This is a genomic window from Sulfitobacter sp. M22, assembly GCF_021736025.1.
Taxonomy (GTDB): Bacteria; Pseudomonadota; Alphaproteobacteria; order Rhodobacterales; family Rhodobacteraceae; genus Sulfitobacter; species Sulfitobacter litoralis.
The window spans coordinates 2591720-2705062 of record NZ_WMEC01000001.1; the positions used below are offsets into that span (position 1 = coordinate 2591720).

Sequence of the window (113343 nt, forward strand, 5' to 3'; positions counted from 1 at the left end):
GCGTACCCATGCGCCGTCGTCCCACGCTTTGTTGCGCGCCGCGAGCCGTTCGGTATTGCAGGGACCGTTGCCCTTGAGCACGTCAAAGAATTCGTCCCAATCGGGCTGGGTAAAGTCATAATGCCCGCGCTCCTCGTTCCACTTCAGGTCGGGGTCGGGGACGGTCAGGCCCAGATATTCGGCCTGCGGGACACATTCATCGACGAACTTCTGACGCAGTTCGTCGTTGGAGTTCATCTTGATCTTCCAGGCCATCGATTGCGCCGAATGGACGGAATTTTCGTCCGACGGGCCGAACATCATCAACGCAGGTCCCCAGAACCTGTTTAACGCGTCCTGCGCCATCTTGCGCTGCGCGTCTGTGCCCTTCGCCATCTTCATCATGATGTCGTAGCCTTGGCGCTGGTGAAAGGATTCCTCCTTGCAGATACGCACCATCGCGCGGGCATAGGGGCCGTAGGATGTGCGTTGCAGGGGCACCTGGTTCATGATCGCGGCCCCATCCACGAGCCAGCCGACAGCCCCCATATCGGCCCATGTTAGGGTCGGATAATTGAAGATAGAGCTGTATTTCATCTTGCCCGACAGCAGGTCGCGGGTCAGCTGGTCACGGCTGACCCCCAGTGTTTCGGCGGCACAATAGAGATACAGACCGTGGCCTGCCTCGTCTTGCACCTTGGCGAGCAGGATCGCCTTACGTTCCAGCGTCGGGGCGCGGGTGATCCAGTTGCCTTCTGGCAACTGGCCCACGATTTCCGAATGCGCGTGCTGGCCGATTTGCCGGATCAGGTTCTTGCGATACCCGTCCGGCATCCAGTCTTTCGGCTCGATCTTACCGCCCGCATTTATCCGTTCCTGAAAGGCGCGTTCCTGCGGATCCATCTCTTCCAGAGATTTGACACCTTGGCCGGTGGATTTGATCATCTGTGCATACATTGTTCAGATCCTTTCAGGGGGATAATTGCGTTAAGCGCGTTCTAGGATGATGGCGACGCCTTGGCCGACGCCGACACACATGGTGCACAGCGCATAGCGGCCGCCTGTGCGTTTCAATTGCAGGGCTGCGGTCATGACCAGACGCGCGCCGGACATCCCCAGCGGGTGCCCGATGGCAATCGCGCCGCCGTTGGCGTTCACATGGGGGGCGTCATCGGCCACACCCAAAGCCCGCAATGTGGCGATCCCTTGCGAAGCGAATGCTTCGTTCAGTTCAATCACGTCCATTTGGTCGATGGTCAGGCCGGCGCGGGCCAGAACTTTCTGACTGGCAGGAACAGGGCCGATCCCCATGACGCGCGGTTCAACACCGGCGGCAGAGATCCCAACGACGCGCGCAATCGGGGTCAGCCCGTGCTGCGACGCTGCCGCTTCGGAGGCCATCAGCATCGCCGCCGCGCCGTCGTTCACGCCAGAGGCATTGCCCGCAGTGACGGTCAGGTCGGGGCCGTTGATCGGGCGCAGTTTGGTCAGCGCTTCGATCGTGGTGCCGGGCCGCGGGTGTTCGTCGCGGTCAAAGACAATCGGGTCGCCCTTGCGCTGCGGGATCGATACGGGGGTGATTTCATCGGCAAACACGCCCGCCTTGTCCGCTGCTTCCCAACGGTCCTGGCTGCGCTTGGCAAAAGCGTCCTGGTCGGCGCGGCTGATGTCATAATCCGTTGCCACGTTGTCGCCGGTTTCGGGCATGGATTCGACGCCGTATTGCGCCTTCATCTTAGGGTTCACAAAGCGCCAGCCGATGGTGGTGTCATAGACGGCGTTGTTGCGCGAAAATGCAGTTTCCGCCTTGGGCATCACGAAAGGCGCGCGGGTCATGCTTTCGACACCGCCAGCGATCGCCAGATCCATGTCGCCTGCCTTGATCGCGCGGGCAGCAGCACCGACGGCATCCATACCGGAGGCACAAAGGCGGTTGATCGTTGCACCAGGCACATCGACCGGCAAACCCGCCAGCAGTGCTGCCATACGTGCCACGTTGCGGTTGTCTTCGCCGGCCTGATTGGCGCAGCCAAAGATCACGTCATCAATTTTGGACCAATCCAGATCAGGATTGCGGGCCATCAGTGCGGCAATCGGTGCCGCTGCCAGATCATCGGCGCGGACCGATGACAATGCGCCGCCGAAGCGGCCGATGGGTGTGCGCTGTGCGTCACAAATAAAAGCGTCCATAAAAGTCTCCCTTGGTTGATGAGCCTAGGGATAGTCGCGATTCGACGCAACTTAAATGTTACCTGACATTTTTCAGTCTCGGTATTTTGTAACATGAAGCTGGGGTGTGAGCCGCGCTGCGGCGCGGACGGCCTCTTGGCCAACCTTCCCCCGCAGGAGCCCTGAAACAGGGGTGGAAACCTCGGTAAAACAATGCGCAGATGCGCCCCAGATTGAATTGACGCGAACGGACCTACCCCATGCATAGTGTGACCCTATTAACCTCTCCTCAACGCCCGCAGCTTGAGGCGTCTTTGGTCGATGCTGTTCGAAATGCATGGGGGGGCGGGGATGCCGTTTGGCTGGCGCCGGACGAAGCCGCGCGCTTTGACATGAAGCGGATGCCCGGCAATCGTTGGGATGTCTGGGCCGAATGTCAGGGGATGGGCGTTGATTTGGTGATCACCCCGTCTGAAGGGGCGCGCAAGAAGATGCTGCTGGCAGACATGGACAGCACTATGATCCAGCAAGAATGCATCGACGAATTGGCCGATGAGGCTGGTGTGGGCGACCGCGTAAAAGAGATCACCGCTCGCGCCATGAACGGCGAGCTGGATTTCGAAGAGGCGCTGCGCGAACGCGTCATCCTGCTGAAGGGTCTAGATGAAGCCGTTATCACGCGCGTTTTGGCAGAGCGGATCACTCATATGCCCGGCGGCAAGACCCTGATTGCCACGATGAAAGCGAATGGTGCCTATGCGGCGCTTGTGTCGGGCGGGTTCACGGCGTTTACCGCGGCCGTAGCAAAAGCGCTTGGGTTTGACGAGAACCGCGCGAATACATTGCTGGCCTCAGACGGGGTACTGACCGGCGACGTGGGGGTGCCGATCCTTGGCAAGCAGGCCAAAGTCGATGCGCTGGAACAGATCACCGCGCGGCTGGGGCTGACCGAGGCCGATGTGATCGCTGTCGGCGACGGGGCCAATGATCTGGGTATGCTGGCCCGCGCCGGCATGGGGGTGGCGTTGCACGCCAAGCCTGCGGTCGCTGCCGAATGCGATGTCCGTATCAACTTTGGCGACCTGACGGCGCTGCTCTACGTGCAGGGGTACGCCAAACACGAATTCGTCAGCTAATTCCGAGAGGTGCATGGGGCGCTGCCCCATACCCCGGGATTTTGCACCATTTGGAAGCGGCTTTAGGCAAATCCCGCTGCGGGCTTGAGCATGCCGGTGATGATGCCGCGACGGTTTTCAATCGGGGCGTTGCGGTATTTCAGAGCCTCGGGGTGGTTCGGGTCAAGCGCACCCAGTTTGATCAGGATCGATGTAATCGCACATTCTGCGGCGCGTTTGGTGCCGCAGGCGGCCTTGAGTGCCACGCCGATTTTCTGATCCGGCAGGATCGCGATAAAGAAGCCTTCGGCACCGGTCTTAAGCGCGACTTTGCCGTTCGTCGCACGCATCAGGTTGGTGCAGGCGCGGGTTTCGCCAGCGACAAGGTCGGGATGCAAACGCATGGCTTGATGCAACCGCGCCTCGGCCGAACCATCAGGCGCGGCGGCAAAATGCGCCATCGCACGGGCCATGCCATGTAGGGATGTCGCAAAATTCGGGACAGAGCAGCCGTCGATGCCAAAGCCCGGAGACGTGGTGCCGGTCACCCGTTCAAATGCCTCAAGGCAGGCGCGCTGCACGGGGTGGTCCGGCTTTTCGTAATCGGCACCGCCGCCCGTATGTGTGTTGACCGACAGGAAGCCCGCGTGCTTGCCAGAGCATTCGTGGTGAATTTGGCACGGCTGCTTGTCTGCGCAGGCCAGTGCATTGCGCGCTGCCACGTCGCCCGGTTCGGCTGCTCCGCAGCGAAAGGCGTTGTCGTCCAGTCCCAAAGTATCAAGCCAGTCAGAGATTATGCCCACATGCAGATCCGCTGCCTGATGCGATGCGCACGCAAGGGCAAGATGTTGCGGGCCAAGGCCATAGGCATCCGCAGCGCCAGACTGGACCAGAGGCAGCGCCTGAATCATTTTGGCAGAGGACCGAGGCAGGATCACCGTGTCGGGATCCCCCCAGGCGTGCAGGATCTGACCGCTACTTTCACAGACCACCGCATGACCCGAATGCACGCTTTCGAGAAACGGACCACGCCAGATTTCGGCAAAGGGGGCTGCTTGGGCCATGATTTGTCCTTTTCGTTGGCGAATTCCTGCCAATCAGGGTTTCGTGTGTCGCCTGTTTGACGTTATTATGCTTGTTGACGAAAGAAATACAGTTCCTTTGACAAGAGCGCCTCCCGAAGGGCTGCCATTGGGGGATTGTAGTGATGTTGAGGTTAATGGCGGCTGGAGGCCCAGGTAGATGATGAACTTTAGGACGATTGGTTTAGCGGCGGCGTTGGCGGGCCTGAGCGCAGGCAGCGTATTCGCGCAAGCGCAAAGCACGAACCGCGTAGCGGCAGAGACGGACTGGAGCGTATTTGTCGAAGACAACCCGACCGAATGTTGGGGCGTGTCCACACCGAAGGAATCCGTGAACTCACGGGATGGCCGCGTTGTATCTGTGAGCAGAGGCCAGACTTTGTTGATGGTCTTCTACCGTCCAAGCGCGGGTGCCAAGGGTCAGGTGGCCTTTACCGGCGGCTACCCCTTTGCTTCTGGGTCGACCGTCAACATGAACATTGGCGGCACCACGTTTGAACTGTTCACCGAGGGCGAGTGGGCCTGGCCTGCAACCACCGAGGATGACAGCAAGATCATCGCCGCCATGAAGCGCGGTTCTGACGCCAAGCTGACGGGCCGTTCGGGCCGTGGCACCCAGACCGAAGACACGTTCTCGTTGCTGGGGTTCACAGCCGCGGTTGACGATGCTGCCAAACGCTGCGGCGGCTAAGGTTTTCCGCCTGATCTGAATGCAAAGCCCTGCCCTTGGCGGGGCTTTTTCTTGGGTCCTACACTGCCTGTAAGTGGCACCTGACGGTCCCAGCTATGCACTGAGGCTGCGTCAGCAATGCGGCGTTTCCTTTTGATTTAGGGAAAAATCCCTATATAGAGCGCTCAAACCCCTGCACACCGGAGAATCCCCATGTCTGCGACCGCGCCGATCACTCAAGATGTCATGACCATTCCGCGCAAGCAGGCGGAGGGGCCGATGAACCTTGTCGGGCTGACCCGTGACGCCATGCGCGCTGCGCTGATTGCCGAAGGTACGCCTGAAAAGCAGGCGAAGATGCGCGTCGGACAGATCTGGCAGTGGATCTATCAATGGGGCACCCGTGACTTTGCCGACATGACCAATCTGTCGAAAGCATTCCGCGCCGAGCTGGCCGAGAAGTTTGTGATCGAAGTGCCCGAGGTCGTGACCAAACAGGTGTCAGAGGATGGCACCCGCAAGTATCTGGTGCGCATCGCGGGCGGTCATGAGGTCGAGGTGGTGTATATCCCCGAAGAAGGCCGCGGCACGCTATGTGTCAGCTCGCAGGTTGGGTGTACCCTGACGTGTTCCTTCTGCCACACCGGTACGCAGAAACTTGTGCGCAACCTGACTGCGGCCGAGATCATCGGGCAAGTGATGGTGGCGCGGGATGATCTGGGTGAATGGCCCGTGCCCGGGACCATCTCAGAGGCACCGCGGTTGTTGTCCAACATCGTCCTGATGGGCATGGGCGAGCCGCTGTATAACTTTGAAAACGTGCGCGACGCGATGAAGATCGCAATGGACCCCGAGGGCATCCAGCTGTCACGCCGCCGGATCACCCTATCGACTTCGGGTGTAGTGCCAGAGATCGCACGCACAGCCGAGGAAATCGGCTGTCAGTTAGCTGTGTCGTTCCACGCGACCACGGATGAGGTGCGTAACAAGCTGGTGCCGATCAACAAACGCTGGAACATCGCAGAGCTGATAGAGGCGCTGCGGGCCTATCCCAAGGTTAGCAATTCTGAACGGATCACGTTTGAATATGTCATGCTGGATGGTGTGAACGATTCAGACGCAGATGCGCACCGTCTGATTGAATTGATCCGCGGTATCCCTGCCAAGATTAACCTGATCCCGTTCAACGAATGGCCCGGCGCACCGTATAAGCGGTCGTCGAACAACCGTATCCGCGCGTTCTCCGAGATTGTGTATCAGGCCGGCTATGCCTCGCCTGTGCGTAAACCACGCGGCGAAGACATCATGGCCGCGTGTGGTCAGTTGAAATCGGCGACCGAGCGTGAACGCAAATCGCGCAAGCAGATCGAGGCAGACGCAGGGATGTAACCCCTTAGCGTCAAACGAATAGCATGATGCAGCCGTCCCGATCTGGGGCGGCTGTTTGTATTTTTAGCGGTCGATTGTGGCGCGCTCACCGTGAAATGACCTTGGGTGCGCCACATTTAAGCAGAAATTAAGTCATCATCGCCCAGAATATTGTTTCCATCGACAACACAATCAGGAGCGATACTGCAATGACTATCATTATTAAAAACGACGCCTTTATCACTGCCGATGTACTGGCGCTTGTCACGCGCGAACGCGAAAGCGCCTTGTCCTACCGCGAATGGAAACATCGTCTGGCCGGCTATGGCTATGGGGTACGTGATACGGACCACGGTTCCGTTTTGGAAACGCTGCCGCATCACGTAGAGGTCTGTGTGCTTCCGGCTGATCTGTGCGTGTGATCTGACCAGAACTTTTATTTGGAACGCCCGGGGACTTCCTCTCGGGCGGGGGCTGTATCCCAGTTTTCGATCAGCTTCATCGCCTCGTCGGCGGATTCGACGAATTGGAACAGGTCCAGATCTTGATCAGAGATCGTGCCCGCGTCGGCCAGCGCATCCCAGTTGATGATCTTTTCCCAGAAGGCACGACCGAACAGCAGGAACGGTATCCGCGACATGCGGCCCGTCTGGATCAGGGTCAGCGTCTCAAACATCTCGTCCAGGGTGCCGAAACCGCCCGGGAATACGCAGATCGCACGTGCACGCATCAGGAAGTGCATCTTGCGGATCGCGAAGTAGTGAAAGTTAAAGCACAGCTCGGGTGTGACGTATTCATTCGGCGCCTGTTCAAACGGGAGCACGATGTTCAGCCCGATAGATTGCCCGCCGGCGTCGACGGCACCACGGTTGCCAGCCTCCATCACGCCGGGGCCACCGCCGGTGACAATGACGTTATCCTGACCGTCGCTCTCCATCGATTTCAGCGTCATCAACCGCGCGAATTCGCGGGCTTCATCATAGAAATGCGACAGGTCGGCCAGCGTTTTTGTACGCGCCTTGTCTTTGTGTGCGGGGGCCGGAATACGCGCGCCGCCGAACAGCACGATGGTGGATTTGACGCCATGCGCATCCAACGCCATCTCTGGCTTCAGCAGTTCAAGTTGCAGCCGGACGGGGCGCAATTCCTGACGGCACATAAAATCATCATCGGTAAAGGCCAGCCGGTAGGCCGGGGCCCGCGTCTGCGGCGTGTCGGGAACATCCTGTGCTGTGGCGCGGTCGTCGCCGGCCTGCCGCAGGGGGTGGCGTTTTGAATCGGTCATCATACTCTCCGGTCTATCCGAGCGGTTTGCGCCCTTTATCGCAACATGCCCGCCTTTGGCGCAAATGACCACGCCATCCGACGTCATTGCACGACGGGCCTGACGACTGTATAGCCAGTCGCAACATTTGACCCTCATTCGCCGGAGCTACACCCATGTCGAACGCCCAACTTGAAACTGCCATCGAAGCCGCTTGGGATGCCCGTGATACGATCACATCGGCCACCACAGGCGAGACACGCGACGCGATCGAAGACACGCTGGCCGCGCTTGACAGTGGCAAGCTGCGCGTCGCCGAAAAAATGGAAAATGGCGATTGGCATGTGAACCAATGGGCCAAAAAGGCGGTTTTGCTGGGCTTCCGCATCAAAGATATGGAACAGCACGACGGCGGCCCGCAGGGCAGCGGCTGGTGGGACAAGGTTGATAGCAAGTTCAAAGGCTGGAATGACGCCGACTGGAAAGAGGCAGGCTTTCGCGCCGTGCCAAACTGCGTCGTGCGCAAGTCGGCCTTTATCGCGCCGGGCGTGGTCCTGATGCCGTCGTTCGTGAACATCGGTGCCTATGTCGACAGCGGCACAATGGTCGACACATGGGCGACCGTCGGGTCCTGCGCGCAGATCGGCAAGAACGTTCACCTGTCGGGTGGCGTTGGCATTGGTGGCGTGCTTGAACCCATGCAGGCCGGGCCAACGATCATCGAAGACAACTGCTTTATCGGGGCGCGCTCCGAAGTTGTCGAAGGCTGCATCGTGCGCGAAGGCTCTGTTCTGGGGATGGGCGTTTATATCGGGCAGTCGACCAAAATTCTGGACCGCGAAACCGGCGAAGTCTTTTATGGCGAAGTCCCTGCAGGGTCGGTCGTTGTGGCAGGGTCCATGCCGTCAAAGAACGGTGTGCATCTCTATTGCGCCGTCATCGTCAAGCGTGTGGACGAGAAAACGCGCTCGAAAACCTCGATCAACGAGCTTTTGCGCGACTGAGGGAACCTTTTCACAGACCTGTGAGTTCACTCTCTGAAACAAGATTTATGGAGAATTTGAAATGACAGGTTTGGGTTGGTTCGCAGCAATTATCGTCGGTGGTCTGGCCGGTTGGATCGCAGAAAAAATCATGAAGTCCGATATGGGGCTGATCATGAACATTATTCTGGGGATCATTGGCGCGCTTGTCGCTAACTTCCTGCTGGTTGCCATCGTCGGCGCGACCTTGGGCGGCTGGATCGGTCAGTTGGTTGTCGGGATCGTCGGGGCCTGCCTGCTGATCTGGGTAACACGTTTGGTACGCGGACGTAGCTGACCCTTTTCAGGCGACGCAGAACAAGGTAGGGCTGCCGCATCTTAATGCGGTGGCCCTTTTTATGTCTGACCAGAAGAAACCCAAGAAACCGTCGCGCCAGCAGGTTTATACCTTGTTGGTCGAAATCGGGCGCAAGGACGGTGACGGCTTGCCGGATAAGGCGACCGGTGCCGCGTTGATGTGCTTTGCGTCTGGTATCGACGAGGCAGAAGCGGTACGCGAAACGGTTGCCATTCTCAAACAGGCAGACACGAACCCACTGGACGTGACCGGATACGGCACCCTTGCCGAGCGCGAAGAAGAAGGCCACGAAATCGACGAGGATGAACGCGCGCTGATGGCGCGGGCGCTGGATGAAAACTCGGTCATCATTGCGCAAATGACGCCGTTTTTCGACTAGGGCATACCCTCGCCCCCTTGGCTTCCGCGTGTTTTCCTCACAAATGTAGGGCAACACTGCGAAACATGCCGAAGGAGCCCTGACATGACCAGCATCGACCCAGTAGACCTAACCGCCAAACTGGTGCGTTGCCCGTCGGTCACCCCCGCAGATGGGGGGGCACAACAGGTGTTGTACGATCTATTGACCGATGCGGGGTTTGACTGTGCGTGGGCCGACCGTGGCGGGATCAAGAACCTTTTTGCGCGTTGGGGCAAGCAGGGAAACACCCGTAGCTTTGGCTTTAACGGTCACACCGATGTCGTGCCCATCGGGAACGAGGCCGACTGGACGATGCCGCCCTTTGGCGCAGAGATCAAAGACGGCATTATGTACGGGCGCGGCACCACCGATATGAAATCCGGTGTGGCCGCCTTTACTGCGGCGGCCATCGACTTTGTCCGCGACACGCCCCCCGACGGATCGATTGTGCTGGCGATCACCGGAGACGAGGAAGCCGAAGGCATCGACGGCACCCGCGCCTTGCTGGATTACATGAAAGACGCGGGCGAGCGGATGGACGTTTGTCTGGTGGGTGAGCCGACCTGTCCCAATTCGATGGGCGAGATGATTAAAATCGGGCGGCGCGGGTCCCTGAACGCGCATTTCCGCGTGATCGGCAAACAAGGTCACGCGGCCTATCCCCACCGCGCCAACAATCCGATGCCCGCGATGATGCGGCTGATGGACCAGCTTGCCTCGCATACCCTTGACGAAGGGACTGATCATTTCGACCCGTCTACGTTGGCGATCGTCACGGTCGATACCGGTAATCCCGCGACCAATGTGATCCCCGCTGAAACCCGCGCGACGGTGAACATCCGCTTTAACGACATGCATTCGGGCGACAGCCTGACCACATGGCTGGAAGAGCAGGCCGCCGCGATCCGCGACAGCTTTGGCGTGCAGATCGAACTGAAGGTCAAGATATCGGGCGAAAGCTTTATCACGCCCCCCGGTGATCTGTCCGATCTGGTCTCCAAGGCGGTGCAGGCAGAGACGGGGGTGACGCCTGAACTGTCTACCTCTGGCGGGACGTCGGATGCGCGGTTCATGAAGCACCACTGCCCTGTGGTCGAATTTGGGCTGGTCGGTCAATCCATGCATGAGGTCGACGAGAACGTCGAGGTGGCGCAGATTCACCAGCTGAAATCAATTTATACCCGCATCCTGAAGGACTATTTTGCATGACCGCCCATATCGCCGTGACCGAAGACCTTGCCAGTTGCCACCTGCTGCGGCGCATTGTCTTTATCGAAGAACAGAACGTATCTGAGGCGGAAGAGCTGGACGACCGCGACGGCGATGCGACCCATTTCCTTGCGACTGAAGAAGAGCTCCCCATCGGGTCGGCGCGGATGCATATCAAAGGAGACACAGCCAAGATCGGGCGGGTGTGTGTAATCAAATCCCATCGCGGTACCGGCCTTGGCGCGGCGCTGATCCGTGCGGCCGTCGAAGAGGCGCGCAAGGAGTCTGCCGTGCGCTTCGTGAAGCTCGGCGCGCAGCTGCATGCTTTGGGGTTCTACGAAAAGCTGGGGTTCGTGGCGCAGGGGCCGGTCTTTGATGACGCCGGCATTGATCATCGCGAGATGGTGCTGTCGCTTTGAACCGCACGCTTGTCATCATGGTGAAAGAGCCGCTGCCGGGGCGGGTCAAGACGCGGCTTGGCCGTGATCTGGGCATGACCGCCGCCGCGTGGTGGTTCCGGCATCAGACCCGCGCGTTGATCCGCCGTGTGCAAGATCCGCGCTGGCAAGTGGTGCTGGCGGTCGCACCGGATCGGGCAGGGCTGTCCAGCCGCGTTTGGCCCGCGCATCTGCCGCGCTGGCCGCAGGGGCGCGGTGATCTGGGGGACCGTATGGGCCGTATGCTGCGCAGCGCGCCCGCGGGGCCGGTCTGTGTCATCGGTGCCGATATTCCGGGTGTGACCGCGGCGCGGGTGGCTGATGCGTTTCGCGCGCTCGGGTCGTATGACGCGGTGTTCGGGCCTGCACCGGATGGGGGCTATTGGCTGATCGGCCTGAAACGCGCCCGCCCCGTGCCGCCGCGCCTGTTTGAAAACGTCCGCTGGTCGACGGAACATGCCCTGGCCGATACCGTCGCCACGCTGCCTGATCACCGCATTGCACGGGTCGCGACATTGACGGACGTGGATACAATCGACGATTTGCCCATGACGAAGCGGGGTGCGCGTGCTACCTCGTGAAGCATGAGCAAAATACCTTCAAAGCCCGAGATCCTTGAATGGATCGCCGAAAACCCCACTCTGACCGCCAAGCGTGACATCGCCAAGGCGTTCGGCATCAAGGGAGCGGTCCGGATTGACCTGAAACGCGTGCTGAAAGAGCTTGAGGCCGAAGGCCATCTGGAAAAGCGCAAGCGCAGCTATCAAGATCCCGACCGGTTGCCGCCCGTGTCCGTGTTGCAGATTACCGGCCCCGATAAGGACGGCGACCTGTTTGCCAAACCGATGGAATGGCAGGGCGAAGGCGTAGAGCCGATCGTGCTCGTGATACCGCGGGCCTCCGACCCTGCCTTGGGTGCAGGGGACCGCATCCTCGCGCGTCTGACCTTGGTTCAGGGCGAGGATTTTCACTATGAGGCGCGGCTGATCCGTCGCATCGGCGCGAACCCGCAGCGGGTGCTGGGTATTTTCCGCAAGACAACCGAAGGCGGGCGCATTGTGCCCATCGATAAAGGGTCGGACAAGGAATGGTGGGTGCCCGGTGACGCAACCCACGGTGCCAAAGACGGCGAACTGGTCGAGGCCGAACAATCCGGGCCAAAGGCCCGCATGGGGTCCCCGCGGGCGCGTATCGTTGAACGCCTTGGCGATCCGTCCGCCCCCAAGGCCGTGTCCCTGATCGCGATCCACCAGCACGGTATCCCCGACGCTTTCCCTGACGATGTGATGGCGCAAGCCGATGCGGCGAAACCCGAGGGCCTGAAAGGGCGCGAGGATCTGCGTGATTTGCCGTTGATCACCATCGACCCCTCTGACGCGCGCGACCATGATGACGCGTGCTATGCCCATGCTGACGAAGACCCCAAGAATGAGGGTGGCCATGTCGTCTGGGTCGCAATCGCGGATGTCGCCGCCTATGTCACCCCCGGCTCTGCGCTGGACCGCGAGGCGCGCAAACGGGGCAATTCGACTTACTTCCCCGACCGCGTTGTGCCGATGCTGCCTGATCGTCTGTCGGGCGACCTGTGTTCGCTGCACGAAGGCGTGCCGCGTGCCTGTATCGCGGTGCGTATGGTGTTGGATGCCGAGGGTAACAAGATCGGCCATACGTTCCATCGCGGGCTGATGCGGTCGCCTGCTTCGTTGCACTACGAAGAGGTGCAAGACGCGATAGACGGCAATCCGAATGACCGCACGGGCCCGTTGCAAGAGCCTGTTCTGAAGCCGATCTATGCCGCCTACGCTGCGCTGAAAGCTGCACGTGCCGAACGCCAGCCGCTGGACCTTAACCTGCCTGAGCGGCGGATCGAACTGGACGCGGACGGCACCGTAAAGTCGGTGAACTTTAAAGACCGTCTGGATGCGCACCGCCTGATCGAAGAGTTCATGGTGCTGGCCAATGTCGCGGCGGCCGAGACGCTGCTGGCGAAGAAAACGCCGCTGCTTTATCGCATTCACGAAGAACCCTCGCCGGCCAAGCTGGACGCCCTGCGCGAAACGGCGCAGGCGGCGGGCTATACGTTGGCCAAAGGGCAGGTGCTGCACACGCGCCATCTGAACAAACTGCTGAATGACGCGGCGGGCACCGATGATGCCGAGCTGATCAACCTGTCGACCCTGCGGTCGATGACGCAGGCCTATTACGGGCCTGCGCATATCGGACACTTTGGTCTGGCGCTGCGGTCCTATGCGCATTTCACGTCTCCGATCCGCCGCTATGCGGATTTGATCGTGCACCGTGCGCTGATCACTGCACATGGTTGGGGCAACGACGGGCTGAGCCAGCTTGATATCGAGGATATCGAACAGACCGGCGCGCATATCTCGGACACCGAACGCCGGTCTATGGTGGCAGAGCGGGACACCACCGACCGGTATCTGGCGTCTTATCTGTCTGAACGTGTCGGCAATGAGTTCTCGGGCCGGATCAGCGGCATCGCGCGGTTCGGAGCCTTCGTGAAGCTGGACGAAACCGGTGCCGACGGGCTGCTGCCCATGCGGTCGCTGGGGCGCGAGTATTTCCATTTCGATCAGGATGCAGGCACGCTGATGGGGTCGGACACAGGGATGATGATCTCTGTCGGGCAACGGGTCACGGTGCGCCTGTCCGAGGCCGTGCCGGTTACAGGTGGCATCGCGCTGGAGCTGCTGACGCTTGAAGGTGACGCGATTTCACAGGGCGGCAAAGGCGGCAAGCGCGGGCGCGGTGGCTCTGCTGGGCGCACCAATCCAAAGCGCAAAGCGGTCAAAGCGAAGCGCAAGTCCGACAAGGTCAAACGCAAGGTCAAACGCACCCGGCAATAACACGCACAGCGGGCATATCATTCTTTCTGGCCCCTGCATTTGCCGCTACGCTTTGGGCATGATGCTGGGAAGGGTCTGTTTATGAAACTGCTAACGATTGCTGTATTGGCCACCGGGGTGACATTGACTGTTGGCCCCGTGACAGGGCTGTTGGCCCAGACGGACAGCGCGGCGCGCCCTGCTGTCGCCGCGCAAGAGACCGGAAGCGACGCGGGGCTGCAAGACTGGCTGACCGCGTTCCGCGCCCGTGCGTTGGCGGCAGGGATCGATGGCGCAGTGTTTGACCGCGCGATGCAAACAGTGCGTTATGACACAGAGGTCATTCGCCGTGATCGAAACCAGTCAGAATTCACCAAAACCATCTGGGACTATCTGGAAACCGCGACCTCTGACCTGCGGATTGCCAACGGTAAAAAGGCGCTCGCTGAACAGGCAGATGCGCTGGCGCAGATTGAAAAACGCTATGGCGTTGAAAAAGAGATCATCACCGCGATTTGGGGACTGGAAAGCGCCTATGGCACGTTCAGGGGCAGCGATCCGGTGCTGACCTCGCTCGCGACGCTGGCCTATGACGGGCGGCGGCGGGCGTTCTTCGAAGGCGAGCTGCTGGACGCGCTGCGGATTTTGCAGGCAGGCGATACCACACCGTCGCAGATGCAGGGCAGTTGGGCAGGGGCGATGGGGCATACTCAGTTTATGCCGTCGTCCTTCCAACTTTATGCCGAAGATTTCACCGCAGACGGCAAGCGTGACATTTGGGGCGACGATCCGCGTGATGCGCTGGCCTCGACCGCGGCGTATCTCAAGCATTTCGGCTGGGTCTCGGGCCAGCCTTGGGGCGTTGAAGTGCAACTGCCCGACGGGTTCGACTATCTGTTGGCGGGCCGCGATATTCTGAAGACCGCGGAGGAGTGGACAGCCCTCGGAGTGGCCCCCGTGACAGGGGTGCTGGAGGATCACGGGCCTGCGTCTTTGCTGTTGCCCGGCGGCGCAGAGGGCGCGGCGTTTCTGATATATACCAATTTCGCGGTGATCGAACGCTATAACTCGGCAGATGCGTATGTGATCGGGGTCGGACATTTGGCTGACCGCATCGCCGGGGGCGGGCCGATCGAGGCCAGCTGGCCGGTGCAGGATCGGGCGCTCAGCTACGACGAGCGGATCGAGCTGCAAACACGCCTTACGGCACAGGGATTCGATACGGTAAAGATCGATGCCAAGATCGGCCCGCTGACAATCAGCGCGGTGCGCGCGTTCCAATTGTCGCAGGAACTGTTGCCTGACGGCTATGCCTCGCTGCGTTTGTTGGAAGCCTTACGTTCTGCCGCGGGCGAATAGTCTGCCGCAAAAGAAATGAGCCGGACCTTGGGGTCCGGCTCATGCCTTCGGCGAGGATTTTTTACCATTTGGAAGCGGCTTAGCCGGGTGACATGCCGCGTAGGCGTTCCGAACGGCGGCGCAGCAGTTCGACCACGGTCAGCAGGCAGATCGAGATCACCACGAGGATTGTTGCCACGGCAAGGATCGTGGGGCTGATCTGTTCGCGCAGGCCGGTGAACATTTGCCACGGCAGGGTTTTCTGACCGGCAGAGCCGACAAAAAGGACCACGACGACTTCGTCAAACGAGGTGATGAAGGCAAACAGCCCGCCCGAAATGACGCCCGGCAAGATTAGCGGCATTTGTACCCGAAAGAAGGTCGTGACCGGATTGGCACCCATGTTCGCCGCCGCGCGGGTCAGGGATCGATCAAAGCCCACCAGCGTCGCCGTGACGGTGATGATGACGAACGGGATGCCCAAGGCCGCGTGTGCCAGCACGACACCGACATAGGTTCCTTGCAGGCCAACGCGGCTGTAGAAGAAGTACATCCCAGCGGCCGAGATGATCAGCGGGACGATCATCGGCGAAATCAGGATCGCCATGATCGCGCGGCGAAACGGCACGTGCTGCTGGCTGAGGCCGATGGCGGCGAGCGTCCCGAAGCTGACCGAGAGCAATGTCGCGGCGGGGGCGATCTTGACCGAGTTCCAGACGGCACCTTGCCATGCAGAGCTGTTGAAGAAGTCCTTGTAGTGGCGCAGCGAATAGCCTTCGGGATCAAAGCGCAGCATTTCAGGCGTGAAGGTAAAGAAGTTTTCGGCGTTGAAACTGAGTGGCATGACCACGAGGATCGGTGTGATCAGGAAGACAAGGATCGCGCCACAGATGATGCGGAAGGCAAAGTGCCAAAGCACCTGACCGGGGGTCAGATAGGGGGCGACCTTGGCGCGGTAGCGTCCCTCGTAAAGCCAGAAGCTGAACCAGCCGAAGAACCAGCCGAAGATGACCCCGAGCACCAGCATGGGGACACCGCCAAGGATAAACCCGATGACGGCGAGTAGGATCACAGAGCCCCAACGGGCAATGGTTTCCTTCTTGATCAGTTGTGTCAGGATGAACGCCAGCGCGCCCATCGTGAGCGCGCCGATCACGATACCCAGTAGACCGCTGCCTTGCGCAGTGCCGACGAACAGGCCGGCAAATGCACCTGCGGCGGCGACCACCGGTACATAGAAACCGACGGGTTTGCGGGAGATAGGTGTGAGTGCGACCATTATATCAGCCTCCCAATTTCACGTTATCGATGCCCACGATCTTGTCGTAGGCCCAGTAAAGCCCGAGCACCACGGCCAGCAAGATCGCCCCGAGTGCGGCCGCGAGGCCCCAGTTCAGCGAGCTTGAGATGTGGTAGGCAATCCGGTTAGAGATGAATGTTCCCGTGGTGCCGCCGACGATTTCGGGCGTGATATAGTAGCCAATCGACAGGATGAACACGAGGATCGACCCCGCGCCGATGCCGGGCACCGATTGCGGGAAGTACACGCGCCAGAAGGCGGTCCAGTTGGTTGCCCCCAGCGACTTCGCCGCACGCAGATAGCTAGGTGGTACCGTTTGCATCACGGAATAGAGCGGCAGGATCATGAACGGCAGCAGGATATGCGTCATCGCGATGATCGTGCCGGTCTGGTTATTGATCAACGCCAGACGGCTGTCATCGGCCACGATGCCAAGCCAGACTAGCGTATCGTTAATGACACCTTGCTGTTGCAGCATCACTTTCCATGCAGAGGTGCGCACCAGAAGCGATGTCCAGAAAGGCAGCAGCACGAGGATCATCAGCAGGTTGGCAGTGCGGGCGGGCAGGTTGGCGAGGATCCAGGCCACCGGATAGCCTAGCAAGATGCAGCTGACCGTAATGCAGATCGACATAAAGAGCGTGCGCAGGAACAGCGTGCCATAGATGCGTTCATTGTCAGGGCGGAATTCAGGGCCGTCCGGAGACTTCTGCATGTCGACTGCATTCAGGAAATACCCGTTGGTGAGCGCCGGGCTGTAGGCGCGGATCGTGCCCCAGATGGGTGTTTTGCCCCAGTCTTTGTCAATTTCGCTGAAAGCTGCTTTGTAATCGACAGTATCAAAGGCAGGGGCAGCGGCAGCAGCTTCGATCAGTTCAGCAGAGGCAGGGCCGGTGTAACTTGCGATCAGTGCCGCAGTCGGGCCGGTGAGATCGTCATAGAACGCGGAATAAATCAGCGCCCATGGGTCTTCTTTATACAGGTTGTCTTCGTCATCGTTTTGAACGAAGTCGGCGTAAATCGCGTAGTATTCGGCGGTCTCGGGGAGGAGCTCTGCCATGCCTTCGCGCATTTCGAATGGGGGCTGCACATCGCCTGTGGATTTCTTCCAGCCGGAAATCTCGGCCAACCATGCGTCGGAGCCAAGAAGGGCGTTCCAGTTTTCGCCCCTTTTCCAGAAATCATTCAGATCTTCGAATTGGTCCTGATACACTTCGCCGATGTCATCGACGCCACGGCCCGACTTGCGAAACAGGGACGACGCTCCCGTCAGTTCGTAGTTGAGCCGCGAGCCCAAGCGGGTGTGCAGCTTGCGTTCTTGCGCGATAAACAGGTCTTCGTAGAGTGCTTTGTAAACGGGGGCACCGGGCGTTTCGCCGCTTTCACTGTCCCATTCCGCGAGGGTTTGCGTGGTGCGGGGCAGTGTGTCTTGCACGATCTGGTTCTCGACAGAGCGGAACAGCATATCGGCAATCGGTGCGATAAAGGTGACTAGGATAAAGATCAGCAGGGGGGCGATCAGCAGAAGCGCGCTGAGCTTTTGACGACGCAGTGCCCGGTTCAGGCTGCGCTTTAGCGGCGTGCCGTCGGCCGCAAGCACGGGGCCGGTCTGTTCAGATGTGTCGTTCGTCGCGTCGGCTGTGTCGCTCATATCGGCCCCATGGGGTTAGGTCGCTGGAAAATCGGAAAATGGCATAACGAATACCGGGGGGTGGAGGAGGCCAGCGTGGCCTCCTCCGATCGGGCTAAGCGCTTATTGCGCCAACCATGCTTGGAATTTCGCGTCGATGTCGTCGCGGTAGTCAGCCCAGAACTCGTAGTTGTACAGGAACGTGTTCTTTGCGTTGGCCGGATCGGTTGGCATGTGTGGTGCCATATCGATGCCCAGTTCTGCGTGCTTGCCAACCATAGGGGCGGAGGACAAACGGGCAGGGCCGTAGCTGATGTACTGCGATTGATCCGCCAGACGCTGTGTGTCTGTCGCGAATTTCACAAAGTCTTTGACGCGGGCCAGGCGGTCGTCAGGCAGGCCTGCAGGGATGATCCAACCGTCAAGGTCGAACACCTGAGCGTCCCAAAGCATTGCAACGGGCTGGTCCTGTTCTTCGATGACGCTGAACAGACGGCCGTTGTAGGTGGAACCCATGACGACTTCGCCGTCGGCCAGCAGCTGTGGCGTGTCGGCACCGGCGGACCACCAGATTACGTCGTCCTTGATGGTGTCGAGCTTGGCCAGAGCCTTCTCTTGACCTTCGGGGGTTGCCAGAACGTCATAGACTTCGTCTTTGGCAACGCCGTCACAGAGCAGCGCCCATTCCATGTTGTTGATCGGACGCTTTTCCAGCGCACGCTTGCCTGGGTAGGCTTCGGTGTCGAAAACGTCGCAGATTTTGGTCGGAGGCGTGTCGCCAACCATGTCTGTGCGGTAGCCGAATGTGGTTGAATAAACGATCTGCGGGATAAAGCAGTCGCTGACCAGCAGGTCGCCAAAGTCGTCTTCGGCAGATGTCCCGTCGGGGGCTTCTGCCAGCATTTCCTCGGCGTCGATTTCCATCGCCAGACCTTCGTCGCACAGGCGGATGGCGTCAGCGGCAACCACGTCGACCAGATCCCAGGTCACGTTGCCGGCTTCGTTCATCGCGCGCAGCTTGGCCACAGCTTCGTTGGAACTTTCGTCCCAAACGGCAGAAATTTCAGGGTGCATTTCCAGATAGGGTTGCAGATATGCTTTGTCCTGGCTGGCTTGGTATGCGCCACCCCAGGAAACAAGCGTCATCTCTTTGGCCATGTCCGCATGCGCATCGGCGAATGCCAATGTGCCAGCGCCAATGATCGCGGAGGATGCGAGTAGCGTTGTCGTAAACTTCATTCGTAAGTCTCCCATTATATGCCCGTTAGGGTCTTGAGGATGTGATATCGGGCTTAACCACACCCTCGTACGACGCCGTCGATCGTTGGACGGCCGACCGCGACCTGACGCTTACGCGTCGAGGGCGCGGCAATCCTCTGCCAGCCAACCGATTTCGATCTGCTGGCCTGGCTTCAAACGAACCTGATCGGGTGCGTTTCGTGTCTTGATGATGAAGTTGTCGGTCCCGGCAACCCGCAGGCGGGTGCGGAAAATGTCGCCCATATAGACGAATTCAAGCACTTCGGCTTTCAGGGTATGCGCCCCTTCCTGCATCCGGTCCTTGTTGAATTCGACGCGCTCGGGGCGGATAGAGACACGGGTGCGTTCGCCGGCGCGTGTGACGTTGATCGGCTTTGCCTCGATCAGGCCGCCGCCGTCCAGTTGCACAAGGCATGTGCCGCCTTTGATCTCTGTCACGACCCCTTCGAGGGTGTTATTCTCGCCGATGAACTGCGCGACAAAGCTGTTTTCGGGCTCTTCGTACAGCAGATCCGGTGGGGCCAACTGTTGGATGCGCCCGTTTTCAAACACAGCCACGCGGTCGGACATTGTCAGCGCTTCGGTCTGGTCGTGCGTCACGTAGACCACGGTGATGCCCAGTTCATGCGCCAGATGCGTGATTTCAAACTGCAATGTTTCGCGCAGCTGTTTGTCCAGGGCCCCCAGCGGTTCGTCCATCAACACGAGTTCGGGTTCGAATACCAAGGCGCGCGCCAGGGCGACACGTTGCTGCTGACCGCCCGAAAGCTGTGCCGGACGGCGACCACCGAAATCACCCATCTGAACGCGGTCCAGCGCGATCTTTACTTTCTCTTCACGCTCGGACTTGCCTATTTTGCGAACCTCAAGCGGGAAGGCGAGGTTTTCGGCAACGGTCATATGCGGGAAAAGCGCGTAGTTCTGGAACACCATGCCAATGCCGCGTTTGTGCGGGGGGATGTTGTTGATCGATTTGCCGTCAAGGCGGATGTCGCCATGGGTGGCGGTTTCAAATCCGGCCAGCATCATCAGGCAAGTGGTCTTGCCGGACCCCGATGGCCCAAGCATCGTCAGAAACTCGCCTTTCGGCATCGACAGGTTAAGATCTTTTACGACGAGATTTTCGCCGTCATAGCTTTTCTGCACGCGTTCAAATTCTACAAACGCATTTGTTGCTGAAGTATCTGCCAAAGTTGGCTCCCCGTTTATTGTGACGTTCAAGCGCCCTTGTTGACAGAAAGTTAAAGCGGGGTGGTTTCTAGTTTGCAACCAATTAACGACAGTTTTGGGCAGAAAGCGTCAATTGCGGGAAGATTAGCGGTTATTTGGCGAGAAACAGTTCTTTTACCTGCCGAATTACTATGCAGATGGCTTGAATTAAGGGGAATTCGTTAATAACTGGCGCAGGTTAAGCGGCCCTTCGCACCCTCGGAGCGGGTGGTTCTGCAGCCAATTCAGGCGGTGCAGATGTCGCAAACGGACAAGTTTATGCAGCCCTAGGTGCAAAGGGAGGGGCGACAATTGCCGCCCCGACCCGATGTAAGTTGCGGCTTAGCCAAGCGGCGATTCAGCGTCATGTGCATGGTCTTCTGCAGCCTTCAACAGGTTGCCTTCCTTGACCGCGGCATAGGTTTCATCCAGCGCTTTCGTGGCGCGTGACATAAAGATTTTGATCTCTTCGGGAGTGATGACCAGCGGCGGAGAGATGATCATCCGGTCGCCGACATGGCGCATTACAAGGTTATTCGCAAAGCAGCGTTCCCGGCACATAAAACCGACGGTGCCGGCATCGCCTGCGAACTTTGATCGGGTTTCCTTGCGCGGGGACAGCGGCAGCGACGCCATCAGGCCGGCAACGTTTACCGTACCCACCAAAGGGTGCTCTGCCAGTTTGGCCAGACCTTCTTGAAGCGCGGGCGCTGCGACGTTGTTCACGTGATCCAGAATCTTTTCGTCCTGCATGATCCGCAGGTTTTCCAGCGCCACGGCAGAGCAGACAGGGTGGCCTGAATAGGTATACCCGTGGTTAAACTCACCCGATCCGATGGTTTGCGCGATCTCGTCACAGACAATGGACCCGCCAATCGGCTGGTAGCCAGAGCTAAGGCCTTTGGCGATCGTCATGATATGCGGCTTGATCCCCATGGTTTCAGACCCGAACCAGTTGCCGGTGCGGCCAAAGCCACAAATAACCTCATCCGCGATGATCAATACGTTGTATTTGTCACAAATCCGCTGGATTTCAGGCCAGTATGTGCTTGGCGGAACAATGACGCCGCCGGCACCTTGAATAGGCTCGCCGATAAAGGCGGCAACCTTATCGGCTCCTAGTTCGAGGATTTTGGCTTCAAGCTCTTGCGCACGCGCTAGCCCGAATGCCTCGGGTGTAAGGTCCCCGCCTTCAACCCACCAGTCCGGCTGGTTGATGTGGTGAATGCCGGGGATAGGCATGCCGCCCTGTGCGTGCATATAGCTCATGCCGCCAAGCGAACCGGATCCAATCGACGACCCGTGATAGGCATTCTTACGGCTGATAATGTGGGATTTCTCGGGCTTTCCCTTCATGTCCCAATAGGTGCGGACCATGCGAATGTTTGTATCGTTCGCTTCGGACCCTGATCCGGCAAAAAACACATGGTTCAGATCGCCAGGGGCCAGTGCTGCGATCTCTTTAGCCAGCGCGATGGCAGGCACGTGGGAGGTCATGAAGAATGTGTTATAGTAGTTCAACTCGAGCATTTGACGCGCTGCGACATCGGCCATTTCCTGACGGCCATACCCGATGTTGACGCACCAAAGACCGGCCATCCCATCAAGGATCTCGTTCCCGTCGCTGTCGGTGAGGTAAACGCCTTTGGCCCGCGTGATGATCCGCGCACCTTTTTCGGCAAGCTCGTCATTCGTGGTAAACGGGTGCATGTGGTGCGCGGCGTCAAGCGCTTGCAGCTCGGCGGTGGGCATGTGGTTGGTGATGTGGGTCATAAGGGGCGCCTCTGGGAATGGGAGTAGATTAGCCTCAGGATATGATCAAATTGTGCGGAGTCAATCGAATCACTCTGCAGCAGTGCTGATAAGTGGGGATAAGCTGGCCAGCTTTTAATCAAAGTGATGCCTGAATCTGTAACATGCCCTGCAAAACATCCTCGGTCATTGCCAGCCCCGCCCTTTCTGCATCGCCATCACGAAAGGCCGCGAGCAGGTCAGCGTGTTTATCGGGCAGGTTCGAGGTGCCGAACCGACCGCAAACCACGCGCAAAGATGGCCCGAACATTAGCCACAAGCGATCGACCGTTGCGGCTAGAATGGGCGCGTCGGCGCAAGTGTTGATAATGGTGTGAAAGCGGTAGTTCTGGGTTAAATAGTCGCCGATATCCCCGCGGTTGATGGCGCTGTTTAACAGGTCGTCGACACGGGTAAGGTCGGCTAAAACAGTCTCTGACATGCGAGCGGTGGCGCGCTCCGCAAGTTCTGGCTCAAGCTTTCTCCTCATAAATTCAAGCTCTTGTATCCCTTCGAGGTCCAGTATTGGAACCGACACGCGCCGGTTGCCCTGATGCACCAAAGCGCCCTCGGCGATCAATCGACGCAGGGCTTCGCGTATTGGGGTCATGCCGGCACCCAACGTCTCCGCAAGCCCCTGGATTGTCACGGCTTGACCGGGGGCGAAATCGCCGAACAAGATCAGCTTGCGTACACGTTCATAGACGTGCTGATGGGCCGGCACTTTGGCTGGGCTGTCCGTGGACTGTTGTGGCGCGAGGTCTGCGGGGTCTACGTTCATTAAATTCGCCTAAATTGTACTCGATCGTATTTTAAACCCCGGCCCGCATCTGCGTAAAATTATAAATGATCTTGCCGCATGGTGCAAAACTTGATCAAATTGACGAAAGGTCCGGATCAACCGAGCCTACACAACGGGAGATGACAATGAAATACAGCTTGCTTAGCGGAATTGCAGCAACGGCATTGATCGCCACCAGCGCAATGGGTGAAGAGGTGCGGGTCTATAACTGGTCCGACTATATCGATGAAACCTTGTTGCAGAAATTTGAAAAAGAAACCGGCATCGAACTGATCTATGATGTCTTTGACAGCAACGAAGTGCTTGAAACCAAAATGCTTGCCGGTGGCTCTGGCTATGATGTTGTCGTTCCGACAGGCACGTTCCTAGAGCGTCAGATATCGGCTGGTGTTTTTCAGAAACTCGATAAAGACAAGCTGCCTAACATTGTTAACATGTGGGACGTCATCGAAGAGCGTGTTTCAAAGTACGACCCTGACAACCAGTATGCTGTGAACTACATGTGGGGCACGACGGGTCTGGGTGTAAACGTCGGCAAGGTGAAAGAGGTTTTGGGTGAGGATGCGCCCGTTGATTCACTCGAGCTTGTTTTTAACCCCGAAAACATGGAAAAGCTCGCTGAATGTGGGGTGCATTTCTTGGATGCACCAACAGAAATGATCCCGGCCGCGCTTAAGTATGTTGGCGAAGCACCTCAATCACAAGACCCCGACGTGATCGCCAAGGCAGAGCCGATTTTGACAGCGGTCGCCCCCTATGTACAAAAATTCCATAGTTCAGAATACATCAACGCACTGGCCAACGGGGACATTTGTGTCGCCTTTGGTTGGTCAGGCGACATCCTTCAATCACGTGATCGTGCAGCCGAAGCGGACAATGGTGTGGAAATTGCCTATTACGCACCGAAGGAAGGCGCGTTGATGTGGTTCGACAATATGGCTATTCCGGCTGATGCGCCTAACCCGGATGGGGCGCATAAGTTCTTGAACTTCATCATGGACCCCGAGAACATGGCCGCCGCATCAAACTATGTTTATTATGCAAATGGCAACAAGGCGAGCCAAGAGTTCTTGGCCGAAGATGTCTTTGGGGACACTGCAATCTATCCTGACGAAGCCACCTTGGAAAACCTGTATACCATCTCTTCATATCCACCCAAACTGCAGCGTGTCATCACGCGTATGTGGACCAAAATAAAATCTGGTATCTAAAATCTGTTTCAGGTCAGAACCCTAGAGTTTTGACCTGATCCATCCCCCCTTTCGCCAAAGGGGTAAATCGCTGTGCAAAGGATAGACCAAAGTGAGCCAACCCGTTTTCGCCCCATGGGATGACCCGAACGAAAAGCCGCTTATCCGATTTGATGATGTGACCAAACGTTTCGGTGATTTTGTCGCGATCGATAACCTTTCGCTTAGTATCTACGAAAGCGAATTCTTTGCGCTTCTTGGTCCATCCGGCTGTGGCAAAACGACAATGATGCGTATGCTCGCAGGGTTCGAAAACCCAAGTGCGGGAAAAATTGAATTAGCCGGCAAAAATATTGCGGGCGTTCCGCCGAACAAGCGGGCCGTGAACATGATGTTTCAGTCTTACGCCCTGTTCCCCCACCTATCGATCTGGGAAAATATCGCCTTTGGTTTGAAGCGCGGCGATATGACCAAAGCGGACATCGCCGTGCGCGTGGAAGAGATGCTTAAACTAACGCGCCTCACCAAATTTGCCAAACGCAAGCCCCATCAGATATCTGGTGGGCAGCGGCAACGTGTTGCCCTTGCGCGTGCCCTTGCCAAAGCGCCGAAGCTTTTATTGTTAGATGAACCTCTTGGCGCGTTGGACAAGAAGTTGCGACAGGATACCCAGTTTGAACTAATGGATATTCAAGAAAGCACGGGCACAACTTTCGTTATCGTCACCCACGACCAAGAAGAAGCAATGACTGTTGCCAGCCGCGTGGCGGTGATGGATGAGGGGCAGATCATCCAGGTGGCAACGCCCGACAGGATATATGAAGCACCTAATTCCGTTTATGTTGCCGACTTTATTGGTGATGTGAACATCATTTCCGGCACTGTGAAGGCCGCCGGTGACGAGATGTACCATCTTGATTGGGTGGCCAACGAAGCCCCGTTGCTTGCAGCATCAGATCGCACTTTCAGTGAAAGCCAGCCAGCCCATCTCGCAATCAGGCCGGAGAAGATCGCCATTTCAGTCGATAAGCCAACGGAGATGAAAAACGCTGTTCAGGGCACCGTTCTTGACATCGCATATCTCGGCAACCTCAGCACCTACCACGTTCAACTTGGCGGAGGGCAAGTGATCAAGGCCCAGACAGCGAATACGCGACGGTTGTCACGCCGCACGATTACGTGGGAAGACAGCGTCTGGATTTCCTGGAGCGCCACCGCCGGCGTCCTGTTAGAGCGATGAATATACGCCGCTTCATCCTTATTGCAGTGCCCTATGCGTGGCTGCTTGCCCTGTTTTTGATCCCCTTCATTATTGTCTTCAAAATTTCGCTTTCTGATTTGGCGTTGTCTATTCCTCCTTATTCTCCGACTGCAAAAGACGGAATCTCGGCGATGTTTAAGGCATTTGACCTGGAAAACTTTATTTTTCTCGCTTCAGACGATCTGTACTGGAGGGCTTACCTGAGCAGTTTGAAGATTGCGTTAATATCTACGATTTTAGCTGTCTTAGTTGGCTACCCAATGGCCTACGGCATGGCGCGCGCGCCTGAAGAGTGGCGTCCAACCTTGATGATGCTGGTAATTTTGCCGTTTTGGACAAGCTTTCTAATCCGCGTCTACGCGTGGGTTGGCATTCTGAGCAATGAGGGGCTGCTGAACCAATTCCTTCTTTGGCTGGGTATCATTGATGCGCCTTTGACGATCATGAACACGACCACCGCTGTTTATATAGGAATTGTTTACACGTATCTGCCATTTATGATTCTACCGATCTATGCCGCACTGGATCGGCTAGACGAATCCCTGATCGAGGCCGCCGAAGATTTGGGGTGTTCACGGCTAAAGGCGTTTTGGTTGGTTACTATACCCTTGTCACGCAACGGGATTATTGCGGGGTGCTTCCTTGTGTTTATCCCCGCGCTGGGCGAATTTGTGATCCCGTCCCTGCTAGGGGGATCGGGGACGCTTATGATTGGTAAGGTCCTGTTTGAGGAGTTTTTTAACAATCGCGATTGGCCCGTGGCGAGTGCGGTTGCGGTAATCCTGCTTTTGATCCTGATTGTTCCGATTGTCCTGTTTCAGCGCAATCAGCAACGTCAGGCCGAGGTGGAGTCATGAGACGCGCGAGCTGGTTCAATATTACGTCGCTCACCTTGGGGTATGCGTTTCTTTATCTCCCGATGGTCTTGCTGGTCATCTACAGTTTCAACAGCTCAAAGCTTGTCACCGTGTGGGCGGGTTTTTCAACAAAATGGTATGGAGAGTTGCTGCAGAACGATGCGTTCCTGAATGCTGCATTGGTAACGCTTAAGGTTGCGGTTGTGTCTTCGACGCTAGCGACCGTGTTGGGGACGATGGCGGCCTATATCCTGGTGCGGGGGGGGCGGTTTGCAGGGCGCACGCTGTTCTCGGGTATGATTTACGCGCCGCTTGTCATGCCAGAGGTAATTACTGGGCTATCCCTGCTTCTGCTCTTTATCGGGATCGGATTGGACAGGGGAACGCTGACGATTGTACTGGCACATACGACCTTTTCGATGTGCTATGTGTCTGTTGTCGTTTCCTCGCGGTTGGTGACGTTCGACCGGTCGCTGGAGGAAGCTGCGCTGGATCTCGGATGCTCGCCCTTTGATGCTTTCCGTTTGGTGACCCTGCCAATCATTGCGCCGGCGGTTATTTCAGGGTGGCTTCTGGCCTTCACCCTGTCGCTGGATGACCTAGTGATCGCTTCGTTTACCACCGGCCCGTCCTCGACAACTCTACCGATCAAGATCTGGAGCGCTGTGCGTCTTGGAGTTTCGCCCGAGATCAACGCGCTCTCGACCATTATGATTGGTATCGTGACCTTCGGGGTTATCGCCGCTTCCCTGATTTCTAAACGCAAAGCGGTCAAAGCCCAACGAGATGTTCGGGCGGCTGAGCGGGCGGTGACGTGAAATGATGACCCCATGAAACGAATATTTAACGGTTTCGCCTATACAGATGAGCCGAGGAAGAACTGTTGGTGGGATCAAACCAGCGATATTGTGGATCGCCTAGCCTTGAACGGTGACGTTTCGTGCGATGTTGCAGTCGTGGGTGGTGGGTTTACGGGCCTTTCTGCGGCGCTGCGCTTGGCAGAGGCGGGGTATTCGGTTGTCGTACTGGAACATAGATACGTCGGCTGGGGGGCATCGGGTCGCAACGGTGGCTTTTGTTGTCTCGGTGGGGGGCGGCTTGATGATGTGGCGCTCGACAAGCTTGCGGGGCGGGAAGATCGGCTGAACTTTCGCGCAGCGGAGCTTGCGGCAATTAATTTCGTCGACGACCTGATCAGTCGCCATAATATCGACGTGGACCGCCACTCTGATGGCGAGATCGAATTGGCCCACCGGCCCAAAGATATGGATGGTTTCGCCGCGCGTGTCGACGCGGTGCGCGAAAACTACGGGCTGTCCGCGCGGCTGATCGAGAGGAAGGATTTTGCCTCGAACGGGCTGTCCGGCCCGTTTCATGGGGCATTGCATATCCCGGCCGGCTTTGCGCTAAACCCGCGGAAATACGCGACCGGGCTTGCTGCCGCGGCGGAAAAGGCTGGCGCGGTGATCTATCATGATACCGCGGCGATCAAGATACGGCAATCGACCAAGGGGCATGAAATCCAGACGCCGCAAGGTCGACTGACGGCGGAAAAAGTCATTATCGCGACGAATGGCTATTCATCTGAAAATGTGGTGCCAAGTCTAACGGCGCGATATATGCCCGCGCAATCGACTGTTCTTGTGACACGCCCCCTGAGCGAGACTGAGCTGGAAGAGGCGGGGTGGACGACAGATTTCATGGCTTCGGATACGCGCAATTTGCTACATTATTTCCGGCTCATGCCGGATCGTAGGATGTTGTTCGGGATGCGCGGTGGCCTTTTGACTGGCAAAAGCGCCGAGGCGCGCGCCGTCGCACGGGTGCGGCGTGATTTCGAAAAGTTTTTTCCGGCTTGGAAACATGTGGAAACGCCCCATCATTGGTCCGGCATGGTATGCCTTTCGCGCGCCCAAACGCCCTTTGTCGGGAAGCTGCCCGACCCCGGAGGCTTGTATGCAAGTCTTTGTTATCATGGGAATGGTGTGGCCATGGGGAGCTATTCTGGCGGATTGATTGCGGATCTGGTTATGGACAAACCCATCGACCGGCCCTACCCACAGATCATGCAAAACCCGTTGCGAAAGTTCGAACTGGGGCGGATGCGCAGAATGCTGATGCCATTGGCCTATCTTGGTTTTGCGCTTTCAGACTACTAGATGTGGGTGCACCGGCTGGCGTGGCTTGCTGACTGTCTAATAGATTTAGGATATATTTTTATGAAGATTGCGATGATTGGCACCGGCTATGTCGGCTTGGTTTCGGGTGTTTGTTTTTCTGATTTCGGTCACGACGTGATTTGCGTCGATAAAGATCCGGCCAAGATTGAAAAGCTGGAACAGGGCATCGTCCCAATCTATGAGCCCGGCCTTGATGATCTGATGGCCAAGAATGTCGCCGCAGGGCGATTGTCTTTCACCGGCGACCTGAAAAAAGCTGTGGATGGCGCGGATGCTGTGTTTATCGCCGTCGGCACACCGACGCGCCGCGGGGACGGTCATGCCGATCTGACCTATGTCATGGCGGCCGCTGAAGAAATCGCAGCCGAGCTTACCGGTTACGCCGTGATCGTCACCAAATCGACCGTCCCTGTGGGCACCAACCGCCAGGTCAAACAGGTTGTGTCCAAAGCCAACCCGAAGGCAGAGTTCGATGTCGCGTCCAACCCCGAATTCTTGCGCGAAGGGGCCGCGATCGATGATTTCATGCGGCCCGACCGCGTGGTTGTAGGCACGCAGAATGAACGCGCCGAACAGGTGATGAAGGACATCTACCGCCCGCTCTCGCTGCGCGAGTTTTCGATCATGTCTACCGATCTCGAAAGCGCCGAGATGATCAAATATGCCGCCAATGCATTTCTGGCGACCAAGATTACCTTTATTAACGAAATCGCCGCGCTCTGTGAGCGTACAGGCGCTGACGTGAAAATGGTGTCAAAGGGCATGGGGCTCGACAACCGGATCGGGTCCAAGTTTCTGCATGCGGGGCCTGGCTATGGTGGCAGCTGTTTCCCGAAAGACACGCAGGCTTTGGCGCGGATGGGTCAGGATCATTCCGTCCCCATGCAGCTGACAGAGACCGTGATCAAGGTAAACGACGAGGTCAAACGCCGGATGATCGACAAGGTCGTCGATATTTGTGGCGGCTCGGTGAACGGCAAGACAATCGCTGTTTTGGGGGTGACGTTCAAACCGAACACGGACGATATGCGGGATTCCCCGAGCTTGACCATCGTGCCATCGCTGGTCGGCAATGGTGCCAAGGTGCGTGTGGTTGATCCGCAGGGTAAACGCGAGGGCGAGGCTTTGTTGCCGGGCGTGTCTTGGATGGATGACGCCTATAAGGCCGCGCAAAACGCCGATGCATTGGTTATTCTGACCGAATGGAACGAGTTTCGCGCACTGGACCTTACGCGTATGGCCAAACGGATGGCGACGCCGGTATTGGCGGACTTGCGCAATATCTACAGTCCCAAAGACGCGAAACGCGCCGGGTTTACGGCCTATGTTTCCATCGGGCGCGATGGGTTCGGCGTTTAACCCAACATCACAGGCCCGTGCTTGGAAAAGAGCGGGCCGCGCGCGATCAGCTACGGTGGGTTTCGCCGCGTGACTTAGCGAGGCTCATCTGGCGTTGGCGTTCACGGAACCGCGCCTTATCGGCGTCAGAGGTTTGATCGACGCAGTGCAGACAACTGACGCCTGCCTCGTACCCCGCTTTGGTTGTGTCCTCGGGCAGGATCGGGCGGCGGCAGCCGTGGCACAGCATATGCGGCCCTTCTTTCAGCCCGTGGCCAACGCTGACGCGGTTATCGAACACAAAGCAATCGCCCTGCCAGCTGCTTTGTTCTTGCGGGACGTCTTCAAGGTATTTGAGGATCCCGCCCTTGAGGTGGAACACGTCCTCGACACCCTGACCGATCAGGTAGTTGGTTGATTTCTCGCAGCGGATGCCGCCGGTGCAGAACATCGCGATTTTCTTGTTGTGAAACCGGTCTTTGTTCGCCTCCCACCAGGCAGGGAATTCGCCAAAGCTTTGGGTCTCGGGGTCGATGGCCCCGTTGAACGTTCCGATCGCGACCTCATAGTCGTTGCGGGTATCGATCACCGCAACATCGTCCCGCCCGATCAGATCGTTCCACTCGGCAGGATTGACATAGTGCCCGACCTTAGCAAGCGGATCGACGTCGGGTTGCCCCATCGTCACGATCTCGCGTTTCAGGCGGACCTTCATCTTACCGAAAGGGGGCTCGGTGGCGGTGCTTTCCTTCCACTCCAGATCGGCGCAACCGGGTAGGGCACGGATATGCGCAATCACCGCGTCGATGCCCGCACGTGGGCCGGCAATCGTGCCATTGATGCCTTCGGCGGCGACAAGCAACGTGCCTTTGACCTCATGCTGAGCACAAAGGGCAATCAGCGGCGGGCGCAGGGCGTCAGGCGCGTCAAAGCGGCTGAAGTGATAAAGGGCGGCAATGGTATACATGCGCGCTGAGATACGCCCATGTGTCGGTTCAGGCAAGGGGGTGCCGTGCCACCTGCACCGTGCTATGTTCGTTAGCGCAAGTTGGCCCATGAGGAACCTGATATGACCCACGCCGTGATCGTGATTGATGTGCAAAATGATTTCTGCCCCGGCGGGGCGCTTGCTGTGTCGGATGGCGACGCGATCATAGGCGGTATCAACGCGCTGATGCAGCAGGCGGATGCTGTGGTTTTGACACAGGACTGGCATCCCGCGGGGCATTCCTCGTTCGCGTCGTCGCACGCGGGGCAGGCTCCGTTTGACGTGACGCAGATGCCCTACGGCCCGCAGGTGCTTTGGCCCGACCACTGTATTCAGGGCTGCGCTGGTGCTGCGTTTCACCCCAAGCTGGACCAAACCCGCGCGGATATGATCATTCGCAAAGGGTACAACCCCGCTATCGACAGCTATTCCGCCTTCTTCGAGAATGACCAAAAGACGCCCACCGGATTAGAGGGATACCTGCGCACACGCGGCATTACCCAGTTGACGATGGTGGGCTTGGCGCTTGATTTCTGCGTGCAGTTTTCGGCTGTGGACGCGGCCAAACTAGGCTTTGACGTCGAGGTCCGGCTGGATCTGTGCCGTGCTATTGATCTGGACGGATCGCTGGCTGCCGCGCAGGATGCGATGATGGCGGCGGGGGTTACTCTGCGCTAAGAGGGGCATCCTCGACGGGGGCGATGTTCAGGATGTCCAGCGCATCCAGCCCGCCTAGCGTCGCATCGACAGCGACGGTCGCCAGAATGATCCCCATGACGCGGCTGATCACGCTGGCACCTGTCGTGCCCATCAGATGGCCAATACGACCGGCCAGCAACAGCAATACAAGGGTGAACAGCAACACCACCAGCAGCAATCCGGCTGTCACCAGCTGGTCGGATATCTGGTTGGTGTGATTGTCCGTCAGAATGACGATCGCCAGCATTGCACCCGGTGATGCGATAGAGGGCATGGCCAGCGGAAATACGGCACCCGCAAGATGATCCCGCTCTGCGGCTTCGATTTCCTGCGTGGGTTTCGGGTCTCCGAAAATCATGCTCAGCGCGAACAGGAAAAGGATAATCCCGCCCGCGACCTGAAACGACCCCAGCCGCAGTCCAAGGTTCTCCAGCAGATATTGCCCGCCCACGAGGAATCCAAGCAAGACCAAACCGGCCACCAACACGGCCCGCAGGGCAAAGCTTTTGTGCAGGCGTTGCGGGACATTTGCTGTAGCGAAAAGAAAGACCGGAAGGCTGCCAATAGGGTCGATCACGACAAACAGTGTGATCAACTCTCGCAAGAGATTGGGCCAGTCCAGCATCTAGCAGTGCTCCTTTCGGGGGTTAAGTCGGTGGATTACCACAGGTTTTGCACTGTGTCAGCGGCAATTCCCTTGCCCGTCCAAGATGGATGGGCCACAAACACACCGCCTAAGGGAGCTTTAACCATGGTCGACATTGCAAGCCGCGTCTGGAACCACAAGTGGAAGATCGACCCGATTGTGCGGTCCCTGATCGATACGGATTTCTATAAGCTATTGATGTGTCAGTCGGTTTTCCGCAACAAGCCGGAAACGCAGGTCACCTTTAGCCTGATCAACCGGTCCAAACACATCCCGCTGGCCGATTTGATCGACGAAGGCGAGCTGCGCGAACAGCTGGATCACATCCGGTCCCTTTCGCTTAGCCGCGGTGAAAGCACATGGCTGCGGGGCAATACCTTTTACGGCAAACGCCAGATGTTCCGCCCCGATTTCATGGAATGGTTCGAAGGGTTGCGCCTGCCGCCCTACCACCTTGAACGCAAGGGCGACCAGTACGAGCTGACATTCGAAGGGTCGTGGCCCGAGGTGATGCTATGGGAAATTCCCGCCCTCGCGGTATTGATGGAACTGCGCAGCCGCGCCGTGCTGGATCGCATGGGCCGGTTCGAGCTGCAGGTGCTCTATGCGCGCGGCATGACCCGTGTCTGGGAAAAGATCGAAGCTTTGCGGGATATACCCAACCTGTCGATCGCTGATTTCGGCACCCGTCGCCGTCATTCATTCCTGTGGCAAGACTGGTGCGTGCAGGCCATGCAAGAAGGCTTGGGCAGTGCCTTCACCGGCACATCGAACTGCAAAATCGCCATGAGCCGCGAGGTCGAAGCGATCGGCACGAACGCGCATGAGCTGCCGATGGTCTATGCCGCATTGGCAAAGGACGATGCCGCGCTGGCCCAAGCGCCCTATGATGTTCTGCAAGACTGGCACGAGGAACACGAAGGCAATCTGCGCATCATTCTGCCCGACACCTATGGCACCAAAGGGTTCTTGGACAACGCCCCTGACTGGCTCGCGGGTTGGACAGGCATCCGTGTGGATAGCGGCGATCCGGCGGTCGCGGCGCAAACGGCGATTGATTGGTGGAAGTCCCGTGGCGAAGACCCCAGCGAAAAGCGTGTGATTTTCAGCGATGGTCTGGATGTTGCCAAGATCAAGGAACTGCACCGCCAGTTTGAGGGCAAGGTCAAAGCCTCGTTTGGCTGGGGCACCTTGCTGACCAATGATTTTCGCGGGCTTGTGCCGGATGACGCGCTCGCCCCGTTCTCTCTGGTATGCAAAGCGGTCGAGGCGAACGGGAACCCTACGGTCAAACTGTCGGACAACCCGAACAAGGCCATGGGTCCGCAATCAGAGATCGACCGCTACAAACGTGTCTTTGGCGTCGGTGATCAGACCGCGCAAAAAGTCATCGTCTGATCCACACGCGAAAGGGGCCGGTGGTTTCCCACCGGCCCCTCTTCCTTATGTCTCCCGCAGGATGCGGGGCATATCGTCGCTCGGGTTAGCTCCGGTCGTCAACGATCAGCGTGAGCCCACCCATGCCATTACCGCGCACGGCGACAACGTCTTCGGACGCAAAACCTTCGGCTTCTAGGTCTGCGCTCAGGTCAGTGTTGGCAGCGACAGAGGCGCGCATATCGTCAACAGCCTCGGCCTGTGCATCCAGCGCTTCGTCGAGGGCGGTGGTGGTGCCTTGCTTGGATGCCTTCAGTTCTGACACGGTCACGACATCCAGTTTGGCATCGGTATCAAACGCGTCAATTTCGGCTTTGGTTTGCGTGTCGGTCTCTGCACCAGCGCGCAGTTCCTGGATCAACTGACCATAATTTTCTTTTGCCGTTTTACCGGTCTTGGCGACAGTATCTTTAGCATCGTTCATGGTGGAACCAGTGGATAGTGAACCTGATGCACCAACATCTGCATTAACACCCGAGCTTACATCAGCAGCGCCGCCTACCGCACCGTCTACGGAAGTTTGAGCCATCGCCGCAGTAGAAACGCCAGTGGCCATCAGGGTCGCGATAAGTGTTGTTGTTGTAAGTTTCATCTGAGTTCTCCTTAGATTTACTAACGACATTGCTTGTATGTCTGTCAGGGGAACACGGGCCAAAGCTGATCCGTTCCAATGGCTGATCTGCCCTGTGGCGGCGATCTGCCGACACAGGGTTGATACCGGCAAGAACCGGCGAAATGGCATATCTGTTTAAAAGTTGATGGAACGACTGGAGCGGTGGGCAGACAACGTTATTCTGGCGGATCAACCCGTCCGCGCAGCGATTTAACCTCGCCTCGGGTCTTTTTTGCCTTTAACCGGCGCTTTTTCGATCCCAGCGTGGGCCGTGTCGCAATACGCCTCTTTGGCGGTTTCAGCGCAGCGGTAATCAGGTCCTTTAGCCGTTCCCGAATAATTTCGCGGTTGCGCACCTGACTGCGGGTTTCGTCGCATTGCAGCACCAACGCGCCTTCGGTTGTCCAACGCCTGCCTGCCAATCGCCGTAAACGGTTCTTAACAGGCGTCGGTATGGACGGGGAGATCGCGGCCTCGAACCGAAGCTCCACCGCGCTGGATACTTTGTTCACATTCTGGCCACCCGGCCCCGAGGCCCGCATAAAGCTTTCTGATAGCTCCCAGTCCTGAATGGAAATGTCGTCGTTGATCCGCAGCATCACGCTCTCCTTCGTGGCAACTATCGCATCGCCTGCACCCGAGGGAAATACCCGCACCCGCATGCGAAAAGGGCCGCCCCGGTGCGGAGCGGCCCAATCGAATGGTTTACGGAGGTGGGATCGGTTAGATCAGCGATCCACCTAGGCTGTTTCAACCGCCAGGGGCTGCCCTAACGGGATACCTCCCAAGCTGTTCCGACACCTCGCTCCAATACCGTTCTTGACACTGGATCACCTCCTTTACATTTGTTGAACTCACTTGAAGACTGGCACAGTAAATCGAAAACACAAAATGTTTTTTAGGCCAGTCGGAGTTCGGAAGTTGCGGCCTTTAGCTGCGGGGCAGCAATTGGGCGGTGATAATGCGGAACGGGATCAGCGCGATCAGCGCGATGCCCAGCTTCACAGACCAATCCGCAACTGCCAGCGACACCCACAGAGGTGCCACCGGGCCACTGCCCAGCAAAGGCAGCATTTCCGAGGCCCAAGAGACGTCGGTCGCGGGGTGTAGGAATGACAGAACGCCGGAAAATGAGATCGAGAAAAACAGCAGCGTATCAAGCGAGCTGCTGACCAAAGTGCTGGCCAAAGGTGCGCGCCACCATTTGCCATCACGCAGCGCAGAGAAGATCGCCACATCGACCAATTGCGCCACAAGAAACGCCACCCCGGACCCGATCGCGATGCGCAAGGTCACCAGTGGCCCGAATTCGCCCATGATCTGCGTCCCGATCAAAGAGCAAGCGAGACCAACGACAAAGCCAACCAGCACCACCCGCCGCGCAGCGTCTTTTCCGTAAACGCGGTTCATCACATCGGTGACCAGAAACGCCAGCGGATAGGTGAACGCGCCCCATGTCAGCCATTGGCCAAACAGGAATTGAACAAGGATATTAGAGGCCACAACAATGGCGGCCATAGCAAGAATGCCGGGAAGATAGGTGCGTGTCATATTTGAAACCGTTTTATGCAAGGGTGCGGCGACTTGGCCTGGGAGGATCGCAGACAGTCATGCGTTGTAGGGATCGCATGCCATTCGCGCAAGCTATTGTGTGATCGTCAGCTCGATAACCTGGGTTTGCTGCACTGATAGGAAATTATCGTCTGAAATCATCGTCACACGCGTACGCCCGACACCATCGCGCCAAACGGTCAGCGCCTCGAGGTTGTCATACCGTGCAGGCAAGGTTTGCAACAAGGTCACGGCGGAGGTCTGGTCGCCCGCCAGTTCGATCCGCCGCAATCGGGTGCGAAACCCCAGCGGGGTAACCGTTCGCTCAAGTAAATATAGCCGACCTTCATCGTCGAAATCGGCACCGACAGGCACGAACGGGCTGTCTTTTTCAAGGTAGGCGGCAATGCTCCACGCGTCGTTTTGATACTTATACAGCGGTATTTGATTGCTGCGCGTATCCTCCGGCAGTGCGTACAGCGACCCTTCGGCATCCACTGCCAGTGCCTCGAAGCCAGCATTCTCCCTTAGCAATGCACCTTGGGGCGGGGCAATTATTTGCTCGGTCGTACCATCGGCTAGATTTGTGCGCGCGATACGGTGCTGCCCCTCGTAGCTGATAAAGATGCTACCATCGGGCGCAATCGCCAGCCCTTCGGCATCAGCATGGGGTTTGTCCATTACCGCACCTTTTTGATCACGCAGGGCAACCGAATGTATCACCTCTAAGCCCGTCAACGTGCCAAGCGCATCCCGCGCCAGGTCGGCCACCATGATACGCCCGCGGTCGCTGATTACAGTCATTTGTTTGCCGTCCGCGCGCATTTCGACACCCGACAGACCGCCGAACCAGGGGGCGTCGTTATCCCAATCCAGCTGCGTGTGATGCACGATCGGGCCATTTGCGCCCGCTGCAAGCGCAGCGGATGCAAAGCCAAGGGCAAAGAGGATCTGTAGCAAGTTTAGTTCGAATCCAGCACAGATTGGCACTGCGCAGGCAGATCCGCGAGCAACAGTTCACGCTTTGGTTTTGCCTTGGTCTTTGGCGCGTTAGGGGTCGGCGCGGGCGGGTTCAGGATATTCGCCTGCCATTGACGTGCATCCGCGCAGCCGTCGCCTGCGGGGGGCGGATCCTGGTTAACGCAACCAGTTGCGCCTTTCGGGCAGCTCAGCCGGACGTGGAAGTGATAGTGGTGCCCGTACCAAGGGCGAATTTTGCGCAGCCAGCTCCGGTCCCCCTTTTCATCGGCGCACATCTGCACCTTGGCACCGGGGAACACAAAGATACGCGCAACACGCGGATCGGATGCGGCGGCCTTGAGCACCTGATGGTGCTGCGGCGTCCAGCTGCTGTTCACATAGGCACCGCTGGCCCGGCGCATCGAGATGGACGAAATGTTTTCGCGCTGCGACCGGCTAAGCGACAGCGAATTAGGGGGGAGCATCCAAATATCCGCGTCCAAACCCATCTGGTGACTGGCGTGCCCGGTCAGCATCGGCCCGCCACGCGGCTGGCTGATATCGCCGACATAGATTCCTTCCCAACCGGGTTGCTGCGCTGCCTTTGCACTAAGCTGTTTGATGTAATCGATCATCTCTGGGTGGCCCCAGTTGCGGTTGCGCGACAGGCGCATTGCTTGCCAGGTTGGCCCGGTTTCGGCCAGCTGCTGTCCCCCTGCGACGCAGCCCTTGGCATAGCTGCCGTAGGCGGCGGAAGACTGCCGAGAGCCATCGGATTTCGCGCCGAAAAGCTTCTTTGCTTGAATGTTGCTGCGCGCACCACCCGACGATCCGATGGTTGGCAGGACTTTGGATGCCTCTGCATTCGGCTTGGACGAAGACCCGCCGCAGGCCGCCAGGGCAAGGGCCAGCACGGTACAAGTGAGGAATCGGGACAGGATCATTTGGCGAAATCTCCGTTGGGTTTTACCCAGATTAACAGAACCAGACCGATGATGAACAGCCCCACAACGGGGGCGATCCCGATCCGCTGGTTGCCCGACAGGTCGCTGGCGACAGCGATCAAAGCCGGTGCCAAAAACGATGTAGCTTTGCCCGACAATGCGTATAGGCCAAATGCCTCGGTCATGCGATCGGGGTTGCCCTGACGGGTCAACATATTGCGCGACGAGGCCTGCAACGCCCCCCCCGCTGCCCCGATCAGCGCACCGGCGATGTAGAAGGCGATGTCGGGCACAGCAGACCCTTCGGCCAGCGCGACTCCCATAATCGAGCTAGGGGTCAGCGAGATAATCAGCACAGCCGTGGCGATTAGGATCAGACAGCAGGTCACGATAACGGGCATCGGCCCAATCGCGCGATCCACACGCCCCCCGACCCAAGAGAACACCGCGCCGGAAATCGCCGCGAGTATCCCAAAGACCCCGATATCAATAATGCTCCAGTTCAAGACACCAAGCGCATATATCCCACCGAACGTGTACATTCCGTTAAGGGCATCGCGATAAAACATCGATGACCCCAGATAGGCCAGAAGCGAAGGATGGCGCGGCAGGTTCTTGAGCGTGACCCAAAGATCCGCCAACCCTTTGCCCACCCGGTAGCGCGCGGCATCTTTGACGGGTGTATCGCGCACATATAAAAAGAAAGGGATCATGAAAACGGCGTACCAGATCGCTGTTAACGGGCCGACAATGCGGGTGTCAGCCTTGGTCGCCGGATCAAGCCCGAACAGCGGGCTTAGCCCTGCCATCGTGCGCCCCGTGCTACCCGCCTGAAAAAGCGCGATCATCACGATCAGCGCCAGAACACCGCCGACATAGCCAAACGCCCAGCCCGACCCCGACAGCCGCCCGCGTTCGCCGGGGTCAGGGTGCAGCTCGGGCAGGTAAGAGTTGGTAAATATTGTCGCGAACTCCATCCCGATCAAGCCGATACCGAAAAAGAACAACGCCCAAATAACTGAGAAATCCTGCGGTGCCGTCCACCAAAGCGCGCCAGATCCCACGACATACAGTGCAGAAAATAGCCATATCCACGGCATCCGCTTGCCCGTTGAATCCGCAACCGCCCCAAGCGTGGGTGCCAGGATCGCAATAAGGATGCCCGCAGCCGTCAGGCCATACCCCCAATAGGCTTGCGCCTGCGCCTTGGCGGCCTCGAGCGCCATACCACCCTCGACCAGATTTGCCGTCGCCGTTTGGGCGAAATAGGGGCCGAAAATGAACGTCAAAAGGAGCGTGTTGTAGGGCTGGCTGGCCCAGTCAAAGAAGTACCAGCCCCAGATCTTCTTTCGCGCTGATGTGGCTGCCATGACTGCTCTCTCCTGTTTCAAGCGACGGTAGTGCAGCAACAGGGCGCGACGCAAGTCTGCGAATGGCTCTCCCGCGTAGCGGGAAGGGCGTTTTGATATGTCCTATGACATTCGAACAGGGTCGCTTTTCAAAAGCCTTTTGATTAAAGAAGATCAAGAACAATGCCCCGTTAAGATATTTTTAGGAGACCCTATATGGCGATGATCCGGCTTCTCTATTTCAGCACCGCAGTTCCATCCGTTTCCAAAGCCGATGTCGCAGAAATATTTACCATCGCGGTGCGTGAAAACGAAAAGCACAGCGTCACGGGGGCCTTGGCATATAACGGGCGCAACTTCTGTCAGGTGCTGGAAGGCGAAGAAGCTGACGTACATCGGCTGATCGAAAATATCCGCAATGACGCGCGGCACAGCGGCTTTAAAATCCTCGATGAAAAACAGATCGAAACCCGGCATTTCGCCGATTGGTCGATGCTGAAAGTCGATAGTCTGGATTTCTCTGTCGTCATCAACGCGATGCAAGCGTAAAATAATGCGAATTCGACAAGGGCGAAGGGGCCAAGGCCATGCCGCTCTTGTTCTTTGACGCGGGCGCACCTACGTTCGCGCTGTGCAATGAAAGGCCCCCCCTATGACATCCCTGTTTCAGATCTTGATGCTCTTGCTGAACATCGTTTGGTTCATCATTATCGCGCATGTCATCATGAGTTGGCTGATTAATTTTCAGGTTTTAAACCTTCGTCAACCTTTGGTGGCGCAAGTTTGGGATGGGCTCAATCGCTTGCTGGAGCCCGTCTACGGTCGCGTTCGTAGCATTCTGCCCCAGATGGGCGGGCTTGACCTTGCGCCGTTGGTTGTGCTGATCGCGGTCGCTGTTCTACGGATTCTGCTGATCAACAACGCTGCAATGTTCTACTAATCGGGCATCTGCTGGGGTCTTGGCCCTGCCGGACGCACGGGCAGGGATTGTCCCCTGCCCGCGACTATGAGATTCTGCATGCTGCAGGTTAGATACGGTTGGGTTTTTCATGTCAGGCGCTGCCACGCTACTTCGTGATGTCTTTGGGTTCGATGGCTTCCGTCCCGGTCAGCAAGAGATCGTAGAGGCGGTGACCGCCGGTGAAAATACACTGGCGATTATGCCGACCGGCGGTGGTAAATCCCTGTGTTTCCAGATGCCTGCGTTGCTGCGGGATGGGGTGACAGTCGTTATATCTCCGCTCATTGCGTTGATGCGTGATCAGGTACGCGCCTTGCAAGAGCTTGGCGTTGGGGCCGGGGCGCTGACCTCGGGTAACACGCCCGAAGAAACCGATGCGGTGTGGGAAGGGCTCGAAGCGGGGACGCTCAAGCTGTTGTATATGGCACCCGAACGGCTCGCCGCGGGGTCAGTCACCGGCATGTTAAAGCGTGTCGGCGTGTCATTGATCGCTGTGGACGAGGCGCATTGCGTCAGCCAGTGGGGCCATGATTTTCGTCCCGACTATCTGCGCATTGGTGAATTGCGACGTACGCTGGATGTGCCGCTGGCCGCCTTTACCGCGACGGCGGATGCCGAAACCCAAGCCGAGATCATCCAGAAGCTTTTTGACGGCACCCCGCCACGCGCTTTCCTGCGCGGATTTGACCGCCCTAATATCCACCTGGCCTTTGCTGCCAAGAATGGACCGCGCGCGCAGATTTTGAACTTTGCCAGCGCGCGTAAAGGGCAGTCGGGCATCGTCTATTGCGGCACTCGTGCAAAAACCGAAGGGCTTGCCAAGGCGCTGCGCGACGACGGGCATCTGTCTTTGCATTATCACGGCGGGATGGAAGCAGACGACCGCCGCACGGCAGAACGCCGCTTTCAACAAGAGGACGGGCTGATCGTCGTGGCGACCGTGGCCTTTGGCATGGGGATCGACAAACCGGACATTCGGTGGGTCGCCCATGCCGATCTGCCCAAATCCATTGAAGCTTACTATCAAGAGATTGGTCGCGCGGGTCGCGACGGTGCCCCGGCTGAAACGCTTACGCTGTTTGGTCCCGATGACATCCGTTTGCGGCGCAGTCAGATTGACGAAGGGCTGGCCCCACCCGAACGGCGCGCTGCGGATCATGCCCGATTGAACGCCCTATTGGGGCTTGCGGAAGCGCTGGAATGTCGTCGCCTGAACCTGCTGAAATATTTCGACGAAAGCGACGTGACTTGCGAAAATTGTGACCTCTGCGACTCTCCTGTGGACGTGTTCGACGGCACCACGGCGGTCCGCAAGGCGCTGTCGGCGATGCTGCGCACCGAGGAATGGTTCGGCGCCGGTCATTTGATCGACATTCTGCTTGGCAATGAAACGGACAAAATCCGCGAGCGCGGGCATAGCGATTTGCCGACCTATGGGGTGGGCAAGGAATATGACAAACGCGAATGGCAGGCCGTGTTCAGACAAATGATGGGCCACGATCTCGTGCGCCCTGACGCGGCGCGCCACGGTGCGTTGCGGATGACCGATGCCGCGCTGCCCATTCTACGCGGCGAGGCGTCTATTTCTCTGCGCCGCGACAGTATTCGTGCCGCCGCAGCGCAGCGCCGCCCTGCGGTCAAAGCAATGGTCAGCGACGAAGATGCGCCACTGCTGTCGGCGCTCAAGGCGAAACGTCGGGGGCTCGCAGAGGCCGCGAAAGTGCCCGCATACATCATTTTCAATGACCGCACGCTGATCGAGATGGCCGAGAAACGGCCAGCGACATTGGACGCGATGGCGCGTATCGGCGGTGTTGGGGCGAAAAAGCTCGAGAACTTCGGCGGTGCGTTTCTAGAGGTAATCAACGGCGCTGCGGCCGAAATGCACCCGTCGCGCCGCAAGCTGGCAGGGCGGGCCGCGGGGTCCGTCTTTGATCAGCTGCAAGAAGTCCAAACCACGCTGTCACGGGGCGCGAACGGCGGCGAAAAACCCCTGAGCTGCTCGACGTCGTTACTGGCGAAAGTGGCGCAACTTCACGCGCCGAACCTCGATGCAATAGCGCGTATTCTGGGCGAGAAGCGAACTGAAAGGTTTGGCCCCGCATTTCTGGACGTCCTGCAGCAAGCGGGCTAGCTCTTGCCGCGACCAAATAAGGAAGACCTATGCTGACCGTCATATCTCCTGCCAAAAAAATGGACTGGACCCCCCGCACCGTCAAGATGACGACGCCCGATTTGCACGATGATGCCGTGGCTTTGGTCAAGGTGGCCCGCGCGCTGAGCGTTGGTGATCTGCAATCATTGATGCACCTGAGCGAAAAACTGGCCCAGCTGAATAGCGATCGGTTCGCCTCGTTCGAAGAAAACCCTACCCCTGATACTGTGCGCCCCGCCGCATTTGCCTTTGCCGGCGACACCTACCAAGGGCTCGAGGCGACCAGTTTGGACCCCGATGAAGTGAGCTATGCGCAGGATCATCTGCGAATACTGTCGGGGCTTTATGGCGTACTGCGCCCCTTGGATGCAATTCAGGCCTACCGGCTTGAAATGGGCAGCCGGTTGAAGACGCCGCAGGGTAAATCGCTGTACGATTACTGGGGCGCGCGTTTGTCCGATGCGTTGAACCAGCAGGCAGAGCGGACCAACAGCAGGTTTCTGGTGAACTGCGCCAGTCAGGAATATTTTGGCGCGGTCGACCTGAAGGCGCTGGCCCCCGCTGTCGTGACGCCACAGTTCATGGAAGATAAATCTGACGGCAAAGGTCCAAAAATTGTCAGCTTCTACGCCAAGAAAGCGCGCGGCGCGATGGCGCGGTTCATTGTACAGAACCGGCTTTCCGACGCGGATGCGATCAAGGATTTTGATATCGGCGGGTATGCGTGGCAACCAGATATGTCCACGCCGGAAAAACCCATTTTTGTGCGTCCCTATCCCACCAACTGACCCTCCAGTGGGAAGGCCGAGGGGGGGCAGTACCGTTCCAATAGTGCCACGATCTCCGCCTTGCGTAACGGTTTCGTAAGGAAATGATCCAGACCGGCGGCTAGGATATTGTCCTTCTCGTCCTGAATGACATGAGCGGTCAGGGCGACAATAGGACAGCTGTCGCACGCCCCATTCTCTAACGCGCGAATGGCTGAGGCGGCCTCTTTTCCGTTCATTTTCGGCATGGATATATCCATGAAAACTAGGTCAGGCTGGAAGGATTGAAACAGGTTAACTGCATCCTCTCCATCGACGGCGAGCTGTAAATCAATGTTTAGCCGTTGAAGCATCTTGCGCAGCACGAGCCGGTTGGTTTTATTATCTTCCGCGGCCAGAACCCGCATCGGGCGGGTGCCGGTCGTCGAGGGTGAGGCTTTCGATAGCTCCGCCAGCAGATCGGTGATGTTGATCGGATTTTTCATAATCCGGCGCAAACGCACGCCGCCCGCATTTTCCCGGACTGAATCTGGAGTTTCGCTGTATAAAATCACCTCTGTCGCGGAGAGACGCGCCTGAACGGCGCGCACGAATTCAAGCCCGTCCATATCGGGCAAGATTTGATCAACAAGAACCAGATCCACACTGGCATCCAAGGCTGCCAATCCGCCTGCGCCGGTGGTGCATGTGGTGACCCGTACCCCAATATGTTCCAGGTTGCGCTGAAGAATGGACCGGCAGATCGTTTCCGTTTCGACGATCAGAATGTGTCGGAGAAACGCAGGCGGCATCAGGGTCGGCGTCGCCGCGTCCACTTGCACTTTTAGGGGAAGCTCGAACCCGAAGCAGGACCCCACCTCCGGCTTGGACGTGACCCATATCTCGCCGTTCATTAACTGCACCAACCGTTGGCAGATCGCCAACCCCAGACCGGCCCCTTCTGCAGTCGGGCTCGGCTCGCTGCTGGCCTGGGTGAATTCACCCATGATATGACCGATGATATCAGGGGGGATTCCGATGCCTGTATCCTCGATAGAGACTTTTATCAGCACGTTGTCAGAGTCACGGTCCGGCAGACCCGTGGCCCGAATAAGAATATGCCCGTTTCGCGTAAACTTCACCGCATTTCCCACGAGATTTGTCAGCACCTGTCGAATGCGCCCGGCATCCCCGATCAATTTTCGTGGCAGGAAGAGGTCAAAATCCAAAGCGAGGTCCAGTCCCTTCTGAACTGCCAGCGGTTGCAGCAGCAGCAATACCTCTTGGAAAACGTGTTCTAGATCAAAGGGGGCGGGGTGGATGCTGAGCTGGTCTGCTTCGATCCGGGAAAAATCCAACACGTCGTTGATAATCACCAATAGTGCTTCGCCAGAGGTTTTAATTGTGTCGACATACAACCGCTGGTCCTGCGTCAGCATGGTGTCGCCAAGCACATCTGTCATTCCGACGATCCCGTTCATCGGAGTGCGGATTTCATGGCTCATCTTGGCTAGAAACAAGGATTTCGCACTGTTGGCAGACTCAGCAGTGGCACGGGCGTCGACCAACTGCCGCTGATGCGCGACGCTGTCGGTGATATCGCGGGCGAGTGAAACGGTGTCACCACCTTTGCCGCGTTGATCGACGATTTTGATGTAAGCGCCGTTCCAGAGCTTTACGATGATCGGTTCCGGTGCTCTTTGCTGTGACCGCAGAAGCATCTTGGCGCGCCATTCCTCAGGCGTGTTTCGACCGATGTTAATGATCCCCTCTTCGGTGAGGATGCGCAGGATGGTCGAATAGCTGACGCCGGGCCGGATAACGTCGACACCGTCAAACACCGCGAGATAGGATCGGTTCGCCATAATCATTTCGCTGTGCTTATTAAAAAAGGCAAAGCCGTCGTGGATGGTTTCAATCGAATGCCACAGGCGTCGCTCTGTCAGTTCAACCTGTTCCCGCGCTGCGCAAAGATCGGACATGACGCGTTGGTTTTTATATCGAATATTTTCGACCTCCGCCCGTGTTTCGGAGATTTCTTCACTGACGCGTTGGGCGTGCTGATCAAGTTTTCTTTGGGCGGCACAAAGCTCCGCCTGCTTTCTTTCAAGCCTTGCTTCCGCCTGTTCACGGCGGCGGCGTTCTTGCACAAGCCTATCTGACGTTTTCATCCAACGCTCCGAATCCTCCTTGTCTGCACAGGAGAATGAAGCATTGCAGGTGAATAACTGCTTAACCGGTTCAGCGTTTTACACGCAATATGCGCGGTTTCGTGGTTAACGTTGTCCTTCGCGCAGCCATGCCGCAAGGATCAGCGCACTGCCAAGCAAAAGAACAAGCCACGCCGGAAGGATCGGCATCTGGCGCACGTCCCGCGTTTCATAGGCATTCCGAGGTGTGAGCCCAATCCATCCACGACCCGCAGCGGGGCGACCGACACGTACGTCGCGGATACGGGGCAGACCCTCTTCGATCCGCGCGACGCCGCCGCGTGCGGGGGCCAGTACGGGGGTCAGGGTTTCATCGCTCGCGATCGTTTCGACAAACTCTTTCGGGGCGGCAGGGCCCAAGCCGATCACGGCACTTTGGTCACCATTTTCAAGCCGATATAGCCCAATCTCGGGCCCATCGTACACGCCTTCGAATACGCCGGGAGATGTGGGTGACAGTGCAAGCTGCGCGGTGCTGCCATTGGGATTGGTGATGGTGACAGGAGGAATTTCATCGCCAAGGGTACGGCGGGTGATGCGCATGGTCTGGCCATCGGCGTTTGCGGTCAGCGCCTCTTCTTCCAGCTCTGGTTCTTTCATCATCCAGTGGGCCAGACGCCGCAGCAGTTCAAGCTGCGGCCCGCCGCCTTCATAGCCGCGGTTCCAAAGCCACGCATGATCCGATGTCATCAGCGCAACGCGCCCTTCTTCGACCCGGTTCAGGATCAACAGCGGTCGGTCGCCTTCGCCCGTCATCACGACATCTCCCAAGGGGTCCGTCACGTCGATCTGCCGCAGCCAGCGGCCCCATGTGTCCTGTTCGGGCAAGCCGCTGGTGACCGGATGGCGGTGGCCCAGTTCAGAGACCAAAGGGCGGTACGGCTGTTCGATCACCCGCGCGGTAGGCGTGGCGGGCAGCACGTCTCCCAATGGGGACCGATAGATGCTGTCGGCACTGGCGAAATCCGCGCCGGCTGCGACCAGTACGGCCCCGCCGCCGCGCACATAATTCGCGACGTTTTCCAGATACAGCGACGGTAGGATGCCGCGTCGTTTATAGCGGTCAAAGATAATCAGATCGAAATCCTCGATCTTTTCCATGAACAATTCGCGGGTGGGAAAGGCGATCAGGGACAGTTCGTCCACCGGCACGCCATCCTGTTTTTCGGGCGGACGCAGGATCGTAAAGTGCACCAGATCGACAGAACTGTCGGATTTCAGTAGGTTGCGCCATGTGCGCCCGCCCTGATGCGGTTCGCCGCTGACCAGCAGAACGCGCAGCCGGTCCCGTACGCCATTTATCTGGATCAACGCAGAATTGTTGCGGTCGGTCAGCTCTCCTGCGGCCTCGGGCAGCGAGAACCGGATCACATTGCGACCGCTGTGGGGCAGGGTCACGGGCAATTCGAGGTCTTGGCCTACCGGCACGCGGAAGGTTTGCGGCGGCTCCCCATCGACCGAAATTTCAAGCGGTGCCAGCGCATCTTTTTGCGGGGCGGCACCAAGGTCGTCGATGCGCAGGGTCAGGATTACCGGTTCGCCGATGATGGCAAAGGCCGGGGCGTTGCGTACGGACAGGCGGCGATCCCAATCGCTTTGCTTTCCGGTCATCAGCAGGTGCATCGGCGCGGGCAGATCCACAGGTAGATCAGCGTCATGGATACGTCCGTCGCTCAGTGTCAGAATCCCAGCGATACGGGCGCGCGGTTCTTCAGCCAGCACCTCTGATAGCGCAGTCATCAGCTGCGTACCGCTGTCCCCTTCGCCGTCCGGCACGGTCACGCGGCGCAGTTCGGTGTTGTCGCGGGTCGCGATCTGGGCGGCCAGCGTATCTGCGGCAGTGCTGGTTTGTGCGGGGCGATCCGCGAGTTTCTGACTGGCGCTTGCGTCTTCCAGCATCACGACAATATCCGTGAGCGGCGCACGATCTTCTTGTTGGACGGAGGGGCCGGCGAGGGCCGCAAGAATAACGACCATCGCCGCCCCGCGTAGCGCCCAACCCTGCAACCCGCGCAGCACTGCCAAGGCCACGGCGGCCAGCGCCAGTGCCGCAACCAGCGCCAACACTGGCAAAGGGATGAGCGGATCGAATATAATGCTCGACGTCATTGGCCCAACCTGTCCAGCAGCGCAGGCACATGGACCTGATCGGATTTATAGTTACCGGTCAGCACATGCATGACCAGATTGACGCCAAACCGATATGCCAATTCGCGTTGACGTTCCCCCGCAAAGCCGCGCCCGATGGGTACCATCGGGGCACCGTTCGGCGACACGGCCCAAGCCGCGGCCCAATCGTTGCCGCCAATCACAACCGGGCTGACGCCATCGTTGAGATTGCGAAATGGCATTCCTTCTACCTGCTCTGCATCGGGGGGCGATGCCTCTACCCACAGATCGCGCCCGCTGTGCCGACCAGGAAAATCCTGCAGCAAATAGAAAGTGCGGGTCAGAACGTGATCCGCAGGCAGGGGCTCTAGCGGCGGGATGTCCAGCGGGGCGGCGAGGTCTTGCAGCTTGCGGCCATTGGGGCTGGCGGCTCCGAATCCCGCGATATTCGCATCACGCGTGTCAAACAGGATCATCCCGCCGGACCGCAAATAGGTGTTCAGCTTGGTATAGGCCGCATCCGAAGGGCGGGGCTGCTCTGGCGTGATGGGCCAATAAAGCATGGGGAAGAACGCAAGCTCGTCCCGTTCGAGATTGACGCCGATGGGATTGGCGGGTTCAACCGACGTGCGGAAATAGAGCGTATCCGACAGCCCACGCAATCCGGCATCTGACATCTCGTCGACCGACGCGTTGCCGGTGACTACATAGGCCAGCGTCATCTCTGCCGTGGCGTTGAGGGCAAAGCTGTCGTCTGCCTGCGCATCAGCCTGCGTCGGCCCATAGATCAGCGCGGCAAGGATCAGACCTGCGGCATTGCTGTGTTTCAGAAGCCGCCCAGACAGGGACAGCGACGCGACAACATCGGCCAGCAACAGCAGAATCGACAGCGACAACAGCCATCCGGCAAGCGGCCGTTCATCCACGACATCAAGCCCGCGCACTGGCACGTCCGCAGGCCACGTTGCAGGCCCAAGCGTGGTATCAGCCACCACCACGTTGCGCGCAATACGCCTGTCGCCAGAGGCATAGACCCCCGGCTGCAAATTCGGCCCCGCAGGGGCATCCGCCAGATCAGCGCCATCCACACCCGGCAGCGTGCCCGCGTCGGACAACGTGCCGAACCCGTCCATTACCCGCAGGGGTGTCCACGTCGTCCCTTGCAGCTCCGAGGCCTCGATACCGGCTGAAGATGAAGAAATCGCTAACCGTTCCATCATCTGCACAAATAGCCCCGACAGCGGCAGCGTTGACCATTCGGCTGTAGCGGTTACGTGAAACAAGATGATCTGCCCCTGACCCAGTTGCTTGCGTGTGACGAGCGGCGTGCCATCGCTGAGCGCCGCGATCACGCGGTCCGACAGGGTGGGATCGGGCTGTGCGACGACCTGCGCGGATACAGTCACATCCTCCGGTATTTCCAATCCGAAAAACGGAGAGGTTTCGCGGAAAGCATCGAGTGTTTTAGGGGCTCCCCAGCTCATCGCGCCGCCAACGCTTCGGCCGCCAGACCGCAGGCGCACGGGCATCAGCGGGTCTTCGGTGTCGCGGCTGATATCGCTGGCGGCAATGCGTGGCCCAGCAAAACGGACCAACATCCCGCCCGCTTCGATCCAGTCGAGCAGCGGTGCCTGTTCTGCCTCGGACAGGGTCGCGATATCGGCCAGCACGATCACATCGGGGTTGGCGGGCAGCACATCGCCAAGCGCGCCGTCAATCAGATCGGCGGCGGGGGCCAAGGCTTGTTCGATATAATGTAGCGGCGACAGCAGCTCTAGCCCCTCGCGGTTCTCGCGCCCGGCAATCAGCCCGACCTCGCGCCGCCGCAACGCATCGTCCACAAGCGTTGTCGCCCCGGCCGAGCGTTGGCCTGCAATGTCAAACCGGGTGATCCGGGCGCGCAGTTCAGCGGGGAGCGACAGGGCGGCGGTGGCCTGCGTCGATCCCGCTTCGAATGTGGCGGGCACACTGGCGAGGGTGCGCATATTCCCCGCCGGATCGCGGCCCTGTGCATTGATTGTCACGGCACGTTCGGCAGTGGGCAGGGCGCGTTTGACGGTAAGGGTGATCGCCCCGTCCTCATAGGTTGCGGGCGCCATCGCCAGCACATCGGCGCCGGTCTGGTACACCTCTACGCTGCCCTGATTCTGTAACGCCTCAAGCATCGCATCGCGCCCGTCATAGGCGAGCCCGTCACTGAACCAAACCGTATCGAACCCGCCCAGTGTGTTGGTAATCTCAATCGCGCGGTCGATATCGGTGGGGGCGGGTTGCCATGGTGCGGGCTTGAACCCGGCCAGCCGGCTGCGCCCTGCGTCGGCAGACTGAAAGGCGGGTGCCTCTGGTCGGGTGAGGGTCAGGAAGCCAACGGTGCGTCCGGCGCGCGCCGCACGGGTCAGCTGCGCCTCGAGCGCTTCGGTTTGTTGCGGCCAACGGGTAGCACCCGCCCACGACCCGTCAAGTACGATCAGCAGCGGGCCGGTGCCTTGGGTCTGTTCCTCTTGCGGGTTCAGGATAGGTCCAGCCAGCCCGATAATCAGCGCCGCCACGGCAAGCATGCGCAAAAACAGCAGCCACCACGGCGTGCGGTCCGACACGCTTTCGGCATCGCTGAGGCCGAGTAAAAGCGCCACGCCGGGAAAACGGCGGCGGATCGGCGCAGGTGGCACAGCCCGCAAGATCAGCCACAGGATCGGCAGCGCCAGAAGCGCAAGCAGCATCCAAGGCGCGGTAAAACCGATACCCCCGAACACGGTCATGCCGCCCCCCCGCTGCGCGTATCCAGCGCACCATACAGCCACAGCAGTGCCGATTGCGCCGTGCTGTCAGTGTGGTGCAGCCCGTACTGCCAGCCGGTCAGGGCGCAAAGTTGCTGCAGCTCTGCCTTACGTTCGGCGAGCCGTTCAAGATAGCGGTGTTTCAGGTCGTTCGCCTTCAACGTTTCATGACGCAAGGTGCCGCCGACGCTTTCAAAGATGGTGCGGCCGGTAAACGGGAAGGCCTCTTCCGAGGGGTCAAGCACATGGAGCAACACGCCCCGCACGCCGCGGTCGGCGGCCTTGGTCAGGGCTGTGGCGACTCCCGCAAGATCGCCCATGAAGTCAGAGATAAATACAGCCCGCGCTTGGGGGATCATGGCACGGTGCTCGGGCGGCGCATAATCCGCGGCGTCGTCCTGACACAGCGCTTCGGCAAGTCGCAAAATCTGGGGCCTGCCCGACCGTGGAGGCAGGGCGCTGCCGGTCAGGCCGACGCGTTCACCGCCCCGTTGCAGCAAAACCGCCAGCGCCAGTCCCAGCAGCCGTGCGCGGTCAGCTTTCTGATCCAGCGCGGCGGTCGAGGCAAAGCGCATCGAGGCCCCCTGATCGACCCAAAGCATGACCGACTGCGCGATCTGCCATTCGCGTTCGCGCACAAATTCATGGTCCCCCATCGCCGAACGCCGGTGGTCAATGCTGCGCCGGCTGTCGCCGACCTGTGCCGGCCGGTATTGCCAGAAGTCATCCCCCACCCCTGCGCGACGACGTCCATGCGCGCCCAGCAGAACCGCGCCGGCCAGATGCTCTGCACGGGCCAGCAGCGCGGGCAAACGGGCTGCTTGCTCCTCGGATTGGATGCGAAGGGTGTCGGGGCTGTTCACGCCGCGGCCTTTTTCCCGATCAGGCTGGCCGTGGTTGCGTCGATCAACGTGTTCAGGCTGTCACCCCGTGCGCGCGCGGCAAAGTTCAGTGCCATTCGGTGCATCAAAACGGGGCGGGCCATATCAATCACATCTTCGGCCGAGGGGGCCAACCGCCCTTGTAGCAAGGCGCGCGCCCGCACGGTCAACATCAACGCCTGCGCAGCACGGGGGCCGGGGCCCCACGCCACGGTATCGCGCACGTGTCGGCTGGCGTCGGGACCGTCAGGGCGGAAGGCGCGGACCAGATCAAGGATCAGCTCGACCACGGATTCACCGACCGGCATCTGCCGCAGCAGCGTTTGCGCGGCCAGCAGCTCTGACGTGGTAAACACAGCCGTGGCCTGCGCATCGGTATCGCCCGTGGTCGCCATTAGGATATCGCGTTCTGTATCGCGGTCGGGATAGGCGACGTCGATCTGCACGAGGAAACGATCAAGCTGGGCCTCGGGCAGCGGGTAGGTGCCCTCTTGTTCAATCGGATTCTGGGTGGCGAGCACGTGAAACGGATGCCCCAAGGCGCGGTCCTGTCCAGCGACGGTCACAGTTTTTTCCTGCATCGCCTGCAACAACGCGGATTGAGTGCGCGGCGAGGCGCGGTTGATCTCGTCCGCCATCAGCAGTTGGCAAAAAATCGGGCCTTCGACAAAACGGAATGCGCGGGTGCCGTCGGCGGCGGTGTCCAGCACCTCTGACCCCAGAATATCGGCAGGCATCAGATCGGGCGTGAACTGGACCCGATTGCCATCCAACCCCATCACTGTGCTGAGCGTTTCGACCAACCGCGTCTTGCCCAGTCCTGGCAGACCGATCAGCAACCCGTGCCCGCCACACAGCAGCGCCGTCAGTGTCAGATCAACGACCCACTCCTGTCCGATAAAGCGCCGGTTGATCGACGCCTTGGCCTCGGCCAGCTTTTCGCCAAGCGTCTCGATTTCTGCTACCATATCGCGGGCTTGGGTCATGACTTTTGCGTCCTTGGGGTTATATCAGTTAGATGTAAGTGTATCGTGTGAACAGGAAATGGCAAAAGCAATGAGTGGACAAAAAACCGTGACCCCAACAGCAGAAAGCCTTGCCGCGTCTGTTTCCGCCGCCAAAACACGCGGATTGCCGCCGGTAGAGAAGTGGAACCCCCCGTTTTGCGGCGATCTGGACATGGAGATCAAACGCGACGGCACCTGGTTCTATCAAGGCACTCCGATTGGCCGCATGGGGCTGGTAAAGCTGTTCGCATCGATTCTGATCCGTGAAGACGACGACTATTTCCTTGTGACGCCGGTTGAAAAGGTCGGCATCAAGGTCGAAGATGCCCCCTTTGTCGCCATCGATTTCGAGGCCGAAGGCAGCGGCACCGATCAGACGCTCACGTTCCAGACCAACCTTGGGGATATCGCGGTTGCTGGCCCCGATCTGCCGATCCGTATCGAGCGTGCCCCCGAAACCGGAGAGCCGGCACCCTACGTCCGTATCCGCCGCAACCTAGAGGCGCTGATCGACCGCAAAAGCTTTTACCGGCTGGTCGAACTGGGTCAGCACCACGAGGGCTGGTTCGGCGTATGGTCCGGCGGCAGCTTCTTTGGCATCATCCCGTCGGGCGAACTGCCTGACTGATTTCGGTGCGCGAAAAGCGCCCCGCTGCGACGCGCGACACTGAATGCCAAGATTGGGCCCGGTGCGAAACAGGTCTCGCGGAGCAAAGGCAGCCCTCACTGGATAGCGCTCACCTAGACAAACGGCAAAGGCGCTTAATGCGCCTCCGCCCAGTTTGACCCTATCCCTGCGTCCACCGTCAGCTTTACGTCCAGTTTGACCACCGGATCGGCTGCGTTTTCCATCACATGACGCGCGGCGTCGATCAGAGCATCTTCGGCCCCTTTTTCCACCTCGAACAGCAGTTCATCGTGCACCTGCAGCAGCATCGTGGCGGGCAGGCCCTTGATCGCGTCGGGCATGCGGATCATCGCGCGGCGGATCACGTCTGCGGCTGTCCCCTGGATCGGCGCGTTAATAGCGGCCCGTTGGGCGAACCCCGCGCGGGGGCCTTTGGCGCTGATCTCTGGCGTGTGGATTTTGCGTCCGAACAGGGTCTGCACAAAGCCATGCTCTTTCGCAAACGCTTTGGTGTCGTTCATATAGGTGCGGATGCCGGGGAAACGTTCGAAATAACGGTCAATGAAGCCCTGTGCCTCGGCCCGCGGAATGCGCAGGTTGCGCGCCAGGCCAAAGCCCGAGATGCCATAGATCACGCCAAAGTTGATCGCTTTGGCCTGACGGCGCACGTCCGATGTCATTTCATCGAGCGGAACGCCGAACATTTCTGATGCGGTCAAGGCGTGAATGTCGATGCCGTCCTGAAAGGCCTGCTTGAGCTCAGGGATGTTGGCAATATGCGCCAGAATCCGAAGCTCGATCTGGGAATAGTCCAGCGCGACCAGCACTTTACCCGGCTCGGCAACAAAGGCCTCGCGGATGCGGCGGCCTTCTTCGGATCGGATCGGGATGTTTTGCAGGTTCGGATCGGTCGACGCCAGCCGGCCCGTCGATGCCCCCGCGATGGAGTATGAGGTGTGTACGCGTCCGGTGTCAGGGTTGATGTGGTCCTGAAGCGCGTCGGTGTAGGTCGATTTCAGCTTCGACAGCTGCCGCCAGTCCAGCACACGTGCGGGCAAGTCATGCTCTGTCGCGAGGTCCTCAAGCACGTCGGCACCGGTGGCATAGGCCCCCGTCTTGCCCTTTTTGCCGCCTTCCAGCGCCATCTCGTCAAACAGGATCTCACCAAGCTGCTTGGGCGATCCGACATTGAATTTGCGACCGGCGAGTTGATAGATTTCATCCTCAAGCCCTGCCATCTTCTGCGCAAAGGCATTCGACATCCGGCTCAGCGTATCGCGGTCCACCTTGACGCCAGACCGTTCCATCGCGGCCAACACAGGCACCAAGGGACGCTCAAGTGTTTCATACACCTTCGTCACCTCGACGCGGTGCAGCTGCGGCTTGAACAGCTGCCACAAACGTAGAGTAATATCCGCATCCTCGGCAGCATATTTCACCGCATCGGCCAGCGGGACCTTATCAAAGGTGATCGCGGATTTACCTGAGCCCAACAAAGGTTTGATCGGGATCGGTGTGTGCGACAGGTACCGTTCTGACAGCGTGTCCATCCCGTGCCCGTGCAGCCCGGCGTGCATCGCATAAGACAGCAGCATCGTATCGTCGATCGGGGCGACATTGATGCCGAGTTGCCCAAATATCTTGCTGTCGTATTTCATGTTTTGCCCGATTTTCAGGATCGCGGGATCCTGCAACATCGGGGTCAACAGGCGCAGCGCCTCTTCAAGCGGGATCTGCCCCTCGGCCAAATCGTCAGAGCCAAACAGATCATCGCTGCCACGCGCCTTGTGGATGAGCGGGATGTAGCAGGCTTTGCCGGGTTCGACGCAAAGCGAAACGCCGACCAGCTGCGCGACCATATCGTCCAGCCCCGTGGTCTCTGTATCGACGGCGACATAGCCGAATTCGTAAATCCGCTCGATCCAGGCCTGCAGGGCCTCTGTGTCGCTGACGTGTTCATACAGGTCTGCGTCAAAGGGCACGTCCGCCGCGGCGGGGGCATCGGCCGGGACCGGTGCGTCCGCGATGGTGGGGGCCTCTTTGCCCAACACCTCGGCCACGCGTTTTGACAGTGTGCGAAACTCCATCTCGGCAAGGAAACCGAGCAGCTGCTCGGCGTCGGGGTCGCGTACCTCGAGGTCGTCCAGCGTAAAGTCCAGCGGCGTATTCTCGTCCAGCTGAACCAGATCGCGGGACAGGCGGATTTGATCTGCGTGGTCGATCAAGGTCTGCCGGCGTTTGGGCTGTTTGATCTCGCCCGCGCGTTCAAGCAACGTATCAAGATCGCCATATTCGTTGATCAGCAGCGCGGCGGTCTTGATCCCGATTCCGGGTGCGCCAGGCACGTTATCGACGGAATCCCCGGCCAGGGCTTGCACATCAACCACACGGTCGGGGAACACGCCGAATTTCTCGAACACGCCATCACGGTCGATGCTTTTGTTCTTCATCGCATCCAGCATTTCGACGCCGCCGCCGACCAACTGCATCAAATCCTTGTCCGAACTAATGATGGTGCAGCGCCCACCCGCGGCACGGGCCTGCACGGCGAGCGTCGCGATGATATCATCCGCCTCATAGCCTTGCTTCTCCTTGCACGCGATGTTGAAGGCTTCGGTGGCGGTGCGGGTCAGGGGGATCTGCGGACGCAGGTCTTCGGGCATGGCCTCACGGTTGGCCTTGTACTTGTCGTACATGTCATTGCGGAAGGTGTGGCTGCCCTTGTCGAAGATCACGGCCACATGGGTTGGCGCATCGGGCCCGGTGTTGCCTTCGACATAGCGCTGCAACATGTTGCAAAAACCGGCCACGGCTCCGATCGGCAGCCCGTCCGATTTGCGCGTCAACGGCGGCAGCGCGTGGTAGGCGCGAAAAATAAACGCCGACCCGTCGATCAGATGCAGATGGTGACCCTTGCCAAATGTGCCGGACATGTCGGTGCTCCTCTTTCAGACAAGCCTTCTTTTGTCACGAAGCAGCCAAACTCTCCAGCGGCCAATTGATAGGGACCGGCTTCATTTTGCCACTTAAACTCCCCGCGGAGCGTCCCACGTCAGCGGCGATCGCTTTGGTAAAGTTGATAGGACAGGCTGACCGAAAGAGGCAGCGGCGTCCAACGCCCAAAACGCAAGCCCGCCGCACGCAGCTGGTCGCCGATCCAGACATTACAGGTGCGCAGGATGCTAAAACGCCCCTCGGCCGCAAAGAATCCGTCTGTGGTGGTATACCCTGTGACCCCCACGCGTTCGGGCAGGCCATCGGGCCCGAGTGTAAACTCGGACCAGACATTATCTACCAGCGTGCGATACTGCCGTTCGGTCATGGCGACGCTCCGGCGTTTTATCTGCTGGTTTATTGGGCCGATCACGTCAATCCGCAAGACTGCGTCATCGCCGATAACACCGCGCCAGACATTGCCGGGCTTCAGCTCGCGATAGGTCGGGGTTTGCGTATAAAACTTGCGCGCGCCCCAGCCGATCACCAGCCAGCGCGCATCAGGGTGCGATAGCGGCACGCCACGCGCCTCGAGAGATGCAAAACGCGGCCGCGAAATGTCATCGAGCGGGATCAGCAGATCGTAATGGATCGGTCCGTGGATCAAAAGCACGTCGCGCGAGGGCATCGCACGGTCTTGGGCTACGCCGGGCGCCCAGACGGCACCGATAAGGGCAGCACTCACAAAACACACTGGCAAAAGCGCAAGTGCGCCCAGCCATCGTAACGCTTTGGTCAGACTTTGCCCTCAAACTCGGCGTGGATGAACTTGCAGTCGCAGTACCCACATTCGACCCAGCCTTTGTCTTGCGGGATTTGCAGCCAGACGCGCGGGTGCCCCAAGGCTCCCTCGCTGCCGTCACAGGCGACGCGCCAGGTGGTCACAATGCGGGTTTCCGGTGCTTGGAATGTCATGCTGTCGTCCTTGGCTTTGATGCGCCCATCTTATGACCAAACCGCGCCGGCAGGGCAAGGGTGCGCCGCGTGATTTGGCCAGCGCCAGCTTACAAGTTTGTAATCTGCAATGAATTAGGTTCACCATCCGTCTCAGAGCCGCTAAAAGACGGAAAACCACTGAAAATCTTCGGAGCGGTCTTAGGATGAACACCCCAAAACCTGTCGTATTATGCATTCTGGATGGGTGGGGCCTGTGCGATGATCCCAAAGGGAACGCACCGCTGCTGGCCAAAACACCGCATTTCGACCGGATCATGCAAAGCTGTCCCTCGGCCACGCTGACTACCTTTGGCCCTGACGTCGGGTTGCCACAGGGGCAGATGGGGAACTCCGAAGTGGGGCATACCAATATCGGGGCCGGTCGGGTGGTGGCGATGGATCTCGGTCAGATCGATTTGGCTATCGAAGAGGGGGCGTTTGCGAAGCATCAGCCTTTGATCGATTTTATTGCGACGCTGAAAAAGACTGGCGGTACGGCCCATCTGATGGGGCTGGTGTCTGACGGCGGCGTGCACGGGCATCTCACGCATATGATCGTCGCGGTGCACGCGATTTGCGATCACGGTGTTCCGGTGGTGATCCACGCTTTGACGGACGGGCGCGATGTGGCTCCACGGTCGGCACTGGGCTATTTCGAGACGTTGCAAGCCGCCTTGCCCGACGGGGCGTCCATCGCGACAGTGTTGGGGCGCTACTTTGCGATGGACCGCGACAACCGCTGGGACCGCGTGGCCAAAGCCTATGAGGCGATCGTGCTGGGCAAGGGCCGTGCCGCGCCGACCGCGTCCGCTGCGGTGACGGATGCCTACGGGTTGGAAGAGAACGACGAATTTATTACGCCCACGGTGTTGCATGGCTATGAGGGTGTGCAAGATGGGGACGGGGTGTTTTGCCTGAATTTCCGCGCCGATCGCGCGCGCGAAATCATGTCGGCGCTTGCAGCTCCTGATTTTGATGCGTTCGACACGGGAGCGCGGCCAGCGTGGTCTGCGGTCATGGGCATGGCGGAATATTCCGATGCGCATATGGCGTTCATGACCACCATGTATCCCAAGCCCGAGATCGTGAACACGCTTGGCGCATGGGTTGCGCAGCATGGCCTGCGCCAGTTCCGTCTGGCCGAGACAGAGAAATACCCCCATGTGACGTTCTTCCTGAACGGCGGCGCGGAAACCCCGACGATAGGCGAAGACCGCTTTATGCCAAAGTCGCCGAATGTGGCGACCTATGATTTGCAGCCCGAGATGTCATGCGGCGAGGTGACCGACCATTTCGTGCAGGCGATCAAGGACCGTTATGACTTGATCGTGGTGAATTACGCGAACCCCGACATGGTGGGGCACACCGGCGATCTGGATGCCGCCATTGCCGCCTGCGAAGCGGTGGATACGGGCCTTGGCCGTGTGCTTGAGGCGCTAGAGGACGTCGGCGGTGCGATGATCGTCACCGCGGACCATGGCAATTGCGAGACGATGATTGACCCCGAAACCGGCGGGGCGCACACGGCACATACATTGAACCCCGTGCCGGTTGCGGTAGTGGGCGGGCCCGAAGGGGCCAGTCTGCGCACAGGTCGGTTGGCCGATCTGGCCCCCACGGTCTTGCAGCTGATGGGACTGGACCAGCCGGTAGAGATGACGGGAAAGTCCTTGCTCGAATGATCCGCCTTTGTGCCCTTGCTCTGATGTTCTGGCCCGTCAGCGTGTTTGCGCAGACAGAGGCGGCTGAGCAGGCACGTCGTGCGATGGCCGATCTTGAGGCGGCTTCTGCCCAGTTGGATGCAGCGGATGGGGCGCGGGACCGTGTTCAGGCACTCACCCAGACCATTCAGGCGTTTGAAACGGGTCTTGGTGCCATGCGCGAGGGGCTGCGTCAGGCGGCGATCAACGAAGCCCAGCTGAGCAAGAAACTACAGGCCCGCGATGGCGAGGTCGCGCAGTTGCTGGGGGTGCTCCAAAGCATTGGCGGCAACCCGTCGCCCACGTTGTTCCTGCACCCCGAAGGGCCTGTAGGCACGGCGCGCGCGGGCATGTTATTGGCAGAGCTGACACCCGCGCTGAACACCCGCGCCGATGTGTTGCGGCAGGATTTGCAAGACGTCCAGACGCTGCGCACCCTTCAAACCGATGCGGCACAGCGCCTGCAGGACGGGCTGACCGAAATCCAGCGGGCCCGTACTGAATTGAATCAGGCTATGGCCAACCGAACCGACTTGCCCAAACGCTTTAGCGAAGACCCGGTCCGCACCGCGATCCTGATTTCCTCCTCGGAAACACTGTCGGGGTTTGCCAGCGGCCTTTCGGAAATGACCTCTGAGCCAATCCCGGATGGGCCGGCTGATTTCGAAGGGCAGAAGGGCGAGCTCGCCATGCCGGTGCAAGGCGTGATCCTGCGCCGCGCCAATGAAACCGATGCCGCAGGGGTGACACGCCCCGGTATTATCCTTGCCACACGCCCGCGTGCCATCGTGACATCGCCAACAGCGGCAACAATCCGCTACACCGGCGCCCTTTTGGACCTTGGCAACGTGGTCATTCTTGAACCGCGGGCCGGCGCGTTGTTTGTGCTGGCGGGGCTGGATGTGGTCTATGGCGAGGCAGGACAGGTGATCGCGGCGGCAACGCCTATCGGTCTGATGGGCGGCCCGACCGGGGTAAATCAACAGGCGCTCTCACCAAATGGTGATGGGGCTGGCATAGAGCGTTCAGAAACGCTCTATATAGAAGTAAGAGAGAACAATGTTCCGCAGGACCCGTCAGACTGGTTCCGAACTGATAAGGATGGATAAACGATGAAGAAGTTCGTGATGGCTGCCGTGGGCGGTACGCTGGCAGGGGTAATTGCCACGACGCAGATTGCGGGCCCCTTGCTGGCACAGGAAACTGAAAAGAACAGCAACGTTTATGAACAGCTTGATCTGTTCGGCGACATCTTTGAACGCATCCGCGCGCAATACGTCGAAGAGGTCGACACCGAAGAGCTGGTAGAGGCCGCGATCAACGGCATGCTTACCTCGCTTGATCCACACTCCAGCTACCTGTCGCCGAAAGACGCGTTGAAGATGCGCGACCAGACGCGCGGAGAATTCGGCGGACTTGGCATCGAGGTGACGCAGGAAGAGGGTTTCGTCAAAGTTGTTTCCCCCATCGACGGCACGCCTGCCTCTGAGGCAGGAATCGAAGCGGGCGATTTCATCACCCATGTGGACGGCGAAAGCCTGCTGGGGCTGACGCTGGATGACGCCGTTGAGCTGATGCGCGGACCTGTCGGGTCCGAAATCGCGATCACCGTAGTGCGCGAAGGCGAGACAGAGCCGTTTGACGTGTCGCTGGTGCGCGATACAATCCAGCTGACTGCGGTGCGGGCGCGTACCGAGGGCAACGCTGTTGTTTTGCGTGTCACGACGTTCAACGAACAGACCTACCCCAAGCTGAAAGAAGGTCTGGACGAGCAGGTCGAGGCCGCCGGCGGCATCGAGAATGTCAGCGGCTTTGTCGTTGATCTGCGCAACAACCCCGGTGGGTTGCTGAATCAGGCCATCGCTGTGTCAGATGCTTTCCTTGAAGAAGGCGAGATCGTCAGCACCCGTGGCCGTGATGCGGCGGATGGCGATCGCACTAACGCGACCCCCGGCGATCTGGCCGAGGGTAAGCCGATTGTCGTGCTGATCAACGGCGGCTCTGCCTCGGCTTCCGAGATCGTTGCCGGTGCCTTGCAAGACCACCGACGCGCGATTGTGGTGGGCACAAAAAGCTTTGGTAAAGGGTCGGTGCAAACGATCATGCCGCTGCGCGGTGAAGGGGCGATGCGCCTGACCACGGCGCGGTACTACACGCCGTCGGGCCGCTCTATCCAGGCGCTCGGGGTGTCCCCTGACATCATCGTCGCACAGCCTCCGACCAAACCTGCGGACCCCGAAGACGAGGATACAGCAGCACGCCCCCTGCGTTCCGAAGCAGACCTGCGCGGCAGCCTCAACAACGACAGCCTGACCGACGATCAGGTCGACCAAATCATGGAAGACCGTGCCAAGGCCGAAAAAGCTGCGTCCTTGCGCGAAGAGGATTACCAGTTGGCCTATGCCATCGACATCCTCAAAGGCCTGTCCGCACTCGGCCCGAAAAAGTAAACATCTCACTCAGAAGCTATGCAAAAGGCCGGTCCGCAGTCATGCGGGCCGGCTTTTTGGTTCTATCTGATTTTTTCAAATCGCTCTGTGGTGGCGGCATCCCGAGCCCCATCATAGGGTTGGCGCACACAGCGCCCGTCAGCTGGTTTCGACGCAATGCCGCCGGAAGGCCCGTTTAAGCATATCCAGCTCTGCACGCAGCAAATCCACCTCGGCACGCAGGTTCGGGCCCGTCACCTCGTCCCCGATCAGGGTGATGCTGGCCAGTGTTGTGCCCGATGTCCGATCTGCGACCAGCAGGGTGTGGATGCCGTCGGCAATTGCTGCAGCGGGAACGGGGATGCTGAGCACCCAATGGTCAGACCCCGCGTTATGTACCAGCTTTATGCCCGCTACGTCGGCATCTGCGTGGGTGACTGCAAGATCGGGTTGGGCGTCGCCCGCGCCGGTGACGATCCCTTGCCACGTGCCATCGATCATATGGGTCTTGGTGAGGGTCAGGTTGCTCATGCGGGGTTCCTATAGCTGGGCACGCGGGCGGCGCGAAAAGGTCAGGTCACGCAGCATGATCTGGTTCATCTCGGGGCCTTCAAAAATTAGGTCGATCCAGGCTTTCTCCACGCGTTTTTCGTTCAGGTTGGAATACGCGAGGTCGAACTCTGCGGTGATCTCGGTTTTGTCTAGCGGCAGCTCCTGAACCATTTGTTCGGTATTGGGGCCGTGGCGGATATTGAGACGGGCGAAGATCTCGATGGGTTTTTCCATCTCGATCACAGCATCTACACGCAGGACATGGGTCCGCTTAAGCCCCTCGACGCAGTCATCCGGCAAATCCAGAACCAGCGACAGGAACGACCCGTCAAACCGATAGACCTCCAGCCTCAGCCCATAGGGTGCCAGATGGGTCTCTTCGAGGTTGCGGATTTGCCGGATGCCCAATTCTGACAGGATGCAGTCGTGAAAGATCGTGACCTCATCGCCCATGGTCGCTTTGGGCTGAACGGACGACAGACCAGACTGCGCCAAAGGTGCGCGCCACAGCTGCGGACGCCAAGACCAGTCAGTGTTATGGGGCCGAGAGAACGTGTCAGAGCCGATGCGGGGCAGGGCAAGTCGGTCTTCGGCGGTATAGATCAGCTTGTCGAGATGTCGGCGCAACGCGCGCGCGTGACCCGCTTGCTTGCGCAGCACCGAGATGTCGGTGTGGGGGGCACGGTCTGCCTTGGCTGACCAGCGGCGGGTGAACCGCGCGATCATGGCGCTGTCGATCAGCTTTTTCCCAAGTTTGCGCATGGTGCCTGTTGCCCCGATTAAGGATTGGGTTGTTGGTTGTACCCTACCGGCTGCGGCTTGGGGGCACAAATGAAATGGGCGGGGTGTAATTGGCGTGTTAATTGCGCTTGGCGACAGTGGTTTGCGCGGGTGCGCTTGCCTTCATGCTACGGGTGATCAACTGAGACAACACCCCGCGCCCTGAGGCGCTTGCGATATCGCCGCGTTCCGGACCGTAGACCGCGATGCCGGCGGTCTGTGTGCCCATCCGTGCCACGCCGCGCCATTGGTTCGGGGAAAGACCGCCAACAGGAATACGGCCTTGAGCGCGGAAAGTGACGTGATTTTCGCCCTTTTCCACATTGCTCACGTTTTGCAGCGCGGTTTCTGCCGCGATCTGCTGTGCGCTTGGCAAGAGGCCGGATTTGGACGGGGTCAGGCTGACCGTGATCAACCCGCGCGGTGCAGCTCCCGCAGAGGCAGGTGCCCCTAACCCGTCACAGCGTGCAACCACGGCAAAGCGGGGTTCAAGGCTGGTCTGGTCGATGCAGAAACCGTCGGGGGCGACCAATACGACCCCGCCGGCCATTTTTGCACGCGACAGCGGTGGCTTGGCAGCACCCGAAGACGCGCCAAACCCCTGACCGCCCTCGCAGGCGGTCAGAAGCACCAGCCCAAGGGCCGCGAGCGGACCTTTACAGGTCCATGTAGTCATGGGTTTCCGCCTTTGCGCCGGGATGCGTGACCGCACCCAGATAGGTTGGGCCCACAAGCTGCGCGTATTTCCACAGTGCGCCGCTTTGGTAGTTGGTCTTGCGCGCACCGGGCCAAGCGGCTTTACGCTCTGCCATTTCATCGTCCGAGATATCGACCGAGATAGAGCCGGTGATCGCGTTCAACGTGATCATGTCGCCCGCCTTGAGCAGGGCAATCGGGCCGCCATGTGCGGCTTCGGGACCAACGTGACCGACGCAGAAACCGCGTGTCGCACCAGAGAAACGGCCGTCAGTGATCAGCGCGACCTTTTTGCCCATGCCCTGACCGGAAAGTGCCGCTGTTGTCGCCAGCATTTCGCGCATGCCGGGGCCACCGGCGGGGCCTTCGTTGCGGATCACGAACACGTCGCCTTCGCTGTAGGCGCGGTTTTGCACGGCTTCGAATGCGTCTTGCTCACATTCAAAGATCAGCGCCGGACCGGTAAACACGATGTCCTCTTCGGACATGCCCGCGATTTTCACGATCGCCCCTTCGGGGGCCAGATTGCCTTTCAGGCCAACGACGCCACCGGTTTTGCTGATCGGCGTTTCGATGGCGTGGATGACTTTGCCGTCGGCTTCGCGTTCGATCATGTCCAGCTCCTCGCCGATAGGCCGGCCCGAAGCTGTCAGACAGTCGGCGTGCAGCAGACCGGCCTTGCGCAGTTCTTTCATCACGACAGGCACACCGCCCGCGTCATACAGGTCTTTCGCCACATGCGACCCGCCGGGTTTCATGTCGACGAAATAAGGCGTGTCACGGAAGATTTCGCACACATCGCTGAGGTCAAACGAGATGCCCGCCTCGGCGGCCATGGCTGGCAGGTGCAGGCCGGCATTCGTCGACCCGCCCGTGCAGGCCACGATCCGTGCCGCGTTTTCAAACGCTTCGCGGGTGCAGATGTCGCGCGCACGAATGTTCTTTTCGATCAGGTGCATCACCGCTTCGCCCGAGGCGGCCGCATAGGCGTCGCGGGATTCATAGGGCGCGGGCATGCCAGAGGAGTTCAACAGCGCCAGACCGATTGCCTCGGATACGCAGGCCATGGTGTTGGCGGTGAACTGGCCACCACAAGCACCGGCCGTCGGGCAGGCCACGCGTTCCAAAATCTCGAGCGCGGCTTGCGACATGCTGCCGTTCTGGTAGTTGCCCACAGCCTCGAACACGTCTTGCACGGTCAGATCACGACTGGCGAAATCGGCAGGCACATCGGCCCCTTCCGGTACTTTGCCCGGCAGGATCGACCCACCGTAGAGGAACACGGACGGCACGTTCAGCCGCAGCATCGCCATCATCATGCCAGGCAGCGATTTGTCGCAGCCCGCAAGACCGACAATCGCATCGTAGCAGTGACCGCGCATGGTCAGCTCTACCGTGTCGGCAATCGCTTCGCGTGATGCAAGCGACGACCGCATGCCTTCGTGGCCCATGGCGATGCCGTCGGTCACGGTGATGGTGGTGAATTCACGCGGCGTGCCTTGCTGCGCCTTAACGCCGATCTTGACCGCTTGGGCCTGACGGTTCAACGCGATGTTACACGGGGCCGCTTCGTTCCAGCAGGTTGCCACGCCCACCAGAGGCTGGTGAATCTCTTCTTCGGTCATGCCCATTGCGTAGTAATAGGACCGGTGCGGCGCGCGCTCTGGTCCTTCGGTCACGTGCCGGCTTGGCAGTCTGGATTTATCAAAGCGGGTGTTGGTGGACATGTGGCAGGCCTCCCTGAGTGGACGTTTACACCGGAATAGCCACCCAGACCTGCCGCTGCAAGGCTCAAGCCACCAGTTGAACAGCGGGGGCTCTGCGCGTAGGTGTTTAGCCGAACCTTGGCTCTGTGCCGCCCCCTAGCGAAAGCGACCCTGCATGGAGCAGTCGATTTTTTCCTTTATTTGGAAATACTCCCGTCGGGAACAATTGGTTTTGCTTGTCCTGACGCTGATTACCTTCCCTTTCCTCTATATCACGCTCGAACTGCCCAAGCGTATCATCAACGACGCTATCGGGGCCGAGACGGATGTGATCGACGCCTTCGGAATGTCGTTCAGTCAGGTGCAATTCCTGATGCTGCTGTGTTTTGCCTATCTGTTTGCGGTGCTGATCCACGGTCTGATGAAGATGCGTCTGAACACGATGAAGGGCGTTCTGGCTGAACGGCTTTTGCGGCGGTTCCGGTATCAGCTGATCGCCCGCATGATGCGGTTTCCACGCAGCTATTACGAAAATACCAGCCAAGGCGAACTGGTGTCGATGGTCACCTCGGAGGCGGAGCCGATGGGCGGGTTGATGGGCGATGCCGTTGCCCAACCCGTATTTCAGGCGGGGCAGATGTTGATCATTCTGCTGTTCCTCTTTTTGCAATCCCCGTGGTTCGGACTGGCAGGCGTCGCGCTGATCCCGTTGCAGGCCTATCTGATCCCCATGCTGCAACGGCAGATCAACCTGCTGAACAAAGACCGCATCAGAGAGGTGCGCCACCTGTCGTCAGAGATTGGCGAAACCGCGGCCGGCATCACGGACCTGCGCACCAATGGCGGCTGGCGCTACCGTTTGGCACTGTTCACTGACCGGCTGGGGTACTTGTTCGAGGTCCGCTTTCAGATCTACCAAAAGAAATTCTTTATGAAGTTTCTGAATAACTTCATCACCCAGCTGACACCGTTCTTTTTCTATGCTGTCGGGGGGTATCTTGCGATCAAGGGACAGATCACCGTCGGCGCGCTGGTCGCGGCGCTGGCTGCCTACAAGGATTTGTCGAGCCCGTGGAAAGAGCTGCTAACCTACTACAACCAAACGCAGGATATGTCGCTGCGGTGGGATGTGGTTGTTGAACGGTTTGCGCCCCGCGGAGAGATTGACGCAAGCCTGTTCGAGGGCGAGCCCGCCGAAATCCCCCACCTGCGCGGAGCTATCGTGCTTGAACACGTGTCCCTGCGCACGCCGGATGGCAATACGATCCTGGATGATCTCAACCTCGAGATTCCCAAGGGCGCACGGGTGGCAATCGAGATGCCTAACCAGACCGAACGCACCGCCTTGGCAGAGCTTCTGACCCGGGAAGCGTTACCGACCCGAGGTCGGATCACCATGGCAGGGCACAATCTGGCAGAGCTGCATCAGGCGGTGTTGGCCGCACGCATCGGCTATGCCCACTCGAACCCCTATCTGTTTCAGGGCACGGTCGGGGATAACCTGCTGATGTCGCTCAGGTCGAGCCCAAAGACCGTGCTATGGGACCCGAAAATGACCGACCGAGCGGCGATAGAAACGCAGCGATCGGGCAACAGTCTGGACAGCACCAAAGCCGATTGGCTGGATCCGGGGCTGGCCGATTTGAACACCCGCACCGATATTTATGATTGGTGGTATCAACTGGTCAACGCCGTGGGCACCCAAGACGTGATGTTCCGCGCCATGGCCGTCGATCGGATGAATCCGGAGCAACACCCTGAACTCGCGGCGCGTGTCGTGGCCTTGCGTGACGAGGTGCACGACCGGCTCAAGGAACAGGGGCTTGATAAAGTGGTGCATCGCTTTGACCCCGACCGGTTCAACCCGGCGTTGGCGCTTGGGGGCAACCTGATGTTCGCCGCGCCGATCCGTAGCATTTCACAAGCCGGTCTCGCGTTAGAACGCAGCTTTCTGGCGATGATCATTGAACAGGGGCTTGCCGAGCAGGGGATCGCGATTTCCCAGACGCTGGTGGAAACGCTGCACCAAACCTTTGGCCGCGATGGCACAGACCACCCGTTGTTCACAGCCCTTGGCATCGAAGAAGAGCTGTACGATCAACTGGTCGATATCGCGCTGCGCCGCCGCGCCAAAGGGGACGAAGCGCTCAGTGAGGATGAATTTTCGCTGCTGCTGACCGTGCCGTTCGCCTTTACCGCCGAACAGATCGGCCCTGCATTTCCCGAAACCTTCAAGGATGAAATCCTCAGGATCCGTAAAAATCAGGGGGCCGCGATGCGCGAACGGGCACGCGACCTGTTCGTACCAATTGCGTCCGACCAATATTTGCCGCGCCTGACTGTGCTTGAAAACGCGCTGTACGGCCGGATATCTGCTGTGGCGGGTCTGCAGGCTGATCTTATCCTTGATGTGGTGTCGGATGTGTTCAAGAAGCACGGTCTGCAACAGGATGTGGCGCTGAACGTCTTTGATCTGCCGGTCAGTATCGGCGGGTCGAACATATCGACGATGTTTCAAGAACGGGCAGGGTTCAGCCGCGCAGCGATGAAGCGCCCCGATATCTTGATCCTGAACCAGTCCCTTGCGGGTCATGATGCCGAAGGTCTTTCGCGTTTGCGCAACAAGATAGGTGAACTGCTGCCCGAAACGACCCAGATTTTCATGAACACCACATTCGCCAATCCCGATGATTTTGACGTCTACATCAAAATACGCGGCGGGCGCGTTGATGGTCTGGCACAGGTTGATACGCCGAACCAGGATGACAGTATTTCCGATGATTTACGGCGCAAACTTCGGATCATCGCGCGCAACGAATTGTTCGGAAACCTCGACTCGCGCAATCAAAGGCTGCTGGCTTTTGCCGCGCAGTGGTTCTCTGTCGACAAAGGAGAGGTGATCTTTGCGCAGGATCAGCGCCCGGATGCGGTATATCTATGTCTGGCGGGCAAGGGAGAACTCACTTGGCGTGACCCAGAAGGCTTGGCGCATCACGTATCGACCGTCGAAAAGGGCCGGTTGATCGGCGACCTTGCCGTCATCGTCAACGAGCCGCGGCAGATGGATTTTGTCGCGCTTGAAGACAGCCGGTTTTTGCGGATCGGCGCAGATCAGTTCCGGTCGGTGGTCGAAAACGACCGTTTCATCCTGCTGAGCCTCCTGCGGACCGTGTCGGGCCATCTGACCAACGCCGCCGACTTGCTTCGTGCGGCACGGGTGGATATCCCGCGCGAAGACGAAGCCTTGCCCCCGCCCGTAGGAGACGACCCCGCGTGACCCGATACGCTGCCCACAAAGCCTTTATCGCGCCTGCGATCCCTTCGGCAGCACCGTGGCGTCTGATCGTCGGATTTCTGGCGGCAACCGCGATCTATCTGCTGCTGAACAACCTGATGTTCACGACGCTTTTCAAACTGATGGGCCCGCGTGCGGATGGCTTCTATGATAGCTTGCTCACGGGCCAAACGCCTATGGCGATGCTTTTGCTGCTTGGCAGTTTCGGCCTGATGATTGTCGGCGTGGCAGTGGTGGCGCGCCTGATCCACAAACGTCCCGTGCGGGGCCTGATGGGGCCGGCACATCTGGTGGCACCGCAATTCTGGGCCGTACTCAAGATACTGGTGCTGCTGGGGGTGGTCACGTATCTACTGCCACCGTGGGACCTTGGGGCGCCCTATGTGCCCAACCTCGCGCTTGGCACATGGCTGCTGCTGCTCCCATTTTCTCTGTTGGGGGTGCTGGTACAGGTCAGCGCCGAAGAGATCGTCTTTCGCGGATATGTACAACAGCAGCTTGCGGCGCGGTTCAGCTCTCCGCTGGTGTGGATGGTATTGCCGGCAGTGATCTTCGCGCTTGGCCACTATCTGCCCGATCAAGCCGGCGAAAATGCGCTGGTCATTGCGCTTTGGGCCGGTGTCTTCGGGATGTTGATGGCCGATCTGACCGCGCGGGCAGGGTCGCTGGGGCCAGCCATTGCTGTGCATTTTTGCAATAACGTCGCAGCGATCGTGATCACCTCTATGCCTGATGATCTGTCGGGGCTGGCGCTGTATCTGACCCCCTTTGGAATGAACGACACCGAGGCCTTGCGCGCTTGGCTGCCTGTCGATTTCGCGCTGATGATGGTCAGCTGGCTTGCCGCGCGACTGGCGATCCGGCGTTGATTGCAATTTACATCGCGTCAGCTTATCTGGAAAGCGAAACTGGAAGCAAAGGTTCACCATGAACTGGATCAACAACTACGTCCGTCCCCGGATCAATTCGATCTTCTCGCGCCGCGAGACCCCGGACAATCTGTGGACGAAATGCGAAGAATGCGGCACCATGCTGTTCCACCGCGAGGTGTCGGACAACCTGAACGTCTGCACCAGCTGTGGTCACCACATGGCGATTACCCCGCGCGAACGGTTCAAAGCGTTGTTCGACGGCGGCATTTTTACCGAGGTAAAAGTCCCCGCGCCAACGCCGGACCCTTTGCACTTTCGCGATCAAAAGAAATACCCTGACCGCCTGAAGGCCGCCCAAAAGCAGACGGGCGAAGCCGAGGCCATGCTGGTCGCCACCGGTGAAATCGGCCGCACGCAAATCGTTGCGGCGGGGCAAGATTTCTCGTTTATGGCCGGGTCGATGGGCATGTATGTCGGGAACGCCATCATCGCCGCGGCCGAAAAGGCGGTAAAGCTGAAATGCCCGCTGGTGCTCTTCTCCGCCGCAGGTGGCGCGCGCATGCAAGAAGGCATCCTGAGCCTGATGCAGATGCCCCGCACCACCATCGCTGTGCAAATGCTGAAAGAAGCCGGACTGCCCTATATTGTTGTGCTGACGCACCCCACCACGGGCGGCGTCACTGCGAGCTATGCGATGTTGGGCGACGTGCAGATTGCCGAACCTAATGCGCTGATCTGCTTTGCCGGACCTCGGGTCATCGAACAGACCATCCGCGAAAAGCTGCCCGAAGGGTTCCAGCGCGCCGAATATCTTCTGGACCACGGTATGCTGGACCGCGTGACGCCGCGCACAAAGATGCGCGACGAGCTGATCGATATCACGCGCATGCTGATGAAGCTGCCTCCTGCGGTACGGGGTGATCTGCCGGCACCCACCGAGGGCGGCGATCTATCCCATGCGTTGACCCCCGCACCTGAGGCCGACAGCACAGCTGTTGCTGCGACGCCCAAGAGTACGGCTTTGGACGCTAAGGCGAAATGACGCAGAAGACATCGGATGCAGTGCTGGCGCACATGATGGCGCTGCATCCCAAGATCATCGATCTGACGCTAGATCGCATGTGGCGGTTGCTTGATGCTTTGGGTAACCCACAGAATGATCTGCCGCCCGTCATCCACATCGCCGGGACCAACGGCAAGGGCTCTACCCAAGCGATGATCCGCGCCGGGCTCGAGGCCGATGGCCATCGCGTGCATGCGTATACGTCACCGCATCTCGCGCGTTTTCACGAACGCATTCGCCTTGCCGGAGAGCTGATTTCCGAAGCCGCGCTGACTGAATTGCTGGATGAATGCTATGCCGCGAACAATGGCGAAAGCATTACATATTTCGAGATTACAACCTGCGCCGCGCTGCTGGCTTTTGCCCGTACTCCGGCGGAGTATACCTTGCTCGAGGTGGGCCTGGGCGGGCGTCTGGATGCGACGAATGTTGTGGACCAACCTGCGTTGACAGTGATCACGCCGGTGTCCATCGATCACCAGCAGTTTCTGGGCACGACCCTGCCCGAGATCGCAGGCGAAAAAGCTGGCATCATCAAGCGGCGCGTCCCTTGCGTTGTCGGCCCTCAACAAGACGCGGCCCTCGAGGTAATAGAAGCACAAGCCGCCCGTAACCATGCCCCAATCCTCGCCTACGGCCAGCAGTGGCATGTCGGGCAAGAGGCCGGTCGTATGGTCTATCAGGATGACGCGGGGCTGCTTGACCTGCCCAAACCTAACCTATTGGGCGCACACCAGATTTCTAATGCGGGTGCGGCTTTGGCAGCGCTAAGGCAGTTGGGTGTCTCGGCCGAGGCCTGCGAGGCAGCCGTCACCCGTGCCGCGTGGCCTGCACGGATGCAGCGGCTGCGCGAAGGGCCATTGGTCGACAGCGCACCCCAGGCTGAATTATGGCTGGACGGGGGGCATAATCCGGCTGCGGGCGATGCGATCGCGGCTGTCCTGGACGCACTTCCCGCGCGTCCGACGTATCTCATTTGTGGCATGTTGAATACAAAGGACATCGGCGGCTATCTGCGTCCGTTGGCCGGGCATGCAGAAAGGCTGTTTGCGGTATCCATTCCGGGAGAGGCGGCGACCCTGCCCGCAGATGAAACCGCGCAGGCCGCAGCCGAGGCCGGATTGTCCGCATACGAAGCGCCAGGGGTGGCCGAAGCACTGGCAACTATCGTCGCGAATGTGCCCCATGCGAGGGTGTTGATCTGTGGATCGCTGTATCTCGCCGGAGCTATTTTACGGGAAAACGGATAGCGTTTTAACTAATAGAATTGGCAATATTTACGATTTATAGGGGATTTGCGTTCTAGGTTCCGAGGGTAACTTTTTGCCTTTGGGGGGCCAATGCAATGACCAAACCATATCAGAATTTCCCTGCTCTGCGCAGGATCGCATTCGGACATCTACAACTGATAGCGATCTTTATAGGAGTGACGTTTATCGTCGACCACTGGCGTTCGGCGGATCGCGCGAATGTTGTGCAGGGCTATATCAACGGGGGGGTGTCACGCCCGTCTGTCGGTGGGCCCGCCTTTGTGCCGCTGTCGCCCGCAACGCTGCTGAACAAGATGCACAAGGATGCTTCGTTCGACGTCGCCCATGCGGTAAGCGCGATCGTGCAGTCTTTTGACGACACACGACAGGGACAAGTGCTTGAATCCTATTTGATCTGGGCAATCAGTACAGAACGGTCGGACAGCTATATCGACACCCTATTAAATAGCGCGGCAGCCAAGGGCGATTTCAATGTTCCGATGGCGCTGACAACCACGTCAGGTGCATTCAATACTGCTGGTTTTCTCACCTCGGTTGTTATTGCGGAACGCAAAGCACTTGCAGCTCGTGGGGCGGCCAGCGATCAACAAGCCACATCGCAGGAAGGCCAGCGGATCAACCGGTCGGTCGCATTCTATCACAGTCAGGCTGCACCAGTGCGTCTGGCGGCGTTTGACCCATCAAGTAGCTGGGTGACCTCAGGGGGGCAGCAGCGCAATTAAGCGCCCCAGCCTTCGGCCTGCATTTCGCGCAGACGGGATGCTGTACGCTCAAACTCAAAGGTGCCTTCGCCCTCTAGATACAACATCTCGGGTTCAGCAGATGCAGAACAGATCAACCGAACCTTGGCTTCATAAAGCGCGTCAATCAGGGTCACGAAACGCTTTGCCTCGTTGAAGTTCGATCTGCCAAGGCTGGGGATGTCGTCCAGCATTAACACGCGCGCGGCCTCTGCCAATGTCAAGTAATCCGCCGCACCCAAGGGCCGACCACACAGCGCGTGAAACTTGGCGCGGGCGACCCCATTGCGAAACTCAGGGACCACCACATCGCGACCTTTAACCCGCAAGACCAGCCCCTCCCCCGGTCCGCCGGCCAGATCGGTCCAGACAGCATCCATCGCCGCACGGCTTTCAGGATTGACGGGGGTGAAATAGGATTTCGTACCAGCCAGCCGGTCCTGTCGGTAGTCCCGCGGACTGGCAAGCTCAATCACCTTCATCTTCTCTTTGATCAATTCGATGAAGGGCAGGAAAATCTGACGGTTCAGCCCGTCTTTGTACAGATCATCCGGTATTCGGTTCGAGGTCGTCACCACGACCACGCCCGCGGCGAAAAGCGCCTCGAACAGGCGTCCGACAATCATCGCATCGGTAATGTCGCTGATCTGCATCTCGTCAAACGCCAGCAGTTTCACATTTGCCGCGACCTCTGCCGCGACAGGTGCAATAGCATCATCCACACCGGTTTTCCGAGCCTCGTGCATCGCACTGTGAATTTCCTGCATGAACGCATGAAAATGCACGCGCCGCGTCGGCACATCGCCCATATTCGCTGCGAACATATCCATGAGCATCGACTTGCCGCGCCCCACACCCCCCCAAAGGTATAGGCCCTGCGGTGGTTCTGGTGCGCGTTTGAAAAACCCTTTTTTCTGCGGGGCCATCAACGCACTTCGGATGCGGTCCAGCTCTGGCAAAACAGCTTCTTGTGCTGCATCTGGCGACAGGCTGCCATCGGCAATTCGGTCTTCGTAAATGGAACGTAAATCGGTCATATCCCCGACTTACAACGTGCCACCTACTTTGAAAAGAAGCACTGAAGGCCGACCTGACCGTACAATTGAAATTGACCCTCTCGGTTTCAAAGCTACGGTGGCGACAACAGCTTCGGGGGGCGTCGTGGAAAAGAACGCATCAATCTTTACACCAGTGTTGATCGTCGGGTGTTTGATCATCATGGTCAGCTTCGCCGTGCGCGCATCCTTTGGTGTGTTTCAAATTCCGATCGCAGAAGAGTTCGGCTGGCTCCGGTCAGAGTTTTCGTTAGCCATCGCAATCCAGAACCTCGCGTGGGGCATCGGGCAACCGATCTTCGGCGCGATGGCAGAAAAAATCGGTGACCGTCGCGCCATCATAATCGGGTCTTTGATCTATGCCGTGGGGCTGGTTCTTTCGGCCAATTCCGTGTCCCCCATTGAGCATCAAACCTATGCGTGGCTGGTCGGCTTCGGGATCGCGGGGACGGGATTTGGCGTTATTCTGGCTGTGGTTGGCCGCGCCTCTACCGCCGAAAACAGGTCGATGTCGCTGGCCATCGCCACCGCTGCGGGCAGCGCGGGTCAGGTCTTTGGGGCACCGGTGGCTGAATGGCTGCTGGGTTTCCTCAGCTGGCAGGCCACATTTCTCGTTTTTGCCGGTGCGATCATGGCGATGCTGCTGACGCTGCCGTTGATGCGCACGCCTGCCATGGCAAGCAAGGCCGAGCTGGAAGAAAGCCTGTCACAAATCTTGGGCAAAGCGCTGCGGGATCCAACATTTACCTTCATTTTTATCGGCTTTTTCTCCTGCGGGTATCAGCTGGCTTTTATCACCGCGCATTTCCCCGCCTTCGTGACAGAGCTTTGCGGTCCGATCCTTGCCGGTGGCGTGCTGCATAATATCGGGATCACAACGACTTCGGCGCTCGGCGCGGTTGCGATTTCGCTGATTGGTCTGGCCAACATCGCCGGTACCTTGCTGGCGGGGTGGGCAGGTAAGCGGTATTCTAAGAAATACCTTTTAGCGGCGATTTATACGGGGCGTACCGTGATCGCAGCGCTGTTCATTATGCTGCCGATCACGCCGGTATCGGTCATTCTGTTCTCTGTCGGCATGGGGGCGTTGTGGCTGGCGACGGTGCCGCTGACCAGTGGTTTGGTCGCGCATATCTATGGGCTGCGCTATATGGGCACGTTGTACGGAATTGTGTTCTTCAGCCACCAATTGGGCAGCTTTTTAGGCGTTTGGCTGGGCGGGCGGATGTATGATGTTTATGGCGATTACACGGCCGTGTGGTGGATCGGCGTGGCCGTCGGCGCATTTAGCGCACTGATCCATCTGCCGATCCGCGAACGCCGGTTGCCCGGACTGGTGACTACTTAGGGCGTTGCGCTGATATGCGCCTTGATCGCCGCGACAATCTGGGGCCCGTGGGTATAGGGCAAGCCATGGCCCGCGCCCGCGATCACCTCGTGTTCGGCGGTGCGGTTCCACTCGGCGAGGCTGCCAATGGCTGAGGCGGGGATCACCTGATCCTCGTCGCCCCACACCGCCAGTACAGGGATGTCGAACGACTGGATCGCGCGGTGTTCGTCGCGTAGCACATCAGCCAGAATACCGCGGCGGCTGGCCAGCACCGCTGGAACATAATGCTTATAGTCCAGCTGCTCTGCCTGATGGTCGTGGATATGGGGCACCTGCACGGGAGTGTCGCGTTCGGCCTTGATGCCGCGGCGGAATGTGGGTGGGAAAAGCGCCAGCATCAGCCAATCGCCAATAACCGGCGTTTTGGCCATGAAATCTACCAGTTTGTTCTGCGCCAGCCCCATGCCTGCCGGTGCCAGCAAGATCAGCCGTTCTACCCGGTCGGGGAAGGCCGCGGCAAAACAGGTCGCGATAGAGCCCCCCATGGAATAGCCCAACAGGGTAAAACTACCGGTCACGTCTTGGTCTTCCAGCAGGTCTTGGAGTTGTTTGATAAAGAACTGTCGGTCCTGCGGTCCGGACGGGCGGTCTGAATATCCCCGCCCGTAAAGATCATAGGTCAGCGTGCGATAGCCCATCGATGCCAACCCCCGGGCAACTGCGCGCCAGGCGATGCTGGGTGTGGTCAGCCCGTGCACACAGACAGCAACAGGCCCTTGGGCGGGGCCGAGCCATTCATAGTGGGTCACGCCGTCAGGCAGTTCTGCAAACTGGCCAGAAGCGCTGCCCCGGTCCGCGTCTTCCATCTCGGCGCGGTTGCGTTCAATCACAAGCGGGATCGCAACCACCAGCATACCAAGGAGGAGAAACCAGATCATCTACGCGCGCGCCACCGGTCAAGGATGTAGCGGCTGGTCATCAGGTCAAGATGCGCGCCCCCGCCGTTTTTGAACAGGGTGATCTCGTCGTCTGACTGGCGGGTAAAAGATCCCATATCATAATAATCCGCAACGATGTCATTGGCAGAAAGCACCCCTTGGGCGATGGGGATTTTCAGCTCTCCGATGTGATCGACCGTGGTGTCGAGACTGTCGACGAATAGTCTGGTTTTGGTCAGCGCCGCGTCGTCGACCTCGCGCATGTCGGGGCGATAGGCTCCGATCAGGTCAAGGTGCTGGCCGGCTTGCAGCCACGCGCCCTTGATCAGCGGTTCGGTCGACATGGTGGCGCTGGTGATGATGTCCGCGTGGCGCACGGCGGCCTCAAGGTTGTCGGCGATTTTCAGACCCTTGATATCGCGGGCCATCGCTTGCGCATTCGGGGCAGAGCGGTTCCACACGGTAAACTCGGCATCAGGAAAGACCGCGCTATAAGCGGCATGCAGTCCGCGCCCTTGGGTGCCTGCGCCGACAATCAGGATTTTGCGGCTGTCAGGGCGGGCAAGCTTGCGGGCCGCCAGCAGACTGTCACCGGCGGTTTTCCATTTGGTAACAAGGTGAAAATCGATCAGCGCCTCGAGCGCACCGTGATCATCAGCATAAAGCGACACGCCACCGTTCACCATCGGTGCCCCTTTGGCGGGGTTGTCGGGAAAGATGGTGGCGGATTTCACGGCCAGCCCCAGCCCGTCGATCCAGGCGGCGCGGTTCAGCAGCGTATCCTTGCCACGGTACAAAAACGTATCCGCAATCTCGGCGCGCGGTAGTTTGTGGCCGGCGGCCAGCGCATCGGTCAGGCCGATCCAGTCCAGCCGCGCCTCGCCTTGGTCAAAGGGGATAATATCGAACTGGGTCATGCGGCTTCTTCCTCGGTCAGTAGCCCTGCGGTGACCAGCCTGTCGGCCCACCCGTCCGGTCCGGTAAAGTGGTGGGTTTGCCAGCCGCGGGCGTTGGCGGCGTTGATATTATCGATGCGGTCGTCGGTGAACAAAAGCGCGTCGCCGGACAGGCCTGAGGTATCTTCAAGTGCGGCATAGATCGCAGGGTCCGGCTTGATCATGCCCATATGGCCCGAAATGAAATCGCGGTCGAACGCCCGCAAGAAAGGATAGTGCTGCGCCGCAAGATCATAGGACTGGATGCCGAAGTTGGTCAGCGAAAACACCGGTACGCCCTTGGCCTGCAGCGCTTCTTTCAGCCGCAATGAGCGGGGGATCACGGGCGCTGCCATCTCGATCCAGCGGTCGTGCCACATGCGGATTTCAGTGCGCCAGGCGGGGTTTGCCTCGGCGGCGGCATAGATCGTATCGGTGAAATGCTGCCCGCTGTCGACGCGGTCGTTCATGCCGTGCAGGTCGACTTCGGCGAACATGGCGCGGCGGCGGTCCTCTCCGATGACGGAATCGTAGAACCGTTCGGGCTGCCATTCGATCAGCACATTTCCAATGTCAAAGACGACTGCTGCTGGTTTCATGTGCTCTTCCTTTTGCCGGGTCCGAAGGGGTCTTGCTGCCCCGAGCCCTACCGTTGTGCCGCGCGAAGTTCGCGCTCTAGCGCTTCTAGAAAACGGGAGCGGTCTGTCTTTGTAAACCCTTTGCCGCCGCCCTGACGGAACGGGTCGGCGGCGCGCAGGTCGGTCATCAGATCGCGGGTTGCCAGCACGTTGCCGATATTGGCCGAGGTCAGCGCTTCGCCGTTGTGTTTCAGCACCCGTGCGCCCGCTTCGACGCAGCGCGCCGCTAGGGGGATATCGTCCGTGACCACCACATCGCCAGGGCCGCAGCGGTCTGCGATCCAGATGTCGGCGATGTCGGGGCCATCGGGGACAATCACTGTTTCGACCAGCGGGTTCTGCGAGGGACGCAGCCCGCCGTTGGACACCACATACATCCGCACCTTATGACGGGTGGCCACGCGTTCGGCCTCTGCTTTGACGGGGCAGGCATCAGCGTCGATATAAAGCGCGGTCATCGTCCCGGCCTATCGCGCATACAGGGCGTCGGCATGGAACGCGATGTGGTCTTCCATGAACGTCGAGATGAAGAAATAGCTGTGATCATACCCCGGCTGCATCCGCAGTGTGGCGTTCTGGCGTGCCTTCGCTATCGCCTCGGCCAATGCTTCGGGCTTGAGCAGATCAAGGAACTGATCATCCGTGCCCTGATCAATGAGGATCTGGCCGTCGAAACCGCCGTCCGCCATCAAAAGCGTTGCGTCATGTTTGGCCCATGTGGCTTCGTCATTGCCAAGGTATGCGGCCAGCTGTTTGCGACCCCAATCGCTGCTGGTGGGGTGGGCGATCGGTGCAAAGGCAGAGACCGAGGTAAACCGTCCCGGCAAGTTCATCGCCAACGTCAGCGCCCCGTGCCCGCCCATCGAGTGCCCGCAGATCGCCTGACGGTCCATATCCAGCGCGAAATTTTCGCCAAGCAGCGCAGGCAGTTCGTCGGCGATATAGTCCCACATTTGGAAATGCGGCTTCCACGGGTCTTGTGTGGCATTCACATAAAAGCCCGCGCCTTTGCCCAGATCATAGGCGTCATCATCGGCCACATCATCCCCGCGCGGCGATGTATCGGGAAAGACGACTGCGATCCCGTGTTCAGCGGCCCATGCCTGTGCCCCTGCCTTGGTCATCGCGTTTTCATGGGTGCAGGTCAGTCCCGACAGGAACCACATCAGTGGTACCGGCCCCTGCTTGGCCTCTTCGGGGAGGAACAGGGCAAAGGTCATATCACAGCTACAGGCCGCGGAGCGGTGAGAATAGACGCCTTGGGTGCCTCTGAAGCTGGTATTCTCGGAAATCGTTTTCATTGGGCGTCTCCTGTGTCTGGTTGATATATGGCTAGCGGGCATCGACGCGGGCGGCAAGGGCGGGACGCTGCACGGCAAGTATTTGCGAAAAGGGTGAAGGCTACAGGCCCGTCACCCATGCGATCACGAGACTGACGCTGAGAATGCTGAACAGCGTTGACACCAGGATCGCAGCAGAGACACGTTGCGGCCCCACGTTGTAGTGTTGAGCGAGCATATAGACATTGCCCGCAACGGGCAGCGCGGCGGTCGCGATGATCACACCTGCCTTATACGGGTCCACATGGAACAGCCACAGTGCAGCAAGGGCGACAAACGCGGGGTGGAGCGCCAGCTTGCAAAAAGACAGCCATCCGGCAATGTGCAGTTTTTCGGCAGATTTTGTGGCCAGCGAGGCGCCGATTGCGAACAAGGCACCCGGGGTTGCCGCACCACCTAGGATCGCCAGAAAGTCATTCATCGGGGCCGGAATGGGGATGCGCAAGCCGGACCAGATAAAGCCTAACGTCATCGCGACGATCATCGGGTTTTTCACCAGCCCCAAACCAATGGTGCGCAAGGCGCGCAAGCTAAGTTGGCCGTCGCGCGACCCGGTGATCAGGATGACGATGAGGCTGGAAAAGACGATCAGATCTACCGCCAGTGCCAGTACCACGGGGCCGATCGCCTCTGCCCCGAGCAACAGCGTGAGCATGGGGACGCCAAGAAAGCCGGTGTTGCCGATGACGGCGCATTGCGCCTCCATTGCGGTGCTGGGAACGTCAAGCCCGCGCCAAAATCCGACCAACGTGGCGGTGCCGTAAACGAACGCTGTTCCCCACAGATAGGCCGCGACGAGCCGTGTGTCCCAGACCTCTGCCAGGGACAGATTGGCAGAAAAGCGGAACAGCATGGCAGAGAGCGCAAAATAGAAGACGAACTTGGTCAAATAGGCCGTGGCTTCTGCGGTGAAGAACCGCGTGCGCCCGGCCCAATAGCCCAGACCGATCAGCGCGAAAAAGGGCAGTGTTTTGAGAAAGATCGCCAACATGTAGAATTGGTAGCGGCTGCGTGTGCTTCGTGCAACGGGGCAACAGTGCTGTGATGCAAATACATCGGCCTGGAGTGGGGGCGTCGGTTCTAAGGGCGGAGCGTGGCGGGCTATTCGGCAGCGTCCCCGCAATCTCAGAGGTATAAATCGACCGCGTGGTGAGATACGCGGTCGATGGGCTTACAGGTGTGTTGCTGGGGCTAGCCTTTGGGGCGGTTGTCGATGATGCGCACGGCTTTGCCTTCGGAACGGGTGATGCTGTTCACATCGCCCACGTCGATTTGCACGCTGATGCCCACAGTCTCTTTGATCTGCGCGGCCAGCTGTTGCGCTGCAGCCTCACGGGCGAGGCCGCCAACGGTGGCGTCGGCGCATTCGCACAGCACGCGCATCTGATCCATCCGGTCCGGTTTGCTCAGCTCGATCTGGAAATGCGGGGCGAGGCCGGGTGTCGCCATCAGGGCTTCCTCGATCTGCGTGGGGAACACATTAACGCCGCGCAGGATGATCATATCGTCGCTACGGCCGGTGACTTTTTCCATCCGGCGCATGCTGCGCGCGGTGCCGGCGAGCAGGCGGGTCAGGTCGCGGGTGCGGTAGCGGATGATTGGAAACGCCTCTTTAGTGAGCGACGTAAAGACCAGTTCGCCCTTTTCGCCATCGGCAACGGGCTGGCCTGTTTCAGGGTTGATCACCTCGGGATAGAAATGATCCTCCCAGATGTGCAGCCCGTCCTTGGTCTCGACGCATTCGCAGGACACGCCGGGGCCCATGATCTCGGACAGACCATAGATATCAACGGCGTGCATATCAAACGCCTGTTCGATCTCGACCCGCATGGCGTTGGTCCAGGGTTCGGCCCCGAAGATACCCACCTGTAGCGAGGAGTGGCGCGGGTCGATGCCTTGACGCGCGTATTCGTCGAGGATCGACAGCGCGTAAGAAGGCGTCACCGTGATGCCGTCGGGCTTGAAATCTTCGATCAGGCGCACCTGCCGCGGGGTCATCCCGCCCGAGATCGGTACCGTGCTAAGTCCGAGGGTATCAGCCCCCAGATGTACCCCCAGCCCGCCCGTAAACAGCCCGTAGCCATAGGCATTGTGCAGCATGTCGCCGGGTTTGAGCCCCGCAGCACGCAGGGACCGCCCCATGACAGTTCCCCAATTGGCGAGGTCGTTTTTCGTATATCCCACGACTGTTGGTTGGCCCGTCGTGCCTGATGACGCATGAATGCGCGCCAGCTGGTCGCGGGGCACGGCGAACATGCCAAAAGGGTAATTATCGCGCAGGTCGGTTTTGACGGTGAAGGGGAACTTTGCAAGATCCGACAGGCTGTGCAGGTCGTCGGGGTGTACGCCCGCTGTGTCAAAGCTTTGGCGGTAAAGGGGGACGTTCGCATAAGCGTGGTGCAGTGATTTTTTCAGCCGCTCCAGCTGTAGGGCGCTGATTTCATCGCGGCTGGCAAGCTCGATCGGGTCGAGCGATGACCGGGCGGGCGTGAGGTCTTTCATGGGGTCATTTCCTCCTCGAAATGATGGCCTTTGATGGTGCGTGACAGGCCACGGAACAAGGCGATGGTGCGCCCGTCCTCCCCCGTGACTGTCACGTCATAAACGCCGGAGCGCCCGGTTTTTGATTGTTCCCGCGCTGTCGCCAGCAGTCGTTCACCCGATTTGCCAGGGGCGAGGTAGGAAATCTGGTTCTGTTGGGCCACGGCAAGCTGGTTGTAGCTGTTGCAGGCAAAGGCAAATGCGCTGTCCGCGAGGGTAAAGATATACCCGCCGTGTGCGATGCCGTGGCCGTTGAGCATCACCGGGGTGATCTCCATCGACAGGTCTGCCTCTCCGGGGCTGATATGGTCGATCCGCATGCCCAAGGATTGGCTGGCCGTATCAATGGTCCACATGGCGGCAGCGGATTTTTCAGCACGGAGTTGCGGGGTCATGGCGGGCCTTTATGTTTCACAATGTTGATGCTTGCACAGATAATGTAACGCTTTCAAGAGAATTGATCGGCGGCTCTCTTGATTTGAGCGTCGAAGGGCGCAACTGTCAAAGCATGACAGTGCATATCCATCCCTCACACCCGCAGAACGAACGCGCACCCGAGCAGGTTTCCTTTCACCGGACCGAACTTGGCCCGATCCTGTCGCTTTACGGCCGAATGGTTGCGGCGGGTGAATGGCGCGACTATGGCATCTCTTCGCTGCGCGAAGTCGCGGTGTTTTCAATCTTTCGCAGGACCGCCGAGATACCACTGTACCGCATCGAGAAACGCCCCAAGTTGCGGATGAAACAGGGGATGTACGCAGTCATTGGTGCCAACGGGCAAGTGCTGCGGCGCGGTCAGGACCTTGCCTCGGTGCTGCGGGTGCTCGAGCGCAAGATGATCCGTGCGGTAGACACCTAACCGATTGCGTGCGCGGTAACCGGGGATGGATTTAAGGCCATTTGGAAGGGCTTAGGCGTTTGTGCCCGGTCAGCGGGCCGTCGGTTTTGGCGATACGTGTCAACGCGTCCTGAACGGGTTCGCGTGTGACGGCCATGTGATGCGCGTTTGCGTGGATCATCGTGGTGGGGTCAAGCACCAGTGCGACATGGCCTTTCCAGAACAGCAGATCATTGCGTCGGATATCGCGGGGGGTATGGCTTGAATCGGGCACGGGGTCGGCAAAGCGGGACTGCTGCTGGTCACTGTCGCCCGGGCAAGGAATGCCACAGGCAAGGAATGCGGCCTGCACAAGGCCCGAGCAATCGATCCCCCAGCGGCTGTTCCCCCCCCACAGATAGGGCGTGCCCAAAAACATCTCGGCCACGGCGGCGGGATCGCTAAAGTGGTGCGGCAGCGGCGCAAGATGTTGGGTCGGGATATAGCCAAGCGCGGTTTGCGCAAACCGGCCTTCAGTCTGGGTCACGGCAACACGGCTGCCAAAGCTGAGCGCACTGACATCGGGTGATTTCAGGTCGGCGTAGGTATAGGCGTGGGTGGCCGGTGCGGTCACGACATGGGTTGGTGTGGTCACAGGGCCGATGGCAGTTTCGTTAACGTAGCCGCAGTGGCTATCCTTGGTCAGTTGCACATAGGCGCTGCCATCGGCGCGATCCAGCACGGTCAGCGCCTCACCGTAGAGCGCCTGCCGGTCGCGGGGGCCGGTCGGGCTGCGGTCAAGATCGGTGACCGGCACGATGATTTGCGCCGGCGTTTTCTGGGTGATCCGCTCGGGGTCGGGATGCAGACGACGGTCGGTCATTTGGATAGGAACGTCCCAAGGCTGGCATGTAGCGCACGGGTTGCCTGTCCGACGCCGCCTTTGGCGCGGGCGGGCGCTGCGGCGGGTTGCCAGCCGTAGATGTCGAAATGCGCGTAGGGGCTGCCGGTGACAAAACGGCGCAAGAAAAGGGCCGCGGTAATGCAACCCGCGAACCCGCCCGAGGGGGCGTTATCCAGATCGGCGATGCCGGGTTCGATCAACGGTTCGTAGGGCGCGTGGAACGGCATGCGCCAGACCGGGTCCGCCTGCGCGGCCGCGGCAGCTTCAAGTGCGGCGATGAAATCGGGATCATCGCTGAAATAAGGCGCAAGATCAGGGCCCACGGCGACCCGCGCGGCACCGGTCAATGTCGCCATAGAGATGATCTGGTCGGGTTTGTCCTCATCCGCTAGTGCCAGCGCATCGGCCAGCACCAACCGCCCTTCGGCATCGGTATTGTTGATTTCGACCGTGAGGCCCTTGCGCGATGTCAGGATATCCTGCGGGCGGAAGGCATTGCCGGAGACCGAATTTTCAACCGCGGGGATCAGCACGCGTAGCTGCACGTCCATCCCTGTGGCCATGATCATATGCGCCAGCCCCAGCACCGCTGCCGCACCGCCCATGTCCTTTTTCATCAGCCCCATCGACGCGCCCGGTTTCAGGTTCAGCCCGCCGGTATCAAAGCAGACGCCTTTGCCCACCAGCGTCAGCTTCTTGCCGCTGGTGCCCCAGGTCATATCAAGCAGGCGGGGTGCGCGGTCGGCAGCGCGGCCCACGGCGTGGATCAGCGGAAGGTTCTGGGTCAGCAGATCGTCGCCGGTGATGACCGAGATTTTCGCCCCGTGCCGCTCGGCCAGTTTGCGCGCGGCGTTTTCCAGATCGGGCGGCCCCATATCAGAGGCAGGCGTATTGATCAGATCGCGGGTCAGCATCTCCCCTTCGGCGAGGGCGCGGATGTGATCGGCATCAACTCCGTCCGGCGCGACAACGCGTGCGGCCATCGGCGATTGCGTGGCGTATCGGTCGAACCGGTACGAGGCGAGCAACCAACCCAGCGTTTCAACGGCCAAGTCAGCGGCGGACAGGTCGGCGTGTAGGACATAGTTACCCTTGGGCAGCTTGGCCGCAGCCCCTGCAAGATGAAAACGACCCCGTTTGCGGCCGTTGGCTGTGCCATACCCCGCCAGTGCCATGCGCAGCGATCCATCATCGCCCGGCAGCGTCAAGGCCTGTCCCAACGCACCGGTGAACCCCTGCACCTCGACCCATTTACGCACTGCGGCGGGTTGGCTGTCGAGCCAGCCGGATAGGGCGTTGCATCCGATCAGATGAAGCGGAATCGCAGAGGCGGTGGGGTCGGCGAAGAGAGCGGACATGGGGCAAGGCCTTTCGTGCGTGGTATTCGCGCGCAGCCTAGACGTATCCTGTGCCGCTGCAAGCCCGTCAAAGGGGGAAGTCATGCGTGTCCCAGATTGCAGTCAGCGACCGGTCGCCGATGCGGATCAGCCGCGTCAACGTCGCGCCAATGGCGACCGGGCTGGTCTGGTCGATCGCGCAGATCACATTCCCCGCGACATGCGCCAGTTTTTCCAGACCGACCTGTTCGGCAATCGCGATCAGGGATCGGCAGTTTTTACGCAGTTCGGGCCAGTTGGATGCCTGGTATAGGCGATTGCAGTGGGACATGCGCAGGGCCAATTCCTCCATGGCGCGGCAAACGACATCCTCGGCCCCTGTTTCGCCCAGTTGATCATATAAAATACCCAGACGTTCCTGATCTACGCGGACTTGTTCGACTGGCCGCATTTGCAATACATACATTCGTGTCACCTCATCATAACGCCCCCACAGCGCATCGGCACTATGTTGGCCAAATGATGTTCAATTCGTTAACGGCCGCGTGCGTTTTCGCTCGAATACGATGCGAATTCAGGGTATTTCGGCTAAAATTAAGTAAAGGCGAGACACAGATGGATATGGCGAAACCGCTCCCGAATTACCTGGTTCAGCGCTATCACGGTTGGAAAGCAACCAGTTACGCTGAAAACGAGTCGTGGTACCGACGGTTGGCCAGCGATGGGCAGCATCCCCGCGCGATGATCATTTCATGCTGCGACAGCCGAGTTCATGTGACGTCAATCTTTGGCGCAGATCAGGGTGAATTTTTTATTCACCGTAATATCGCCAACTTGGTGCCACCTTATCAGCCCGATGGGCAGCAGCACGGGACCTCCGCGGCGGTCGAATATGCGGTTCAGGCGTTGAAAGTCGCGCATGTAATCGTGCTTGGCCATTCCAGCTGTGGCGGTGTTCAAGGATGTCTAGACATGTGTCAGGGCAATGCGCCGGAACTGGACGCCAAAGACAGCTTTGTCGGACGTTGGATGGATATCCTGCGCCCGAAATACGAAGTTGTCGCGGATATCGAAGACCCGAAAGAGCAGGCACGCCAGCTTGAGAAGCACGCTGTAATGACGTCGCTTGAGAACCTGATGACGTTCCCCTTTGTGGCCGAGCAAGTCAAAGCGGGCGAACTGACATTGCACGGCCTGTGGCACAACATCGGCGAAGGCGGGCTGGAATGCTATAGCGCCGACAAAGAGATGTTCCGGCCAGTATAATGGACCAGCAAGTCCAGCGCGGTTTTGGCGGCGCTGACGCGTGATTGTTCCTGCGCTTTTACTGTTGGTGTCGATCATTGGCACGGTTATCGCGACCTCCCAGCCCGTCTGGGGGGATCTTGTCTTGCTGGCGGGGCCGAGCGCCGTCGCCAGCGCGATCCTGCTGCTGCGCGAAGCGCGGGTTTGGTTGGCGGGTCAGTCCCGACGCAGCGCCCGCGGGGCGGTGGTGATCGACGGGTCAAACGTCATGTACTGGTCGGGCGGCACGCCGTCGATCGCGCCAGTGCAGGATGTGGTCCGCACCCTGACGCAGCTTGGTTTCAAGACGGGCGTGGTGTTCGATGCAAACGCAGGGTACCTGCTGACGAATGCCTATAAGGACGATGCGGCGCTTGCGGCGATGCTCGAGCTGCCGGTGGATCAGGTGATGGTCGTTCCGCGCGGCTCTCCGGCGGATCCGTATATCCTGACCGCTGCGCGCGAGATGGGGGCCGTCGTGGTTACAAATGATCGCTACCGTGACTGGGCAGAGGATTTCCCCGAAGTGCTGGGTCACGGGCATCTGATCAAAGGTGGGTACCGGCAACAAAAACTGTGGTTTGATTTTGCGACCGTGCCAGACGGGCAAAACGCTGCATGATCCAAAGGTAGCCCGCCGGCAGTCGGATATAAAAAAGGCCAGCGCATCGCACTGGCCTTTGTTCAATTCAGGGTAGGGGGCTTAGCCTTTTTTCAGCACTTCGCGGCCCAGCAGTTCAGCGATCTGCACGGCGTTCAGCGCGGCACCCTTGCGCAGGTTGTCGCTGACGCACCACAGGTTCAGACCGTTATCGATCGTACTGTCCTGACGGATGCGGCTGATGAAGGTCGCGAAATCACCGGCACATTCGACGGGGGTCACGTATCCGCCGTCTTCCCGCTTGTCGATAACCATAACGCCCGGCGCTTCACGTAGGATGTCGCGGGCCTCGTTCTCGTCCAGATGATCTTCGAACTCGATGTTGATCGATTCGGCGTGGCCAACAAAGACGGGGACGCGCACGCAGGTCGCTGTGACCTTGATTTTGGGATCGACGATTTTCTTCGTCTCTACCATCATCTTCCACTCTTCTTTCGTGTCGCCGCTGTCCATAAAGACGTCGATATGCGGGATCACGTTAAAGGCGATCTGCTTGGTGAACTTGCGCGGCGGCTTGCTGTCGGTGGGGTTGTAGATCGACTTGGTCTGGTCCCACAGCTCGTCCATCCCGTCTTTGCCCGAACCGGACACCGACTGGTAGGTCGACACGACAACACGTTTGATCGTGGCGCGGTCGTGCAGCGGCTTAAGCGCGACAACCATCTGCGCGGTCGAGCAGTTCGGGTTCGCGATGATATTTTTCTTGGCGTAATCGTGGATCGCGTGGGCGTTCACCTCTGGTACGATCAACGGGATATCCGGATCGTAGCGGTACAGCGAAGAGTTATCGATCACGACACAACCGGCCTTGGCAGCCTTGGGCGCGTATTTCTTTGTCGCCTCTGACCCGACGGCAAACAGCGCCATATCCCAGCCCGTAAAGTCGAACGTATCCAAGTCTTTCGTCTTGAGTGTCTTATCGCCAAAGCTGACTTCGGATCCCATAGACTTGCGCGAAGCAAGAGCCACGATTTCATCTACAGGGAAGTGGCGCTCGGCCAGAATGTTCAGCATTTCACGGCCCACATTGCCTGTGGCACCCGCGATGACGACGCGATAACCCATCTTAAAACTCCAATACTAAAATGTGATGGTGCGGGCCTCTTATACCGCCTGGGGGCGCGGGGGAAGGGGTCGTGTCCTATTCACCTGCGTCACGCGAAAACAGATAGACGAACAGACCTGCCGCCATGAGCGCGGCAAACAGGGTAAATATCAGCACATAAGGGGCCTGAGCCGTGACAGCGGGCTGGCTGGCTGCATAGACGCGGCCCGACAGAAACTGCGCCACGCCGACGCCTCCGATGCTGCACAGGTTCAGCAGGGTCATGCCGCGCCCGATGAGCTGCGGTGGCATAAAGCTGCGCCCATGCGCGATGATCACTGCATATGTCGCGCCAAAAAGACCGATCGCCGCCATCAAGGCTGTGGCAAGGATGATGCCACTGTCGGGGAACATCACAAGTGCGATCAGCGCAAGAAGGTTAAGCGCAGTGCCCCCGATGATCACCCACTTTGTGCTGCCAACAAAGCGGTCCAGTGGGCCGTAGGCGAGGCTGCCCGCGACCATGGCGATCCCCATCAACAGGGTTGCCCACCCGATTTGATGGGCGTTCGCGCCAAAGACGTCCTCAAAGTAGGGGCCGATCCAAAGCCCGCGCAACGCGCCGACCTGGGCGTAGCTGACGCTCATGATGGGGAAAATGAACCACAGCGCTTTGATCTTAAAGACGCCAAGCAGGCTGCCGCGTTGTTCGCCTTCGGGGGTGGCGGGGTCGCGTACGACACACCAGATGCCAATCGCCGTGAGCGTCGTGATGGCGCAAAGCCCCCACAGCGACGCGCGCCATCCGATCGTTTCAGCCGCAATGGCCATTGGATAGGACGCGACGAGGTTCCCGAATGTGCCAATGCCGACCATGACAGAGGCCAGCACAACAAAGCGGCTTGGCGCAAATTCACGCGCGAAGATATAGTAGGCCCCCATCAGCACCGGCGCGCAACCGATCCCGATCAACACCATTGCCAGATTGATATGCAGCGGCTGCGTCGCCACCGCAAAAAGTGCTGCCCCGCCGCCACCGCCAATCAGCAGCAGGCTGGCCGCCGTGCGCCGTGGCCCGACTGTATCCAGCGCCCAACCAACGGGCAGTTGCATGGCCGCAAAGGAAAAGAACCACAGCCCCGACGCAAAGGCGAGGTCTTCGGGTGTGGCCCCCAGATCGACCCGCAAAGAGGGGCTGAGCACGGCCAGAAAGGCGCGGAAAAACTGGCTGAGCACATAGCCCAACCCCAACAAAGCTACCCCGCGCATCATTTCAGGGTGTCACGCCATTTGCCTGCAAGCGCCTGCGCCGCGTGGCTGAGCAGCAAAACATCCGCCCCGACCGCAACAAACTGCGCCCCTGCCTCTAGGGCATCGCGGGTCATGTCGTCGTGGGTCGACAAGATGCCCGGCGCTTTACCCGCCGCGTGGATCTTGTGCAGCGCGGTCATGATCGCGTCCTGCACTTCGGGGTGGAGCGCATTGCCCATGTACCCCATATCCGCCGCCAGATCCGCGGGCCCGATGAACACCCCGTCGATCCCGTCAATTTTCAGAATATCGTCGAGGTTCTCCAGCCCTTTAACGCTTTCGACCTGCACTAGCAGACAGATTTCATCGTCCGCCGTGGTGCCATAATCCGCGATCTGGGAAAACCGTGCTGCGCGGGTCAGCGCATAGCCAACACCGCGGTCGCCGTGGGGCGGATAGGTGACATCGCGCACAAGTTGGCGGGCCTGATCGACGTTGTCGACCATTGGCACCAGCAAGGTCTGCGCCCCGGCATCAAGCATCTGTTTGATCAGGTGGGTCTCGCCCACGGGGACGCGCACAACCGGATGGCTGTCTGATGCTTCAAGCACTTGCAGCTGCGCCAGGATAGAGCGCAGATCGTTGGGGGCGTGTTCGCCATCGATGACCAGCCAGTCAAAACCGGCGGTCCCCATCAGTTCAGCGCTATAGGTATCCGCAAGCCCCAGCCAGCAGCCAAAGACGGTATCGCCTTGTTTCAAAGCCTGTTTGAACGCGTTGAAGGGGGCTGGCATGGGCATGATCCTTGGTGCTGTTTCAGCGTACCCTAGGGTCAAGCATTGCGAAGTGTCCAGAGGGGGCGCTGCCCCCGTCGCGCGGGCGCGCCTCCCCCGGAGTTTACAGGGCAAAATGAAGGGGTCAGATGACCTTGATCACATCCTTGTCGATGGCCAGCATGTAGCCGCGCCGCGCGATATTCTTGACCAGCAGTTCAGACACGATCTGGTTGCCTAATGTATCGCGCAGACGTTTGATGCGCGTGGCCCCCGCTGCTTCGTCGCAGTCAGCGGCGGTCCGGCCGGAAATGACGCCTTCGATTTCAGAGCCGGACAGGACGTCGTCATCCATACGGGCTTCGGCGAGTACCGACATCGTCTCCATTGCGGCAGCGGTCAGTTTGAAACCGAGGTTATTAAGGTAGACGGTGTTCTCTTCGCGGCTGATCAGCAGAGAGTTCACCTGAATCCCGACCCGTTCGATCTGCGCCATGCGGCGATTGAAGCCCACAAGCATGATCAGAAAAACCAGCGCCGCGACCAGCATTGAGGTGGCAAAGACCAGCAGCACGATGATCACGATCCGGTAGCTCGACAGAGTTTCAGAGAAAGCGGTGCCCGATTGCGCGAGGATTTCAAGCAGCTTGATTTCAGCCTGTGCGGTCAGATCGTCGTTTTCGACAAAGATCCGTTCGACCTGTGCGTTAAAGGCATTGGCGTCGGGCAGCGCCCACAGCAAAAGCCCCGCGCCGATCAGAATGATCGCCACGACGGCCGCGATACCACCGCCGACAAAACGTCCGCCCGTGCGGCGCATCTCAGAAGCGGAGGAAGTTTTTTCCGGCACTCTCTTTCCTTTGGTTAAGCCCATCTTCGCCAAAGACAGAAACAACCGTCAGCAGCGTCCAGCCCTGTGCGGCCAAGCGTTTGGTCAGTTGTGACTGTGCCGTGGCACGGCTGCAGTCACCAGATACTTGCGCCACACCATAATGCAGGCGCAAGGGGTTTTCCTGCTTGGCCTTATAATCGGCAAAACATTCTGCCGCTTGGGCAGAGGGGGCAGACAGGGCGAGCAGCCCCGCCGCGGCCAGGGAAAGGAGGATGTGTTTCATGTATATAAGACTGCGCTTATCCGGGCGGATATTCAATATCCATTGGGGCTGGGGGGCCTTGATATTCGATAACAGCGGGGTGTTATTGCCTGTCTGAAGGGGGTTGCCCATTTTGATCACACGGCCTCGCTCTTGATGGCTTTGCATGGGGTGCTTCCCATGGTGCCCTTAACCGAAAGGATCAGACAATGCGCTTTACATTGCACCATAAATTCATCGCCTCGATTGCAGCGGCAGCTGTCGCAATCACGGCTTTTACCGCCGTTCCCGCCGCCGCGGGTGATCGCAATAGGGATCTGGCAAAGATCGCGGTAGGGGTGCTGGGTGTAGCCATTGTCGGCAAAATCATTCACGACAAGAACAAGCGCGATGACGAACGGGCGCGGCAGGAAGTGTCGAAGCATCGCCACGCGCCAAACACGGTGCACCGGGCCCCACGCCCCCCTCGGGCTGAACACGTACCGGTCTACCGCGCGCCCAAAGCGCAGCGCCATGTAGAGCCGCGCCCGCTGCCAAAGGGGTACAAGCGCCAGCGGTACGACAGGCACGCCAATGCCAAGCTGTTGCCCAAGCAATGTTTCCAAAGTTTCGATACGCGTCGCGGTCAGGTGCTGATGTTCGGCCGCCACTGTCTCGAGAATAATTTCCGTCATGCCGACCGTTTGCCGCAGCAATGTGCGCAGCAAATCCGGACCCATCGCGGCACCCGCTATGGGTATGACGCCCGCTGCCTGCGTGGCGCGGGATACAGTTTGGCGCGCGGTTAATCTCCGCGTGTCAATACCGGAGGGCATCTAGGTGTCCTTCATCGGGGAAGGGAGGAATGTTCGGGCATTCCTCCCTTTCTTATCGTCTGTGGATATCTTTTCCGATTGTGGCACCGCGGTCTTTGCAATGTCACAATTCGCGGTGTCGGGGCTTGAGCTTTGCGGCGGGTTGGGGTTTGCACACCCAATGAAACCAGATTTTGAATTTGAACGGGCCGCCCATGCGCGCGGCTTTCTGCGGGTCGCTGGCGTTGACGAGGTGGGGCGCGGGCCCCTGGCGGGGCCGGTCACGGCCGCTGCCGTCGTGCTGGACCCTGACCGTATCCCCGAGGGGCTGAATGATTCAAAAAAGCTGACCAAACGGGCGCGAGAACGCCTGTATGAAGAGCTTTTGCAGGTCGCGGATGTGAGCATCGCCCATGCCTCAGTCGAGGAAATCGAAGAGCTGAACATCCTGAGGGCGAGCCACCTTGCGATGGTGCGCGCGTTGGAGGGGCTGAAGACGCCGGCGGACTATGCACTGATCGACGGCAATATGATCCCGCGTGATCTGACGGTAGCGGCCGAAACCGTGATCAAGGGAGACGCGAGGTCGCAGTCGATTTCTGCGGCCTCTATTGCGGCTAAAATATGTCGAGATTGTGTCATGTTGTCATTGGCGCAACAGCACCCGGGATATGGTTGGGAAACCAACATGGGATACGGGTCAAAAAAGCACATGGAAGCGTTGCAGGAAATTGGTGTGACCCCACACCATAGACGTTTGTTCAAGCCGGTACACAACATGTTGTATCAAGATAAATAACTAACCACTTGATTCAAAAAAGAAATTGACCATGAATCGTCTGTCAGGGCATCTTGTGGATAACCAAGAGCACACAATGTGCCGGGCAAGAGGCAGCTATTATGAAGACGATGACCAAGGGTGCGGCAGCACTCCCTTTAAACACGATCATTTCTGGCGACTGTATCGAAGCGATGAATGCGCTTCCTGCGGAGTCGGTGGACCTTATCTTTGCAGACCCACCCTACAACCTTCAGTTGCGGGGTGACTTGCATCGTCCCGATAACTCGAAAGTCGATGCCGTAGACGATGCGTGGGACCAGTTTTCCAGCTTTGCCGTCTATGATAAATTTACGCGTGAATGGCTGAAAGCCGCACGTCGATTGCTGAAACCCAATGGCGCGATCTGGGTCATTGGCAGCTACCACAACATTTTCCGCGTCGGTGCCTCATTGCAGGATGCGGGCTTCTGGATCTTGAATGACGTGGTGTGGCGCAAGTCGAACCCGATGCCGAACTTCCGCGGCAAGCGTTTTACCAATGCTCATGAAACCATGATTTGGGCCGGTAAAGATGAGAATTCCAAATACACCTTCAACTATGAGGCGCTGAAGGCGCTGAACGAAGGGATCCAGATGCGCAGCGACTGGGTGCTGCCGATCTGCACCGGCCACGAGCGTCTGAAGGACGAAGCGGGCGACAAGGCGCATCCGACACAAAAGCCCGAAAGCCTTCTGCACCGCATTCTCGTCGGCTCTACCAACCCCGGCGATGTCGTGCTGGACCCGTTCTTTGGTACCGGCACCACAGGCGCTGTTGCCAAGATGCTGGGCCGTGATTTCATCGGGATCGAACGCGAGGAAGCCTACCGCAAGGTCGCTGAAAAGCGGATCAAATCCGTGCGCAAATTCGACAAAGAGGCGTTGCAGACCACCACGTCGAAGCGTGCAGAACCGCGTGTGCCGTTTGGCCAGTTGGTTGAACGTGGCATGCTGCGTCCGGGCGAAGAGCTTTATTCCCTGAACGGCCGTTACTCTGCCAAGGTCCGTGCTGATGGCACGCTGATCGGCAACGAGGTCAAAGGATCGATCCATCAGGTCGGTGCGGCGTATGAGAAAGCGCCAAGCTGCAATGGCTGGACATATTGGTGCTACAAGAAAGACGGCAAACGTGTGCCGATCGATATCTTGCGCCAGCAAATCCGGGCGGAGATGGCCAACTAGGCCTCTCCACCCCCCATTTACACCCTTTATACGAACACCGCCGGTGTCCTTGCCGCCTTATGAGAAGGCGTGCCTATAAGGACACTCACCTTGGCCCCGCCTTTCATTGGCGGGGTCTTTTTCGTTTCAAACCGAGGGGCGTTAGCGCGGATAAGGGGTCTTGCCCGCGTTATAGTCGGCCCATTCCGTAATCTCGGGGTAGTAGGTCCGACGCCATGCACGCACCCGCGGGTTCATTACGCGCCGCCAGATCCAGGGCATCATCGCGGCCATGGTCATAATAGGGTAGCCATAGGGCAGCTGCGGTGCCTGCGCGTCGCCATAGGTTTGCAGTACGGGAAACCGACGGTCCGGTTTATAGTGGTGGTCCGAATGGCGTTGTAGATTGATCAGCAGCCAGTTCGACGCCATATGCGCCGCGTTCCATGAATGGCGCGGCTGGACATGTTCGTATTTGCCCTCGCCCAGATGTTTGCGCGTCAGCCCGTAGTGTTCGATGTAGTTCACCAGTTCGAGCTGCCAGATCGCCACGCCCGCTTGCAGCAGGAACAGGCCCAGCCCGACCCAGCCGCCAAGGACCACGGCGAGGATCAGGCAGCCCGCTTGCAGCGCCCAGTATTTGAAGAATGGGTTGCTCAGGTCGGTCCAGGGTTTGCCCTTGCGTGCCAGCATCGCTTTTTCGGCCTGAAAGCTGGACACCAGCGATTGCCGCAGCACGCGCGGGTAAAAGCGGTGGAACCCTTCGTTATAGCGTGCGGTCACCGGATCCCGCGGGGTGGCGACATAGCGGTGATGTACTAGCAGATGTTCGGACCGGAAGTGCGAATAAAGGACCATCGCCAGCAGGGCATCGGCCCAGAACCGTTCGCGCTTGTTGCGTTGGTGCATCAGCTCGTGGGCATAGTTGATCCCGATGGTGCCGGTCATGACGCCCACCCCGAAGAAGACCGCGGCCTTCTCCCAGCCGGATAGATGCGCGGCCTGCGGCACGTACCAGAGCAATCCGAACAGCGTGAGAAACTGTACAGGCATCCACGCGGTTGTAATCATGCGGTACCAGAACAGATCGTCATCGGACGCGTCCGGATCGGCGTTATCAAAGTTCAGCCCCGCAATCGCGTCGATGATCGAAAACAGGTACCATGTGACCACCGGCATCAGGATCACAGTCCACCCGCCAACAGTGGCAGATATCCAGACCAGCGGGATCAACCCGAATGACAGGGCAAAAGGCAGCGCACGCCGGAATTGCGACAGTTGATGGGTGCTTACGTTTGTTGTGGGCGAGGTCATGCTGCACGGCCTTTTGAGGGTGTCTGGCCCCGATGGACGGGCACAAGTTTGGCTGCGATAAACTATGACGCGCAGCCGCTACCGTAGCAAGTCGTAGGCTTTGCGCATCACCGTGGGCAGATCCGAGGGGCGGAAGTCGTCCGGCGCCACAAAATGCCCGCGCTCCGGATCCACCTCGGACGGTAGGGGCGCATGCATGACGGTCAGCATCAGGTGGAAATGAGTAAAGGTATGGCGCACCTCGCCCGCGAGCGGCTGCCAGTCGGCGAAAGCAGGCGGCGTGCCGGTCGGGCGCGGGGTGTCGGCGTTGATCCAGTCGGTGCCGGGCCAACCGAGCATACCGCCCAGCAATCCTTTGTCCGGGCGCGTCTCAAGCAGCCATGCCCCGTCCGCCCGCTGCCCCAGATAAACGGTACCATGCCGGATCGGTTTCGGCTTTTTCGGGGTCTTCTTTGGCAGCGCGGCTGCGGTGCCGTTGCGGCGGGCAAGGCAGGGATCGCGCCACGGGCAAATGCCGCAGGCGGGGGATTTCGGCGTGCAGATCGTGGCCCCCAGATCCATCACCGCCTGGGCGTAATCTCCGGGGCGGATGGCTGGGGTCAGCGCCTCTGCACGTGCCATGAGTTCGGGCTTGGCGGCGGGCAGTGGCGTGTGAATGTCATAAAGCCGCGCCATCACCCGTTCGACATTGCCATCCAGCACCGTGAACGGCAGATCAAACGCGATAGAGGATACGGCCGCAGCGGTATAGGGCCCAATCCCTGGTAGCTGTAGCAGGGCGGCGTGATCGGCGGGGAACTGGCCGTCATGCTCGGCCACCACGGCGCGGGCGCATTTCAGCAGGTTGCGGGCGCGGGCGTAATACCCCAAGCCAGCCCATTCCCCCATCACATCGGCATCCGCCGCCGCCGCTAGATCAACCACAGTAGGCCAGCGTGCCGTAAACCGTTGGAAATAGTCGCGCACCGTCGCAACCGTGGTTTGCTGCAACATCACCTCGCTCAGCCAGATACGATAGGGATCGGGGCGCACGCCGGCCGCACGGTCCGCCGGAGGTGTCCGCCACGGCATCGCACGGGCATGTACATCGTACCACTCCAGAAGGATCAGCGGCAGGTCGCCGGATGGGTCGGTGTCACGCAATGTTTATAACCTTTTGGCTTGGGTATGGCTGGTGATACGAGGCGGGATCGCTATGTTGTGGCTAGTCATTCGGGAAAGATAGTCATGCCGCCACGGCGTACCAGTACAAAAGGGTTCAAAAGGACCGATAGCCTGCTTTCGGCCAAGATCCGTCAGGCGAGCGAAACCCGTGGTTTTGCCCAGTCCCGCCTGCTGACCCAATGGGCCGAGATCGTGGGCCAAGACACCGCGGCCATTTCGCGCCCCGTTGAGGTAAGCTATGGCCGGGGCGGCATGGGGGCGACGTTGACCTTGCTGACGACAGGGGCGAATGCGCCGATGCTGGAAATGCAAAAAGAACAACTGCGCGCCAAGGTAAACGCCATCTACGGCTTTAACGCGATTGCGCGTGTGCGGGTGACACAGACCGCCGCCACCGGCTTTGCCGAAGGGCAGGTCGCCTTTGCACCGCAACCCAAGACCCATCCCGAACCGCCGAACGATCCCGTCTTGCATCAGCGCGCTGTCGAAACCGTCGGCCCTGTCGCGAACGACGCCCTGCGCGATGCACTTGCACGTCTGGGCGAGAACATATTGAACAAGACCAAACGCTGAAAAAGGAAATCACATGAAACCGACATTCCCCATCCTTGCCGCTGTTGCCGTGGCCGCCGCAGGTGGCTGGTACGCATTCAGCGGTACGAATGCCGTGGATAGCACGCAGATCACCCCTCTGGTCAGCGCAGCCAACGCACAAACAGCAAGCGCGGACAAAGCAGACACCGCTTCGTCCGAAACGACTGCCGAAACCGCTGCTATTGAGGACATGACACTGGGTAATCCCGATTCAGCTGTTCAGATCATCGAATACGCCTCCTACACCTGCCCGCACTGCGCCGCCTTTGACCAAGGCCCGTTCCAGCAGCTCAAGGCGGATTACATCGACAACGACAAAATCGGCTTTACCTACCGCGAGGTTTATTTTGACCGCTACGGTCTTTGGGCCTCGATGGTGTCGCGCTGCGGGGGCGAGGACAAGTTCTTTGGCATCACCGACATGATCTATGCCGGCCAGTCCGAATGGGTCCGCGCCGGAGAGCCCACAGCTATCGTCGAAGAGCTGCGCAAGATCGGCCGCCTTGCCGGCTTGGACAACGAAGAACTGGATGCCTGCCTTCAGGACGGTGAAAAAGCACAGTCGCTGGTCGCATGGTGGGAAGAAAACCAGAAGGCGGATGACATCAACAGCACGCCAAGCTTCATCATCAACGGCAAGAAATACTCCAACATGCCCTATGCCGAGATGAAAGAGATCATCGACGCAGCGCTGGAAGAATAATGGCGGCCCCGCTGGCAGGGCTCAAGGTTATTGAGCTGGCACGTATTCTGGCAGGCCCTTGGGCCGGTCAGACGCTTTCGGATCTCGGCTGCGAGGTCATCAAAGTTGAGAGCCCGGCGGGCGACGACACCCGCCAGTGGGGGCCTCCGTTCATTGAACGCGACGAGGATAAATCTGCCTCGTATTTTCATTCGGCCAATCGGGGCAAAGCGTCGGTTGTGGTCGATCTGACCACTGATGAAGGTCAGGCCAAGATGAAAGAGCTTTTGGCCGATGCCGATATCCTGATCGAGAATTTCAAAACCGGTGGGCTTGCGAAATACGGGATGGATTATGCCAGCTTGTCCAAGCAGTTCCCAAAGCTGATCTATTGTTCGATTACCGGTTTCGGTCAGGACGGGCCCTATGCGCATCGCGCGGGCTATGATTTCATCATCCAAGGCATGTCCGGCCTGATGTCGATTACCGGTGAACCCGACCGCCAGCCCCAGAAACACGGGATGGCGATCACGGATATCTTTACCGGTATCTATGCCACCACGGCCATTCTTGCAGCGGTGCACCAGCGTGGCCAGACCGGTGTGGGCCAGCATATTGATATGGCGTTGCTGGATTGTGCTGTTGCGGTCACGGGCAATCAGGCGATGAACTATCTGACAACGGGCAATGCGCCCACGCGGATGGGCAATGCGCACCCGAACCTGACCCCCTACGAGGTGTTCGAATCCTCTGACGGGCATCTGATCATTGCCACGGGCAATGACGGGCAGTTCCAACGGCTGTGCCGGATGTTGGGGCTGGATGACATGGCAACCTCGGCTGACTATGCCAAGAATGCCGACCGCGTCGCCAACCGCCCCGAGATGATCCGCCGTTTGACAGGGGCCACCAGTCAGCGCACCCGTGACGATCTGCTCGCCGCCTGCGAGGCAGAGGGCGTGCCGGCAGGGCCGATCAACGATATGGCCGATATGTTCGAAGACCCCCAAGTCATCGCGCGTGGCTTGAAGGTCGAACTGGACGGGGTGCCGGGCATCCGGTCGCCGTTCAAATTTTCGGGCGCCGAGCTGGCTTTGCATCGTGCAGCGCCAAAGCTGGGTCAGGACGACTAGGTCACACGCAAATCGCAGCCGGAGCCTGGTTGCAGGGTCCGGCGTGCTATTTGGGTTTCGACAGTTGGTCTAACGCCCCAAATAGCGCGTTTTCAGGATCGAACTTCAGACGCACTGGCAGGGTTATCACCTTCATTCTGAAAGACGCGGGCAGACGCACCGCGTCTTTTTCCGTTGTGACCAGCTGTGCCCCCCGCAAGGCAGCGTCAGCCTCAAGCCGTCCCATCAAGGCGGGGTTCAGCGGCTGGTGATCCTCCAGCGCTTCGGCGTGGACAATCTCGGCCCCGAGATCGCGCAGGGTGGCAAAGAATTTCTCGGGGTGGCCGATCCCTGCAAATGCCAGCGCCCGCGTGTCGGACCAATCCATCCCCGTTTGTAGCGGGGCGAGTTCGGCACGGACATGCGGCAATTCTTGGGGCAGCCCTGTGGTATCGAATTGCGCCTGATCTTGCGCATTGCCGATGGACAGTATGATATCCGCACGGGCCAGACCCGTAGCGACGGGTTCGCGCAAGGGGCCTGCCGGCAGACACAGCCCGTTGCCAAACCCCTTGGCCGCATCCACCACCACGATCGACAGGTCCTGATGCAGCGCGGGGTTCTGAAATCCGTCGTCCATCACAATCACTGACGCCCCCGCATCCGCAGCAGCCTGTGCGCCCGCGGCGCGATCTTGCGCGACCCAGACATCAGCAAAAGCAGCCAGCAGCAGCGGTTCATCCCCCACCTGCGCGGCACTGTGGCGCGAGGGGTCCACCTGCACCGGTCCTTTTAGCGTGCCACCATACCCGCGCGAAACCACATGGGGCGTGTGATACGTGTCACGCAGATGTTCGACGACGGCCATGACTGTTGGTGTCTTGCCCGTGCCGCCAGCATTGATATTGCCGACGCAGACCACCGGAATATCCAGACGCAACGGTGTGCCTGCCGCCAGCCGTCGTGCAGTGGCCCTGGCGTAAAGCGCGCCCAAGGGGTGCAGCAGGCGTGCGCGCCAATCGGGTGTCGGGCGGTGCCAAAAGGCGGGGGCGCGTTTCATGGCTTGGCCTCTCGCTGATCAAGCGTTTCTTGCACAAGGTCGATCACCCTGTCGGTAACGGCGGCACCACGGCTGATGACATCCCACCCCGCCTGCGCCATCGTAGCGGCCTGATCCGGCGCGATCAGACGGGTCACGGCGGTGCCAAGGGCCGTTGCGTCATTCACGATACGCGCGGCACCTTCGGCAGCGAGACGGGTATAAAGCGGCAGATAACGCCGGACCTTGGGCCCGTAAAGCACAGCCGATCCTAATGCGGCGGCCTCGAACGGATCACAGCCGCCGCTGCCGTTGATCAAGGAATTCCCCAGAAAGGACACAGGCGCCAGCCGGTAGAACAGCCCGATCTCTGCCGGATCATCGGCGATCATCACTTGGGTCGAGGCGTCGGGATAGCCCGCATCACCCCATCGCAGCACGCGAAAGTTCTGATCGTCCATGCGCTGCGCGAAAGCATCGGCCTGTTTGGGGTCGGCGGGCGCGAGGATCAGCAGCAAGCGGTGCGACAAACGCAGACCCTGACGGTGCGCAGTGAGCACCGTGTTCAGCTCTCCTTCGAGCACCTGATTAGCAAACCAGATCGGGCGCCCAACAGCCGCTGCCGACAAATCCGCGAGATCAGAGTCCATACAGGGCAGCACACGTCCGCCGGCTTGCAGTGCGGGGGTCCGCTCTATGTCTTTGCGGGCCAGTCCCAGCCGGACCAGCCGCTGCAGCCCCGCGTCCGATCGCGTCATGATGGCCGAGAAATGCATCAGCAGATCGCGGGTCAGATCGCGCAGCCAACGGTCGCGCCGTCCGTCAAAGCCGTCGCTGTCGGCGTCGATCAGGAACATCGGACAGGCATGTGTGGTCATCTCTGCGATCATATTCGGCTGCAGACGCCCCCACGCCCAGACACAGGCATCGGGCTGCCAGTAATCGATAAAGGTCTTGGCGAGCGCCGGGTGGTCTTCGGGCAGGGTATCGATCAGCACGTCTGCCTCGCTACACGGCTGCAGGTCCACCGGCGTCGAGGCTTGGGGGACGGTGATCAGAACACTCAGCCCCGGACGGCTACGGCAAAGCCGTATGGCGAGGTCTTGTATCGCGAACAAGCTGCCGGGTTCGGGCGCGTGGCACCAGACAAGTTCGCCTTCGGGGCGCTTGGCCACGGGGGTGAATGGCGGCACGCCCCCGCGACCGGTAAAGGCGCGATAGGCTGACAGCCCGAGCGACCGCGCCATCAGAGTTTACCCCAGTTCTTCGGTAGAGGACGCTGCAGCTTCTTCGTCGCGCAGACGGTGCAGATGCGCGATAAAGTACCGCATATGCGCGTTATCGACCGTGCGCTGTGCTTCATTTTTCCAAGCGTCATAGGCGCTGGCATAGTTCGGGAAGATCCCAACGACGTGGATGTCATCGACGTTCTTGAACGCGGTGCCGGTGGGCGAAATCAATTCACCCCCGAAAACGAGGTGCAGGCGTTGGGTCATATCGCGATCCTTTGTTTTCAAACAGATGGCCTTGGGCGCAATCTACGGGGTGGCTTGGGTCTGGGCAAGGCCGCTTAGCAGCGCCGCATGGACGGCACCGCCCCCCGCGACCACACCGTTCAGACGCGGATCGGGGTTGTTGAACCGCAGCGGCTGCCCCGTGCGGTCAGTGCACTGCCCGCCTGCTTCGGTGACAATCAGCGCGCCCGCGGCGATGTCCCATTCCCAGCTTTTGCGCAGCGTGACCATGCCATCAAACCGGCCCTGTCCCACCAGCCCCAGCCGATAGGCCAGCGAGGGACGGTGCGCGCGTTTAAAGCCGGGGTCGCCCTTGGCCCAATGCTGCATTTCCATCACCGGTTTGGTTGCCAGCACGGTGGCCTCGGACAAGGTGGCGATGTCGGAGACGGCAATCGGTTGGCCGTTCAGCGTCGCGCCACGCCCCGTAGCCGCCGCATAGAGCCGGTCCAGCATGGGCAAAAACACCACAGCTGCCGTGATCTTCCCGTTCCGCGAGATGGCAAGTGAATGGGACCATGTGTCGGACCCTTCGATAAAGCTGCGCGTGCCATCAATGGGATCAATGATAAAGAGATCGCGCTGCCCCAGGCGCTGCGGGCCATCGTCGCTTTCTTCGGACAGCCAGCCATAATCCGGACGGGCCTTTGTCAGCGTCTGGTGCAACATCGCATTGACTGCAAGGTCCGCCTCGGTCACGGGGCCGGCCTCGTCGGGCTTGTCCCAACGCTGCGCGGTTTTGCCGCTGAAAGAGGTCGCAATCTCGCCGGATCGGTGCGCGGCCTCTATCAGGAGGGAGAGGTCATTAAGCGCCGGCAAGGGTCATTCCCGAGACAAGCAAGGACGGCACGACGCGGCTCAGATGTGCGCGCGCATCATTGGCCGGCACGATCGATTGCAACATGTCACGCAAGTTGCCCGCGATGGTGCATTCGTTGATCGCATGGGTGATCTCGCCATTCTCGATCCACAGGCCAGACGCCCCACGTGAATAGTCGCCTGTATTTGGATTGATCGTAGAGCCGATCATCGAGGTCACAAGTAGGCCGGTGCCCATATCGCGGATCAGGTCAGCACGGGTGGCGTCGCCTTGGGACAGCGCGATGTTCCAAGTGGCCGGACCGGGGTTCGATCCGGTGCCGCGTGCCGCGTTGCCAGTCGGGGTCAGCCCCAGCTTGCGGGCCGTCGCGAGATCAAGGGTCCAGCCCTGCAATATCCCGTCTTCAACGATGGTACGGCGCGATGTGGGAAGGCCTTCGCCATCAAAGGGGCGCGAGCCTGCGACGCGGGGGCGAAAGGGGTCTTCGATCAGGGACAGGCCTTTGGGCAGAACCTGTTCGCCCATAGCGCTGCGCAGCCATGATGCGCCACGCGCGATCGCGCTGCCGCTGATGGCCGACAGCAGGTGCCCGATCAGGGCAGAGGAAATGCGTTCGTCAAACAGTACCGGATAGGCCCCCGTGGGCGGCTTGCGTGCGCCCATGCGTTCAAGAACGCGTTCGCCTGCCTTTGTGCCGATGTCTTCGGGGCTGCGCAGATCGGTCTGGAAAATGCGGCTGTCGCCGTCATAGTCCCGCTCCATCCCCGTGCCCGTTCCGGCGATTGCAACACAAGACAGCCCGCGATCGGTACGGCGGTATCCGCCCTCGAACCCGTTGCTGGCGGCCATGAATACCTGCTGCGCCCCATATCCCGCACCGGCAGATTGGACTTGGCTGACGCCTTTGACGGCCAACCCTGCGGCTTCGGCGCGGGCAGCGTCATCTTGGAGCGCTTCGGGCGCGGGCTCGGGTGCGGGGTCGTAAAGCTCAAGCGCTTCGATATCCCAATCCGTCGCCAGCTGGTCGGGGTCGGCAAGCCCGATATAGGGGTCTTCGGGCGCTTCTTTCGCCATCGCCACCGCACGGATCGCCATTTCCTCGATTGTGCGGTCCGACGTGTCAGACGCAGACACATTGGCTGACCGTTGCCCGACAAAGACGCGCAGCCCGATATCCACGCCCTCGGCGCGTTCAGCCTGTTCCAGCATCCCGCCGCGCACATCGACGTTTACCGACGTCCCGCGCACGGCCATCGCATCGGCGCTGTCTGCACCTGCGCGGCTGGCGGCATGGAGCAAAGACTTGGTCAGCGCCTCAATGGATTGCGACATGGGGGAATACTCCTTGGGTGGGTGAAAAGACTGCTAGCGTCCCTGTCGCACCTGCGCAAGGGACGCCCGTCCGTGAAAGGATGCGGCTGCAGGGCCTTATTTGATCCGCTGGCCGTTCGCGAGAATCTGCCCGTCGCGGGTGAATTCAAGTTTGGATTTCAATGTATCCTCGCCCTCGGCAGGGACGGCGAACATGCCCATCATCATCCGGGCCCCCATCGCCATCTGCGCGGGCAGCAACCCCGAAGATACGAGTGTATCCATCAAGGTGTTGCCACCCACCAGTTTAAGATCAACTGCGCCCGACGGCTTGAGCGTTGTGGGGTCGTTTTCGTCGTGGTCAAAGGTTGCCGCACCATTGCCCGTCAACTTGGCCCCCAATGCCTCCACGATCAATGCATTCAGGTTCACGCTATCCAACTGGGCAGGAACGTTTCCGGTTTCTGCCATCTTGGCCGCGGCCTCGGGGTCAAAGTAATCCATCAACAGGCGTGCCTTGCCCGAGACATCCAGCGACAGGTTCGCAGGATCACGGGGCAGGGTGCCTTGGGGGTTGATCATGCCCCAGACCATATCCGACATGGTGAACCCTTCGAGGTTCAACCCAAGCGCCACGTCCTGCGCGTCATCCGTCTTCAGCACCGGCGCGCTGAGATTGAACGCCGCATTGTCGAGGCCGAAGGACAGCAGGAACGGGAACTGCTGCGGCTGCACAGACAGGGCCATCCCCTGACGCGAACCGGCATAGCTCATCCCGTCGGCGCTGGTTTCAACCGTCAAGCGGCCGCCTTCAGACGCGACTGCGGCGGACATATTGCCGTTCTCGGGGTCTTCGATGTCCACCGTCAGCGTGCTGTTGCCGCTTGCGAGCGTGCCTGCGCCGGTCATGCCAGACCGCAGCATCGCTGCCATATCGCTGGCCCGTGCCACACCCAGCGGCAACCGCCCGTCGCCGTCAAAGGTCATATTGGCCGACGTGCCGTTGAGCGTTGCGATGGCGGGCTCTTCGGGGTCTTTGAACCGCATATCAAAGGTCATCGACGCGACGGAGCCGTCTTGCGCATAGGCGCGCATGTCCGTCAGTACCGATTTCGACAGATATTCGACGTCATTGAGCACCACGTTCAACGCCGTATTATCGGGGCCAAAGGTTTCATCCCCCACTGTCATCTGATCAAGCGACAGGCCCAGCAGACCCGCGGCATAGGCGCTGCTCAGGTCTGTCGGTGTGCCGCTGACGCGCATGTCATGGCCTGTCTGGTTCACGGTCACTGCGGCGCGGACGCGGTCTTCGTCGGGGTCGGCCGGGGTGATCTCAAGCACCAGCGGCATCGCTTCGGGCATCACAACTGACACTGTCCCATCGTCGTTCTGCACCAGGCTCAACTGTTCAAGCGACATCGAGATTTGGGCTAGGTCAGGTTCGCTTGATAGGTCAAAGCGGACATTGCTTACCGCAAGCGTGTCACCGGTCGCCTTTTCGGTCGCGGTCAGGGTGTAGCCCATGCTTTGCATATGATCCTGCCAGTCGCGCCACACATCCTGCGGGGTGACATCTGCCAAAGCGCTGGATGATGTGAAAAGAACTGAAAGGGCGGCACTGCCAAAGAGGGGGCGGATCATGAAAAATTCCTTTATCGCAAATCGCGGGCGGCCATCCGGTGATAGCGCGGTTGCGCTAAAGGTAATCGCCCGATGCCAGCTTACAAGGCAATGCCGCTCGCGCCAATCTGCGATCTTCCGCCCGAGTGGGCGCTTTTGATTGGCGCTGGTCGATGTTGTTGCTAACGATGTCACCAAGCGCCGAAGGCGGTGGCCTCCGGACGGGGGTATACTGAAGACAAAGGAAATTATACGATGGATATGACTGGCAAAACCGTGATGATCACCGGCGCAAGCCGCGGGATCGGTGCCGAAGCAGCGCGGGTTTTCGCCTCCGCCGGGGCGAACGTTGTGTTGATGGCGCGGTCGCAAGATGCGATTGCTGATCTGGCTGGGGAAATCGGCAAGCAGGCCATCGCGATCCCGTGCAACGTGGCCCGTTTCGGCGAGATGTCCTCGGCTGTGGAAACCGCGCTTGGGGCCTTTGGCAGCGTTGATGTGCTGATCAACAACGCCGGCGTGATCGAACCGATCTCGCATCTTGCCGCGTCGGACCCGGACGAGTGGTCTCAGGTCATCGATATCAACCTCAAGGGCGTCTACAACGGGATGCGCGCTGTGCTGCCGGTGATGAAAAACGCAGGCGGTGGGTCAATCCTGACGATTAGCTCGGGTGCCGCGCATCACGCCATCGAAGCCTGGAGCCATTATTGCGCGTCCAAAGCGGCAGTGAATATGATGGGGCGGTCGATCCATCTGGAAGAAGCCGCAAACGGCATTCGCGCCATCGGCCTGTCGCCGGGCACCGTGGCGACCCAGATGCAACGCGAGATCAAAGCAAGCGGCGTGAACCCCGTAAGCGAGCTGGCATGGGAAGATCACATCCCCGCCGATTGGCCCGCGCGTGCGTTGCTGTGGATGTGCAGCGCCGACGCCGACACATACTGCGGCGAGGAAATCTCGCTGCGCGACGAAGGCATCCGCAAAACGATTGGTCTGGTATGATTGATTTCGACCGCGAAGGGTCCGTCTGGGTTGCGACGATCAACCGGCCGGACAAAGCCAATTCCCTGACCCATGATATGCTGGTTGCGCTGGCCGAGTTCATGGAGGACGCCCAAGCCGCGCGTGCCGTGATCCTGACCGGTCATGGCAAGGTGTTCAGCGCAGGGGCCGATCTGGACGAAGCCCGCGCAGGGCTGGCCGTTTCCGACATCTGGGAGCGGCTGTCCGGTGCAATTGCCGCGTTGCCGGGGTTGAGCATCTGCGCGATGAACGGGACGCTGGCCGGCGGCGCAATGGGGATGGCGCTGGCGTGCGATCTGCGGATCTGCGTCCCGAGTGCCAAGTTCTTTTATCCGGTGATGAAACTGGGGTTCTTGCCACAACCCAGTGATCCTGCACGGATGGCGGCGCTGATTGGCCCGTCGCGGAGCAAGCTCATTCTGATGGGCGGCCAGAAAATCACCGCTGACGAAGCGCTGAATTTCGGTTTGGTAGATCGCATTGTCGCCGATGATGCGTTGATGGAAAGCGCGCGTTCTATCGTGTCCGACACGATTGCCGCTGCGCCTGATATCGCGAGCGGCATAAAATCGATGTGTGCGGCGTCAGCGAGCCCAGCCGAGGTTTTATAGCAGCCGAGCCTAGATAAACGGCACGAAGGGTACGCCGCAGCCTGCAAGCAAGGTGAGACCCGAGATGATTAAAATGATGCGCATATTTTGCCCTCTTGTTGGAATAATCACGATCGTCGTGCATTTGGTTTAAGGTCAAGTTAATGGTGTCGCTGTAACAAATAGCTATACCCTTAATCCGATTGAAAGAGCATGTCATGACATCAAATATTTTTCCCGCCCGGCGCGGGGTTGTCATTGGCGCGGGGCCTGCTGGGTTGATGGCGGCCGAAATGATGGCGGCCGCAGGGCTTTCTGTCACCGTCTGTGATCATAAACCGTCTGTCGCGCGCAAGCTGTTGATGGCCGGAAAATCAGGGCTGAACATCACTAAGGCCGAAGAACGCACCAAGTTTTTAAACGCGTTTACGACGGCAAAAGGGCCGCTTAAACCTATTCTGAACAGTTTCGATGCGCCTGCGGTGCAAGGCTGGGCGGAAGAATTAGGGCAAAACCTGTTCACCGGAACGACGGGGCGGGTGTTCCCAACAGTGATGAAGGCGTCGCCGTTGCTGCGCGCGTGGTTGGCACGTCTGTCGGACGAAGGTGTAGACCTGAAAACACGCTGGCGCTGGACCGGATGGGACGACGGCACGCCGGTTTTCGATACCCCTGATGGAATGCAACATCTACCGGTCGATGTAACGGTGCTGGCCATGGGCGGGGCAAGTTGGTCACGGCTGGGTGCCACTGGCGCATGGGCCTTACCCTTGCGTGACGCGGGCGTTGATATCGCCCCCTTTGCGCCTGCCAATGCCGGTATCGCGATGAAATGGTCGGCGCATATGGGGGCGCATTTCGGTGCGGCGCTGAAAGGCATCGGTTTGAAATCAGGAACTTACCGGTCCCGGGGGGAGGCGGTGATCTCTGCTCGGGGATTGGAAGGGGGCGGGATCTACACGGTTTCGCGCGGGCTGCGCGAGGGGCACCCGTTGATGCTGGACCTGCTGCCCGATCAAACGCGCGAGGCGCTGACAGAAAAGCTCGCTAAGCCACGCGGCAAGATGAGCCTTGCAAACTATTTGCGCAAAACGCTCAAGCTGGATGTGGCCAAGATTGCGCTGCTACAAGAAATGGCGCGACCCTTGCCGGGGGATGCTGCGGACCTGGCAAAACTGCTCAAGGCGTTGCCAGTGAAACACGCGGGATTGCGGCCGCTGGACGAAGCAATTTCCACTGCTGGTGGCGTGAAATTCGACGCGGTGGACGACGGGCTGATGCTGCGCGCACGCCCCGGTGTGTTCGTTGCAGGCGAAATGCTGGATTGGGAAGCGCCTACTGGCGGATATTTGATTTCGGCCTGCCTTGCGACAGGCCGATGGGCAGGTCAACATGCCGCCGCTTGGGCGCAACGGGATTAATCCTCGCGGGTCGCTGCGGCCTTGAACGCAGGGCGGTCGCGCATGGATTTGGCCCAATTCCCGAGCTTGTCATCCACCCGGGCAAAGCCCGCGCCGATGGACCAGTTGATGCAATGGGTCGCCAGCAAATCCGGTATCGTCACCTGCTCGCCCATCAGAAAGGGGCCGTCCAATCTGTCGGACAAATTTGCGGCGGAGCGGGCGAACTCCGCTTTCAGGCTGTCCTTGATCTCGGGGACGCGCTGCTCTTCGGGGAAAACAAAGCTGTGTTTGGCGGCCGCCCAAAGGATCGCGTCCATCTCGTCGATCAGCCAAAAGGTCAGCGCATCCTGACGCGCACGGGCCGGGGTCCCGGCAGGGGCCGTCAGCGCGCTGTGTTTATCCGCAAGATACTGCATTATCGCAACCGAATCGGTCAGAACCTCATCGCCGTCGACCAGCGCCGGAATTTTGCCCGACGGGTTGTATTGCTTCGCCGCGTCCGAGCGCGGCCCGCAGGGCACGTGTTCATAGGGCTGACCAAGTTCTTCGAGCATCCACATGACGCGCATCGCCCGTGATTTTGTCGCTCCGATTACCTTATACATCGACATTCCCTCCCAAGAATTAACCTGATTTTAGCGTTGTGCGCCCAGCATCGCGAGGCGGATAAAAGCACGTTCGACCAGCGCCATCGTCGGCGCATGTTGCCCCGCCGACCTGAGCGTCAGGTCGGTGTCCGTCAGCACGGTCAGCGCCGTTTCAAGCTTGGCTGCCCCCCAGCTTTTGGCTTGTCGCATGGCGCGGTCGCGATCGCGCACACCCCAGATCTGTCCGCCCGGATTGCTCGCGATGCGGTAAAGCGTACGAAAGTGACGTGTCGCCATGATGATCAAGGTGACGGCATTTACCCCCTGTGCCTGCAGCTTTGCCATAACCGGCCCGATGTCTCCTGCGCGGGCCTCGGCTACCACATGCAGAATGTCGTCGACCTCTGCTTCGGTAGAGGTGGGTGCGCAATTGGCGACATCCTCGGCGGTAAGCGGGCCAGCGTCGCCGATCTTGTAGAGTGTAATCTTATCAACCATTTGACGAAAATCGCCCGGATCGAGCACACGCGCCAGTTCGGTCAGCACCCCCATCGCGTCAGGCTCGGGGCTTAGCTTTGCCTCGGCGAGCACACGTTCAATCTCTGCTCGGTCAGGCGGATTGTCGTAAATCGGGGTCGCAAAAGCATTTTTATGGGCTTCAAACGCCTTGAGCACCTTGGAGGTTTTTTTGAGATCGCCGGCTGTTACCACAATTTGCGCATCGCCCGGCTGCCAGTCGGCCAGCGCATCAGACAGAATTTTGGCGATATTGTCATTGGCATCTTCAACGAAGGCCGCACGGGGGCCGGGGAAAAAGCCGACGGCCTTTATCGCATCAAGAAGCATCGGCGCGTCACGGCGCAGATCGGCGGCCTGAATACGGGTCAGGCGCATTTCCTCTTCTGCGTTGGGACCCAATAGGTTTTTCAGAAAGCTTTGCCGCTTCAGCGCGACACGCATCGCGTCGCCGCCATAGATCAAAAGCCCGGTCTTGTTCGGATCGGGCTTGGCGAAATAGGCATTCGCGTCGCGCGGGGGCAGCTTCATCGGGCCAGATCAGCCGCATAAAGGCGTGTGACCAGCTGCTCTGCCAACATGACCATCAACCGCTTTTGCGCATCCCGTTCTGCTGCGAGCGTGGCAACAGTCGATCCGGTCGCGGAATAGCCCGTAAAATTTTCGACATTTCCCGACGTGACAACTTGGCCGGTGGAGATGTTGCGCAAGGCGAAATCGACATCGCCGACCAAGTTATAGCGTGTGGTGTTGTCCTCGCTATCGATCGCCAACCCCTCTTGAGAGGTATCGACCGTTAAAGCCAGCGCATAGCGGGGGCTGTCGGCGCGGCCCAACCGTGTCTCGATCTCGCGGACCAGCGTATAGGAGAACGCGTCATCCGGCGCGTCGACCTGTACCGCATTTTGCAACGCGGTACCGCTGCCGCCGGGGCCATAAACGGGTTGGAACCCGCAGGCCGCCAGCGCCAGCAGGGGCACAGCAAAAAGAAAACGGCGGTTAAGCAACGACATTGACGATCCGTCCCGGCACAACAATGACCTTTTTGGGCGTGGCCCCATCCAGAGTACGAATGACAGCTTCGTGGTTGAGCGCGATCTTTTCAACCTCTTCCTTCGACATATCCGCAGGGACTTGGATTTCCGCGCGGCGCTTGCCGTTGATCTGGATCGGCAGTGTAACGGTATCATCGACCAGCATAGCGTCGTCGGCTTTGGGCCAAGCAGAGGTGGTGATGAGATCGGCACCGCCTTGAGCGGCCCAGATTTCCTCGGCCAGGTGGGGGGTCATCGGGGCCATCAGCTGCGCCAGCGTCATAATCGCCTCGCGCTGCGTGGCCTTGCCCGCTTTTGATTTCTGCAACGTTGCAGTAAAGGCGTAAAGCTTGGCAATTGCGGCGTTAAAGCCAAAGGATTCGACACCCATCGTCACGTCGTGAACGGTTTTATGCATCGCACGCAGCAGGTCATCGTCGCCCGTGCCTGCCGCACTTTCGTCCATTTCCGCGATGCGGGCGCTGATATTCCAGACCCGGTTGAGGTGCTTATAGGCGGCCTCGGCACCTGATGCAGTCCATTCGACATCGCGTTCGGGGGGCGAATCGGACAGCACGAACCAGCGGGCTGTATCGGCCCCGTAGTTCGCGATGATCCCCAACGGGTCGACGACGTTCTTTTTCGACTTCGACATTTTGGCCGAGGGGATGATTTCGACCGCAGTTCCGTCGGCGAGTTTGCCGTCTGTCACATCCTCCGGCAGGTGGTAGACAGGCCGCCCGTTGTCACCGGGGGTCTGGTAGATTTCGTGGGTTACCATGCCTTGGGTGAATAATGCGTTAAACGGCTCGATTGCTTTGTCGGGCAAGTGGCCAGTGATTTGCATCGCCCTGGCAAAGAAGCGCGAATACAGAAGGTGCAAAATCGCGTGTTCGATGCCGCCGATATACTGGTCGACATTCATCCAGTATTCCGCATCCGCCATATTGGTTGGCGTGTCCGCATGCGGCGCGGTGAACCGCGCGAAATACCATGAGGAATCGACGAACGTATCCATTGTATCGGTTTCGCGTTTCGCAGGTGCACCGCATGAAGGGCAGGTGCAATCGCGCCATGTCGGGTGGCGATCCAGCGGGTTGCCCGGCGTGTCAAAGCTGACATCATAGGGCAGTTCGATCGGCAGGTTCTCTTTCTTCTCGGGCACCACACCACAGGCGTCACAATGGACGACAGGAATCGGGCAGCCCCAATAGCGTTGCCGTGACAGGCCCCAATCACGCAGGCGGTATTTGGTCACGCCCTGGCCCACGCCTTGCGCTTCACAGGCGTCGATGGCTGCCACAATGGCGTCTTCGCCGGTTTGCCATTTCTCGCCTGCGAACCCGCCGTTGTAATACATCTTTTCGGATTTTGCCGGCACGAAGGGAGCGGAAAGTTTGGGGTCCGCATCTTCGTCAGGCAAGAAGGTCGAGGTGATCGGCAGCCCGTATTTGGTGGCAAATTCGAAATCCCGCGCGTCATGCGCAGGGCAGCCAAAGATAGCCCCCGTGCCATAATCCATCAGGATGAAGTTCGCGATATAAACCGGTAGTTCCCACGCGGTGTCAAATGGATGACGGACGCGCAGGCCCGTATCCATCCCGAGCTTCTCGGCGGTCTCAATCGCTTCTTCCGTTGTGCCGCCTTTGCGGCATTCAGCGCAGAAGGCCGCGATTTCGGGCGAATCTTTTTCTAGCAGCTTGGCCAGCGGGTGGTCCGGCGAGATCCCGACGAAGCTGGCCCCCAGCAGGGTGTCGGGGCGCGTGGTGTAAACCTCTATCCGGTCGTGGCCTTCGGGGGCATCAATGGTAGAGAACGCAAACTGCAGCCCGCGCGACTGGCCGATCCAGTTGGCCTGCATCAGTTTGACCTTGGCGGGCCAATTATCAAGTGTGTCCAGCGCCGCCAGCAGTTCTTCGGAGTGGTCAGAGATCTTGAAGAACCACTGCGTCAGTTCGCGCCGTTCAACCAGCGCGCCGGACCGCCAGCCGCGGCCAGCTTCGACCTGTTCGTTGGCAAGCACGGTCATGTCGACCGGGTCCCAGTTCACAACGGCATTTTTGCGATAGACCAGACCCTCGGCTAGGAAATCGAGAAACAACGCTTGCTGCTGGCCGTAATATTCCGGATCGCAGGTCGCAAACTCGCGAGACCAGTCAATCGACAGCCCCAGCGGTTTCATCTGGCCACGCATGTCGGCGATGTTGCCGTAGGTCCAGTCTTTGGGGTGGCCACCGATCGCCATCGCCGCGTTTTCCGCTGGCATCCCAAAGGCGTCCCAGCCCATCGGGTGCAAGACATTGTGGCCCGTCGCGATCTTATAGCGCGCAATGACATCGCCCATAGTATAGTTGCGCACGTGCCCCATGTGGATGCGTCCCGACGGATAGGGGAACATTTCCAACACATAATACTTGGGCTTGTCGGCGCTGCGTACCGCTTGGAACACATCGTTCTTTTCCCAGGCGGCTTGCCAGCGGGCTTCGATTTCGGCGGGGGAGTAAGAGGACATCTTGGCAGACCTTATGAACGAAAAACGCCGGGCGAGCGACTAGCGCGTGGCCCGGCGTTGTAATGGGGAAGGGACGGGTGCGGGCTTAGAATTTGGCGTCGGCGATGCGCATCTCGCGCGCTCGGCTCAGGATCGCATCCTCGACAGCACGAGAGGTCGCTTTGCTCACCGTGCGACCGCCGCGGGTTTGCAGCGCGATGTTCAAAGACCGTGCATCAAGGGCAGGGTCGTCAATCAGGACCGTCGCGCGGTAGGACTGATTGCCACCCGGAGGCGTGCCATAGCCCGTGACGATCACCCCAGTATAGGGATCAATGGATTGCACCGGCAGAAAGTTCAGCACTTCAAGCGACGCAGACCACAGGTACTTGTTCACCGAGACGCTGGTGTCGGTATTCTTGCGGTTGAAGATCGACCAGATCGTATTGTCTGGGTCCATCTCGACGTAGTTCGGGTTAGTGGGGGCAAGACCCAGATTCGGGTCGCGATCTGCGGGCGGGCCGAAGTTGAGCGCGCCGCATGCGCCAAGCGACAAGACCGCCACGAGGGCTAGTGTAGATTTGAATACCGAACTGCGCACCATCTCGACCGTCCTTTGCCTGTTTGCGCACAGGTCTATCCAAGCAGGGTTCGGTCGGCAAGCGCAATGTCTGTATATACTATAGTATGGGGCAACTGTGCTCTTGCCTTCTTGGCCCGGTCGACTTTCGGGCCCGAATATGACTGTGACATAGCTGCATCACAGTTTTGCCCAATTTTAGGGGGGGCTCCGCGATCCTTGCCAAAACAAAGGCAAACGCTGAAAACACACTCATACCTCTACCGGATTCCCCGGTATGGGCATATGAATTCAAACCGAGGGATAACTCATGAAAAAAGTTCTCTTCGCTACAACAGCTCTGGTTGCGACCGCTGGCGTTGCAGCTGCAGACGTTACATTCGGCGGCTACGGCCGTTTTGGTGTTATATATTCAAGCGCAGCGGGTGCCAACGGTATCGCCCAGACATTCGGCGATGACGGCACTGGCGACAGCTCTGTGGATATCACCAGCCGCTTCCGCCTTCAGATCGACGCCACAGCCGAATCTGACGCTGGCGTTACGTTTGGTGCGCGTGTGCGGATCGAGCAGGAAAATGACGAGATTTTCGGACCACCTGCTGGTGATGGTTCGTACAACAGTACTGGTATCAACGCGCCTCGTTTCTTTGCCCGTTCCGGCGGTTTAGAAGTTGGTGTTGGTAACATCTTCGGCGCTTTGGAATTCATGCCTGGCATGTACCCGATCGACTTGGGTTTGACCGGTTTGCAATACGAATACACACCCTACCAGTATGGTGGTGACTTCTACGACTCCGACGGTGCTGGCGCGGCTTCGACCAACAACGCCGTCGAGGTTATGTACTCCGCTGGCGACCTATCAGTTCATGTGTCCGCATCAGACGGTGCAAACGAGCGTGTTGCAGCATATGTTGCATACGCATGGAACGGTTGGAAATTTGCACTGGGTGGTCAAGATTCCAACAGTGCGTCCGATACGGAACTGGCAGCATCTGCTGGTGGTAACATCGGTCCAGCGTTTGTTTCCCTTGCTTGGGCAGATAACGGCACCAACGGTGATCAATTCACGTTGGCTGCACGCTTTGATGTTGGCGCAGCAACAAATATCGAAGCCTACATTTCTGACGCGGACACCATCTTTGGTACGCCGACGCAGAACACTGGTTACGGTATCGATTTCAACCACGACTTGGGTGGCGGCACGTCGCTCCGTGGTGGTGTTGCGAAGCTTTTTGCGGGCCATACGGTTGCGGACCTGGGTGTTCGCTTCAACTTCTAAGTTGAACGATACAGTCTAAAAGAGGGGCAGGCCGTTGGTCTGCCCCTTTTCTTTTGCGCCAAGCTGTTGTTCTGTGCGCCCTTAACAACGAGGGCCGACTGACATGAGCTTGCACGACATCACATCCCGCATCGCCAAAGCCGAAGCTGACGCAGGCCGCACGCCGGGCAGCGTCCAATTGATCGCGGTGAGCAAGGTGCAGCCGGACACCCGCGTGGC

108 protein-coding genes (2 of these 108 only partly in view) are annotated in these 113343 nt (G+C 59.3%); 47 read left to right on the forward strand and 61 right to left on the reverse strand.

Annotation, left to right across the window (positions count from 1 at the left end; genetic code table 11):
* Both paaA and pcaF read right to left on the reverse strand, forming a co-directional pair.
* Positions 1-936: the 5' portion of a 1,2-phenylacetyl-CoA epoxidase subunit PaaA gene (paaA, locus tag GLP52_RS12740; RefSeq protein WP_237272581.1), read on the reverse strand. The gene continues 57 nt to the left of window position 1, outside the view; the window shows 936 of its 993 coding nt (coding positions 1-936); its start codon is at positions 934-936; its stop codon lies off the left edge, out of view.
* A gap of 30 nt (positions 937-966) precedes the next feature.
* Positions 967-2169 carry a 3-oxoadipyl-CoA thiolase gene (pcaF, locus tag GLP52_RS12745; protein ID WP_237272582.1) on the reverse strand — a complete coding sequence of 401 codons (1203 nt, stop codon included), beginning with the start codon at positions 2167-2169 and terminating at the stop codon, positions 967-969.
* Between the two features lie 239 nt (positions 2170-2408).
* Here pcaF and serB point away from each other — a divergent pair, with 239 nt between their 5' ends.
* Positions 2409-3284 carry a phosphoserine phosphatase SerB gene (gene serB / locus GLP52_RS12750; protein WP_237272583.1) on the forward strand — a complete coding sequence of 292 codons (876 nt, stop codon included), beginning with the start codon at positions 2409-2411 and terminating at the stop codon, positions 3282-3284.
* A 62-nt stretch (positions 3285-3346) separates the two neighbouring features.
* Here serB and GLP52_RS12755 read toward each other — a convergent pair whose 3' ends face one another.
* Entirely contained in the window at positions 3347-4327 is a 981-nt protein-coding gene (locus tag GLP52_RS12755; RefSeq protein ID WP_237272584.1) for an asparaginase, read from the reverse strand.
* Between the two features lie 178 nt (positions 4328-4505).
* Here GLP52_RS12755 and GLP52_RS12760 point away from each other — a divergent pair, with 178 nt between their 5' ends.
* The 3 genes from GLP52_RS12760 (at position 4506) to GLP52_RS12770 (ending at position 6805) form a co-directional block, all read left to right on the forward strand.
* Complete coding sequence (locus GLP52_RS12760) at positions 4506-5036, forward strand: invasion associated locus B family protein (RefSeq protein ID WP_093732084.1); 531 nt, start codon at positions 4506-4508, stop codon at positions 5034-5036.
* A gap of 192 nt (positions 5037-5228) precedes the next feature.
* Positions 5229-6404, forward strand: a complete 1176-nt coding sequence (rlmN, locus tag GLP52_RS12765; RefSeq protein ID WP_074636544.1) for a 23S rRNA (adenine(2503)-C(2))-methyltransferase RlmN — start codon at positions 5229-5231, stop codon at positions 6402-6404.
* A gap of 188 nt (positions 6405-6592) precedes the next feature.
* On the forward strand, positions 6593-6805 hold the full coding sequence (locus GLP52_RS12770; protein WP_093732083.1) for a hypothetical protein: 213 nt from the start codon (positions 6593-6595) through the stop codon (positions 6803-6805).
* Positions 6806-6819: 14 nt separating this feature from the next.
* On the opposite strand, the gene GLP52_RS12775 is transcribed toward GLP52_RS12770, so the two are convergent.
* Complete coding sequence (locus GLP52_RS12775) at positions 6820-7671, reverse strand: TIGR00730 family Rossman fold protein (RefSeq protein ID WP_237272585.1); 852 nt, start codon at positions 7669-7671, stop codon at positions 6820-6822.
* Between the two features lie 152 nt (positions 7672-7823).
* On the opposite strand from GLP52_RS12775, the gene dapD reads away from it, so the two are divergent.
* From dapD to GLP52_RS12815, 8 genes are all read left to right on the forward strand, one after another.
* Positions 7824-8651 (forward strand): 2,3,4,5-tetrahydropyridine-2,6-dicarboxylate N-succinyltransferase, encoded by an 828-nt coding sequence (dapD, locus tag GLP52_RS12780; protein ID WP_138924747.1) that lies wholly within the window; start codon positions 7824-7826, stop codon positions 8649-8651.
* Between the two features lie 61 nt (positions 8652-8712).
* Entirely contained in the window at positions 8713-8967 is a 255-nt protein-coding gene (locus GLP52_RS12785) for a GlsB/YeaQ/YmgE family stress response membrane protein (RefSeq protein WP_237272586.1), read from the forward strand.
* A gap of 61 nt (positions 8968-9028) precedes the next feature.
* A complete protein-coding gene (locus GLP52_RS12790) occupies positions 9029-9367 on the forward strand; it encodes a hypothetical protein (RefSeq protein WP_093732081.1) in 339 nt (112 codons plus the stop codon).
* An 84-nt stretch (positions 9368-9451) separates the two neighbouring features.
* Entirely contained in the window at positions 9452-10597 is a 1146-nt protein-coding gene (gene dapE / locus GLP52_RS12795; RefSeq protein ID WP_093732080.1) for a succinyl-diaminopimelate desuccinylase, read from the forward strand.
* Positions 10594-11016 carry a GNAT family N-acetyltransferase gene (locus GLP52_RS12800; RefSeq protein WP_093732079.1) on the forward strand — a complete coding sequence of 141 codons (423 nt, stop codon included), beginning with the start codon at positions 10594-10596 and terminating at the stop codon, positions 11014-11016. Before dapE ends, GLP52_RS12800 begins: the two co-directional genes overlap by 4 nt.
* Entirely contained in the window at positions 11013-11615 is a 603-nt protein-coding gene (locus tag GLP52_RS12805; RefSeq protein WP_237272587.1) for a TIGR04282 family arsenosugar biosynthesis glycosyltransferase, read from the forward strand. The genes GLP52_RS12800 and GLP52_RS12805 overlap by 4 nt, the downstream gene beginning before the upstream one ends.
* A 3-nt stretch (positions 11616-11618) precedes the next feature.
* Positions 11619-13898: a ribonuclease R gene (gene rnr / locus GLP52_RS12810; protein ID WP_237272588.1), complete on the forward strand. Its 2280-nt coding sequence runs from the start codon at positions 11619-11621 to the stop codon at positions 13896-13898.
* Positions 13899-13979: 81 nt separating this feature from the next.
* A complete protein-coding gene (locus GLP52_RS12815; protein ID WP_093732076.1) occupies positions 13980-15236 on the forward strand; it encodes a lytic murein transglycosylase in 1257 nt (418 codons plus the stop codon).
* Between the two features lie 79 nt (positions 15237-15315).
* Here the strand turns inward: GLP52_RS12815 and GLP52_RS12820 are convergent, their stop codons facing one another.
* The 6 genes from GLP52_RS12820 to GLP52_RS12845 form a co-directional block, all read right to left on the reverse strand.
* A complete protein-coding gene (locus GLP52_RS12820; protein ID WP_237272589.1) occupies positions 15316-16494 on the reverse strand; it encodes an ABC transporter permease in 1179 nt (392 codons plus the stop codon).
* Between the two features lie 4 nt (positions 16495-16498).
* The gene (locus GLP52_RS12825; RefSeq protein WP_237272590.1) at positions 16499-18166 is read right to left on the reverse strand and encodes an ABC transporter permease; all 1668 of its coding nucleotides are present in this window, start codon (positions 18164-18166) and stop codon (positions 16499-16501) included.
* 102 nt (positions 18167-18268) lie between these two features.
* Positions 18269-19384 carry an extracellular solute-binding protein gene (locus GLP52_RS12830; RefSeq protein WP_093732073.1) on the reverse strand — a complete coding sequence of 372 codons (1116 nt, stop codon included), beginning with the start codon at positions 19382-19384 and terminating at the stop codon, positions 18269-18271.
* A 111-nt stretch (positions 19385-19495) separates the two neighbouring features.
* Entirely contained in the window at positions 19496-20596 is a 1101-nt protein-coding gene (locus GLP52_RS12835; RefSeq protein WP_005850522.1) for an ABC transporter ATP-binding protein, read from the reverse strand.
* A gap of 360 nt (positions 20597-20956) precedes the next feature.
* A complete protein-coding gene (locus GLP52_RS12840; protein WP_093732072.1) occupies positions 20957-22387 on the reverse strand; it encodes an aspartate aminotransferase family protein in 1431 nt (476 codons plus the stop codon).
* Between the two features lie 118 nt (positions 22388-22505).
* On the reverse strand, positions 22506-23186 hold the full coding sequence (locus GLP52_RS12845; protein ID WP_093732071.1) for a GntR family transcriptional regulator: 681 nt from the start codon (positions 23184-23186) through the stop codon (positions 22506-22508).
* 146 nt (positions 23187-23332) lie between these two features.
* Between GLP52_RS12845 and GLP52_RS12850 the strand changes: the two genes are divergently transcribed.
* The 6 genes from GLP52_RS12850 (at position 23333) to GLP52_RS12875 (ending at position 30054) form a co-directional block, all read left to right on the forward strand.
* The gene (locus tag GLP52_RS12850; RefSeq protein ID WP_093732070.1) at positions 23333-24418 is read left to right on the forward strand and encodes a polyamine ABC transporter substrate-binding protein; all 1086 of its coding nucleotides are present in this window, start codon (positions 23333-23335) and stop codon (positions 24416-24418) included.
* Between the two features lie 91 nt (positions 24419-24509).
* The gene (locus GLP52_RS12855; protein ID WP_093732069.1) at positions 24510-25637 is read left to right on the forward strand and encodes an ABC transporter ATP-binding protein; all 1128 of its coding nucleotides are present in this window, start codon (positions 24510-24512) and stop codon (positions 25635-25637) included.
* Entirely contained in the window at positions 25634-26515 is an 882-nt protein-coding gene (locus GLP52_RS12860; RefSeq protein ID WP_093732068.1) for an ABC transporter permease subunit, read from the forward strand. Before GLP52_RS12855 ends, GLP52_RS12860 begins: the two co-directional genes overlap by 4 nt.
* Positions 26512-27333 (forward strand): ABC transporter permease, encoded by an 822-nt coding sequence (locus GLP52_RS12865; RefSeq protein ID WP_237272591.1) that lies wholly within the window; start codon positions 26512-26514, stop codon positions 27331-27333. The genes GLP52_RS12860 and GLP52_RS12865 overlap by 4 nt, the downstream gene beginning before the upstream one ends.
* Positions 27334-27345: 12 nt before the next feature.
* The gene (locus tag GLP52_RS12870) at positions 27346-28674 is read left to right on the forward strand and encodes an NAD(P)/FAD-dependent oxidoreductase (protein ID WP_093732066.1); all 1329 of its coding nucleotides are present in this window, start codon (positions 27346-27348) and stop codon (positions 28672-28674) included.
* A 60-nt stretch (positions 28675-28734) separates the two neighbouring features.
* Positions 28735-30054, forward strand: coding sequence for a UDP-glucose dehydrogenase family protein (locus GLP52_RS12875; RefSeq protein ID WP_237272592.1), 1320 nt, complete (start codon positions 28735-28737; stop codon positions 30052-30054).
* A gap of 46 nt (positions 30055-30100) precedes the next feature.
* Here GLP52_RS12875 and trhO read toward each other — a convergent pair whose 3' ends face one another.
* A complete protein-coding gene (gene trhO / locus GLP52_RS12880) occupies positions 30101-31000 on the reverse strand; it encodes an oxygen-dependent tRNA uridine(34) hydroxylase TrhO (protein WP_093732064.1) in 900 nt (299 codons plus the stop codon).
* A gap of 102 nt (positions 31001-31102) precedes the next feature.
* Between trhO and pncA the strand changes: the two genes are divergently transcribed.
* Positions 31103-31699 carry a bifunctional nicotinamidase/pyrazinamidase gene (pncA, locus tag GLP52_RS12885; protein WP_237272593.1) on the forward strand — a complete coding sequence of 199 codons (597 nt, stop codon included), beginning with the start codon at positions 31103-31105 and terminating at the stop codon, positions 31697-31699.
* On the opposite strand, the gene GLP52_RS12890 is transcribed toward pncA, so the two are convergent.
* Entirely contained in the window at positions 31686-32345 is a 660-nt protein-coding gene (locus tag GLP52_RS12890) for a MarC family protein (protein WP_237272594.1), read from the reverse strand. The genes pncA and GLP52_RS12890 overlap by 14 nt on opposite strands.
* A 126-nt stretch (positions 32346-32471) precedes the next feature.
* On the opposite strand from GLP52_RS12890, the gene pncB reads away from it, so the two are divergent.
* The gene (gene pncB / locus GLP52_RS12895; protein WP_093732061.1) at positions 32472-33764 is read left to right on the forward strand and encodes a nicotinate phosphoribosyltransferase; all 1293 of its coding nucleotides are present in this window, start codon (positions 32472-32474) and stop codon (positions 33762-33764) included.
* An 85-nt stretch (positions 33765-33849) separates the two neighbouring features.
* Here the strand turns inward: pncB and GLP52_RS12900 are convergent, their stop codons facing one another.
* The 6 genes from GLP52_RS12900 to GLP52_RS12925 all read right to left on the reverse strand — a co-directional run bounded on the left by GLP52_RS12900 (position 33850) and on the right by GLP52_RS12925 (position 39241).
* On the reverse strand, positions 33850-34395 hold the full coding sequence (locus GLP52_RS12900) for a nicotinate phosphoribosyltransferase (RefSeq protein ID WP_237272595.1): 546 nt from the start codon (positions 34393-34395) through the stop codon (positions 33850-33852).
* Positions 34396-34592: 197 nt separating this feature from the next.
* Positions 34593-35015 carry an alternative ribosome rescue aminoacyl-tRNA hydrolase ArfB gene (arfB, locus tag GLP52_RS12905; RefSeq protein ID WP_237272596.1) on the reverse strand — a complete coding sequence of 141 codons (423 nt, stop codon included), beginning with the start codon at positions 35013-35015 and terminating at the stop codon, positions 34593-34595.
* Positions 35016-35346: 331 nt separating this feature from the next.
* The gene (locus tag GLP52_RS12910) at positions 35347-35967 is read right to left on the reverse strand and encodes a queuosine precursor transporter (protein WP_237272597.1); all 621 of its coding nucleotides are present in this window, start codon (positions 35965-35967) and stop codon (positions 35347-35349) included.
* A gap of 93 nt (positions 35968-36060) precedes the next feature.
* Positions 36061-36927, reverse strand: a complete 867-nt coding sequence (locus GLP52_RS12915; protein ID WP_093732057.1) for an esterase-like activity of phytase family protein — start codon at positions 36925-36927, stop codon at positions 36061-36063.
* A gap of 2 nt (positions 36928-36929) precedes the next feature.
* Positions 36930-37871, reverse strand: a complete 942-nt coding sequence (mepA, locus tag GLP52_RS12920) for a penicillin-insensitive murein endopeptidase (protein ID WP_093732056.1) — start codon at positions 37869-37871, stop codon at positions 36930-36932.
* Positions 37868-39241 (reverse strand): MFS transporter, encoded by a 1374-nt coding sequence (locus GLP52_RS12925; RefSeq protein ID WP_093732055.1) that lies wholly within the window; start codon positions 39239-39241, stop codon positions 37868-37870. Before GLP52_RS12925 ends, mepA begins: the two co-directional genes overlap by 4 nt.
* A gap of 195 nt (positions 39242-39436) precedes the next feature.
* Between GLP52_RS12925 and GLP52_RS12930 the strand changes: the two genes are divergently transcribed.
* From GLP52_RS12930 to yaaA, 4 genes are all read left to right on the forward strand, one after another.
* Entirely contained in the window at positions 39437-39769 is a 333-nt protein-coding gene (locus GLP52_RS12930; RefSeq protein WP_093732054.1) for a BLUF domain-containing protein, read from the forward strand.
* Positions 39770-39872: 103 nt separating this feature from the next.
* Positions 39873-40160, forward strand: coding sequence for a YggT family protein (locus tag GLP52_RS12935; RefSeq protein ID WP_093732053.1), 288 nt, complete (start codon positions 39873-39875; stop codon positions 40158-40160).
* Positions 40161-40269: 109 nt separating this feature from the next.
* On the forward strand, positions 40270-42315 hold the full coding sequence (gene recQ, locus GLP52_RS12940) for a DNA helicase RecQ (RefSeq protein ID WP_093732052.1): 2046 nt from the start codon (positions 40270-40272) through the stop codon (positions 42313-42315).
* Between the two features lie 29 nt (positions 42316-42344).
* Positions 42345-43124, forward strand: a complete 780-nt coding sequence (gene yaaA, locus GLP52_RS12945; protein ID WP_237272598.1) for a peroxide stress protein YaaA — start codon at positions 42345-42347, stop codon at positions 43122-43124.
* Here yaaA and GLP52_RS12950 read toward each other — a convergent pair.
* From GLP52_RS12950 to GLP52_RS12970, 5 genes are all read right to left on the reverse strand, one after another.
* Positions 43109-45253, reverse strand: coding sequence for a response regulator (locus tag GLP52_RS12950; RefSeq protein WP_237272599.1), 2145 nt, complete (start codon positions 45251-45253; stop codon positions 43109-43111). The genes yaaA and GLP52_RS12950 overlap by 16 nt on opposite strands.
* A 105-nt stretch (positions 45254-45358) precedes the next feature.
* On the reverse strand, positions 45359-47401 hold the full coding sequence (locus tag GLP52_RS12955) for a hypothetical protein (RefSeq protein WP_237272600.1): 2043 nt from the start codon (positions 47399-47401) through the stop codon (positions 45359-45361).
* Entirely contained in the window at positions 47398-50160 is a 2763-nt protein-coding gene (locus tag GLP52_RS12960; RefSeq protein ID WP_237272601.1) for a DUF4159 domain-containing protein, read from the reverse strand. Before GLP52_RS12960 ends, GLP52_RS12955 begins: the two co-directional genes overlap by 4 nt.
* The gene (locus GLP52_RS12965; RefSeq protein ID WP_237272602.1) at positions 50157-51041 is read right to left on the reverse strand and encodes a DUF58 domain-containing protein; all 885 of its coding nucleotides are present in this window, start codon (positions 51039-51041) and stop codon (positions 50157-50159) included. The genes GLP52_RS12960 and GLP52_RS12965 overlap by 4 nt, the downstream gene beginning before the upstream one ends.
* The gene (locus GLP52_RS12970) at positions 51038-52045 is read right to left on the reverse strand and encodes an AAA family ATPase (RefSeq protein WP_237272603.1); all 1008 of its coding nucleotides are present in this window, start codon (positions 52043-52045) and stop codon (positions 51038-51040) included. The genes GLP52_RS12965 and GLP52_RS12970 overlap by 4 nt, the downstream gene beginning before the upstream one ends.
* Positions 52046-52115: 70 nt before the next feature.
* Here GLP52_RS12970 and GLP52_RS12975 point away from each other — a divergent pair, with 70 nt between their 5' ends.
* Positions 52116-52694, forward strand: a complete 579-nt coding sequence (locus GLP52_RS12975; RefSeq protein WP_093732045.1) for a DUF1285 domain-containing protein — start codon at positions 52116-52118, stop codon at positions 52692-52694.
* A 134-nt stretch (positions 52695-52828) separates the two neighbouring features.
* On the opposite strand, the gene polA is transcribed toward GLP52_RS12975, so the two are convergent.
* The 3 genes from polA to GLP52_RS12990 all read right to left on the reverse strand — a co-directional run bounded on the left by polA (position 52829) and on the right by GLP52_RS12990 (position 56603).
* Positions 52829-55627, reverse strand: a complete 2799-nt coding sequence (polA, locus tag GLP52_RS12980) for a DNA polymerase I (RefSeq protein WP_237272604.1) — start codon at positions 55625-55627, stop codon at positions 52829-52831.
* A 119-nt stretch (positions 55628-55746) separates the two neighbouring features.
* Complete coding sequence (locus tag GLP52_RS12985) at positions 55747-56373, reverse strand: TIGR02117 family protein (RefSeq protein ID WP_237272605.1); 627 nt, start codon at positions 56371-56373, stop codon at positions 55747-55749.
* A 50-nt stretch (positions 56374-56423) separates the two neighbouring features.
* Positions 56424-56603, reverse strand: a complete 180-nt coding sequence (locus GLP52_RS12990; protein WP_093732042.1) for a zinc-finger domain-containing protein — start codon at positions 56601-56603, stop codon at positions 56424-56426.
* A 185-nt stretch (positions 56604-56788) separates the two neighbouring features.
* Between GLP52_RS12990 and gpmI the strand changes: the two genes are divergently transcribed.
* The 3 genes from gpmI to GLP52_RS13005 are packed head-to-tail and all read left to right on the forward strand — an operon-like array spanning position 56789 to position 60774.
* Positions 56789-58306 carry a 2,3-bisphosphoglycerate-independent phosphoglycerate mutase gene (gpmI, locus tag GLP52_RS12995; protein ID WP_237272606.1) on the forward strand — a complete coding sequence of 506 codons (1518 nt, stop codon included), beginning with the start codon at positions 56789-56791 and terminating at the stop codon, positions 58304-58306.
* Entirely contained in the window at positions 58303-59433 is a 1131-nt protein-coding gene (locus GLP52_RS13000; RefSeq protein ID WP_093732040.1) for a murein hydrolase activator EnvC family protein, read from the forward strand. Before gpmI ends, GLP52_RS13000 begins: the two co-directional genes overlap by 4 nt.
* Before the next feature lie 3 nt (positions 59434-59436).
* Entirely contained in the window at positions 59437-60774 is a 1338-nt protein-coding gene (locus tag GLP52_RS13005) for a S41 family peptidase (protein ID WP_093732039.1), read from the forward strand.
* Positions 60775-60912: 138 nt separating this feature from the next.
* On the opposite strand, the gene GLP52_RS13010 is transcribed toward GLP52_RS13005, so the two are convergent.
* The 4 genes from GLP52_RS13010 to ilvD all read right to left on the reverse strand — a co-directional run bounded on the left by GLP52_RS13010 (position 60913) and on the right by ilvD (position 64508).
* Complete coding sequence (locus GLP52_RS13010; RefSeq protein WP_093732038.1) at positions 60913-61284, reverse strand: hypothetical protein; 372 nt, start codon at positions 61282-61284, stop codon at positions 60913-60915.
* A 9-nt stretch (positions 61285-61293) separates the two neighbouring features.
* The gene (locus GLP52_RS13015; RefSeq protein WP_093732037.1) at positions 61294-62067 is read right to left on the reverse strand and encodes a DUF6478 family protein; all 774 of its coding nucleotides are present in this window, start codon (positions 62065-62067) and stop codon (positions 61294-61296) included.
* Between the two features lie 97 nt (positions 62068-62164).
* Positions 62165-62761 carry a hypothetical protein gene (locus tag GLP52_RS13020; protein WP_093732036.1) on the reverse strand — a complete coding sequence of 199 codons (597 nt, stop codon included), beginning with the start codon at positions 62759-62761 and terminating at the stop codon, positions 62165-62167.
* On the reverse strand, positions 62742-64508 hold the full coding sequence (gene ilvD, locus GLP52_RS13025) for a dihydroxy-acid dehydratase (RefSeq protein ID WP_237272607.1): 1767 nt from the start codon (positions 64506-64508) through the stop codon (positions 62742-62744). The genes GLP52_RS13020 and ilvD overlap by 20 nt, the downstream gene beginning before the upstream one ends.
* 154 nt (positions 64509-64662) lie before the next feature.
* Here ilvD and GLP52_RS13030 point away from each other — a divergent pair, with 154 nt between their 5' ends.
* The 5 genes from GLP52_RS13030 (at position 64663) to GLP52_RS13050 (ending at position 71710) form a co-directional block, all read left to right on the forward strand.
* Positions 64663-67764, forward strand: coding sequence for an ABC transporter transmembrane domain-containing protein (locus GLP52_RS13030; RefSeq protein WP_237272608.1), 3102 nt, complete (start codon positions 64663-64665; stop codon positions 67762-67764).
* Positions 67761-68651: a CPBP family intramembrane glutamic endopeptidase gene (locus GLP52_RS13035; RefSeq protein WP_093732033.1), complete on the forward strand. Its 891-nt coding sequence runs from the start codon at positions 67761-67763 to the stop codon at positions 68649-68651. Before GLP52_RS13030 ends, GLP52_RS13035 begins: the two co-directional genes overlap by 4 nt.
* A gap of 58 nt (positions 68652-68709) precedes the next feature.
* Positions 68710-69696, forward strand: a complete 987-nt coding sequence (gene accD / locus GLP52_RS13040) for an acetyl-CoA carboxylase, carboxyltransferase subunit beta (RefSeq protein WP_093732032.1) — start codon at positions 68710-68712, stop codon at positions 69694-69696.
* Positions 69693-70967, forward strand: coding sequence for a bifunctional folylpolyglutamate synthase/dihydrofolate synthase (locus GLP52_RS13045; protein ID WP_237272609.1), 1275 nt, complete (start codon positions 69693-69695; stop codon positions 70965-70967). The genes accD and GLP52_RS13045 overlap by 4 nt, the downstream gene beginning before the upstream one ends.
* 95 nt (positions 70968-71062) lie before the next feature.
* Positions 71063-71710, forward strand: coding sequence for a hypothetical protein (locus tag GLP52_RS13050; RefSeq protein ID WP_093732030.1), 648 nt, complete (start codon positions 71063-71065; stop codon positions 71708-71710).
* Here GLP52_RS13050 and zapE read toward each other — a convergent pair.
* Positions 71707-72765 carry a cell division protein ZapE gene (gene zapE, locus GLP52_RS13055; RefSeq protein ID WP_093732029.1) on the reverse strand — a complete coding sequence of 353 codons (1059 nt, stop codon included), beginning with the start codon at positions 72763-72765 and terminating at the stop codon, positions 71707-71709. The genes GLP52_RS13050 and zapE overlap by 4 nt on opposite strands.
* A 181-nt stretch (positions 72766-72946) precedes the next feature.
* On the opposite strand from zapE, the gene GLP52_RS13060 reads away from it, so the two are divergent.
* Positions 72947-74131 carry an MFS transporter gene (locus GLP52_RS13060; protein WP_272903463.1) on the forward strand — a complete coding sequence of 395 codons (1185 nt, stop codon included), beginning with the start codon at positions 72947-72949 and terminating at the stop codon, positions 74129-74131.
* On the opposite strand, the gene GLP52_RS13065 is transcribed toward GLP52_RS13060, so the two are convergent.
* The 8 genes from GLP52_RS13065 to paaI all read right to left on the reverse strand — a co-directional run bounded on the left by GLP52_RS13065 (position 74128) and on the right by paaI (position 80900).
* A complete protein-coding gene (locus tag GLP52_RS13065; protein ID WP_093732027.1) occupies positions 74128-75051 on the reverse strand; it encodes an alpha/beta fold hydrolase in 924 nt (307 codons plus the stop codon). The two genes, GLP52_RS13060 and GLP52_RS13065, sit on opposite strands and share 4 nt — an antisense overlap.
* On the reverse strand, positions 75048-75968 hold the full coding sequence (locus tag GLP52_RS13070) for an ornithine cyclodeaminase family protein (RefSeq protein ID WP_093732026.1): 921 nt from the start codon (positions 75966-75968) through the stop codon (positions 75048-75050). The genes GLP52_RS13065 and GLP52_RS13070 overlap by 4 nt, the downstream gene beginning before the upstream one ends.
* On the reverse strand, positions 75965-76585 hold the full coding sequence (locus GLP52_RS13075) for an HAD family hydrolase (RefSeq protein ID WP_093732025.1): 621 nt from the start codon (positions 76583-76585) through the stop codon (positions 75965-75967). The genes GLP52_RS13070 and GLP52_RS13075 overlap by 4 nt, the downstream gene beginning before the upstream one ends.
* A 47-nt stretch (positions 76586-76632) precedes the next feature.
* Complete coding sequence (locus GLP52_RS13080) at positions 76633-77082, reverse strand: YaiI/YqxD family protein (protein ID WP_237272610.1); 450 nt, start codon at positions 77080-77082, stop codon at positions 76633-76635.
* A gap of 9 nt (positions 77083-77091) precedes the next feature.
* Positions 77092-77925, reverse strand: coding sequence for an S-formylglutathione hydrolase (gene fghA / locus GLP52_RS13085; protein ID WP_237273565.1), 834 nt, complete (start codon positions 77923-77925; stop codon positions 77092-77094).
* A gap of 100 nt (positions 77926-78025) precedes the next feature.
* Complete coding sequence (locus tag GLP52_RS13090; protein WP_237272612.1) at positions 78026-78955, reverse strand: AEC family transporter; 930 nt, start codon at positions 78953-78955, stop codon at positions 78026-78028.
* A gap of 200 nt (positions 78956-79155) precedes the next feature.
* Positions 79156-80466, reverse strand: a complete 1311-nt coding sequence (paaK, locus tag GLP52_RS13095; RefSeq protein ID WP_237273566.1) for a phenylacetate--CoA ligase PaaK — start codon at positions 80464-80466, stop codon at positions 79156-79158.
* The gene (gene paaI / locus GLP52_RS13100; protein ID WP_237271064.1) at positions 80463-80900 is read right to left on the reverse strand and encodes a hydroxyphenylacetyl-CoA thioesterase PaaI; all 438 of its coding nucleotides are present in this window, start codon (positions 80898-80900) and stop codon (positions 80463-80465) included. The genes paaK and paaI overlap by 4 nt, the downstream gene beginning before the upstream one ends.
* Positions 80901-81013: 113 nt before the next feature.
* Between paaI and GLP52_RS13105 the strand changes: the two genes are divergently transcribed.
* Positions 81014-81364 carry a DUF2794 domain-containing protein gene (locus tag GLP52_RS13105; protein WP_237271065.1) on the forward strand — a complete coding sequence of 117 codons (351 nt, stop codon included), beginning with the start codon at positions 81014-81016 and terminating at the stop codon, positions 81362-81364.
* 31 nt (positions 81365-81395) lie between these two features.
* On the opposite strand, the gene GLP52_RS13110 is transcribed toward GLP52_RS13105, so the two are convergent.
* The 3 genes from GLP52_RS13110 to GLP52_RS13120 form a co-directional block, all read right to left on the reverse strand.
* The gene (locus GLP52_RS13110) at positions 81396-82205 is read right to left on the reverse strand and encodes a C40 family peptidase (protein ID WP_237271066.1); all 810 of its coding nucleotides are present in this window, start codon (positions 82203-82205) and stop codon (positions 81396-81398) included.
* Entirely contained in the window at positions 82202-83584 is a 1383-nt protein-coding gene (locus GLP52_RS13115) for a leucyl aminopeptidase family protein (protein ID WP_237271067.1), read from the reverse strand. Before GLP52_RS13115 ends, GLP52_RS13110 begins: the two co-directional genes overlap by 4 nt.
* Positions 83585-83651: 67 nt before the next feature.
* Positions 83652-84029, reverse strand: coding sequence for a hypothetical protein (locus GLP52_RS13120; protein WP_167354503.1), 378 nt, complete (start codon positions 84027-84029; stop codon positions 83652-83654).
* 149 nt (positions 84030-84178) lie between these two features.
* Between GLP52_RS13120 and GLP52_RS13125 the strand changes: the two genes are divergently transcribed.
* Both GLP52_RS13125 and GLP52_RS13130 read left to right on the forward strand, forming a co-directional pair.
* On the forward strand, positions 84179-84829 hold the full coding sequence (locus GLP52_RS13125) for a carbonic anhydrase (protein ID WP_093732017.1): 651 nt from the start codon (positions 84179-84181) through the stop codon (positions 84827-84829).
* A gap of 40 nt (positions 84830-84869) precedes the next feature.
* Entirely contained in the window at positions 84870-85469 is a 600-nt protein-coding gene (locus GLP52_RS13130) for an NYN domain-containing protein (protein ID WP_093732016.1), read from the forward strand.
* Between the two features lie 81 nt (positions 85470-85550).
* Here GLP52_RS13130 and GLP52_RS13135 read toward each other — a convergent pair whose 3' ends face one another.
* From GLP52_RS13135 to GLP52_RS13160, 6 genes are all read right to left on the reverse strand, one after another.
* The gene (locus GLP52_RS13135; RefSeq protein ID WP_093732015.1) at positions 85551-86573 is read right to left on the reverse strand and encodes an aspartate-semialdehyde dehydrogenase; all 1023 of its coding nucleotides are present in this window, start codon (positions 86571-86573) and stop codon (positions 85551-85553) included.
* Between the two features lie 76 nt (positions 86574-86649).
* Complete coding sequence (locus GLP52_RS13140; protein ID WP_237271068.1) at positions 86650-87825, reverse strand: MFS transporter; 1176 nt, start codon at positions 87823-87825, stop codon at positions 86650-86652.
* Entirely contained in the window at positions 87822-88598 is a 777-nt protein-coding gene (locus tag GLP52_RS13145; protein WP_237271069.1) for an aldolase/citrate lyase family protein, read from the reverse strand. The genes GLP52_RS13140 and GLP52_RS13145 overlap by 4 nt, the downstream gene beginning before the upstream one ends.
* 124 nt (positions 88599-88722) lie before the next feature.
* On the reverse strand, positions 88723-89397 hold the full coding sequence (locus GLP52_RS13150; RefSeq protein ID WP_272903368.1) for a winged helix-turn-helix domain-containing protein: 675 nt from the start codon (positions 89395-89397) through the stop codon (positions 88723-88725).
* A gap of 1 nt (position 89398) precedes the next feature.
* Positions 89399-89692: a hypothetical protein gene (locus tag GLP52_RS13155; protein WP_093732148.1), complete on the reverse strand. Its 294-nt coding sequence runs from the start codon at positions 89690-89692 to the stop codon at positions 89399-89401.
* 116 nt (positions 89693-89808) lie between these two features.
* Positions 89809-90486, reverse strand: coding sequence for a hypothetical protein (locus tag GLP52_RS13160; RefSeq protein ID WP_237271071.1), 678 nt, complete (start codon positions 90484-90486; stop codon positions 89809-89811).
* A 160-nt stretch (positions 90487-90646) separates the two neighbouring features.
* Between GLP52_RS13160 and GLP52_RS13165 the strand changes: the two genes are divergently transcribed.
* Positions 90647-91264: a ribonuclease HII gene (locus tag GLP52_RS13165; protein ID WP_237272613.1), complete on the forward strand. Its 618-nt coding sequence runs from the start codon at positions 90647-90649 to the stop codon at positions 91262-91264.
* Between the two features lie 101 nt (positions 91265-91365).
* A complete protein-coding gene (locus GLP52_RS13170) occupies positions 91366-92466 on the forward strand; it encodes a site-specific DNA-methyltransferase (RefSeq protein ID WP_093732009.1) in 1101 nt (366 codons plus the stop codon).
* A gap of 141 nt (positions 92467-92607) precedes the next feature.
* Here the strand turns inward: GLP52_RS13170 and GLP52_RS13175 are convergent, their stop codons facing one another.
* Together GLP52_RS13175 and GLP52_RS13180 are read right to left on the reverse strand one after the other, a co-directional pair.
* Entirely contained in the window at positions 92608-93759 is a 1152-nt protein-coding gene (locus GLP52_RS13175; RefSeq protein ID WP_237271072.1) for an alkane 1-monooxygenase, read from the reverse strand.
* Positions 93760-93837: 78 nt separating this feature from the next.
* Entirely contained in the window at positions 93838-94902 is a 1065-nt protein-coding gene (locus tag GLP52_RS13180) for an A/G-specific adenine glycosylase (protein ID WP_237273567.1), read from the reverse strand.
* A gap of 84 nt (positions 94903-94986) precedes the next feature.
* Between GLP52_RS13180 and GLP52_RS13185 the strand changes: the two genes are divergently transcribed.
* The 3 genes from GLP52_RS13185 to GLP52_RS13195 are packed head-to-tail and all read left to right on the forward strand — an operon-like array spanning position 94987 to position 97332.
* Positions 94987-95496 (forward strand): DUF721 domain-containing protein, encoded by a 510-nt coding sequence (locus tag GLP52_RS13185; RefSeq protein ID WP_138924819.1) that lies wholly within the window; start codon positions 94987-94989, stop codon positions 95494-95496.
* A 13-nt stretch (positions 95497-95509) separates the two neighbouring features.
* Positions 95510-96220 (forward strand): DsbA family protein, encoded by a 711-nt coding sequence (locus tag GLP52_RS13190; protein WP_237271074.1) that lies wholly within the window; start codon positions 95510-95512, stop codon positions 96218-96220.
* Positions 96220-97332, forward strand: coding sequence for a CaiB/BaiF CoA transferase family protein (locus GLP52_RS13195; protein ID WP_093732004.1), 1113 nt, complete (start codon positions 96220-96222; stop codon positions 97330-97332). The genes GLP52_RS13190 and GLP52_RS13195 overlap by 1 nt, the downstream gene beginning before the upstream one ends.
* A gap of 46 nt (positions 97333-97378) precedes the next feature.
* Here GLP52_RS13195 and lpxK read toward each other — a convergent pair whose 3' ends face one another.
* The 6 genes from lpxK to GLP52_RS13225 form a co-directional block, all read right to left on the reverse strand.
* Positions 97379-98371, reverse strand: a complete 993-nt coding sequence (gene lpxK, locus GLP52_RS13200; RefSeq protein ID WP_237271075.1) for a tetraacyldisaccharide 4'-kinase — start codon at positions 98369-98371, stop codon at positions 97379-97381.
* Positions 98368-99597 (reverse strand): 3-deoxy-D-manno-octulosonic acid transferase, encoded by a 1230-nt coding sequence (locus tag GLP52_RS13205; RefSeq protein WP_237271076.1) that lies wholly within the window; start codon positions 99595-99597, stop codon positions 98368-98370. The genes lpxK and GLP52_RS13205 overlap by 4 nt, the downstream gene beginning before the upstream one ends.
* 6 nt (positions 99598-99603) lie before the next feature.
* Positions 99604-99846 carry a DUF4170 domain-containing protein gene (locus tag GLP52_RS13210; RefSeq protein WP_005850395.1) on the reverse strand — a complete coding sequence of 81 codons (243 nt, stop codon included), beginning with the start codon at positions 99844-99846 and terminating at the stop codon, positions 99604-99606.
* A gap of 42 nt (positions 99847-99888) precedes the next feature.
* Positions 99889-100683 carry a 3'(2'),5'-bisphosphate nucleotidase CysQ gene (locus GLP52_RS13215; protein WP_093732001.1) on the reverse strand — a complete coding sequence of 265 codons (795 nt, stop codon included), beginning with the start codon at positions 100681-100683 and terminating at the stop codon, positions 99889-99891.
* Positions 100670-102016, reverse strand: coding sequence for a TldD/PmbA family protein (locus GLP52_RS13220; RefSeq protein WP_237271077.1), 1347 nt, complete (start codon positions 102014-102016; stop codon positions 100670-100672). Before GLP52_RS13220 ends, GLP52_RS13215 begins: the two co-directional genes overlap by 14 nt.
* A gap of 96 nt (positions 102017-102112) precedes the next feature.
* Positions 102113-103639 (reverse strand): DUF2125 domain-containing protein, encoded by a 1527-nt coding sequence (locus GLP52_RS13225; RefSeq protein ID WP_237271078.1) that lies wholly within the window; start codon positions 103637-103639, stop codon positions 102113-102115.
* Between the two features lie 234 nt (positions 103640-103873).
* On the opposite strand from GLP52_RS13225, the gene GLP52_RS13230 reads away from it, so the two are divergent.
* The 3 genes from GLP52_RS13230 (at position 103874) to GLP52_RS13240 (ending at position 106655) form a co-directional block, all read left to right on the forward strand.
* Entirely contained in the window at positions 103874-104623 is a 750-nt protein-coding gene (locus GLP52_RS13230) for an SDR family oxidoreductase (protein WP_093731998.1), read from the forward strand.
* Positions 104620-105255: an enoyl-CoA hydratase/isomerase family protein gene (locus GLP52_RS13235; RefSeq protein ID WP_093731997.1), complete on the forward strand. Its 636-nt coding sequence runs from the start codon at positions 104620-104622 to the stop codon at positions 105253-105255. The genes GLP52_RS13230 and GLP52_RS13235 overlap by 4 nt, the downstream gene beginning before the upstream one ends.
* A gap of 197 nt (positions 105256-105452) precedes the next feature.
* On the forward strand, positions 105453-106655 hold the full coding sequence (locus GLP52_RS13240; RefSeq protein ID WP_237271079.1) for a TIGR03862 family flavoprotein: 1203 nt from the start codon (positions 105453-105455) through the stop codon (positions 106653-106655).
* Here GLP52_RS13240 and GLP52_RS13245 read toward each other — a convergent pair.
* The 5 genes from GLP52_RS13245 to GLP52_RS13265 all read right to left on the reverse strand — a co-directional run bounded on the left by GLP52_RS13245 (position 106652) and on the right by GLP52_RS13265 (position 111869).
* Entirely contained in the window at positions 106652-107242 is a 591-nt protein-coding gene (locus GLP52_RS13245) for a glutathione S-transferase family protein (protein WP_093731995.1), read from the reverse strand. The genes GLP52_RS13240 and GLP52_RS13245 overlap by 4 nt on opposite strands.
* A gap of 30 nt (positions 107243-107272) precedes the next feature.
* A complete protein-coding gene (gene holA / locus GLP52_RS13250; RefSeq protein ID WP_237271080.1) occupies positions 107273-108271 on the reverse strand; it encodes a DNA polymerase III subunit delta in 999 nt (332 codons plus the stop codon).
* Positions 108268-108753 (reverse strand): LPS assembly lipoprotein LptE, encoded by a 486-nt coding sequence (gene lptE / locus GLP52_RS13255; protein WP_237271081.1) that lies wholly within the window; start codon positions 108751-108753, stop codon positions 108268-108270. The genes holA and lptE overlap by 4 nt, the downstream gene beginning before the upstream one ends.
* Positions 108740-111286, reverse strand: coding sequence for a leucine--tRNA ligase (leuS, locus tag GLP52_RS13260; protein ID WP_237273568.1), 2547 nt, complete (start codon positions 111284-111286; stop codon positions 108740-108742). The genes lptE and leuS overlap by 14 nt, the downstream gene beginning before the upstream one ends.
* A gap of 85 nt (positions 111287-111371) precedes the next feature.
* Positions 111372-111869: a DUF3576 domain-containing protein gene (locus GLP52_RS13265; RefSeq protein WP_093731991.1), complete on the reverse strand. Its 498-nt coding sequence runs from the start codon at positions 111867-111869 to the stop codon at positions 111372-111374.
* 286 nt (positions 111870-112155) lie between these two features.
* Between GLP52_RS13265 and GLP52_RS13270 the strand changes: the two genes are divergently transcribed.
* Together GLP52_RS13270 and GLP52_RS13275 are read left to right on the forward strand one after the other, a co-directional pair.
* The gene (locus GLP52_RS13270; protein WP_237271083.1) at positions 112156-113124 is read left to right on the forward strand and encodes a porin; all 969 of its coding nucleotides are present in this window, start codon (positions 112156-112158) and stop codon (positions 113122-113124) included.
* Positions 113125-113227: 103 nt separating this feature from the next.
* Positions 113228-113343, forward strand: the 5' portion of a protein-coding gene (locus GLP52_RS13275) for a YggS family pyridoxal phosphate-dependent enzyme (RefSeq protein WP_009825512.1). The gene runs 538 nt beyond the window's last position; the window shows 116 of its 654 coding nt (coding positions 1-116); it begins with the start codon at positions 113228-113230; the stop codon falls past the right edge of the window.

What these genes read in the sequence shown, in the direction of transcription:
- pcaF (WP_237272582.1), bottom strand. Translation starts at nt 2,169, where the DNA reads ATGGACGCTTTTATTTGTGACGCACAGCGCACACCCATCGGCCGCTTC.
- serB (WP_237272583.1), top strand. Translation starts at nt 2,409, where the DNA reads ATGCATAGTGTGACCCTATTAACCTCTCCTCAACGCCCGCAGCTTGAG.
- GLP52_RS12755 (WP_237272584.1), bottom strand. Translation starts at nt 4,327, where the DNA reads ATGGCCCAAGCAGCCCCCTTTGCCGAAATCTGGCGTGGTCCGTTTCTC.
- GLP52_RS12760 (WP_093732084.1), top strand. Translation starts at nt 4,506, where the DNA reads ATGATGAACTTTAGGACGATTGGTTTAGCGGCGGCGTTGGCGGGCCTG.
- rlmN (WP_074636544.1), top strand. Translation starts at nt 5,229, where the DNA reads ATGTCTGCGACCGCGCCGATCACTCAAGATGTCATGACCATTCCGCGC.
- GLP52_RS12770 (WP_093732083.1), top strand. Translation starts at nt 6,593, where the DNA reads ATGACTATCATTATTAAAAACGACGCCTTTATCACTGCCGATGTACTG.
- GLP52_RS12775 (WP_237272585.1), bottom strand. Translation starts at nt 7,671, where the DNA reads ATGATGACCGATTCAAAACGCCACCCCCTGCGGCAGGCCGGCGACGAC.
- dapD (WP_138924747.1), top strand. Translation starts at nt 7,824, where the DNA reads ATGTCGAACGCCCAACTTGAAACTGCCATCGAAGCCGCTTGGGATGCC.
- GLP52_RS12785 (WP_237272586.1), top strand. Translation starts at nt 8,713, where the DNA reads ATGACAGGTTTGGGTTGGTTCGCAGCAATTATCGTCGGTGGTCTGGCC.
- GLP52_RS12790 (WP_093732081.1), top strand. Translation starts at nt 9,029, where the DNA reads ATGTCTGACCAGAAGAAACCCAAGAAACCGTCGCGCCAGCAGGTTTAT.
- dapE (WP_093732080.1), top strand. Translation starts at nt 9,452, where the DNA reads ATGACCAGCATCGACCCAGTAGACCTAACCGCCAAACTGGTGCGTTGC.
- GLP52_RS12800 (WP_093732079.1), top strand. Translation starts at nt 10,594, where the DNA reads ATGACCGCCCATATCGCCGTGACCGAAGACCTTGCCAGTTGCCACCTG.
- rnr (WP_237272588.1), top strand. Translation starts at nt 11,619, where the DNA reads ATGAGCAAAATACCTTCAAAGCCCGAGATCCTTGAATGGATCGCCGAA.
- GLP52_RS12815 (WP_093732076.1), top strand. Translation starts at nt 13,980, where the DNA reads ATGAAACTGCTAACGATTGCTGTATTGGCCACCGGGGTGACATTGACT.
- GLP52_RS12820 (WP_237272589.1), bottom strand. Translation starts at nt 16,494, where the DNA reads ATGGTCGCACTCACACCTATCTCCCGCAAACCCGTCGGTTTCTATGTA.
- GLP52_RS12825 (WP_237272590.1), bottom strand. Translation starts at nt 18,166, where the DNA reads ATGAGCGACACAGCCGACGCGACGAACGACACATCTGAACAGACCGGC.
- GLP52_RS12830 (WP_093732073.1), bottom strand. Translation starts at nt 19,384, where the DNA reads ATGAAGTTTACGACAACGCTACTCGCATCCTCCGCGATCATTGGCGCT.
- GLP52_RS12840 (WP_093732072.1), bottom strand. Translation starts at nt 22,387, where the DNA reads ATGACCCACATCACCAACCACATGCCCACCGCCGAGCTGCAAGCGCTT.
- GLP52_RS12845 (WP_093732071.1), bottom strand. Translation starts at nt 23,186, where the DNA reads ATGAACGTAGACCCCGCAGACCTCGCGCCACAACAGTCCACGGACAGC.
- GLP52_RS12850 (WP_093732070.1), top strand. Translation starts at nt 23,333, where the DNA reads ATGAAATACAGCTTGCTTAGCGGAATTGCAGCAACGGCATTGATCGCC.
- GLP52_RS12860 (WP_093732068.1), top strand. Translation starts at nt 25,634, where the DNA reads ATGAATATACGCCGCTTCATCCTTATTGCAGTGCCCTATGCGTGGCTG.
- GLP52_RS12865 (WP_237272591.1), top strand. Translation starts at nt 26,512, where the DNA reads ATGAGACGCGCGAGCTGGTTCAATATTACGTCGCTCACCTTGGGGTAT.
- GLP52_RS12870 (WP_093732066.1), top strand. Translation starts at nt 27,346, where the DNA reads ATGAAACGAATATTTAACGGTTTCGCCTATACAGATGAGCCGAGGAAG.
- GLP52_RS12875 (WP_237272592.1), top strand. Translation starts at nt 28,735, where the DNA reads ATGAAGATTGCGATGATTGGCACCGGCTATGTCGGCTTGGTTTCGGGT.
- trhO (WP_093732064.1), bottom strand. Translation starts at nt 31,000, where the DNA reads ATGTATACCATTGCCGCCCTTTATCACTTCAGCCGCTTTGACGCGCCT.
- pncA (WP_237272593.1), top strand. Translation starts at nt 31,103, where the DNA reads ATGACCCACGCCGTGATCGTGATTGATGTGCAAAATGATTTCTGCCCC.
- GLP52_RS12890 (WP_237272594.1), bottom strand. Translation starts at nt 32,345, where the DNA reads ATGCTGGACTGGCCCAATCTCTTGCGAGAGTTGATCACACTGTTTGTC.
- pncB (WP_093732061.1), top strand. Translation starts at nt 32,472, where the DNA reads ATGGTCGACATTGCAAGCCGCGTCTGGAACCACAAGTGGAAGATCGAC.
- GLP52_RS12900 (WP_237272595.1), bottom strand. Translation starts at nt 34,395, where the DNA reads ATGAAACTTACAACAACAACACTTATCGCGACCCTGATGGCCACTGGC.
- arfB (WP_237272596.1), bottom strand. Translation starts at nt 35,015, where the DNA reads ATGCTGCGGATCAACGACGACATTTCCATTCAGGACTGGGAGCTATCA.
- GLP52_RS12910 (WP_237272597.1), bottom strand. Translation starts at nt 35,967, where the DNA reads ATGACACGCACCTATCTTCCCGGCATTCTTGCTATGGCCGCCATTGTT.
- mepA (WP_093732056.1), bottom strand. Translation starts at nt 37,871, where the DNA reads ATGATCCTGTCCCGATTCCTCACTTGTACCGTGCTGGCCCTTGCCCTG.
- GLP52_RS12925 (WP_093732055.1), bottom strand. Translation starts at nt 39,241, where the DNA reads ATGGCAGCCACATCAGCGCGAAAGAAGATCTGGGGCTGGTACTTCTTT.
- GLP52_RS12930 (WP_093732054.1), top strand. Translation starts at nt 39,437, where the DNA reads ATGGCGATGATCCGGCTTCTCTATTTCAGCACCGCAGTTCCATCCGTT.
- GLP52_RS12935 (WP_093732053.1), top strand. Translation starts at nt 39,873, where the DNA reads ATGACATCCCTGTTTCAGATCTTGATGCTCTTGCTGAACATCGTTTGG.
- recQ (WP_093732052.1), top strand. Translation starts at nt 40,270, where the DNA reads ATGTCAGGCGCTGCCACGCTACTTCGTGATGTCTTTGGGTTCGATGGC.
- yaaA (WP_237272598.1), top strand. Translation starts at nt 42,345, where the DNA reads ATGCTGACCGTCATATCTCCTGCCAAAAAAATGGACTGGACCCCCCGC.
- GLP52_RS12950 (WP_237272599.1), bottom strand. Translation starts at nt 45,253, where the DNA reads ATGAAAACGTCAGATAGGCTTGTGCAAGAACGCCGCCGCCGTGAACAG.
- GLP52_RS12955 (WP_237272600.1), bottom strand. Translation starts at nt 47,401, where the DNA reads ATGACGTCGAGCATTATATTCGATCCGCTCATCCCTTTGCCAGTGTTG.
- GLP52_RS12960 (WP_237272601.1), bottom strand. Translation starts at nt 50,160, where the DNA reads ATGACCGTGTTCGGGGGTATCGGTTTTACCGCGCCTTGGATGCTGCTT.
- GLP52_RS12970 (WP_237272603.1), bottom strand. Translation starts at nt 52,045, where the DNA reads ATGACCCAAGCCCGCGATATGGTAGCAGAAATCGAGACGCTTGGCGAA.
- GLP52_RS12975 (WP_093732045.1), top strand. Translation starts at nt 52,116, where the DNA reads ATGAGTGGACAAAAAACCGTGACCCCAACAGCAGAAAGCCTTGCCGCG.
- polA (WP_237272604.1), bottom strand. Translation starts at nt 55,627, where the DNA reads ATGTCCGGCACATTTGGCAAGGGTCACCATCTGCATCTGATCGACGGG.
- GLP52_RS12990 (WP_093732042.1), bottom strand. Translation starts at nt 56,603, where the DNA reads ATGACATTCCAAGCACCGGAAACCCGCATTGTGACCACCTGGCGCGTC.
- gpmI (WP_237272606.1), top strand. Translation starts at nt 56,789, where the DNA reads ATGAACACCCCAAAACCTGTCGTATTATGCATTCTGGATGGGTGGGGC.
- GLP52_RS13000 (WP_093732040.1), top strand. Translation starts at nt 58,303, where the DNA reads ATGATCCGCCTTTGTGCCCTTGCTCTGATGTTCTGGCCCGTCAGCGTG.
- GLP52_RS13005 (WP_093732039.1), top strand. Translation starts at nt 59,437, where the DNA reads ATGAAGAAGTTCGTGATGGCTGCCGTGGGCGGTACGCTGGCAGGGGTA.
- GLP52_RS13010 (WP_093732038.1), bottom strand. Translation starts at nt 61,284, where the DNA reads ATGAGCAACCTGACCCTCACCAAGACCCATATGATCGATGGCACGTGG.
- GLP52_RS13015 (WP_093732037.1), bottom strand. Translation starts at nt 62,067, where the DNA reads ATGCGCAAACTTGGGAAAAAGCTGATCGACAGCGCCATGATCGCGCGG.
- GLP52_RS13020 (WP_093732036.1), bottom strand. Translation starts at nt 62,761, where the DNA reads ATGACTACATGGACCTGTAAAGGTCCGCTCGCGGCCCTTGGGCTGGTG.
- ilvD (WP_237272607.1), bottom strand. Translation starts at nt 64,508, where the DNA reads ATGTCCACCAACACCCGCTTTGATAAATCCAGACTGCCAAGCCGGCAC.
- GLP52_RS13030 (WP_237272608.1), top strand. Translation starts at nt 64,663, where the DNA reads ATGGAGCAGTCGATTTTTTCCTTTATTTGGAAATACTCCCGTCGGGAA.
- accD (WP_093732032.1), top strand. Translation starts at nt 68,710, where the DNA reads ATGAACTGGATCAACAACTACGTCCGTCCCCGGATCAATTCGATCTTC.
- GLP52_RS13045 (WP_237272609.1), top strand. Translation starts at nt 69,693, where the DNA reads ATGACGCAGAAGACATCGGATGCAGTGCTGGCGCACATGATGGCGCTG.
- GLP52_RS13050 (WP_093732030.1), top strand. Translation starts at nt 71,063, where the DNA reads ATGACCAAACCATATCAGAATTTCCCTGCTCTGCGCAGGATCGCATTC.
- zapE (WP_093732029.1), bottom strand. Translation starts at nt 72,765, where the DNA reads ATGACCGATTTACGTTCCATTTACGAAGACCGAATTGCCGATGGCAGC.
- GLP52_RS13060 (WP_272903463.1), top strand. Translation starts at nt 72,947, where the DNA reads ATGGTCAGCTTCGCCGTGCGCGCATCCTTTGGTGTGTTTCAAATTCCG.
- GLP52_RS13065 (WP_093732027.1), bottom strand. Translation starts at nt 75,051, where the DNA reads ATGATCTGGTTTCTCCTCCTTGGTATGCTGGTGGTTGCGATCCCGCTT.
- GLP52_RS13070 (WP_093732026.1), bottom strand. Translation starts at nt 75,968, where the DNA reads ATGACCCAGTTCGATATTATCCCCTTTGACCAAGGCGAGGCGCGGCTG.
- GLP52_RS13075 (WP_093732025.1), bottom strand. Translation starts at nt 76,585, where the DNA reads ATGAAACCAGCAGCAGTCGTCTTTGACATTGGAAATGTGCTGATCGAA.
- GLP52_RS13080 (WP_237272610.1), bottom strand. Translation starts at nt 77,082, where the DNA reads ATGACCGCGCTTTATATCGACGCTGATGCCTGCCCCGTCAAAGCAGAG.
- fghA (WP_237273565.1), bottom strand. Translation starts at nt 77,925, where the DNA reads ATGAAAACGATTTCCGAGAATACCAGCTTCAGAGGCACCCAAGGCGTC.
- GLP52_RS13090 (WP_237272612.1), bottom strand. Translation starts at nt 78,955, where the DNA reads ATGTTGGCGATCTTTCTCAAAACACTGCCCTTTTTCGCGCTGATCGGT.
- paaK (WP_237273566.1), bottom strand. Translation starts at nt 80,466, where the DNA reads ATGAAAGACCTCACGCCCGCCCGGTCATCGCTCGACCCGATCGAGCTT.
- paaI (WP_237271064.1), bottom strand. Translation starts at nt 80,900, where the DNA reads ATGACCCCGCAACTCCGTGCTGAAAAATCCGCTGCCGCCATGTGGACC.
- GLP52_RS13105 (WP_237271065.1), top strand. Translation starts at nt 81,014, where the DNA reads ATGACAGTGCATATCCATCCCTCACACCCGCAGAACGAACGCGCACCC.
- GLP52_RS13110 (WP_237271066.1), bottom strand. Translation starts at nt 82,205, where the DNA reads ATGACCGACCGTCGTCTGCATCCCGACCCCGAGCGGATCACCCAGAAA.
- GLP52_RS13115 (WP_237271067.1), bottom strand. Translation starts at nt 83,584, where the DNA reads ATGTCCGCTCTCTTCGCCGACCCCACCGCCTCTGCGATTCCGCTTCAT.
- GLP52_RS13120 (WP_167354503.1), bottom strand. Translation starts at nt 84,029, where the DNA reads ATGTATGTATTGCAAATGCGGCCAGTCGAACAAGTCCGCGTAGATCAG.
- GLP52_RS13125 (WP_093732017.1), top strand. Translation starts at nt 84,179, where the DNA reads ATGGATATGGCGAAACCGCTCCCGAATTACCTGGTTCAGCGCTATCAC.
- GLP52_RS13135 (WP_093732015.1), bottom strand. Translation starts at nt 86,573, where the DNA reads ATGGGTTATCGCGTCGTCATCGCGGGTGCCACAGGCAATGTGGGCCGT.
- GLP52_RS13140 (WP_237271068.1), bottom strand. Translation starts at nt 87,825, where the DNA reads ATGATGCGCGGGGTAGCTTTGTTGGGGTTGGGCTATGTGCTCAGCCAG.
- GLP52_RS13145 (WP_237271069.1), bottom strand. Translation starts at nt 88,598, where the DNA reads ATGCCAGCCCCCTTCAACGCGTTCAAACAGGCTTTGAAACAAGGCGAT.
- GLP52_RS13150 (WP_272903368.1), bottom strand. Translation starts at nt 89,397, where the DNA reads ATGCGCCGCACGGGCGGACGTTTTGTCGGCGGTGGTATCGCGGCCGTC.
- GLP52_RS13155 (WP_093732148.1), bottom strand. Translation starts at nt 89,692, where the DNA reads ATGAAACACATCCTCCTTTCCCTGGCCGCGGCGGGGCTGCTCGCCCTG.
- GLP52_RS13160 (WP_237271071.1), bottom strand. Translation starts at nt 90,486, where the DNA reads ATGCCCTCCGGTATTGACACGCGGAGATTAACCGCGCGCCAAACTGTA.
- GLP52_RS13165 (WP_237272613.1), top strand. Translation starts at nt 90,647, where the DNA reads ATGAAACCAGATTTTGAATTTGAACGGGCCGCCCATGCGCGCGGCTTT.
- GLP52_RS13170 (WP_093732009.1), top strand. Translation starts at nt 91,366, where the DNA reads ATGAAGACGATGACCAAGGGTGCGGCAGCACTCCCTTTAAACACGATC.
- GLP52_RS13175 (WP_237271072.1), bottom strand. Translation starts at nt 93,759, where the DNA reads ATGACCTCGCCCACAACAAACGTAAGCACCCATCAACTGTCGCAATTC.
- GLP52_RS13185 (WP_138924819.1), top strand. Translation starts at nt 94,987, where the DNA reads ATGCCGCCACGGCGTACCAGTACAAAAGGGTTCAAAAGGACCGATAGC.
- GLP52_RS13190 (WP_237271074.1), top strand. Translation starts at nt 95,510, where the DNA reads ATGAAACCGACATTCCCCATCCTTGCCGCTGTTGCCGTGGCCGCCGCA.
- GLP52_RS13195 (WP_093732004.1), top strand. Translation starts at nt 96,220, where the DNA reads ATGGCGGCCCCGCTGGCAGGGCTCAAGGTTATTGAGCTGGCACGTATT.
- lpxK (WP_237271075.1), bottom strand. Translation starts at nt 98,371, where the DNA reads ATGAAACGCGCCCCCGCCTTTTGGCACCGCCCGACACCCGATTGGCGC.
- GLP52_RS13205 (WP_237271076.1), bottom strand. Translation starts at nt 99,597, where the DNA reads ATGGCGCGGTCGCTCGGGCTGTCAGCCTATCGCGCCTTTACCGGTCGC.
- GLP52_RS13210 (WP_005850395.1), bottom strand. Translation starts at nt 99,846, where the DNA reads ATGACCCAACGCCTGCACCTCGTTTTCGGGGGTGAATTGATTTCGCCC.
- GLP52_RS13220 (WP_237271077.1), bottom strand. Translation starts at nt 102,016, where the DNA reads ATGTCGCAATCCATTGAGGCGCTGACCAAGTCTTTGCTCCATGCCGCC.
- GLP52_RS13225 (WP_237271078.1), bottom strand. Translation starts at nt 103,639, where the DNA reads ATGATCCGCCCCCTCTTTGGCAGTGCCGCCCTTTCAGTTCTTTTCACA.
- GLP52_RS13230 (WP_093731998.1), top strand. Translation starts at nt 103,874, where the DNA reads ATGGATATGACTGGCAAAACCGTGATGATCACCGGCGCAAGCCGCGGG.
- GLP52_RS13235 (WP_093731997.1), top strand. Translation starts at nt 104,620, where the DNA reads ATGATTGATTTCGACCGCGAAGGGTCCGTCTGGGTTGCGACGATCAAC.
- GLP52_RS13240 (WP_237271079.1), top strand. Translation starts at nt 105,453, where the DNA reads ATGACATCAAATATTTTTCCCGCCCGGCGCGGGGTTGTCATTGGCGCG.
- GLP52_RS13245 (WP_093731995.1), bottom strand. Translation starts at nt 107,242, where the DNA reads ATGTATAAGGTAATCGGAGCGACAAAATCACGGGCGATGCGCGTCATG.
- holA (WP_237271080.1), bottom strand. Translation starts at nt 108,271, where the DNA reads ATGAAGCTGCCCCCGCGCGACGCGAATGCCTATTTCGCCAAGCCCGAT.
- lptE (WP_237271081.1), bottom strand. Translation starts at nt 108,753, where the DNA reads ATGTCGTTGCTTAACCGCCGTTTTCTTTTTGCTGTGCCCCTGCTGGCG.
- leuS (WP_237273568.1), bottom strand. Translation starts at nt 111,286, where the DNA reads ATGTCCTCTTACTCCCCCGCCGAAATCGAAGCCCGCTGGCAAGCCGCC.
- GLP52_RS13265 (WP_093731991.1), bottom strand. Translation starts at nt 111,869, where the DNA reads ATGGTGCGCAGTTCGGTATTCAAATCTACACTAGCCCTCGTGGCGGTC.
- GLP52_RS13270 (WP_237271083.1), top strand. Translation starts at nt 112,156, where the DNA reads ATGAAAAAAGTTCTCTTCGCTACAACAGCTCTGGTTGCGACCGCTGGC.